The organism is Vibrio ezurae NBRC 102218, from assembly GCF_000467185.1.
Classification (GTDB): domain Bacteria; phylum Pseudomonadota; class Gammaproteobacteria; order Enterobacterales; family Vibrionaceae; genus Vibrio; species Vibrio ezurae.
The window spans coordinates 171,897-287,239 of record NZ_BATM01000008.1; the positions used below are offsets into that span (position 1 = coordinate 171,897).

A 115,343-nucleotide genomic window follows, 5' to 3' on the forward strand; every position below is an offset into this window, starting at 1 on the left:
ACGTTTGAGTTTTAATGATGATGATTTCAGCACAAAGCCAGATATGGCTGCGCCAAAGAAAAACGAGCCCATCACACCAGCAAGATGCAGACTTTGTCCAATGGAAGAATTAAAGAGTTGGGTGCCAAACAGGGTCGCTGTACCAGAGAGGTGAGATACAGACTGATGGTCTAGCCCCAACAAGCCGATAGCATTGATAGAACCGGCAATAAAGGCGAGCAGTAAAGCGCCATATTCGACCCATCTCGGTAATCTTGTAATCACGGTATGTACCTAAAAAGTGCGGGGTCAGGTCTTGAAATTTGCATGTATGCACGAATTAGGGACGAGATCCTAGAGGTGCTAGGATCTCAGCGGGACCTGATTGTATTTCGTTGATGATTTATTCAAATACGGAGAGCGCGCTTGCTTTCATGCATTTGCTAGGGAATTGGTGTTGTACAGCGCTAACTGACGAACATACTTTAGAGAACGCGGTGTTGTTGTTCCAGATAAATAGCCAAGCAATAGCGATAACTGCAACGATAACAAGAGGTTTTTTCATGTGCATGTATTCCGTATTTAAAATGAAAGCTGAGTTAAGGATAGACCAATCTTTACGGTTCACTGCATATGAAAACAAAGGTTTATGATCTGGATGTATACTCTAAAGAGTGCACATCTTTGAGTAAATTCGTTTGAGAAAAATACCAGTTACGTATAACCCGCAAAGCGTGTCATACTCAATTTAAGCCCCCAAACTAAAGTAGCGTCAATGTCGACCATCAGCAAAAATCAGTACAGTAAAAATGAAGAGATAGCGAATGCATTGACCCACGGAGTAGGGATGGTGTTTGGCATTTTTGCCTTAGTGCTATTAGTGCGAAAAGCCTTGTTGCACGATGCGGATATGCTGACGATATCTAGCATGGCAATTTACGGCAGCAGTATGATATTGCTGTTTTTAGCATCCACTCTGTATCATGCTATTCCATATGAGCAAACCAAACGTCTATTAAAAACCTTAGATCACAGCGCCATTTATTTATTAATTGCAGGCAGTTATACGCCGTTTTTGTTGGTGGCTTTACGCACGCCACTCGCCATAGGTTTAATGGTGGTGATTTGGTCGATAGCGCTGGTGGGAATTGTAATGAAAGTTGTGTTTGTATATCGCTTCAAACGATTTTCATTGATCAGTTATATTGTGATGGGGTGGCTGTCTTTAGTGATGGTATATCAACTGGCGATGACTCTGGATAGCGGAGGTTTAGTACTGTTAGCCGTAGGCGGTTTGTTGTATTCACTGGGCGTTATTTTCTACGTTGGTAAGCGCATCCCATTTAATCATGCAATATGGCACTGTTTCGTCTTGGCAGGTGCGGCCTGTCACTTTTTCTCAATTTATTATTACGTACAGCCCGTATAAAAAGAACGTACGTTATTGAACAATATAGAGATTTGTCCTAGTTTTGTTGCAGGAGGAATCGCTATGTCTAAAACGAGCAGCCACATCAAGCTTAGTGGTGCTTTTCTTATATTCGCGCAGGCGCCTTTCTGTTTGGCGTCTGTCGTTCCTCCTTACGATCCGATACATAAAATATTATTCGTCCAGTCACATTTCTAAGAGGATTTACAGCTCAAATGAGTTCCTTTACTTATGCTTATTCTGATTTTTATAAAGACGGTTAACACGATAACTGGCGATGTCTCTTTTACCAATGAGCGGATGAGTCAGAAACTTATAAAGGTAGATTAAATTAATGGCCAATCCTGAGTATCAAGAGTCGCTAGACGGGGTGGATAAAATCAGCGTGGTGATATACCGAATAGGTATCACTTTGGTGTCGGTATCACTTCTAATGATTGCCGTCGCTGAGCTGCTTTGCGTACTGGAACATGAAAGGGCGGGTTTCATGCGCCATTTGAGCATTCATGTCGTGGCAGTCGCTGTGGCACTGTGCGCTGCGACAATTCATATATACGATAAAAATATCCGCACCCTGATTGTGTGGTCAGGCTGGTTGGGACTGGTGACATTTATTACGTTACCAGCCTTTGATTGGCTGTTTGTCGGTTTCTTTTTTATGACCTTTTCCGGGGTTGCACTAAAAGAATCCTACTGTTTTAAAATAAAGGGATTAACGTTAGTTCCTTTGTTGTTAGTGTTGTCCGTATTAGTGATTTGGATGAAAGATGCTGCGTTGTTGGTTGTACTCACAGGGCTTTGTGGTGCGATCTTTGCTTTTTTAGCATTCAAAAAATGGCAAATGCCTTTGCACTTTGATATTGGGAAAAAGAGTAATTATCAGATTTAACGGTGTTTTACTTACTACCTGTGATTGATATTCGAAAACTCTTGAGCAAGATGGGTGTTAGATGATTTTTCTGTTACCCGTTCTGCGCTTGGATTGTTATACTCCACCCAAACAAATTACAGTGAACGTACCATGAGCATTAATAGAGAAGAATTACAAAACAACCCATTACACGGTCTAAAACTGGAAGATATGGTCAAAGAGCTGGTCGACCATTACGGCTGGGATATTCTCGATACAGCAATGCGTTTTAACTGTTTTCATACCAACCCATCAGTGGCCAGTAGCGTGAAATATTTGCGCAAAAGTGACTGGGCAAGAGAGAAGCTAGAGGCCTTTTATCTGTCTCGCTTTAAACGTATGCCACGCCCAACGGAAGAAGAAAGAGAAATTCCGCCAAGAATGCGCACCTTTGCCAACGGCATTGAGCCAAGAGAGCCAATGGAACTTACCGTTGATTCTATTTTAGCCTCGCAAGCTAAAGCTGCTTCTGCCTTTAAAGCCAGAAAATCTCAAGAGCGTAAATCTCGCTCACGCCGCTAGAGCAAAATACCGCTATACAGTGGGGCTGGGTTAGACGACTCGGCCCCGCATTGATTTGGTTTGTCCCTTTTTCTTTTTCGCATCCACACGTCGCCTTTGTGAAGCGCGCGTCGGCTTAGTTGCGCGACGAATCTTTGGCACAATGGTGACGCTCTTAATCAAGATTAGCAGACGATCTAATGCATCTTGTCGATTCAACTCCTGCGTCCTATGTGCCTGCGCTTTAATCACAATCACGCCATCACTGGTAATACGACTATCCGACAACGCCAGCAATCGCTCTTTATACACTTGCGGTAATGTAGATCGATTAATATCAAATCGCAGATGGATGGCAGACGAGGTTTTATTGACATTTTGCCCACCCGCACCTTGCGCGCGAATGGCGGTCATTTCAATTTCCCAGTCGGCTAGGGTGACGGTGTTGGAGATTTGCAGTGGCATGTTAAAACTCAAAATAGGTTTTGCTAAGCGTGATGCCTAACTTTTGGAAGTAGTTTATCCCATCTTGAATCATTTGATCTTGTATTTTTGCCCAATCTTGTTTGCTAAGTTTATCCCATAGCAATGAATCCATAGCGGTGAGAGAGAGCTCTTTCGATTGATAGAAGAAACGCTTACGTTCAAATTTTTCAAATGGGTTATTGGCAATACTGCGCGTTAAATATTTTAGATCATGCAGATATTCAGTGCGATTGAGCGGATTGTTCTCTTTTTCACACTGCCCAAACTCTGTGAATAATCGTTGATAAAAGGCTTGGTAGTGTTTGGCTATTTGCTCAGTTTGTGCTTCGCCGTTTTCATCGCAGTTAGCATGAAAGGCAAGTAAGAAAATGATTTTGTACGAGAAAGTGTAATCTCGTTTGCCCAAAAACTCCCAGAAATCGTCAAAGCGGGTAGCTTCTGTGCGAGGTTTTATGTTTTTCTCGGCTCTGATGCCCTCTATGCTTTGTTGAGAAAAATAGTGCAACTGGTTTTTGCCAAACGGGATTGAGCGAGTAGGGGTAATATCTTGTTTTTTAATCCAATTTCTTACGGTGCCTGTAGAGATAAATAGCTCTCTTGCCAGTTGCTCCTCACTGAACAGATCTCCAAACTCTTGTTCAAAGTTGAAAATATCAATGGGCTCAATTTTACGCTCTTGCTCGTATAACCCATCCAGCACCAATAATTCATGTTGCGACACAGGGTGCTGATAATCACCCACCTCAGCGAAAGCGCGGTAATGCCCAATATTAAATAAATTATGTAGGTTCCAAGGTTGCAGTAAAGCCGGCCCATAATTATCAATAATATCGATAACATATAAGGCTTCTTTGTTTGGTGCTAGGCGAGTGCCTCTTCCCAATTGCTGTAGATACAGGGCTTTTGACATGGTCGGCCTTGCCATAACCACCACGCTGGTTTGCGGCGCATCCCAACCTTCGCTGAGCAATTCACAAGCGCAAAGAAACTGAACCTCTCCTGCAAAATACTCATCGATAGCGGAGCGATCCTTAGCATGCACAGATTTAGCATTAATGCCTACTAAGCGCAGAGCTTTTGCCATGCGCTCGGTATGTTTTACATCCACACAAAAGATAATGCCTTGCTTTTGTAATGCGCCATCAACAAAGTATTTTTGCAAAATATCGGCAATCAAGTGATCTCTTGAAGGGATTTGAATCGTTTTTTGCAGATCGGATTTTACAAAGTCTTTGCCGTTAAAGCGTACTTTAGAAAAATCGATATTGGACTCAAGGCGAAACACTCGAATAGGCGGTACTAACCCATGTTCCATTGCCTGTTGCAGTGTTAAATCAACATGATAATGACCAAAGATATCTTCTAGCTTTTTCTGGTCAAGTCGTTCGTCGGTGGCGGTTAAGCCAAGTAAGGTACGTGGCGTAAAATATTCTAATGCCTTAGATAATCCAGTGGCGGCTGCTCTGTGGGCTTCATCAACCAATATATAGTCAAATAGTTGGCTCGGTAGGTGCAGATAGTTCCGCACTACCGCCGCATTGGTGACAATGGTCAGATCCAAAGGCGTATCTATCTCGGTACTGATTTCAACCAGCGGCAGATGTTGCTGAACTCTCTCCACTAATTGATCTTTCAAATTCACTGTAGGAACAATGGCTAAAGCGTGTTGGGTTGCACCTTGTTGTAATTGACGACGAAAGTCTTCAATAAAGACTTCGGTTTTGCCTGTGCCGGTGGGTAAAACAGTGAGAAAGGTGTTTTGACCTTGCGAGCGTTTGTCACTGATGGATTCTATGGCGTCTTTTTGGTGAGCATAGAGCTCAAAGCTGACTTGTCTTTTTCCTTTAAAATAAGGCGTTGCTCTAAATTGTGAAGTATCCCCAAAATAATCTTTAAGCTGCTCTTTAAATTTAAAGTCGTCACGCATACCGCGATTTGACCATCGATAAACTAATAGCCCATCGTGCACCAGTGAGTTTTGCTTATATAATTGCGAAAGATATTTCTGCTGCGAAATTAATAGCGGGTGGTGGTAACGTTCACCGTTAAGCTCTATGGCAATATTGCCTTGGCTACGATGCAAAACAAAATCGATATAACGTCGATGACCATTAAGATCAATATAAACCTCTTCGGGTCGCAATGCGTATAAATATTGAGAGCCAAACACTTCTTCAAAGGTAGTGTGGAAATTAAATTCTGGCGGAGTAGGGTCTAAATGGGTTTCATTGCGATGCGCGCCGTAGGTGTGTATCGCCATATCCGCGACTTTATGTTGCAAGTCTAAGCGCAAGAAATTTTCAAGTTGTGAATGCAGTTCGTGTTCAGAGAGCGCAAAAAAGCGATAAATCCCCTGATATTGGTGCATTAAGCGATTTTGCAGGCTGGTGTACTCAACGTAGTGATAGTCGCTGGGGGGAGTGTCCCAAAAGTCTACTACCACCACTTGTTGATGCTTATCTTCATATAAGCACCCCAGTTTGTGCTCTTGCATGGCTGAAAAGCCAAAGCAGGCCATTACTTCATTCACTTGTGACTGGCTTAGCATGATCTACGCTCTTTAATTAGGGATGACGTTTCAGTATGGCGTTTAACCACTTTTCGTTTTCTCTATTTGGGCGTAAATCGGCGGTTTCCCACCAAGATTCAATGTGTAACACCTGCGTGTCAGCTAAAATAGCCTCAAGCTGAGAGAGGGTTAAATCTCGAAAAAAACGACCATTGCGATCTAATTCTGAGCTGCCGAGTTTAAATGAACAATAGAAATAGCCACTGGGTTTTAAGTATTGAGTTAAATGAGCAAAGGTTGCGCTTAGTTGGCTTTGCGGAACATGCAGCAATGATGCACAAGCCCAAATGCCGTCGTAGGTATTTGGATTTGCTTGGAAATTTAAAAACGTTGATAGGGTGACGTTACTTTTAGTTAGGTTTGCCGCAAGTTTTGTCAGCTCTTCGCTAGCGTCGAATGAGTCCACACTATACCCAAGATCTAAAAAGGCTTTGCTATCACGGCCCGAGCCACAGCCAGCATCAAGAATACGACCGTTATTAGGTAACAAAGGCAAGAATTTTTGATAAAGGGACTGCATTTCGACACCAACGGTCGAATCAAAAAATTGCTGTGCGTTTTGGTTGTAGTATTGAGTGGTGCTATTCATCGGCATTCCTTAATGTCATGCTCTAATGGTAGCAAATTAGTGTTGTCGAGGGGAAAGATAAGTAGCTGTTATATCGAAGATTATGATTTCAATAAGCAGAGTACATCCCAAGTGGCAGAAGGCGCCACTTGGCTGCGTCTGTTGAGCTGAATGTCTATTAACTCTCTAGCAACTCCAATGGGATCGGGCTTTCCATATTTTCTAGAAACTCTTCAAGTACAACGCGGTTTTCGGCGTTGATGGTGATGCCCCATTTAGATTCTTGAGCCTTCTTATCGATGAAAATAATTTCTTCTTCATCAGATTCCCAAAATTGCACTGAAGATGCATCAAAATAATCGTAGATATTTTCAGACAACGTACTTTTTAAATGTGAACAAAGTTGAGAGTTGTTATCGCTTGGCATTAAAGTAACTGAAAACATTATATTCCTCTCTATAAATAATTGGATATAAAAACAATAAATTCGGTAATAGGTTACCACTGTCTATAATTGTATTTTATCCGTTAGATCACAGGAATACTTATCATTATGCGCCACTTCACATTTAAGGCTTATTAATTGTAGTGAAAAAAGATATACGGCTTTTAATTGTAAATAATTATTAATAAGCGCGAAAAGTTGAAATTTATCGAGTATATGACTGCTGTTATTTAAACGAGGTTTAGCTTGGGTTGTGTTAATAGGTTGTTTTTATTTTGTTATCTAAGTTGGTTTATTTAGCTCCCAACAGCAAGGTACTTTATCTGAATAAAGTATCTTGCTGTTGGGAGCGAAAGCCTCTATGGCTTATTGAGTACTTTTTGCGGTGTTCTCGGCCAGTTTTACAATCACTTGCACCGCTTGTTGCATACCATCGATGCTGATGAATTCGTGAATGCCATGGAAGTTATAACCACCCGTAAAGATATTTGGGCAAGGCAAACCCATAAATGACAGTCGAGCACCATCTGTGCCGCCACGGATCGGCTTGATATTGGGCTGCACATTGCATTCGAGCATGGCGTGTTTTGCCAGCTCGATAATGTGTGGGTGTGGCTCGACCATTTCTCGCATATTGAAGTAGCTGTCTGTTAACTTAAGTTCGACATGGCCCTTGTCTAATTGGCTATTGAGCTCATCGACCTTTTGTTGCATGAAGTCTTTACGTTGTTGCAATCCTTGACGGTCAAAGTCACGCACAATATAGGACAGTTCTGTGCGAGCTACACTAGGCGACATAGATTTGAGGTGGTAGAACCCCTCATAACCTTCGGTGGTTTCTGGCGTTTGGTCGCTGGGCATTAAGCGTTGAAATTGCGCTGCGATGTTCATGGAGTTGATCATCTTGTTTTTTGCTGTGCCAGGGTGAACATTCACGCCGTGGCAAATCACTGTCGCGGTGGTGGCATTGAAGTTTTCGTATTCTAGTTCGCCCACTGGGCCACCATCGATGGTATAGGCCCATTGCGCCCCAAATTTATCTACGTCAAATAGGTTTGCGCCACGTCCAATTTCTTCATCTGGAGTAAAGCCTATGCAGATGTCGCCATGTTGAATACTTGGGTTTTGTTTGAGGTAAGCAATAGCGGTAATGATTTCGGCAATACCGGCTTTGTTGTCAGCGCCTAATAGGGTAGTGCCGTCAGTGGTGATAAGGCTTTGGCCGTGTAGGTTATTGAGATCCGGATACTGTGTTGGTGAGAGTACTTCTTGCGAGGTGCCTAAGGCAATGTCGCCACCTTGATAGTTTTCGATAACCTGTGGTTTTACGTTACGTCCACTGGCATCAGGAGCGGTATCCATATGAGCAATAAAACCGATGGCAGGAACCAAATGGGTGACATTGGATGGCAGTTTTGCACTGAGGTAGCCATTATTGTCTAAGGTGACATCGATAAGCTCTAATTCTAGCAATTCTTGGTATAACTGTTTGGCTAGAACGCGTTGACCTTCTGTGCTTGGGCAGTGCTGTACTGCACCATCTGATTGAGTGTCGTAACTGACGTAACGAAGAAAGCGCTCAACTAACTTATCCATGATCTATCCCTTATTGATATCTTTGATCCGGTAAGTATCCGGCGTGCGGAGCAAAGATGAGTTGCGATAAATCAGGTTTATTGAGTTTAATCGGGAGTTTTAGCCTCTTTTTTAATATTGTTGCTTTATTGGGTGTCATTATTTACGAAGAATGTGCTTTTCCTTATTGCTGGGTGCATTTTGCTCAAATTTTCGTAGATATCTTGGCAACATAGTTTCGTTTCCTAAAATGCCCCCTTGATGGATATACAAGATAGTGACATCTGGATTGTTGTTCATCCAAGGTAGTAAACATTGCCACATATAAGGGTCGTAGAGTAGATCAAACTCTACATTGGTGTTTTTACCAAGCTCTTGCCAAAGGGTATATTCATCTTGGTAGAGCTTACCAAAATGATGTTTGTAATCGGCGTGCAAAATGGTCGGTACATCGTCAGTTTCGCCAAGTTCTTGCCACTGCTCACGTAAATACGTTTCTCCGCCAACACAGGCGCAAGTCAGTACTGGAATCTGATGCGCTTTCAGGTGTTTGTGCAGATATAGCGCCGTTGTGCCCGTACCAGAGGGAAGCGCAATGGCAAATTGGTGTTTGGGTTTGAATCGCGTCCAGTCTAAAAGTTCGTTAGCTAAAGCTTGAATGCCTTTTTCGGCGATTGGGCTACGCCCGCCTTCGGGCACAACAAGACAGTTTGGCTCGGGTTGTCGAATGGTGCGTATATATTGCTCAGGTGAGATGGGGAGCTGCTTATCATCATGGCATTCAAATATTTGCGCGCCGAGCTCAAGAGCGCCACGATAATTGCCTGTGGGCTTTTCTTTTAACCAACTTGGTATTCTGTGAACATAAAACTCTAGCTTCCATTTCTTTATTTTGCACAGCGCCGCCAGTGAATACAAAGAGTTTGCTTGAATTGAGCCGTAACCGATGAGAGTGTCAATACCCGCGTGCTCTTCATTAAGCAAACTCATAAACTTGCGAGCTTTGTTGCCAGAGAAATGTTGATGGAGTTGTTCGTCACGCTTTAGATAAAAATTATGATTGCGAAAGATATGCTGCGTAACTGGGCTAGTATTGAGTTTCATAAGAAGAGTTTCGTGTTTAATATACGACGAGTGGAAATAGAAAAAGTCGCTCATCTTAGTCTTATTTTTTGTTCAAACCAAGATGATTTACTTACATAAATGCAGTCTGTTATAAGAGGATGGAATGAAAACTCATCGATTTGTTCGATTTGCCAAAGTAGGTGCGCTTGGGTTTGTGGTTGATCTGAGTGTTTTCTCGATATTATTGTATTGGATTGGCTTGCCGACGATGGTTTCACGTGTGATTGCGTTTGTGGTAGCAGCCAGTTGTACTTGGCTCGGCAACCGAGTTTATACGTTTGAAAGTCGTGGGAACCATTTTGTGCAATGGAAACGATTTTTTATCTCGGCGTGCTTGTCGATGTTGCCAAATTTACTGGTGTTTAAAAGCATATTGCTTTCACTAGGGGAGAATCATTTTACTCATGCATTGGCGTTTGTGTGCGGGGTAGGCGCGGGATTTATGGGCAATTATTTATTGAGTTCTCGCTGGGTGTTTAAATAGTGCGGTCAAATAAAAATGGGGACGCATTGTGCGTCCCCATTTTTTTAAACGTATTTGTTAATACACCTGAACCTACATAAAAAGGGTAGGGTGATTAAGCTGTCGCTTGTTCGAGTGACTCGTCATTGTCTACAGGTTTACTTTCTGCGCCATGCATCCAATGCACCAAGGTATTTGACATAAACAATAAGATAATACCCGATATAGTAGCAGCAACTGCGATACCACCAAAGATAGCCATCGCACCAAAGTCACCAACGTGTGAGCCTATTAAGCCTGCTACGTAGTTTGCGATCGCGTTAAAGCCAAACCATGCACCCATCATCAAAGAGGCTAGGCGAAGGGGAGCCAGTTTTGTCACCATAGATAGGCCGATAGGAGAGATACATAGCTCGCCTAAAGTATGGAAGAAATACGCGCCAACCAACCAGATCATTGATGTTTTCACGCTTTCATCACCGCCTTGTTGCAGCACTGCGCCAACCATGCATAAGAAACCGACCGACAAGAAGAAAAGTGCAAACGCAAACTTAACGGGAGAGGTCGGTTCACGTTTACCCAGTTTTACCCATACCGCTGCCAAGAGTGGAGCAAGTAGCATAATAAAGAGTGGGTTTAGCGATTGGAACCAAGCCGCAGGGACTTCAAAGTTACCTAGCATACGATCGGTGTATTGCTGAGTGTAGATGTTCATCAAGCCGCCAGCTTGTTCAAAACCGGCCCAGAAGATGATGACGAACAAGCCCAAAACAAGAATGACTTTTAAACGGTCAAATTCTTCTTTGCTCAATGGCGTTTTAGTTTTTGCACCTTGTTGACGACCTTGTTTTGCCGCAGGTACAGTTCCGATATTGCCTAACCAAGATTGGCTTAGGCTCACTTGCAATACCACACTTAGCATCATACCAATGCCGGCGACAAGAAAGCCTGCATTCCAGCCATACGCATCAGCAGCACTACCTGCTGCGATACCTGCAATTAGAGCCCCTAAGTTGATGCCCATATAGAAGATGGTAAAAGCACCATCACGGCGGTTGTCGCCCTCTTCGTAAAGATCACCAACCATAGTAGAGATGTTTGGCTTAAACAGACCATTACCCAAAATAAGCAGGGTTAGACCTAGGTAGAACGAGGTATAAGCGTCGATGCCAAAAGCACCTGCTGGAAGCGCTAACGAAAATTGACCAATAGCCATTAGAACGCCACCAATGATCACGGACTTTCGTTGACCTAAATAATTATCAGCGATCCAACCACCAATTAAAGGCGTAACGTAAACTAACCCGGTATAGATACCGTATAAATCCAAAGCGTCTTTAGTGCTCCAGCCTAAACCACCATTAATTGTTGTGTCTGTAAGATATAAAACTAGGATGGCACGCATAGCGTAGTAGGAGAAACGTTCCCAAAGCTCGGTGCTAAACAGTAGAAAAAGACCACGAGGGTGGCCTAAGATTGTTTTTTGAGTAGTCATAGTTGTGTCTGTCTATAATATTTTTAGTATGAACAGAACTAGATATACAGCGCAGCATTAATGACATCAATGGGACTGGTTTCTTATAAATCTTTTTGTGCTTTTCCTAAGCTATTGTTTTTTATGATCTAAGTTTGCGTTATTAGTCATACAAATAGCCATTGCAAACTAACGTTGCATTTTTGGTGTGATGGTGGGGTTTTATACTGATATCGGATGCAATACGAACGAGTAGAGGGTTTAGTGAACGTTTGGTCGTTTTTTGGACAAAATAAAGGCCAGTTTCCCGACCTTGATATTATTCTACTTAATTAGCCGATAGGCCGTCTGTTATTTTGACTGCTCAGCACGACATGCTGCTGCGGTAAATACCACATCTGTAGAGCTGTTTAGTGCGGTTTCAGCAGAATCTTGGATTACGCCGATGATAAAGCCAACACCGACCACTTGCATTGCAACTTCGTTTGGAATACCAAATAAGCTACACGCTAGTGGGATAAGCAGTAGAGAACCGCCCGCAACACCAGATGCGCCACATGCTGAGACCGCTGCAATTAAGCTAAGTAGTAGTGCTGACAAGAAATCAACTTGAATACCTAGAGTGTGTACTGCCGCAAGAGTCAGTACTGTAATTGTGATTGCCGCACCACCCATGTTGATGGTTGCACCTAGTGGAATAGAGACAGAGTAAGTGTCTTCATCTAATTTAAGTTTTTCACACAGTGCCATGTTTACTGGGATGTTTGCTGCACTTGAACGAGTGAAGAACGCGGTTACGCCACTTTCACGCAAACACTGCAATACCAATGGGTATGGGTTTTGCTTCGTTTTAACCCAAACAATAATCGGGTTAATGACCAATGCGATTACCAGCATGGCGCTAAGCAGTACAAACAGTAGGTTCGCGTAGCTAAATAATGCGCTAAATCCTGTTGTCGCAAATGTTGCAGCAACGAGACCGAAAATACCCAGTGGCGCTAAACGAATAATAAAGCGAACAATTTGCGAAACGCCTTGGCTTAGATCTTCAAATACAGATTTAGTGGTGTCTGATGCATGATGTAATGCAAGACCAAGACCAATACCCCAAGCAAGAATACCAATGTAGTTTGCATCCATTAGTGCATGAACAGGGTTATCCACCAACTTAAAGAGTAATGTGTGCAATACTTCTGCAATACCTTGTGGAGGGGTAATGCTAGTCGAGCTTTCAACTAAGGTTAACGTCGTAGGGAAAGCAAAGCTTAATACAACAGCAGTGATCGCAGCTAAAAAGGTGCCAATTAAATATAGAATGACGATCGGGCGCATGTAGGTATGCTGGTTTTTCTTTTGGTTAGCAATAGAAGCTGCGACCAGAATGAAAACCAAAATAGGTGCAATTGCTTTTAGCGCACCAACAAATAGGCTACCAAGTAGGCCTGCGTTGGTAGCCGCCGCAGGTGAAACGGTTGCAAGGATAGCGCCGGCAACGATACCGACTAAGATTTGCATAACTAAGTTGCCCTTAGCGATGCGTGCAATGAGTGTGTTTGACATAGTACATCCATATAAGTGGGAGTAAAAAGTCTCTCCCAAATGATTTATTAGTATTAGACGCTGACTTTAGCGTGATTAATGAACCTTTAAATAATGTTGCAATTTAAGGTAATCGCCATCTAGCATAAAAGGAATAACTAGAAAGTCTAGTAGATAATGGTTTAAATATTCATTTTCAAAGTGAACTCTATTTAATGCATCTTGTTGTATAGCGATAAGAGAAATAGGTTAAATCATTGAGGGAGAAAAGGGGGGGCAAGCCCCCTGATAGTCATCGGCTTTATAAGTTGTTCTTAGGTTTATTGTTTCTCATTAACAACTTAAAGAGTGCGGGCACAAAATAGAAAGAGATTAAAGTGGTGAGAGTTGTTCCTCCTGCGATTGCGATGGCAAACGGAGGCCAAAATCCGCCACCGGCAATGATAAGTGGAACAAAACCGCCGACGGTAGTGATCGTGGTGGAGGTGATATGACGGGTACAACTCATCACCGCTTCAAGGATAGCGCTTTCATCACCTTGGCAAGCCGCTGGGCTGGCTTTTAATTCGGCTAAAATGACAATTGCCGCATTAATCGCCAAACCGACAATCCCCAGCATCGCAATAATGACCGTAAAACCAAACGGATAGCCAAACAGATACACAGACAAAATCCCCAGCCCTGCCGATAGCCAAGCGACTGAGAAAATGATGTTGCTCAACCTAAATGAATTAAAGGACAAAACAACCACCAGAATCATTAAGGTAATAACCATAGCCAGATTGGCCATTAAGCTGTTTACCGATTCATCGCGCTCTGCTGATTCACCGCCAAATTCAACGCGATAGCCCGTTGGCAGTGAGTAACTCTCTAAAGAAGATTGGAATTCGTTTAATACCGTTTGTGGCAACACGCCCGCTTCGATATAACCTTCAATCGTATTCACTCGCTGTCCATTACGCCTAGGTATCGCGCCCCGACTAGGGGTGAGGCTGAGGTTAGCTATGGTGGAAATACTGATGCCGGTGCTATAGGCCTCCGAGGCAATCGGCAGGCGCAAATTGCTAAGGTGACTGATGTTTTCTCTTTCACTGTCGCCCACTCGCACTCTTACTGGAATTGATTCACTGGCTTCTATAATACTGCCACTTTCACGTCCAACTAACGATGATTGCAGCAAGTTTGCGACATCACTGAGCGCCATGCTGTTGAGCTTAGCCGCATCTTGGTCAATATCTAGCCACACTTTCGGCGTGCCTGGTTGCAAGGTTTCACGGGTGTGAGTGACGTGCTGAGTATTGGCTAAGATCAAGCGAATGTCTTCACCTATGCTTTTTAGCTGATCGAGATTATCCCCATAAATACGCAGCTCAATAGGGGCTTTAAACGGAGGGCCTTGCTCAAGCTTTCTTACCAGTATTTGCGCGTTGGGAATAGCATGACTTAGGTGACGTTGTAACTTTGCGATCATGTCATTGGTCGATTGAAAGGTATCAGTTTTGACCATTGCTTGCGCAAAATAGGGCGCTCGGCTTTGTGAGGCTTGTAAGTTGTAGTAAAACGACGGGAAGTTGCCGCCAACCAGCCAGTTAACTTGTTCAACGCCCGTATATTGTCGAATGATCGTATCGACCTCTTCTGCGACATTGTCAGTGGCATAAATACTGGCCTGCGGTGATAGGTAGACCTGAACTTCAAACATGTCTCTATCTGACGGCGGGAAAAACTGCTCAGTTAATTGTGAAAGGCTGATATAGCCGGCAATTGGCACTGTGATGACCAGTGCGATGGCAATCAGCGGACGACGTATTGCCAGTGATACGGTTTTGGAAAAAGCACGCGTAACAGGTGCAATGCGGATACCTGTGTTGTACCAATGATTAGAAGATAAATGCTTAGAAGACGAGTGCTTAGAAGACGAATAGCTAGGCAAAAAGTGCACCGCAAAACCTGCGATGATGGTGTGTGAAATAATATACGAGCCAATCAGAGAGAAAGAGACGGTAATAGCAATCGCACCGACAAATTCACCACTGGCGCCAGGCATCAAGAAGATGGGGGCGAAGGCCAAAATGGTGGTTAAAGTAGAGCCTAACAGAGGCACCCAGAGATGCTCAATCGCCGCCAGTGCTGATTCAAGTTTGGCTTTGCCTTTTAGGCGGTAGGTTTGAATGGTATCCACCATCACCACAGCGTTATCCACCATGATCCCTAATGCGACAATAAGACCGGTTACCGACATTTGATTAATGGGGATGCCGGTAAATTTCATTAGCATTAGGGTCAGCATTGAGGTCAGAGGCAAGGCCACGGCCACCATAATCGCGGCGCGAAAACCTAAGGTAAGCAGTAGCACAACTAAGATAATGCTAAAGCCAAGTAGCAAACTGTCGCCAAGATCGGATAGGCGAGTTTGGGTATAGCCTTGCTGACTAAAAAGAGTCTCTACTTTGATATTGCTTGGCAGTTGCTGTTGATAGCGAGCAATTAATGCTTCAGCGCGCGGCGTCCATTTATCCACTCGTAGATTAGATTGCATGCGCGCAGCAACAATCACGCCGGGCTTACCATCAATAATGGCAATCTCTCCTGCGGGCGTTTTTTGCGTGCGACTGACTGTGGCGATATCTTCTAAGCGTATGCGATGGCCTTGCTCATCTATCGCAATAGGTACTTGGCGGATGCGCTCTAGGGAGTCTAAATCAGCGGCAATTTCTAAGCCAAATCTTGAATGCCCGTTAACCAGCTCACCGGCTGAATTTTTAGCATCTGCGCCATCTAAGCTCTGCGCAATACTGGCACTGGAATTGCCTAACGCTACGGCTGAGCTCGTATCAAGGCTAACTAATATTTCCTCTTCTGGCATGCCGTAGCTGTCAACAAACTCAGTGCCGGATAGCGCGCGTAATTGAGAAGCAAGCTCTTTGGCATAGCGGCCAAGGGTCAATAAATCGCTGTCACCGCTTCCTTGCCATGTGAGGGCGGTAATGAGCGTGAATGCGTAGGTGTGGTCACTATCAAACTCGGGTGCAAATGCGCCTACGGGCAGCAGTGGCGGTGTATCGGCGAGCTTATCGCGCGCTTTAGACCATATGGGATCGGGCTGGGTTATCTCATCGTTGAGTTCGATATTGATGATAGATACGCCGGGACGAGAAGTGGATGAAATCAGTTTGATTTCACTGAGTTCGCGCAGTTTATTTTCCACGACCTCAGTTACCAGTGCTTCTACGCGTTCGGCGCTGGCACCGGGATAACTGGTAGTGACCGTGGCAAAACGGTTACTGATGACGGGATCTTCGGCGCGGGGCAAAGTGTTAAAAGCAGAGAAGCCACTGACCAATAAAAACGCCGTCATCAATATTAATAAGCGAGTGTTAGAGACGATGTTAATGATTTTCATCGTTTATTCTCCGCTTGAAATAGGCGCAACTTTTTGACCGGGAACAATGCGGTGCAGGCCATCTTTAATAATGCGTTCGTTTTCGGCAATAGCCCCTTGCACATAAGCGTTTTGGCTATCGGCAAACAGCACTTGTACGCTGCGACGCTCGACTAGGTCTTCATCCGTGACCACAAACACTTTCCATACTCCGCGAATACCGTCGGTTAACGCGGTGTTTGGGATCCAATACCCATTTTCAGGCATATTTTCTTGGTAGTTAAGGTACGCCAGTTGTCCATCGATAACCTGCGCACTATTAGGCAATAGGTAGCGAAGGCCAACACTTCTTGAGTTTAAGTCCACCTGCGCGCCGGGGTTGAGAAGTTTAACTGCATAGGTGTTTTCGGCGATGCGGATTTGTGGCTGTTTAAGTTGGCTAATATTGGTCAATTGCGCGGTGGGAATACCGATAAAGGCTTCTTTATTGTTTTGCGCTAGCAAGGTTAAGGTAGGCGCGCCGGCATTAACTACATCACCAAGGGACACATGACGCTGGCTGACAATGCCAGCGTAGGGCGCGGTAATGGTCGATTTACTTTGCTTAAGTGAGTTGGCTTGAATACTGGCATCAAGGCGTACGGTATTGGCTTGCAACACCGCTTTTTCACTGGTGAGTGCATCCATTTCGGCTTCGGCGCTAAATCCTTTTGATTTAAGCGATCTTTGGCGTTTTAAGTTAGCGTCAACCAGTTGTAACTGCGCTTTAATTTCATTGCGCTGCGCCTGTAACTGCTTCGCTTCGGTCTCTAATAGTTGCGTATCTAAACGAATCAGAGGCGCATCTTTTGCCACTTTGTCACCCACATCGACCAAAATAGCCGATATTTTTCCGGGAAACTCAAACCCAAGGCGAGATTGCTGGGATGCCTTGATGGTGCCTACATATTCTCGCTGTACTTGATAGTGATCGCTTTGCTTAAGTGAATAGGTGTTTACGCTCAAGTGTTGGCTTGGCTCAGTAGGTTGCGCCGATGAGTCAAAGCAGCCGCTAAGTGAGACTGTCATACTCAGTAATAGCGCAGTTTTTAAGTGTAGTGTCGATCGCATTGACGCCTCGGATATGCATTAAGGTGGTTATTGGGCAATTAAACAACAATCAAACTAGACTGTCCAGTTTGATTGTTATAAAGTTTAACAATGTTGAGCTTTTGTGAGGAAAAGTGGTGAGTAGACACGAATATAAGAAACAACAGATCTTATTGGCAGCAGGGCAATTGTTTGCAGAACACGGCTATCGGGTCAGTATGGATGCAATAGCAAAAGCGGCAAATGTGTCTAAGCAAACCGTTTATGCCCATTTTGGCACTAAAGATGCGCTGTTTGAGACCTGTATTCAATCAAAGTGTATTACGTATCGCATTACTGAGAATGAATTTAACTACGAGCTTTCCCTGCAACAGATGTTGGTGGAATTTGGGATGCGCTTTCAAAGCCTATTACTGGAAGAAGGCGTTAAACAAACTTACCGAAATGCTATCAGTCAGCTAGAGAGCCACCCAGATTTAGCTTCTATGTATTTAGAATCAGGGCCTAAAAATACCATCACGACATTGAGCCATTACCTAAGCGAAAAGTTAGCGCGCGAATCTCTGAACTTAGGCATTGATATGGAAGATGCAGCCATGCAGTTATTATTGTTATTCCATGGTCGAGCGGTGTATTTTGCCAACCTTGGTGAGGATAGCCAAGAAAGCGATGAGCAACGTGAAAAGTATATTCGTAGCTGCGTTGAGTTATTTTTAAGGGGAAATGGCTTGCTGTGAGCATGCTTATTGTATTTGCGAGCTGATTTCTGAGGTTTTCTTTTGAGCATATTGGGGCAAGGAATACCTAGAAAGGGGCTATGATTACCTTTAAATTGTCGTTTTTCCTATGATAAAGCACAGTTTCGTCTCGTTTTTTTAATGAGTTGTGCGACAATTGATACAACGTAAAATTTAGTCGATAAGGACACTTCATGACATTGCCTTCACTTAGTTTGATTGCAACCTCAGTGCTATTAGCCACGCAACTTTTCCCTCAAGCGCAGGCGAATCCACTGCCACAAGCAAGTGATTTAGCTGCTAAGCAAGAGTTGGTCAGAGCCAATGATGCCGAGGTCGCCACGTTAAATCCATTGAACGCTGAAGGAATGCCAGAAATACACGTAGTGCGCGACTTATTTGAAGGCTTAGTGATTCAAGATGGCGACGGCAATGTGATTCCCGGTACCGCAGAGCGTTGGGATAATCAAAATAACCAAGTGTTTACCTTTTATCTGCGTAAAGACGCTAAATGGTCTAACGGCGAACCGGTGACCGCGCAAGATTTTGTGTACAGTCTGCGCAGAGCCGTCAACCCCAAAACCGCCTCACCGAATGCTTGGTATCTAAAGCTCACCAATATTCAAAATGCTGAACAAATTATTGAAGGCAAAAAGCCTGCCAGCGAACTTGGCGTTAATGCCATTGATGATCACACGTTGCGTTTTACATTGGCTAAGCCTGTTCCTTATTTCTTAGCCATGACAGGGCATACGGTAATGATGCCCATTAACCGTAAAAGCGTTGAGGCACATCCTGATACATGGGCAAGACCGGGAAATCTTGTGTCTAATGGCGCGTTCAGTCTAGATTCTTGGGTGGTGAACGAAAGCATCACATTGAAGAAAAACCCGCTGTATTGGGATAGTAAAGATACGCACTTAGATAAAGTTACTTACATCCCATTTGAAAACCAAATGGCGGCTTATAACCGCTATCGCAGTGGTGAAGTTGATATTACCTCAGATGTGCCTGCGCAAATGGCGCAAAAACTGAAAAAAGATCTGCCCGATGCTTATCAAATATCGCCAATGCTGTGTACCTATTATTACGCCTTTAATACACAGCGTGAGGTGCTAAAAGACCCGAGAGTGCGCAAGGCTCTGTCGTACACCATTATGCGTGATGTTGTAACGCACGGCATTACGGACAGTGGGCATTTGCCGGCTTATACCTTTGCCCATCAAGATGTCGCAGGGTTTCATGCTACTCAGCCAGAGTATGCCCATCTCACACAAAAACAGCGTGACCAAAAAGCCAAAGCCTTACTAGAAGAAGCGGGTTACAACGCGCAACATCCGTTATCGTTAAACTTGCTGTACAACACATCAGAGAGTCACAAAGCGATTGCTGTAGGGGTTGCCTCGATGTGGAGTAAAACCTTAGGCGTAAATGTCACTTTGGAAAACCAAGAGTGGAAGTCGTATCTTGAGTCTAGAAAAGAAGGGCAGTTTGATGTGTTACGCGCGTCTTGGTGCGGTGATTATAACGAAGCCTCTACCTTCTTGAGCTTATTTACCTCAGATAATGACCGTAATTTTGCCTTCTATTCTAACCCTGATTACGATGCGGTGATGGATAAAGCGCAAGCGGAAACCGACCAAACACAACGCAATAAATTGTACGACCAAGCTGAGTCTATCTTATCTGCGGACATGCCAATTGCTCCTATCTATTACTTTATGCAAGCCCGTTTAGTTCGACCAAACGTAGTTGGCGTACCAAAACACAACGCCGAAGGGCGCATTTACTCGAAAGATTTGTACATTAAAAAGTGATCGTTTGCAGTCTATGATGCTGCGTTTTGTGCGGCATCATAGACGATAAAATGACGCTGTTTCTTCGGCTTTAGTGCTCATCAAAAAAGTCTTTGTTGCGAATGTATTTACTCATCAAGTGATAGGAAAACGGGCGTATTATCCAGCTCAGCAATGAGCGACCCAAACGCATAAGGGTGGGAGTGTTTTCGTAGATCCGACCATTGTATAACCACAATAACTTGCCTACATGCCAATAAGCAAAAGGAACGAGAGGCATAAAGGTGACAATATCAAGATCACAACAGACTCGATAGGTCTTGTGTGGCAATGTGTAGCGTTTTTTAAAGCGCCAATCTCCGGCCGCGGGTTGGCCAAAGGTGACAATGCGTTTAATGGCTTTAGGGTAGTGATGCTCGATATAATCGCCAATGACACAGCCTATTGCCCCTCCTGACGAGTGCCCTGTAATGACAAGACGCATACCACTGTCTAGCAGCGGCCCTATAATATCTATCACACGCTCAAATACTGATAAACCTAAGCGATCATCCCTATGTGAGGGCGGACTTTCTTGAGTCAGTAAATAGTAAAAACCGGCATGAATGGAGTAATTGAGCCCAAACCGACCACAACTTCGATGCCAAAAAGCGAGGTTGAGTAGCCAGTCTTTGACACTGTGCGAGCCTTTGATCACTAAAATGACTTCTTGACGTTTTTTGTTCCACAGCACTCGAGCCATAATTTTTCTTTCGACATTTCGAATGATTCTTTGTCCATTTGGATCAAAGCCGAATGCCGTTTGCTTGAAGATACGCGGGTATGCCAAACGGCACAGTACGGCGTAGCGTTCATATTGATAACGTTTAAGACTTTTCAATGACAGATTATCGTTAAAGCGAAAATATTATTGTGTCGATTAAAAGTGACGTTTGTGTGACTGTTAGCGATTTATAGCAATTGTACTAAATAACGGCTCATTCTCGCTTGTTCTCGAGCATTTTTCCTGCGCTATTTCTGAGCACTTATTTAGTGTGATGGGTATTAACCTCAGTGATGAAGACGCTTTTAGGCAATAAAAAGGCCGCTGATTACAGCGGCCTTAAAGCGAACGAACTCGGTAAGCAAGCGATTAACGACGTCGAGTGGGTTTTTTACCTGCGTTGGGTTTTGCCGCATGGGGATGCGTTTGCTGGCCGCCCTTATTTTGCCCTGTTGATCTTTGAGCATCGCGTCCTTGAGAGGAATTTCCCTGCGACTTATTACCTGGTGATTTATTGCCTTGCGGCTTGCCATTACCTTGCGGTCTACCATTGCCCTGAGGCTTGTTACCATTGCGAGACTTTGATTGTCCGCCGTTGCCATTTCCTTTGGCATTGGAATTGGTGTTAGGTTTGCGGATATCAGGCTGATTATCCGTATGTTTAGTCGCAAAGCGGTGTGCGCCATGGCGACCGGACTTACGTCGTTGTGCTGGCGTTTGCTTCGCGAGATCTTCCTCTGGTACAAGACAGTTTGGCTTGTCACCAATAAGATGTTTTTTCCCTAAATTAATTAAAGCTTCACGAATTAATGGCCAGTTAGCAGGATCGTGATAGCGAAGTAGGGCTTTGTGCAAGCGACGCTGACGCTCACCTTTAGCAACAGGCACATCTTCGCGCTTTTTATATTTGACCCGTTTTAGTGGGTTCGTCTCTGAATAATACATCGCAGTGGCGTTACACATAGGAGACGGGTAGAAGTTTTGTACTTGGTCGCACTCATAGTTATTGGCTTTGAGCCACAGCGCCAAGTTAACCATATCCTCATCTTCTGTACCGGGGTGAGCCGAGATGAAATATGGGATCAGGTATTGTTTTTTACCTGCTTCTTTACTGTATTTTTCAAACATCTCTTTGAAGCGGTCATAGGTGCCCATGCCCGGCTTCATCATTTTGTCTAATGGCCCAGATTCGGTGTGTTCTGGCGCAATTTTTAAATAGCCGCCCACGTGGTGGGTGACCAACTCTTTTACGTATTCTGGGGACTCGATGGCTAAATCGTAACGTACACCAGAGGCAATCATCACTTTCTTTACCCCATCGACGTTGCGCGCTGCGCGATACAGGTCGATAGTGTGTTTGTGATCGGTATTGAGTTTATTACAAATGCCGGGGAAGACACACGATGGGCGACGACAGGTCGCTTCTGCTTTAGGAATGCTACAGCCTAAGCGGTACATGTTCGCGGTCGGGCCGCCGAGATCGGAAATGGTGCCGGTAAAGCCAGGCACTTTATCACGAATATCTTCGAGTTCACTGATGATAGACTCTTGTGAGCGGTTTTGAATAATTCGGCCTTCATGCTCTGTAATTGAACAGAAAGAACAGCCACCAAAACAGCCTCGCATGATGTTAACTGAGGTTTTGATCATGTCATAGGCAGGGATTTTTGCCTTGCCGTACATAGGGTGAGGCACTCGGGCAAAATACAAGCCAAATACATAGTCCATCTCTTCAGTAGAGAGAGGGAAAGGTGGTCGGTTAACCCATAATTCGCGAGTACCATGACGCTGAATCAGCGCTCGTCCTGAGTGAGGGTTGGTCTCTAAGTGCATAATACGACTAGCGTGAGCGTATAAGATGCGGTCATTGTGCAGCTTTTCAAATGCCGGAAGACGCACCGCGGTAGTTTCGGCGTCGTGACGAGCAGGTCGCACCACGATAGGTTCTGCTTTGGCCGTCACACTTTGGTCGGTTTTATCGCTACAGTTACTTTCCACTTCATAGGGATTGGTCGGCACAAAAGCCTTGCCTGGCTTTTCAATGCGCGATGAATCGATAATGTTATAGTCCGCTGGAGGCTCAGCAAGGTTGACCGCTGTTCCTCTAATATTGGTCAGTTCGCTGATGTGCTCACCATCGGCAAGGCGATGCGCCACTTCGATAAGAGCGCGTTCAGCATTGCCAAACAGTAATAGATCCGCTTTTGCGTCTAACAACACTGAGCGACGAACTTTGTCTGACCAGTAATCATAGTGCGCAATACGACGCAAGCTCGCCTCTATACCGCCTAAAACAATAGGGGCTTGTTTGTAGGCTTCACGACAACGCTGGGAATAGACTAAGGTTGCGCGATCTGGGCGTTTACCGCCTTCGTTATTGGGCGTATACGCGTCATCGTGACGTAGTTTTCTATCTGAGGTGTAGCGGTTGATCATCGAATCCATATTTCCGGCAGTGATACCAAAAAATAGGTTCGGCTCGCCAAGCGCCATAAAGTCATCTTTATTACTCCAGCGAGGCTGAGCAATAATGCCAACACGAAATCCTTGTGCTTCTAGAAGACGGCCAATAATCGCCATACCAAAACTTGGATGATCAACATAGGCGTCGCCTGTAATGATGATGATGTCGCAGCTGTCCCATCCCAGCGCATCCATTTCTTTGCGGCTGGTGGGTAAAAACGGCGCAGTTCCGTAGCATTCGGCCCAATATTTTTTGTGTTCGTAGATAGGGGGGATTGAGTTGTGCATTGTTAGCCTCTGTCAGCAAGCCGGGTATTATATCGATTCGTGTAAATGTTAGCTAGCACAAGCCCTAATTATCTCTATACTGAACTAATACTCCTTTTATTTCATATATATAAGATTTGTTTACTATGCGAAGATCCTTGTGTCAGTACAGCTTAGGGCTGAGTTTAGCCTGTGGATGGGGCGATTTTGCACACGCGAGCAGCTTTACCGATCCTTTGGATGGTCAGTTTGATATGGGAGAGTATCTTGCGGAAAACGCTTATGGCTTTTTGCCTATTCCCGTCATTATTACTGAGCCAGCTGTCGGGTATGGGTTTGGTGTTGTCGGGATGTTTTTGCACGAGTCTGAAGCGCAAAAAGAACAGCGACGTAAAGTGGCACTGCAATCGCTCGATGGCGGGGCTCAGCTTATTCCACCTGCGGTGACTGTCGCCGGTGGCGCGATGACGGAAAACGGCACATGGTTTGCTTTGATAGGGCACCGGCGAGTGTGGAAGCAGGATTCTATTCGTTATTTAGGTGGGGTAGGATTTGGTTCCGCTATTATGCAGTTTTACCCATTTTCACACGATGCATTAAAAGACCAAGGTGTGGAGCTTGAAACGAAAGGGTTTGGGGGGATACAAAAGTTGCAATTTCGTATGCCAGACACCTCTTTGTTTATTGGTGTACAACAGTTTTACGCCGACAGTGAAGTGACATTAAATAGCGGATTTGGCAATGGTAATTCTTATAGCTTGGGAAAAACCAAAAGCTCAGGGCTTGGGGTGAATCTTGAATACGACGCTAAAAATAGTCTGTTTTATCCAACCAGTGGCTGGGATTTTAATGCCGAGTATTTGTGGTTTCGAGAAGGCTTTGGTGGTGACAATAATTACGAAACGTTTTTAGCCTCTAGTCGAGTGTATCTGCCTATTGCATCGCATTGGACCCTTGCTTTTGCTGCGAAATATAACGCCTTAACCAGCAATGAATCGCGCTTGCCACCGTTGGCATACCCTGATATCAATTTGCGAGGTATTGCAGCCAATCGCTATCAAGGAAACCATACCAGCTCTTATCAAAGTCAATTAATGTGGCAGTTTACCCCTCGTTGGAGTGTGTCTGTATTTGGTGGTGTAGGTGGTAATAGTGGCATTGGAGTGGCGAATGACGGTGCGCGTAGTATGTTTGATGACATGCACTGGGCGTATGGTACCGGTTTTCGTTATCTCATTGCTCGCCGGTACGGCATTCATAGTGGTATAGACATTGCGTTTAGTGAAGAAGATAGCGCTTTTTACTTTAATGTTGGAACAGGATTGTAATAAAGAGCGCGAGCGTTACACTAGCGCATCTAGAACACTCTTATAGAACGGTTTTATGCACACTTACGCTCAATTATCGACTCATATTCTACTGCCTATGGCTATCGGTGCATTATTGGTATTGATAGTCGCACTGCAAAAAGGCGAGATTTGTCCGGGACAAAGAGGGCGCTTACACCGTCAGATCCCGATTCTCGCCAGTGTGTTTTTTATCAGCGCGGGTGCTATGCCTGTTTTTATTATTCCTGCGGCCTTATTAACGATTTTTTCTGTACAGGCTAAAACGGGTAAAACTCGAGAAAGCGGGCCGGTATTTTTGTTGTGGCTGACGGTATTATCCTCGTCGATGCTATGGCTTGCCAGTATTGTTAATCATCCCTCTCTATTTTTGTTTGGATCGCTGAGTTTAGCGCTGTCTGAACTTGTTTTCTTAGGCGCATCTTTGGCACATCTATTAATGGTTCGAGCCAAAACGCGCTTACAAGCATTTCACACTCTTTTGCCCATTGCAGGTGTTATCTCTTTGATGCTGGTGGTGCTTTCGGTATTGATTCAGACATATTGGGCATGGCCGGCTGACAATGACTGGGTACTACGCACTGTTGCCTATAGTTTTTCATTATTGATTAGCGCAGTGATTGTGTGGTGTTGGCATTTATTTCGCACCTCTAGCGTCCACGGACTACAAGTTGCTGCCGCATGCGCACTGAGTCTGGCAGGGAGTTATCTCATTCTGCCATTATTTTATTGAAATTTTGCTTGTAGTCACTGTTAAAACGGCACTGAACAACTAATCTTATATCAATGCTTGTAAGGTTTTTGGGTAGCGTGGAGGTGGAACGATGGATCTAAGCAATATTAAACGTTGGGACAGCAACATTTTATTGGGAATCGTGAACGAAAAGCTTCGTTTGGAATGTGACAGCGTCGAAGAGCTCGCGAGCGTATATGAGATTGATGTCAGCGGCTTATCCGATAAGTTGGCCGACGTTGGCTATCAATACGACCCCTTAACGAATCAATTTAAATCGTTTGAGTTTTAACGATAATACTTTACGAAAACTACGAATAAAAACGGCGACCTTAGGTCGCCGTTTTTATTATGTTTGTTTTATCAGAAGACAAAGCGAGTGGTTAGCATAAGCTGATCGCCGTAGAAGTCATTCAGTTTACCTTCTAGGCCAATCGAGAATAGCTCCGTTGCGTGGAATCGACCGTAGGCACTGCCAATCCAATTGTCATCGCTGTCGATAGTGACATAACCCACATTACCGCCCACTTCAAATTGAGGACCTAACCATTGACGCCAGCCAAGGTTTACTTCCATACCCACTTCGTTGTTGTATTTGTGATTGTCGACAACGCGAAGCAACATCTCACCGGTAATATCGGCCCAGTTGGTCGCAGGAGCGTGGAAACCTAAACCCGTGCGAAGGTTGTAGTCATCTTCAAATTCAGAATCAATGGTTGTCACGAAGTGTGCGTTCGGATGGATTGACTTGCTGAAGCCAGCGCCAAAAGTCAACGGAGCCATACCGATACGGGCATCGAGATAATCGTAGTTGAAGTTGCTCATTACTGCTGGGCTTTCAGCAAAAGCTGTGCCGGAAAAAGTAGCTGCTACAGCGAGTGCAGCACAGGCTAGTTTACGCATAATTCTTGATAACCTACTTGGTGTAATTGTGTGTCCTTGGCTTACGGGAGTGATCCCATCATCATAAATGGAGAATGATGCGCCTTATGTCGTGCAAATATAGTAATAGAACGGGGCAATTACCTCCACTAAAACAGAGGCTTATCTAAGCCAATTTTCTGTTAAATTTTGCAAATACGGGGCATTCGCACATTTATTCACCAAACTGAAGGCGTTTTTCTGACATTTCTTGCAATATTTTGGCTGTGTCTAAGAATTTTGCCCATTGCATTGGGTTTGATTGAGTATCGAGTACGTAGCGAGTCAGGTGCGCGGTGACCACATCAACTAACGTTTCTTTTTGCCACGGTTTTGCAATGTAAAAATCCAGGCAATGATGGTTAATGGCGTTTACGGTGTCATTAAGATCAGCCTGTCCGGTTAATAGAATCTTCTTACTGCTTTTGGTCGCAGGGGTATCGTGTAGCTCAATTAAAAAGTTTACTCCAGTCTCTTTGGGCATAATATGGTCACATAAAATCATGGCTAAAGGGACGTGTTCGCTGTGGTAATCGGCAATGACTTCACGCGCTTCAGCGACGGATTCTGCCGCTTCGATATCACAAAAAGTAGAAAATTGTTGCAGATCACGAACAACGCTATCGAGTACATCTCTTTCATCATCGACGCATAAAATTAGAAGTTTGTTCATTATAGCCTCATTAATTAACGATTTAAGGAGTGAAGGGGAGACGCACAATCATCTGCGTCCCTTTTCCTATTTCTGATTTTACGTTTATGCTTCCATGGTGTTGGCGAACGATTTGGTGGCACACTGACAAGCCAATCCCCAGCCCAAAGTCGCCTTGTTTTTTAGTGGTGAAATTTAATTTAAATATATGATCTAATTGGGAAGCTTCAATGCCTTGACCATTGTCTTCTACGGTCACCTCTATCGTATCTTTGAGTTTTTGGGTGTGAATAGTCAGCTTTGCCTCATTGTCCATTGCCTTATTGTCCATTGCATCAATGGCGTTCGACACTAGGTTAGTCCACACCTGTTGTAAGGCGTTTGGCCGACACAAAATAGGTTCGATATTATGATAGTTTCGTTCAACTTCGACGTTTTTCAGATGATTTTCAAAAATCACTAGAGTGTCTTCTATGCCTTCATGAATATCGACTTTTTTTACCGACTCATCATCTGCGCGAGCGTAACTTTTTAGGCTTTTGACCATTTCTGCAATGCGGCTAGAACAGACATTAATGGAACGGATGGTGGTGCCCGCCGTGTAATAATGTTCTAGCTCACTTAATATTGTGGAGCACTGATCGTGTTGACTGAGCTGCGCAATGTCGGATTCAAGCCCCATCATGATCACCATTTTAGCGTGTTGTTTGCTCGGGACGAGATGACTAATGGCGTTGGACTTTTTCCTAAGTATGGCGGTGGGTAATGGATTAGCAACTAAGGCACGTTCTAGTACGGCTTTACTTAAGCGTTTGCTAACGGGATTAAAATATTCTGTATCACGCGTAATTTCGTGAATTAAGGTATCAGAGCTTCTTAATATGGCGGATATAGGATTGTTCAACTCATGAGCGACACCGGCCACTAATTGCCCCAATACCACCATTTTTTCATTTTCCACTAGCCGTGATTGAGCCGCTTTCAGAGACTCTAAGGTGTGCTCCAGTTGCAGTTTGGTTTCAATACTTCTTTGCAGGCGGCGATTGAAATGGCGTAGCAGTAAATTGGTAAATAAAGGAAGCAGGGCATTGTTGGATTGCATCACCTTAGTAAAGGTGCTCTTACTGAGTTTGATGACTTTGGTCGGGCTTAGGGTCAAGGCGGTAGAAAATGATTTTTCGCCTGTCACAAATGACATTCCGCCAATAATACCGCCTTTGCCGTGGCGCACGACTTCCCGGCGTTTGCCATATTCATCTTGTTTATACAGCGCCACTTGTCCATCAAGGATAAACCATAAAAACTGATTGGCTTGACCTTCTTTGGTGAGCAAATGCGAGGTTGAATAGCTACGGATGGTGTTGTCTTTATTGTGTTCGGTAAAAAAATCATCCAGCTCAGTACAGACTTTTTCTGACAACTCATCATCACTAATAGAATGATAGTCTCGAATAAAGTCATCTCGATAGGCGTGAATGCGTTTCTCTATATAAGCGCGCATGATTTTTTGGCTATTAAGCACCGAGCCGTAGGAGAGCCAATCGATTTTGGACTGAGAGATAATAAATTCAGTCAGCTCTTTTTTGATAACCGTATGGGTGTTTTCAGCGTGCAAAGGGTAGGTGAAACAATGGTCTAAGCGACCTTCATTAATAGCCACTACCAGGTTTTGTAATTGGTTTGGATCGCAACTGAGTATTTTACGACAATTAGGGGCATTGCGACTGAGTTCGGATAATCGCTGTGAGCTGTCGTGATATAGGCTTTGTGACGCCATAAGCAGAGCAAGCTCGGCGTCTGTGTCATTTAAAAACTGAATGTGCTGCTGCACTTGTTCGGCATTACTGGCGTACAGCAAAGTAAACTTACGCTCAAAAGGTTTGAGGGCAAGTTGCAGTAGCGACAGTGAATAGGGACAGTCCTCGATACAAAGAACACAATAATGAGTCATAATCTACCCTGTGTTTTATTGTACTGTAGCAAAATTATTAAAAATGGAATGAGAGCCAGTTAATGTTACGGTCAGTAATTAGCAAAATTCCTAGAAAATGCTGATTTATCTCAATTTGTTCTGTATAAATACAGGTAAACGTCAGAAACAGATACTAAAAAAAATGAAACAATTAAAACGAATGGCCGCCGCAGGTGGTGCGATTGCTCTTGTCGGGATTTGGCCACTTGCTGTGGGGCACATTGGGCAAACGATTGTGACCGATGGCGTCAAAAACCTGAGCAACCACAACGTAAAGGTCGAGCTAGAAGAGTACCACAGAGGCTATTTGACCTCTGAAGCGAAAACCTTGGTGACTGTGACTGATCCACAAGCCATCGCACAGTTGCAAGCGTATGGCTGGCCGACTCAATACGAGTTTGTGCATGTGATTCATCATGGCTTGGTCAGCATTACAGGTGAGACTTCTTTAGCTCAGAATCCTGAGTTGGTGTTAAACACCAAAACTCAACTCAATGGCAATACAGAGTTTTCAACGGTTATCGAACATCAGCAGTTTGACATGGCAGGCTCGATGCCGATGACTGTGCTGTTAGAGTCTCTTACTTTAAATGGTTCCGTATCTGTACTTGGACAACTGGATTACCAACTGAGTATGCCTTCTATTGAGCTTGACTATAAGTCAGGCACTATGGTGCGCTTGAGCGGATTGAACAGCAATGGCGACGGTAAAGTTGAGCAAGAATTGTGGCTGGGCGAACAAACGGTCGCCATCGACAGTTTTGTGATTGACGACAACGAAGGGGTGAACCTTGTTGAGTTGAACGGCTTTAATTACCAGTTCCAAACCAGTGAAGATGAAAAGGCGGATACACTGCAAGGTAACTATCAACTGACGGTCAAAGACTTTAAAAACCATGATGGTGAAGCCGCTAACCTAAACATGAGCTTTACCGCGAGTGGTTTTGATAAATCATCATTCTTAGATATTACCGAGATGTATCAAAATACGCCGCAATGGACGTCAGCAGAGACTGAAAAAGTATTGCCGAAAGTGGATGCGTTGCTGGCGAAAGGCTTTACCTTATCGCTGAGCAAATTCAAAGTAGACATAGATGAAGGGCACTTTGAAACCAATTGGACGTTAGATTTACCCGCAGGAAGTGCTGACTCGTCAAAAGACATGTTGCAATTGCTTGGGCTGTTCAAAGGTAACATGAACGCGTTTGTATCTAGTGACTTGGTGATGGCGTACCCGTTTATTCAACAAAATTTAGATGAGTTGTTGATTATGGAAGTGGCTACACAATCTGATGATGGTTATCGATTGTCGCTACAACTTGATAATGGCGAGATCAAATTTGCCAATGGTAAAGCGGTGCCGATTATCTCTTTAGTTGCGCCAATGCTGATGCATCAAGCTCAATAAAACCAATAAGCTAGCGTAATATTAAGCCATAGTGAGTTATTTTATACTGACTATGGCTTTTTTATATCAAGTTGAGACTTAATTCTTGTTTTAAGCTGGGGTATAGTCAAAGGATACGTTGATTAAATCACTTGGAGTATATAAACAAAATGGATGCCATTTATAATTTTAGCGCTGGACCTGCCGGCCTACCAAAAGCCGTACTGGAATTAGCTCAACAAGAACTTGTTGATTGGAACGGTATGGGGCGCTCAGTGATGGAAATCAGCCACCGCAGTAAAGAATTTATTGAAGTTGCTACTACAGCCGAAAATAATTTACGTGAACTTTTGCAAGTGCCTAGCAATTATAAAATATTGTTTTGTCAGGGTGGTGCACGTGCACAGTTTTCAGCCATTCCGATGAACTTACTCGGAACGTCCACCAAAGCTTGTTATGTCGATGGTGGATATTGGGCTAACAGTGCTATTGCTGAAGCCAATAAATATTGTAACGTTCAAGTGATCGATGCCAAAACCGAAGTTGATGGTAAAGTGGCGATTGCCCCTGCATCGTCATGGGCGATTGATGACGATGCTGCTTACGTACATTACTGTCCAAACGAGACAATCGATGGCATCGAAATTAATGATTTACCTGTAACGGACAAGCCTATTGTCGCAGATATGTCTTCGACAATCCTATCTCGTCAAATTGATGTGAGTAAGTTTGGTGTCATTTACGCTGGCGCACAAAAGAACATTGGCCCTGCGGGCATTACTTTGGTCATTGTACGTGATGACTTATTAGATCTGGCGAGCGATATTTTGCCTAGTACCTTAAGCTATAAGCTTTTGGATGAAAAAGACTCTATGTACAATACGCCGCCAACGTACGCTTGGTATCTATCGGGTTTAGTCTTTAAATGGCTAAAATCGATTGGCGGTGTTGCAGAAATGGAAAAGAGAAATCGCAACAAAGCACAGGCGTTGTATAAAGCCATTGATGAGAATGATTTTTACAAAAACACCGTGCATCCAGACAACCGTTCATTAATGAATGTACCGTTCCAACTGGCAAAACCTGAACTTGATGCGCTCTTCCTAGAGCAAGCTGAAGCGAAAGGGTTAGTCGCATTAAAAGGGCATCGCGCCGTTGGTGGTATGCGTGCATCGATTTACAACGCAATGCCAGAAGAGGGTGTCGCCGCATTGGTGACCTTTATGCAAGACTTTGCCGCAGAGCACGCTGCTTAACTAAATGTAATTTAAAGGTTAGGCTAATTATTCACTGATTGGCAATGACGATAAAAGCCATAGGGATACGTCTCTATGGCTTTTTTATGGTTTACAGAGTTCTGTCAGCCTGTGTTGTAGGAATGCTTTTAACGCTTTGACTAAACTGTTGTACTGACTTCTGTCGGTAAATACCATATACACCGGAGCGTATTCTCCGCGCCACTGAGTTGCCAGTGCAACTAGGCGACCTTGCTGCATATCTTCAAATACATCTAATCGAGATTTATAGGCCACCCCGTGTCCACTAAGTGCCCATTGACGTACCATCTGCCCATCACTGGTTTTTCTATTGCCTGTTACATTTACCACACATTGTTCTTGATGATCGCTGTGTATGAAATGCCAGCGATTGTGCAATTTATAATTGAGTGTGAAGCATAAACAGTTGTGCTGCTTGAGATCGTTAGGGTGAGTAATCGCCGGATGGGTCGCTATGTACTCGGGTGAGGCACACAAAATTCGATAGTTTTCTTTGTAGATTGGCATCGCCACCATATTGGAGTCTTCTGGCTCTCCAATTCGCAGCGCCACATCCACATTCTGCTCATACAAGTCTGTGTAATCGTCTGACAAGTGCACATGCACACTGACATTTGGATTCAGTGCTAAAAATTCATCAATTAAGGGCATGATGACTGCACGTCCAGTATCCGATGGCATGGATAAAGAAATATTGCCCGATAATTCTTTGTCTGTTTCGGTGAGTTCATCGATACCTTGCTCAAAGATCAGCATAGCCTGCTGGCAACGGGGTAGAAATAACTCTCCTTGTGAAGATAGTCTAAGCTTGCGGGTAGAGCGGATAAATAAAGGGACGGCTAATTCAGCCTCCAGTCTTTGAATAGTGCGACTGATGGCCGCTGGGGTTTGATCTAAACTGCGCGCCGCAGCTGAAAGGCTACCAAGCTTAGCGGTTTCAAGAAACACTTTAATATCATGTAACGATTTCATTATTAACTTTTAGTAAAAAGTAATTTGCATTTAGCTTAGTTTTTCAAATCTAACGTGTCAATTAAACTGATTGCATAATGGTGTGTGTTCATATGGAGAAAGAACGATGAGAGCGATTGGGTATCAAGTTAACCTGCCTATTGATGCAGAAGAGTCATTACAAGACATTACATTAGACAAACCCTCGGTAGCAGGGCGCGATATTTTGGTGAAGGTGCAGGCGGTGTCCGTTAATCCTGTTGATACCAAAATACGGGCCAATGTTGCGGCGAAGTCTGGCTATAAAATCATCGGCTGGGATGCGGTCGGTGTCGTTGAAGAGGTGGGTGAAAAAGTAGAGCTCTTTAGCGTAGGCGATGTGGTTTGGTATGCGGGCGATCTGAACCGCTCGGGAAGTAATGCCGAATATCAGCTGGTGGATGAGCGTATTGTCAGTAAAGCGCCTACCTCCGTCAGTATTGCTCAAGCCGCCGCCTTACCATTAACCAGTCTCACAGCGTGGGAGATGCTGTTTGATCGAATTCAAGTAGAAAACAGTGCCAATAAAAGTATTCTTATTATCGGCGCTGCTGGGGGAGTGGGTTCAATTATGGTGCAACTGGCTAAGAAATTGACTCAACTTAAAGTGATTGCCACAGCGTCTCGCCCAGAATCAGTCGCGTGGTTACAGTCGTTAGGCGCTGACCAAGTTATTGATCACAACCAATCGATGAGCGAGCAACTGGGCATGAAAGATTGCATCGATTATGTGGTGAGCTTGAATAATACCGAGCAACATATGCCAGAGGTGATGACATTGATTAAACCGCAAGGTCGATTTGGTTTAATTGATGATCCTATGTCATTTGATATTCGCGCGTTAAAAGCCAAAAGCGTGTCATTACATTGGGAGTTTATGTATACCCGCTCCATGTTTGAAACCAGTGATATGCTAGCGCAACATCATATTTTGAGTAAAGTCGCGACGATGATTGATAAGCAGCAGATTGTGACCACTCTTGGTGAGCACTTTGGCAGCATTAATGCCACCAATTTAAAGCGAGCGCATACGCTCATTGAATCTCAGCAAGCCAGAGGAAAGATAGTGTTGGAAGGCTTTGCCGACTAATGCAGGTTGAATCAGCAAACCGCCCCGTTGATGTGTTGTAGTAACAGATCAACGGGGCGGTTTTACATTGCGCTTGCAATGCGTTTACGCGTTTTAAAGATTACAACGATTGATGTAGTTGATAATAACGCCCTTGCGAAGAGAGCAGTTGTTGGTGGCGGCCTTGTTCTACAATTTCGCCTTGCTCAAGGATGACGATATTATCCATTTGACTTAAGCCAACCAGTCGGTGGGTAACAAAAATCACCGTTTTATCTTGATAATGCTGCTCTAACAGAGTCATGATTTGTGACTCTGTAGAGCGATCTAGCCCTTCGGTCGGTTCATCGAGTAGCAAAATAGGGGCATTGTGTAAAATGCCTCTGGCAATGCCAATACGGCGCTTTTCACCACCAGAAAGTTGACGACCACCATCGCCTAGCCACTGCCCCAAGCCCGGTTCATCCATCAGATAACCAAGACCAACGTTGGCTAAGGTGCTAGCCAGTTCTTCGTCTGTCGCTTGCGGTTTGGCAATGAGCAGGTTATCACGCAAGGTGCCATTTAGAATATCCACTCGTTGGCTGACCACAGAGATAAGGCTACGAAGCTCAGACTCTGACAAGGAGGTCAGCGGCTGATTCGCAATAGTAATGTGTCCTTGTTGTACGTCCCAGTAACGGGTAAGTAACTGTATTAAGGTTGATTTACCACTGCCTGTTTTACCTAAAATAGCCACTTTATTGCCTTTGGCGATATTCAGTGACACGTCATTGAGTGCTAAAGGCGTGTGCTCCGCATTGGAGTAAGCAAACGAGACACGGTTAAATTGAATCGCATCCCCTTCATCAAATGCAGCACGAGGCTCGCTATAAGTGGGAAATTGCACTTCGGGCTCTGCGCCAATGACTTCGTTAAGGCGTCGCGCTGAAGCTAAGGTTTGTCCCAAGTATTGGAAAGCGCCAGCAATTGGCATCAGCAGTTCAACACTGGCCAATGTTGCAAATACCACTAAAGCCACCAGAGGGCTAGGGCCTGCGCTGCCTACGCCATCGGCTGACATCCACATGATCAAAATTAGGGTAAAACCACTGGCCATTAACAGCAGTGCGTTCGCCAGACCCGTAATGTGAGCGTTGATGGCCTGATTGCTTAGAAGGGCCATTTGCGCTTGATCTATTTTGTCGCGGTAGCGTTTTTCTGCGCCAAACAGTAAGAGCTCATTATGTCCTTCAATCCAATCTAACGCGCGAATACGTAAGTCAGCGCGATTTTGCGTCAGTTTATGCCCGTTACCTTTACCCAGTTTGTAAAATAGAACCGGCCAAACCAGCACTAGGGTCATTAAAATTACGCCTAATGTGAGACCAATATCGCGGTCAAACCAGATCAAAAACCCAGATAGACAGAAAATGCCTAATACACTGAGAATCACAGGGCTGACGAGGCGTAAGTAGACGTGATCCATTGCCGATACATCAGCAATGAGGCGGTTTAACAGATCCGCATCTCTAAGCACACCAATACGACCGGGAATCAATGGTGTCAGTTTTTGATAAAAGTACACTCGCAGATCGGTGAGTAGTTTAAAGGTTGCATTGTGAGACACCACTCGCTCGCCCCAACGTCCGGCGGTGCGTCCCATAGCAAAGCCTCTTACGGCGCCCCCGGGTAACATATAATTGAAGGTTTCTCGGGCAATGGTCAAGCCGGCAACGGCAGCAGCAGATAAGAACCAGCCTGATAGTGTCAATAAGCCGATGGAAGCAAAAAGGGTTAAAAACCCAAGAATCATGCCTAAAGATAGACCAAACCAATGTTTTTTATACAGTTTGAGATAGGGGAGTAACTCACGCATCGATGTCGCCTCCCAGTCCTTGTTGTTGATTTAACATTTTCTCGAAAGTGCCTTGATGTTGTAGCTGCGCAAAAGTGCCTTGTTGAGTTAACTGACCACTTTCTAAGACCAATATTTGATCCATCACTTGTAAATTATTTAATTGGTGAGTCACCATTAATGCCGTTTTATCAAGTAAGGCATTTTGTAGACTTTCATTGATTAATGATTCACTGCGCGCGTCTAAGCTGGCGGTAGGTTCATCAAGCAGCCAGAACTGTCCATCTTGTAATAGTGCACGGGCTAGGGCAATCCGTTGTGCTTGACCCACAGAGAGGCCGCCGGAGCGATCAGATATTGGATGTTCAAGACCTAACCTATCGATAAACTCATCGGCATGGGCTTGTTTGATTTTTTGTTGCAACAGTTGTTCAGTAATCGGTTTTTGTGCCAAATTTAGATTATCGGCAATCGTGCCGTGTACCAGTAGCGGGTTTTGACCCACCCAGCTGACCAATTTGCGATAGCTTTCTAAATCAGCCTGCGCTAATTCGATGCCGTTTACTTTTAAACTGCCTTGATAGGGTAAAAAGCCTAATAAAGCGTTCATCAGTGACGTTTTACCGGCACCACTTGGACCCACTAATGCGGTTTTTTGACCATTTTGTAGGGTAAAACTGACTGGGCCAACCAGCGTTTTGCCTTCGGCGCTACTCACGGTAAGGTCGGTTGCTTCAATCACAAACTGGGATTGTTTATCGATGATTTGTCCGTTTTGCTGCTGCTCAGGCTCATCAATATTCAGAAACTCTACAATACTTTCGGCGGCACCAATTGCTTGCTGTTTCGCATGATAAAATGTGCCTAAGTCACGCAGGGGTTGATAGAACTCAGGTGCCAATATCAATATGAATAGGCCGGTAAATAGGGTAACGCTCGTGCCATAGTGACCAAAGTTCAGTTCACCGATGAAGCTAAATCCAAAATAGACTGCGGTTAAGGCGATAGAAATAGAGGTGAAGAACTCCAGCACTGCGGAGGATAAGAAGGCGATTTTTAATACGCTCATCGTACGTTCACGAAACACCTCAGAGGCGGCGTGCAGTTGCTCTTTCTCATCGGCGGCGCGATCAAATAGACGAATGGTCGTCATCGCTTGCAGTCGATCATAAAAATGGCCGGATAAACGTTGCAAGGCTTTAAAGTTTTTTCGGTTTGCGTCAGCGGCGCGTTTGCCCACTAATGCCATGAAAAAAGGAATCAATGGCGCGGTGAGTAAGAAAATAAGACCCGCAAGCCAGTTTTGAGGGAAGACCACCACCAGAATCATCAGAGGCACAAGTGTTGCTAGTGCCATTTGCGGAAGGTATTTAGAGAAGAAATCTTGCATTTCCTCGACCTGCTCTATGAGCATAGTCCCCCAAGCACCTGCCGTTTTTCCTTTAATGTGAGCAGGGCCTAAACGGCGCATCTTGTCGATAATCAGTCCGCGGACATAAACGCGAATTTGCTCTCCGCTTCGATAGCCGGTCACCTCGCGTACCCACGCCAAAATACTGCGCACCACAACGGTCACTCCAAGGCCAATAAACAGTGGAATAAGCTCAGACTTATTGTGATGCTCAATAATGACGCTGTGCAGAATTTGAGCAATCAAAGACGCTTGGATGATCAGAGTGATTGCCGAAACAATGCCTGCCACTACGGTGAGGGTTAGCCATCGCTTTGCCAGTTTACTTTGCTGTTTTAGCCATCGGCTCAACTCGCTTTGCGTTTTCTTATCCATGAATAGGTACTAAATGAGAATAATTTTGATTTCGGGAGTATATCGAAAAACGTCCACGTTTGTTACACGTGGACGCTAAGATTTCAATACAAGAAGACGTTATTTCTCTTAACTGTCTAAGGCATCAAGGTAGCGTTCTGCATCGAGCGCTGCCATACAGCCTGTGCCTGCAGAAGTGATGGCTTGACGGTAGTGATTATCCATCACATCACCGGCTGCGAACACGCCTTCAACGCTGGTTTGAGTCGCGTTGCCTGCTAGACCTGAGTTGATCACAATGTAGTCGTGATTCATGCTCAGTTGCTCTTTAAAAATGCTGGTATTAGGTTGGTGACCAATGGCAATAAACACGCCCATTACTGCGATCTCTTCTGTGCGATCAGATTGGGTCTCTTTGAGACGCATACCGGTTACGCCCATATCGTCACCAAGGACTTCATCTAAAGTACGGTCAGTATGCAAAACGATGTTGCCTGACTCTACTTTGTCCATAAGACGCTTAATCAATATTTTTTCTGCGCGGAACGAATCACGGCGATGCACTAAGTGAACTTTTGCCGCAATGTTTGATAGATAAAGCGCTTCTTCTACAGCGGTATTTCCGCCACCAACAACCGCGACTTCTTGGTTACGATAGAAGAACCCGTCACAAGTGGCACAAGCGGATACGCCACGTCCTTTAAAGGCTTCTTCCGATTCAAGACCAATATACTTAGCCGATGCGCCAGTGGCGATAATTAATGCGTCACAAGTAAACTCTTGGTTGTCACCGAATAAGCGGTAAGGCTTTTGGCTAAGATCGACTTTATTGATGTGGTCAAAAATGATTTCAGTCTCAAATTTTTCAGCATGTGCTTGCATGCGCTCCATCAATGCAGGGCCTGTTAAATCACTTGCATCACCTGGCCAATTCTCCACTTCTGTCGTGGTAGTCAGTTGTCCACCTTGCTGCATACCAGTGACAATCACAGGGTTTAGATTGGCACGAGCGGCATAGATTGCCGCGGTGTATCCTGCTGGACCTGAGCCCAAGATAAGAAGTTTGCAGTGTTTCACATTGCTCATAAGTAATTGATCCTTTTAAATTCTGCCCCGATTGTAGGTAATTTGGGCGACGAATAGAAGATGGTGACTAAAGGTATATTGGTGCTAATTTTTAAAACTCAAGGATGGTTCAAGTTTTACCAAAACCGTTCGCACAAAATATGTGCGTAAAGGCTGAGTGTTATTGTTCATAAGGGATAGCTTGTGATGGTGTCGGTTGATTTTCTATAGGGTCACTTTGTGTTTCATCAGCCCTTTTTTTAACCGCACTAGCGTTAACGGCGTTAGCGTCTGTTTTATCGGGTACAAACCTAGGCATGATGGGTGCGTAATCGTAGGTAGGTAACATCTCTAAAATGGGTTGTTGCGGACCTAAAAACTTAGGTTGTGTGTTCATGATATAAAGATCGAGCATGGCTTTGGTTCGCGCAAACACTTCTCTAAAACGCACATTAAACCAAGATGTTGGGATAGGTGAGGGCACACCTAAGCACACGGCATCCACGTTATAATAGTTGGCGATAAACAGTGCTCGGTCACAATGAAAGGTTTGAGTGACGATGATAAAGTCGTAAAGGTTAAAAATCTGTTTGGCGCGCACCACAGAGTCTAGAGTGCGAAATCCTGCATAGTCTAAAAAGATTTTTTCTTCGGGAATACCGGCGGCGAGAAGATCTCGTTTCATGGTCCAAGGCTCATTATAAGAGCGATGCGCGTTGTCGCCACTTAATAAGAATCCGCGAACTTTATTTTGTTTATAGAGCTCTATGGCCGCATTAATGCGGTAAGTGTAATACGGGTTTAGAGCTCGGCCTATGTATTTACTGGTGCCTAATATGAGCGCTACATCTCTTACTGGCGTTGATTTTACCTGTTTATGGATACGGCCTTGGGCCTGATAGCTCATCCAGAAATCAACGGAGCTGAGTAGCAGAATAATGGATAAACTGATTGCGCCACTGAGTAGTATCAGCACTTTTATTAGATGTGAAAGCATGCGCCAAAATGGTGTTTGGCGCCAATACTGCTTGAGCTTATCTCGGGTACCTTTTATCACTAGAACGCGGTGCGCTTGTAGCGGCGATAAACAGGTTGCCAGAAATGATGTTCAATAGACTCTTTAATGGCTTGGTCGGTGATCTCCAGCGCCACACCTTGCTTGATTGCCTGCTTGGCTACTGCAAAAGCAATTTTTTTCGACACAGAGTGAATTTCTTCAAGAGGCGGCAAGAGTGCGCCATGGCCTTTGATGGCAAGCGGTGAGCATTCCGAAAGCGCACGGCTTGACTCCATGAGCATTTCATCGGTAATTCTTGATGCGGACACGGCCAGCACACCAAGCCCAATACCAGGGAAAATATAGCTATTGTTACATTGCGCAATGTCGAATCGTTTTCCATCAACTAAAACAGGTTCAAATGGGCTACCTGTTGCCACAAGTGCTTGGCCTTGAGTCCACTCTAAAATATCTTTTGGCACGGCTTCTACGCGACTAGTTGGGTTAGACAATGGGAAGATAATAGGGCGCGGGCAATGTTTGTGCATTGTTTCAATAACCTGCTGACTGAATATCCCAGGTGCACCCGACACACCGATTAATACGGTGGGCTTAGCATTTTCAGCAACGTCCAGTAGTGAGTAATCTTGGCCTTCGCTCTGCCAGTGAGTTAAATTTTCGGCTTTTTGCGCTAACGGTTTTTGGAAGTCCAATAAATTGTGCATGCCATCTTGCAATAAACCCCAGCGATCCACCATATAGATGCGCTCGCGTGCTTTGTCTTCGGCAAGACCTTCTAATTGCATTTGCGCCACAATGGCTTCGGCAATACCGCACCCAGCAGATCCTGCGCCAACAAAAGTGATGCGTTGATCAGACAGTTTACTGCCAGCGGCATGACAAGCGGCCATTAATGAGCCGACAGTGACTGCGGCGGTGCCTTGAATGTCATCGTTAAAACAACAAATACGATTTTTATAGCGTTGCAGCAACGGCATGGCATTTTTTTGCGCAAAATCTTCAAATTGAATGAGAGCTTCAGGCCAGCGACGCTGCACGGCTTGAATAAACTCTTCAACGAATTCGTCGTACTCTGCGCCGGTGATTCGAGGGTGTCGCCATCCCATATACATTGGATCTGCCAGACGTTGAGGATTATTGGTACCCACATCCAATACGATTGGCAGAGTATACGCGGGGCTAATACCGCCACAAGCGGTGTATAAAGACAGCTTCCCAATAGGGATGCCCATTCCGCCAATCCCCTGATCGCCAAGCCCTAAAATACGTTCGCCGTCGGTGACAACGATCACTTTTACGTTGTGGGTGGAGGCGTTGTTCAGTAAGTCGTCAATACGGTCTCTATTGGAATAAGAGATAAATAAACCGCGTCCGCGTCGATAAATATTGGAGAAATTCTCACAAGCGGCGCCGACGGTAGGTGTATAGATTATAGGCATCATCTCGGAAATATGGTTTTGTACTAAACGATAAAATAGTGTTTCGTTGGTATCTTGAATATTACGCAGATAGATATGGCGATCCATATCATTATCAAATTGTTGATATTGCTGATAAGCACGCTCAACTTGTTCGGCAATGGTTTCCGTGTTCTCTGGTAATAAACCATCTAGATTAAAGTAGACGCGTTCTGCGGCAGTAAATGCACTGCCTTTATTCAGTAAAGGGGTACTTAGTAGAGCGGGTCCTGCGTGGGGGATATACAGCGGTCTTTTATCGTTTTTCATTATTTAACCTAGCTATTTAAAGAGGGCACCAAAGAGAGAAGGCATTGTAAAGTATCCCTATAACAAAGAGAACGTTATCATCTTCATTTTTTGCAAAATGTAGCGTAAAGGTTTGTAGATATATTAAGGTGTTACATGTCTGACAAGGTTATGTGACCATGCGCGATATGAGCCTGTATTAATAGGTTGGGCATTAAGAGGGGCAAAAGAAAAAGAGCAGCAGATGTGCCACTCTTTTTTAGGTATCCGGCATAGGGTATTACATGAGTGATAGAATGCGCTTAGTAGCCATGGCGTATGGTTACAATGTCACTTAATTTACCCAATCTTTGAGAGTGAAGGTTAACGTATGCTCAGCGTTCTTCAGTTGCATCTCGTTGGCGGTTAAAGTGAGTTGATTCCATTGTGCTAAAGACTTGAGATATAGCATTTCGGTAAGCATGACATCGTCTGGACACATCTTCATAGTGGCGCCAATTTGCTCAATTCGGAAATTATTGCCATCCAGTTCACTTTGTCCAAAAAAGTTATTACAGCCTGCGCTGCCGTTTGCGGCCATCTTTTCACCCACTTCAAGGGTCGGTGCGTTAAAATGTTCGTTGACGGTTAAGGGTTTGCCATCTATTTGGGTTAAAACCCAATGGTGGTGTTGCAAAGCACTTTCGTTGACTTGCAGTATGTCCGATTGTTCAACCTTAGAATGGTTTTGCATGGCTGCTTCATTGCTGGTCATTGTGGAACATGCAGAAAGGAGTAGTGCGGAAGAAATCGCGACGGCTTTTTTGTACATTAATGGTCTCCAAAGGATTAGATATCTCTGTTAAGTGTATAACAAATAACAGAAAGCATGTCAGTGATATGTAAGTTGTTTCATTGGTGTGATTTGAATAATGATTGGCTTTGATGAATACTGTTAGAGATGCAACGAGCTTACTTACAGGGAGAAGATATGGAGCAATTAGACTTTTTTGATGTTCCTAGTCCTTGTATCGGCGTATGTAGCTCAGATGACAAGGGCTATTGTAAGGGGTGTATGCGCAATAGAGAGGAGCGCTTTTCTTGGCAGACGCTCTCTAGCGCCCAGAAAAAACATGTGATTAGGCTATGTCGCCAAAGGTATCGCCGAAAAATACAGAAAAACCGCACTGCTTCTACAGCGATAGAGGTGAAAGCGGACAATCATCAAAGACCGCTCTTCTAGAAGCCCTTTCTAGTAAGACTTAGATAGAACCGTCTTTAGATTCTTGCGTTATCTATTGCTAGCGGTATCTATTGATAGACGACCACTCGCGCATATAACACTTTGTATGTGCTTAGGATATATGACACAAATGAATTACTTTGAATCTCCTTTTTCGGGTATTCCGTTAAAACAACAAGTGACCAACCCTAATATCATCGTAGGCGAGTACAGTTATTACTCGGGCTATTATCATAATCACAGCTTTGATGACTGTGCGCGCTATTTAGCGCCAGATAGAGACGATGTTGACCAACTGATCATTGGCCGCTTTTGCTCTATTGGCTCGGGCGCTGTGTTTATGATGGCTGGGAATCAAGGACATAGAAATGATTGGGTGAGTACTTTTCCTTTTTTCTATCAAGATAATGAACACTTTGCTGATGCTGTGGATGGGTTTTTAACCGCAGGCGATACTGTGGTGGGGAACGATGTTTGGATTGGCTCTGAAGCGATGATTATGGCTGGTGTTAAGATTGGTGATGGCGCCATTATTGGCAGCCGAGCGGTTGTGACCAAAGACGTTGCCCCATATGAGGTGGTTGGGTCAAATCCGGCAAAGCATATTAAGTTTCGTTTTTCGCCATCTGAGATTGCCATGTTACTGGAAATGAAATGGTGGGATTGGAGTGAGTGTCAGATTAAAGGTGGTATGCGCTATTTTTGTTCTAGCGATATTGCGGGTCTTTATGACTATTGGCAGAGCGAAGTGCAGCATTAGTGGAGTATGACAAGGGCAAAGTCGGCAAATAGCGTTGGCTTGCTTTGTCAAACGAGTACTCAAGGACTTTTCTAAACTCTAAGCTCTAAGCTCTAAAACGGCGAAAGCCCGATTGTTGGTAGCAATCGGGCTTTCTAATTTTTAAGAATCTACAGTTGGTAAGACTGAGTTCTTGGTATACGCAAAAGGCTGGATGTTATCCGATTAATTCCTTGGTAGGGAATTAGATGCGGATGAAGTCCATGTGCTCAACTTTTGGCTTGAACGCGTGACGTTGAACGTCTTGTGGCTTAACCTTAACTTCTGCGCCGTCGATCACAAGAGTGATTTCTTCGTAGAATTCTGGTTTGTCCATTTGGTTGATTACGTCAGAATGAACTAGCGCGATAGATACTGGCGCTGCTTCACCACCGTAAACGATTGCTGGGAATTGGCCAGCGTGACGTAGGCGGCGGCTCGCACCCTTACCTAGTTCAGTACGTACTACTGCTTCAAATTTCATAGTATTTACTCTCAAATTAGTAAAATAAAAGGATTTTCATCAATTGCTTAGCGACCTAGAATTGATGACGTTCGCTTCATAACGAGAAATCGTTAAAGCGAGCGCGGATACTACCACTCTATACTTCCATGAGCAATAGCTCGCGAGCGTATTTTAGCAGAAGTTAGTGGAATATTTACAGGGAAAACTCATTGTCAAAGATCACATCTCTGAGCTTCCAAAATCGACCGTCTTTTTTTGCGATGACAAATTTGGGTAATTTAAAGCGATGTTGCTGATTCACTACTTTGGTTGGCGATAAGCCATCAAAGGCATGATGCTTATCGGCTAAATGCAGTTTCACAAAGCGTGCGTGAAAACTCTTCTTTTGTGCTGGTGTGTTTAGGTAGAAAAACGTGCTGACTTTATTACCACTTTCTCCTAAGTAGGAGACCTTGAGATAATTTTTACCTTTGCTGTCTTTTGCCACTTCAAATTGAAGATCAGTGCATTCAAACACCAATGCATCTTTAAGACTTAACGCCTCTTTTAGTTTTTTATCTGGGTCGACTAACACCGCTTCACATTCATGACAAATTCTGGCCGCAATGTCGTTGTCTGCACCACATTCACGACAATATTTGGCTTTAAAACGATAATCACAATGCTCTCGTTCGCCGTGTTCATCTTCAAAATACCCTTGGCATTTTCGGCCAAAATGTTCGAGCACAAAGCCATTGTCAGCCGTTTTACCCCAAAAATTGTTATTGAAACCACAAGCAGGACAGGGGATGGTGACGATTTCGTTATCGGGGTCGGGTTGTGGTGCGCCCACTTCCGGTTGGTAAAGATCGTAGCAGTTGCCAGCGTATTCAAGGACTAAACATTCTGTTTTTCCTTCGGATAAGCGCAAGCCTCGGCCCACTATTTGCTGATAGAGACTGATAGATTCAGTTGGGCGCAATACGGCGATCAAGTCGACGTGCGGGGCATCAAACCCAGTGGTCAACACAGACACATTGACTAAGTATTTAAACTTTTGTTGTTTAAACTCATCGATAATGCGATCCCGCTCTTTGGTGTGAGTATCACCAATCACAATGGCCGCATCTCCTTCAGGGAGTAACGAGAATACTTCTTGAGCATGTTTTACCGTTGCAGCAAAGATCATGATGCCTTTACGGTTTTTGCCTAAGGTCATAATTTGTTCAAGTATTTGAGGCGTTGCTCGTTTCGACTTCTCAATAACCAAATCCATATCTGATTCTCGATATCGTCCCATATGAGTGGGGGATATTTCAGAAAAGTCGTAGCTAAATAGGGGAGCGTCGATAATTTTTGCTGGGGTGAGAAACTCTTGATCAAGCAGATATCGAATGGGTAACTCAAAGACACAATCTCTAAAAAAGCGAGGCTCTTCAGAGCGTACTTGGCCACGAGTATGGTATTGATATATCCAACCGAGTCCTAAGCGATACGGCGTTGCGGTGAGTCCCAATATTTTAAGATTGGGATTGAGCGATTGTAGGTGAGTGATGACTTTTTGATAGCTGCTATTTTTGTCCTCAGGCACTCGGTGACACTCATCGATAACCAGCAATGAAAAAGGCTGGTTAAAAGCATCTAAATTCCGTGCGACAGATTGAACAGAGGCAAACACCACTTGTTGCTCCGTTTCCTTTCGACCTAATCCTGCGGCAAAGATCGCCCCGTTAAGTCCATAGCTTTCGTATTTGGCGTGGTTTTGCTCAACCAATTCTTTGACATGTGCCATAACTAATACCTTACCGCGCGCCAATCTTGCTAGCTCCGCAATAACCAAGCTTTTTCCAGCACCGGTAGGTAGTACAATGACCGCAGGTTCACTGCGCTTTCTAAAATAATGTACGACCGCTTTCACGGAATCTGCTTGGTAGGGCCTAAGTTGGTACATAAAAAGAAGACATGTCCTAAAAAATTGAAGTTCGACGGTTTTAAAACGGGTATACTAGCGGACTTCCTGAAAAAGGAATATCCCTCCCCAGTGTAACTGTTCTCTTTTACCGCAAACAAGCGTAATCGATGAGTGATCGATGGCTGCATTGGGTGGATTCTCAACTCTAACAATGACTCCTAGGTAAAAATGCGTATAGATAAATACTTGTGTGATGGTTTGGGTATTAGCCGCAAAGAGGCGACTAAACTTCTCAAAAGTGGTGACGTCACCGTTGATGATGTGATGATTAAATCCGGCTCTGTGAAAGTTAAAGAGGGCCAGAGTGTCGCATGGCAAGAGCGCCCGATTGTATTGCGTGGACCTCGCTATTTGATGATGAATAAACCGGAAGGTGTCGTGTGCTCTCATGAAGACGGTTTTAATCACACAGTATTTGTTCTTATCGATGAAGTTCGTTATGAAGATCTGCATTTTGCTGGACGTTTAGACGTGGATACAACGGGGTTATTGTTGATTACCGATGACGGACAATGGTCTCATCGCATTACTTCACCTAAACACAAGTGCGACAAAACTTATCGTGTATGGCTTGCCGATCCTGTTCAAGATGACTACCAACATAAAATAGCTGAGGGCATTTTGTTGCGTAATGAGCGTGAACCAACACTGCCTGCGCAAATGGAAGTTGTGGGCGAGAATGAAGTATTGCTGACGATTCATGAAGGTAAATATCACCAAGTGAAGCGTATGTTTGCCGCGTTAGGTAACAAAGTGGTGGGCTTACACCGCGAGCGCATTGGTAACATTACATTAGATGCCGATTTAGAGCTGGGTGAGTATCGAGATTTAACCGAGCAGGAAATCCAATCTATTTTCAATAAAACGACAGGGTAACAACAATGACAACATCGTCAGTGGTTAAGCTGAGTTTTGTGATGTTTTTAGTGCTGGGGGCAATATCTGCGTTAACGCCGCTCGCCATTGATATGTATTTGCCTGCCATGCCCGCCATTGCTGATGATTTTGGGGTGATGCCTGGCGACGTACAAATTACCCTGACTATTTATACCTTAGGCTTTGCGATTGGGCAGCTGGTTTATGGTCCACTTGCCGATAGCGTAGGTCGCAAGCCTGTGCTGTTAGGCGGAGTCTCACTCTTTTGTCTCGCGGCAATTGCGTGCACCTTTACCCAGTCTATTGAAGTCTTAATTGGGGTTCGTTTACTGCAAGGTTTTGCCGGGGCTGCCGCTGCGGTGGTGATTCAAGCGGTTGTCCGAGATATGTTTGAAGCAGAAGATTTTGCGCGAACCATGTCATTTATTACCTTGGTGATGACCGTGGCGCCTTTGCTTGCCCCTTTGATTGGTGGTCATGTTTCGGTATTGCTGGGTTGGAGAGCGGTGTTTGCGATTTTGGCTGTCTATGCCGCAATTATGGTCGGAGCCATTGCCATTAAAATCCCTGAAACGTTGGCGCCAGAGAACCGGCAGCCGTTTCACCTGCGGACGTCATTGCAAAATTACGCTCAGTTGCTAAAAAACCGTCAAGCATTGGGCTTGATAATGTGTGGCGCATTTTCATTTTCTGGAATGTTTGTGTTTTTAACCGCTGGCTCATTTGTGTATATCGATATTTATGGGGTAGCGCCGCAAGATTTTGGTTATTTGTTTGGTTTGAATATTTTGACCTTAGTGGCCTTCACCACCTTAAATGGTCGGATCGTGAAAAAAGTCGGCTCTAGTAAGATGATCCTATTTGGCCTGAGCATTCAATTGATGGCGGGACTGGGTTTAGTGGTGTGTTGGATAGCCGATCTTGGGCTGGCGTTTATTGTCCCTTGTGTCATGTTTTACGTGGGAACCATCTCTACCATTGGCAGTAATGGTATGGCTTTGTTATTAAACAAATACCCAAATATGGCTGGCACCACCTCGTCGATGGCGGGAACATTACGTTTTGGCGTGGGGGGGGTAATGAGTTTAATTGTGTCGTTCATGCCCGGTGAGCAGAGCTGGCCGATGTTGACTATGATGGGATTGTGCGCGGTCGCATCCATCGTGATTTATAAAGTATACGGAGAAGTAAAACAGTGAGAAGCTATGCAGAGCAAATGCTAGAGTTGGTTGATATTGCGTTATTGGATATAGACCAGCAGCATCAATCTGGAAAGTTGGCCAATACACCTGTCAGCAATACCAATTATTTATTACGTTGGATCACCAAAAGTATTAAAGAAAAACGTTTTTCGACATTGCTTGCAAAGGATCTGATTGCTTGGCAAAAGTTAGGTCGTAGTCAGGGCAGCAACACCGCACTGTATCAGCGCTTTCAAACCTTATCTGAATTTTACGGCATTTTCTTTGGTGCAGATAAGCCAGTGACGCCATTGCTTGATAAGCAAATTGAGCAATTGATGGATGTCATGGAAGAGGCGGGGTGGAGTGTGACCAATGAGTATGATTTAACGGAGTCTGCCAAAAGCCAAGTATTTACCGATGGTGAAAGCTCATTTGTATTGTGCAGCGACCAGTGTGAGTCTTGCTTTGATGGTGGTGAAGAACTCATGCGTCCAATGAGCTTTTATGTGCGTGGTAATCATGCCCAGTTTATTGAAAAAGCCTTGCAGTGCGGCATGATGTTGCACAAGCAAACCGACTATAAATCTAAAGTAAAATATCATGGGGAATATCTGATTTACCCTAGTAATCAAGGGCCAATATTGGCTGAAATTCCTCGTGATTTTACATTAGCTGATTTCCTCGCACAGGGATAATGAGCGACTCTCAGCATAGCGCATCTTTGCACAGGTAATCTCTGCGCTGTGCTGGGAGTATGAAAGGTCACAGTAAATAAAACCATCATTTACGCTTTGCGACAAATGGCTTTTACCATACCTTTGAAGATAAATAGGTGTGCAGGGAACATGGCATACCAGTACAGCAACCCTAAAAATCCTTTAGGATGCCACCACGCACGCACGTCTAATTCTCTATGGTCGCCGTGATCAATAATCGCGCACTCAAGGCGTCCCAAGCCTGGTCCTTTCATGCCAAACAATAGAGAAAGAAAGGCTTCATCTTCGATACGAATCACTTTCCAAGAGTCTATTTTATCACCTAACTTTAATGTGGGGCCTTCAGGAATACGTCTTTTGGGCCTTCCGCCGCCAAACAATAAATCCAACCATTCACGAGTGCGCCATAATGCATTGGCAAAAAAGTAGCCTTGTTGCGGGCTTCCCAGTTGAGTCACTATCTGCCACAACGCAGCCGCACTTTTATCGGTTTTAATGCGGGCGCCCGCTTGCTTTGGATAATACCCATAGCCCGGTTGCCAACGTTGCAGTGCGCCGGGATCAAAGCCCCAGACTTTGCTTCTCACAAACTCATCTTCACGACACAATGCACTATCAAGCATTTGTTGATAAGTGAGCAACGCTTGCGGATAACGAACACGGATAGCTTGGGAGTTCGCCACAAAATCATGACTTAACCCCGCCAGAAGTGCTCGTCCAACATTACTGGGGACGGACGTCACCATTCCTAACCATACCGACGCCATAGCGGGGGTGAGTAGGGGAGTGGCCAGCAGTCGATAGCGATTGTTGGTGGCGTGGCACAGCATTTTAAATTGCTGTCGATAAGTGAGTGTATCAGGGCCGCCCACCTCATAAGATTGGTGTTGGGCCGCGCTTTCTTGCACTAGTGACAGTAAATAATGGTTAAGGTTTTGCAAAGCAATAGGATTGGCTTTGGAGTCAACCCACTTGGGGGTGATAAGAATCGGTAAGTTGTAGACAAAATCACGCATGATTTCAAACGCAGCAGAGCCGGGTCCAATGATCACGCCCGCTTGTAATTCAATTATCGGCGTATGAGTGTTGCGCAGTATATTCCCCGTTGCTTGACGGGCGTTAAGATGCGCTGAGTCCGCAGTTTGAGGCTGTAGAGAGCTCAAGTAGATGACTTGGCCTATGACGTTTTGCGTTAATGCGGCGGCAAAATGGTACGCAAGAGACAGTTCGTAGTCTAAAAAGTCGTGGCCATGGTTCATACCATGTACCAAAAAAAAGACCGTATCGAAATTGTCGACCACTTGCAAAGTTTGTGCTTTGTTGGCTAAGTCGAGCTGGGTAAATGTTAGATTAGGATGAGAATGAATACGGGTTTTCAGCAGGGCGGAATTTCTCGCGCTGGCCGTCACCAGATGCCCTTGTTCGAGTAATTGAGGTACAAGTTGCGATCCAACATAACCAGAAGCACCTACGACCAATACCTTTTTCTGTTTCATTCTCATTCCTACTTGGTTCTATCCTATAGATAAGAGTATACTAAACAGAGAAAACCCTCACTTTTTCATGGTCTTGTTGAAAAGAACATCACATTTTGCTGAAGATAATCCAAATTATAGAAAATGAGTGAATTATATAAGTTTAAAATGGTTAAAAGGTAATCAATAAATGTTGAGACTGGTAAATGTTAGCAAGGGATTTGTTGACGGTGGAGAATTTAATCCTGTACTACAGAGTGCTAATTTTACGATTGACCGAGGTGAACAGATTGCTCTTATGGGAGAGTCGGGTGCAGGCAAGAGTACATTGCTGAACTTGATCGCTGGCCTAGATAGAGTCGACTCTGGCGAAATTTGGTTTGATAATTATGATATGCATAATTTTAAAGAGAATAATCGTACCCGTTTTCGTCGCAATCACATTGGCAATGTATTTCAACAATATAACCTTTTAACCACCTTAAACGTGGCCGACAATATTCGATTTTGTCGACAGCTGAAAGGGTTACCCGATAACAGTCAGCTATGGCGTCAGATTCTCGCTACATTGGATCTCATGCCTTTACTTGGACGTTACCCTGAAGAGTTGTCTGGTGGACAGCAACAACGTGCAGCGATTGCTCGTGCACTTTATATGGAACCGTCTATTTTACTTGCCGATGAGCCAACAGGTAGCCTTGATGAAAAGAATGCAGAAGCGGTGATGCGTTTGCTCTCTTCTTTAACAAAAGAATTTAATTGTACCTTGCTGGTGGTCACACACAGTGAGAAGGTGGCTTCTTTTATGGACAAAACCGCACGTCTGCAAGGAGGGCAACTGCATGTTATGGCCCATAGCTAAAGCGCTACTTGGTCATTATAAAAGACACCCTTTACAGATAATCCTAGTTTGGCTAGGACTCTCTTTGGGCATCTCTGTATTGGTCGGCGTTCTGGCGATCAATCAACATGCTAAGCTATCTTATACTCACGGTGAGCGTCTCTTCTCCAATCCAATGCCTTACCGTATTCAACCGAAAAATCATTCCAATGCGATTGCGCAAGGCTTTTATGTTCAGCTAAGACGCGAAGGCTTTGGTCAATGTATCCCATTTGATCTCTATCGAACCCAAACGCAAAAAGGGGCATCTGTACAGCTACTTGGTATTGATAGCCTTGCCACAGCCGAAGTTTTTTTTAGAACCAATATTCTTGAAAACCCAATGCTTAGGTTAATGCAGCAGCCGCATCCTGTATTAATTAACGAAACCTTTATGAAATACATGGGGTGGGAAGAAGGGCAGCAACTGGTGCTCTCTGATGGGCAAATGCTCGGTCCTTTGGTTGTGGATCAACAGCAACTGGTGAAAGGCTCCAATCTTGTGGTTGATATGGCGGTGACGCGCAAACTAAGACAAGGTACCGGGTTTTCATTAATTGGTTGTGGAAATTTAAGCCAAGAGAAGATCGATAAAATTCGCACTATGCTCCCTAAAGGTGTGACACTGCGTAAAAACACACGCGCAGAGTTAGTTTCTTTAACCGAGGCGTTCCATTTAAACTTGACCGCAATGGGCATGCTGTCTTTCTTAATAGGCTTGTTTATTTTTTATCAAGCAATGTCGCTGTCTTTTATTCAAAGACAAACCGTGGTGGGTGTATTGCGTCAAATTGGCGTGTCGGGCTGGCAATTGGTTGCCGCGTTAGCTCTTGAGTTGGTTATTCTTATCACGTTAAGTTGGATTTCGGGTAATGTCTTAGGGCTGATGCTTGCCAATAAGTTGCTGCCGGCGGTGTCGATGAGTATTGGTGCCATTTATAATGCCAGTATTGATTTAGTGATCCATTGGCGCTGGTCGTGGAGCGCAAAAAGCTTGCTGATGGCCTTCTTCGGGGTTCTATTGTCTTGTACTTGGCCACTATTGCGTTTAATTCGTTCACAACCTATTCGCTTAACTGCACGCCTTTCGTTGATTCGCTTTGCCGGAAAAGAGTTTTTCTGGCAGGCCGTTTTAGCCGCCATCTTTTTGTTCCTTGCGGTATTTATCCTTCAATTTGGAGAAGGTATCTACGCAGGATTCTCGGTACTGGCTCTGATGCTGATTGGCATCGGTCTTATGGTGCCGTACATTATTTTTGAGTTATTTACTTACCTTGCGTATCGACTGCATTGGGTTAAAGCGCGTTGGTTCTTTGCCGATGCAGCGGCTTCGATGAGTTATCGTGGTGTGGCGTTAATGGCCTTTATGCTAGCGATTACTGCAAACGTAGGGGTGGAGACCATGGTGGGCAGCTTTAGAGACACCACTGATAAATGGTTGTCACAGCGTTTAGCCGCCGATGTTTACGTGCAACCGACAGCAAATGCTGCGCCAAGAATGCTGAAGTGGTTAGAGAAACAGCCGGAAGTGAAAGAAGTTTGGCTACGCAGAGAAACGGAATTGACTACGCTAGATGGCAACATTAACTTGGTCAGTAGCGGTCAAAGCAAGGGTGAAAAAAGCTCATTGTCTGAAAAAGTGACCGTCCCTAACTATTGGCATCATCTGCATCATTCTCGTAGCGTTATGATCAGTGAATCGATGTCGCTAAAACGCAATATTCGGGTGGGTGACTATATTTCGCTTCCCGCACCAGTAGGGCAGCAGTGGCGAGTGGTAGGCGTTTATTACGACTACGGTAACCCGTACGATCAAGTGTTATTATCGGAGAATAGCTGGCGGCAACTATTGCCCGGACAAGGCAGTGTGGGCTTAGGCGTGGTGCTTAACGATAAGTCCAAATCAAGTCAGCTTACTTCTAAATTGGTGCATATTTATCGAACGCCCGCCGATAGGGTGATAAATAACCATACCATTCATACTCAAGCGCTGCGTATTTTTGATCGCACCTTTGGGATCACGGATACTTTGGGGAATTTAACCCTGATTGTAGCGGTGTTCGGCATTTTCTTTGCCACACTTGCCGGTGAAGCATCTCGTATTCACAATGTGGCTCTGCTGCGCTGTTTAGGGGTATCAGGCAAAGAGCTGGTGTTTGTCGGAGGAGCACAGCTGTTTGCGTTTGGTTTAGTGTCATCTTGTATTGCGATTCCTTTGGGCATGGTACTGGCGAGCAATGTCGTTGAACTCATTTTGAAGAACACCTTTGGCTGGAGTATGCAGCTACATGTGGTTCCGTGGGATTACTTAGGTACATTGGCATTGACGGTAAGTGCATTGATGTTGGCAGGCGCGATACCTGTGTTACAAGTGATACGTCGTACCCCAATTAAATCCTTGCGTGATGCACTGTAGAGTGATTAATGAAAAAATTTTTTAATAAATATCTTTTATCTCTGTCGATAGGTTTGTTGATGTTGGTTGTGATAGCTGGGTTAATAACCCGCTATTATCGTGCCAAAGAGCAGGAACATCGCCATTTGATGGAAGAAATGGCTGAACAAGCACAGTCGACCTTTGAACCTGTACTACCGAACAAATCGGTATCGTTTCCCGACGATTTTACGGTGCATCCTACCTATCAGCAGGAAGTGTGGCGTTACATTGCCACCGTTAAAGACCAACAAGGCAACCCTTACCTTGTTCAGTGGTTTCTTTTCCGAATGGCAATGTCTGAAGTGCAAGGTGTGAGTTGGGAATCACCGCAAATTTATACCTCGCAAGCCATTGTGACCACGCCAAAGCAGATTTTCTTAGATCAGCGCTTTGCCAGAGGAGGCATTGGCTTAGTTGGCATCAGACAACGACCTTATCAATTGTCGATTGGGAATTGGTCTATTCGATCTTTTTCTGAGCGACCTTTTCCAGGAAGAGTCTTTGTCTCGACCGATCAATTTAGCGTTGATCTTACCTCTAAATTACTGCGTCCGTATGTGGGGCTAGGGGATAAAGGTTACCAAGTCACTCATGACTTGCTCGCTAAAGCAATGTATGGATATTCTGCGCCTTATATTGAAGCATCTGGGACCATTAGAATTGGTAATCAAGACATCAAGGTTGCGGGCTCTGCGTCTTTTACCCAAGTATGGGGCACGGACATCATGGGGCAAAAGCAAAGTGGCTATAGTCACCTTTTGTTTAGGCTACAAGATGGACGAGTACTTTCGCTGGTTAAATCCCATCATCAAGAGAAAATCCACCCTTACAGCTTTGGTAATTTGTACACTCCCGATGGTAAGCATATTGCCTTAAGCAATGAAGATATTGAAATACGTTCGGTGGGAACAACGACATTAAGTAATGGTAAAGTGTTGCCGCTGCAATGGGTGGTTAATATTCCCAAATACAATATTCATCTCACCGCGCACAGTAATCGTTATGATCAATGGGCGAACCTCTCTATACCTTCATGGTCTGGAAGAATCCAAACTACGGGTAATATTAAAGCTGAAGGCTATTTGCAACTGGTCGGCTATTAGTCGTTATCTAACATAATCAAAAATGAAATTATTGGCGGCAATTTTTGTGCAGTGTCATGCATGGAAGTTGCCCGTTTTGTTTGGTCATACTCGTTGAATTTTAGCGTTGTTTTCTGTGTCTTCATTTACGCGGAGTGATAGGTTTAAATAAGTCTTACTAATGAAATGCATTAACCCAAACCCGATCAATGTCTAACTTTTAATATTTCTCTTCATTGTCTATTGCAGTAAATTTCTCACAAATGCATGTGCTAAACTTGTAGTTAATCACACTATGATACATGTTGATGGCGGAATCGCCCCATTTTGATGCAATAATAAGCTTTACGTATTTTACTTCGGAAATTCCGAGCTTTAAGGTCTGAACAATCGAATTTTATACGGTAGTCGTTCACTATAGACTGTGCGCCACTTAGTTGTGTGAGTCTAATCACAAGTGTAAAGGTTATAATATGAGTCAAATGTTGAAAGATTTTTTTAAGATGGAGTCAGCGGGTGGCGTTATTCTTGTTATCGCTGCGGCGTTAGCAATGTTTGTAGCGAACAGCCCTCTTAATGAAGCTTATCAAGGCGCTCTACATTCTTATGTATTAGGTATGTCGGTTAGCCATTGGGTTAACGACGGTCTAATGGCTTTGTTCTTCCTGCTGATTGGTTTGGAAGTTAAGCGTGAACTTCTAGAAGGTGCGCTTAAATCTCGTGAAACGGCAATCTTCCCTGCAATTGCAGCGGTTGGTGGCATGGTTGCACCTGCTTTAGTTTATGTTTTATTTAATATGGGCGATCCTGCTGCGCTGTCTGGTTGGGCAATTCCTGCTGCAACGGATATTGCATTCGCTTTAGGTATCATGGCGCTACTGGGTAATCGTGTTCCTGTTAGCCTAAAGGTTTTCCTATTAGCACTAGCGATCATTGATGATCTAGGTGTTGTAGTGATTATCGCATTGTTCTACAGCAGCGATTTATCAACTCTGGCGCTAGCGGTCGGCTTTGCGATGACAGGATTACTCTTCTATCTCAACCACAAAAAAGTGACGTCACTTAAGTGGTATGCGTTAGTTGGTGCCATCCTATGGTTTGCAGTACTAAAATCCGGTGTGCATGCGACACTAGCAGGTGTAGTCATTGGCTTTGCTATTCCACTAAAAGGCAATAAAGGCGAGCATTCGCCTCTAAAACACCTTGAGCATGCATTGCACCCATGGTCTGCGTTCTTTATTCTTCCTATCTTTGCGTTCGCCAATGCAGGTGTTTCGCTAGAAGGCATTTCACTGTCTACGCTTGGCTCGACACTGCCTATGGGTATTGCATTAGGTCTATTGCTTGGTAAGCCTCTGGGTATCTTTACCTTTAGCTGGCTTGCGGTTAAGTCAGGTGTTGCTAAGCTGCCTAAAGGGATTGATTTCCGTCATATCTTTGCCGTATCCGTGTTGTGTGGTATCGGATTTACCATGTCGATGTTTATTGCATCACTGGCATTTACCGGTGCGAATGCAGACTTCAACACTCATGCACGTTTAGGCATTCTAATGGGATCATCTATTGCTGCAGTATTAGGTTACTTCTTATTGAGTACCTCACTGCCAAAAAAGAGCGTAGTGGACGTTCAGACTGAAGCAGAAGCAAAATAGTCGCAATCATTACGATTTAGCTAGAAACAACAACACAGAAGGAGAGCCGATGGCTCTCCTTTTTTTTGTCTTATAGCAATGGGTACTAAATAACTGTTTATTTTCCGATCACATACTTAGTGGAATGGGCATTAAGGAAAACGGCAGGTCCCTGTAATGAGACAAAAAAAAGCCCAATCAAAAGGACTGGGCATATACAAACATAGGAGTTAAAAAGAAATAACAGTGGTCGTAACCAACATGAATACTGAAATTGTTTACAAGGTAAAGTCATCTCACTTGTTGCTTACATAAGTAAGACTGGTTGTTTTATAAAGAGTTCAATAAAAAACCATTTTTATTTGAAGGTCATTTCAAAAAGTCAATAACCAACTGATTTTAAAGAAGTAATTTTAATAATTATTTTTTATTTTATTTCTATATCCAGCTTTAGTGATCTGGTCGTACCTGTGTGTCTTTTATTGTTGATCTTTTGTTATTAAGTTGTTAAATTCAAACAAGTGTTTAATACAGGTGATTGACATGAGTGCAGGGCTGCAAACGAAACAAAAGATCATTCAAGTCGCAGAGTCGTTATTTGCGCAAAAGGGGTTTAAAGATACCTCTTTAAGAACGATCACCAGCCAAGCGAATGTCAATCTTGCTTCTGTGAACTATCACTTTGGTGATAAAAAAACTCTGATTCGAGCAGTGCTAGATCGTTATCTTGAAACGTTTATGCCTGAACTAGAACAGGAACTCATTCGTATAGAACAAAATAATGAGAGCACTATGGACGATGTGTTTCGTGCGCTCAAAGTACCTCTGGTTAAGTTAGATAAAGAGTTTGACCGAGGAGCCTGTCGATTTCTGTTGTTAGTCGGACGAGGTTATAGCGATGTTCAGGGGCATCTTAGATGGTTCATCACGACACGTTATGGGCATGTTCTGGATAAGTTCAGTGATGCGGTGTGTAGGGCAAATCCAAATTTAGACAAGCAAACGCTGTTTTGGCGACTGCATTTCACCTTGGGCGCTTGTGTATTTAGCATGGCCTCTAGTGAGGCGCTATTAGACATTGCCAGTAGTGAATTTAGTGTGGATACCGATATTGAAGTAATGGTTGAACAGATAGTGCCATTTTTGGCCTCTGGGATGAACGCAAGTTAATCAGTCTTATTAATAGAAGGGAAAGGATATGACTTCTTACAGAAGAAAATGGGTAAGTGACCCAGCATTTAAAATGTTTAAGAAAGTGCTGCCACCATTGTCTGATACTGAACGTGAAGCCATGGAGGCCGGTAGTGTTTGGTGGGAAGGTGATTTATTTTCAGGTGCACCTGATTGGAATAAGCTGCATGCCTACCCAAAGCCCACTTTAACTGCTGAAGAACAAGATTTTATTGATCATCAGGTTGAAACCTTATTAGACATGATTGATGACTATCAAATTGTGCAAAAGGACCGAGATTTACCAAAACCTGTCTGGGATTATTTAAAAAAAGAACGCTTCTTTTCGTTAATGATTTCCAAGCAGTACGGCGGACGAGAATTTTCTTCTTTAGCGAATTCAACGGTAGTGACCAAAATTGCTTCTCGCAGTATTAGCGCTGCGGTTACTGTCATGGTGCCAAACTCTCTGGGACCGGGCGAACTGTTATCCCATTATGGAACAGATGAACAAAAGTCATATTGGCTTCCAAGACTTGCCGTGGGTGATGAGATCCCATGTTTTGCACTAACAGGGCCAGAAGCGGGTTCTGATGCTGGCGCGATTCCTGATACTGGATACGTGTGTTACGGCGAACATGAAGGACAGAAAGTACTTGGTATCAACCTAAGTTGGAACAAACGCTACATTACCTTGGCGCCTGTGGCAACAGTGCTCGGTCTTGCCTTTAAACTAAAAGATCCAGAAAACCTACTCAGTAAAGGCACCGATCTTGGTATCACTTGTGCATTGATTCCAACCTCTCATGCTGGTGTTGAAAATGGCGAACGTCACGATCCTTTGGGCTTGGCTTTTATGAACGGTCCGACTCGTGGTAAAGATGTATTTATTCCAATGGACTGGCTAATTGGCGGCGCAGATTACGCGGGCAAGGGATGGCGCATGCTCGTGGAATGCTTGTCAGCAGGGCGCGGTATTTCGTTACCTGCACTTGGAACCGCTGTCGGACATTTGACGGCAAAGACCACTGGTGCATATTCATTAGTGCGTAAACAGTTTGGTTTGTCTATTGGACGCTTTGAAGGCGTCGGTGAAAGTTTGGGCCGTATTGGCGGATTGACTTACCTTCTTGAAGCAAGTCGAACCTTGACTACGACCGCATTAGATAGTGGTGAGAAACCGGGAATCGTCACTGCGATTGCCAAATACCATATGACAGAAATGGGACGGACCATTTTAAATGATGCTATGGATATTCATTCTGGGCGTGCGATTCAACAAGGTCCAATGAATTATCTGTCACACCCTTATAGCGGTATTCCGGTTGCCATTACCGTTGAAGGCGCCAATATTCTTACCCGAAATTTAATGATTTTTGGTCAAGGGGCAACACGTTGTCACCCTTATGTGCTCAGTGAGATGGAGCTGGCTTCTGACAGTGATATTGAAAGTGCATCGGCTAAGTTTGATTCTTTATTGTTTAAACACATTGCTCATGCAACCAAAAACAGCCTAGGAGCATTGAGTGCTGCGTTAACCGCTTCAGCGTTTATCTCCGCGCCGGTGTCAGGTAAAACCAAATCCTATTACAAGGATATGACTCGTTTAAGTCGTGCGTTGGCTGTGAGCTCGGATTTTGCGATGTTAACGCTTGGTGGTGAGTTAAAAAGAAAAGAGCTTATTTCGGCTCGACTAGGGGATTTACTCAGCTACTTGTATTTGGCTTCGGCAGCATTGAAACGTTATCAGGATGAAGGTCAGCAAGAAAAAGATTTGCCTTTGTTACAATACGCTGTTGAGCACTGTTTATATCAAGGCGCAAAATCTCTGCAAGAAGCGTACGATAATTTCCCCGTCAGTTGGGCAAAATATGCGATGAAAGCACTAGTCTTCCCGCTTGGTAACCGTTTTGTGCCACCGAGTGATGAACGTACCTTACAAGTCGCTAAGTTACTGATGGAGCAAGGGGAGCATCGTGAGCGTTTGACGAAACTGTGTTATGTCAGTGATAAAGAAGACGATGCGGTTGGGATTATGGAGCGAGCCTTTGATGCTATGTTATCGGTTGCGCCCATAGAGAAAAAGATCACCGAAGCGATTAAAGAGAAGAAAATCGATAAGAAGCAGTCACTACAAGAGAAGCTCAGTATGGCTAAGATGCTCGGGATCTTATCGCAAGAAGAGGTCAATAAAGTGCTTGAGGCGGATAAACTGCGTTACCGAGCCATACAGGTCGACCATTTCAGTCATGACTTTGCTGAGGTGCGAACCCAAAGACAATCCGGTATTCGTCCTGTTGACGACGACGCCGCTTAATTAGACGGTAACAATAAACCCCGTAAACGGAAAGTTTACGGGGTTTTATTTTGCGTGAAAATCAAGCACTCACCAGCGCTCTAGTCTACAGTGGGAACTAGAAAGTCAATGTCATCTGCATACCAATAAATTGACGATCGTAAGGCGCTCCAGCATCGAGGGCAAACACCGCGGCATCTTGATAGCCAAACCAAGGGTTAGTGACAAATTGTGCGTTTGCGTCTCCACCCCAAGCATCGGTTATCCAATAGTGGATCTTGCCGACTGGGTTTAAAAAGAACAAAGAGATCCCACCCATCGTTTCAGAACCCAATACTTTGCCTCCGCTGGCAAGAATGCTTTGCTCTCCTTGTAACATGAGTTCACCGACAACGGCACCAAATACAGGAGTGACGAAAATATCTTGCCAAGAGGGGACTTCGGCGAACGCTTCAACACCATATTCCCAAAAGAACGTAGACATAGTAAAAGAGTAGGCAAAGGATTCAAATTCATTAAAGCCGGCGTGTCTGGCCGCTGTGTAATACACGCCACCAAAGTAAGGGTGCATAATGTAATTTAAGACATGCTCATCTCTATCCCAAACAGGCCCATCTTTGACGTTTTGAACCCACTTGTCTCCTAAACGAGCCAGATCTCTATCATCTTCATCCCACTTAGTAATACTTTCTGGAAGTAGAGTCATGAGTCCAACAGTTACAACGCTTAAGCCTAATATGGTGTAGGTTTGTTCAGCGAGGTAATCCCAATCTCTAGTATCGGATATGGTATAGTGCATTGGATATGAGTTTGCTGGATTGTCTAGCGTTAACTCATGGTGATCCAATGACATAGCATAATGATTTGTATGTTCCCTCATACAATATTGGTATGCATTATTACAACTTGATTCATAAGAGAGTTCGATGTGGCGGCTTGTGTCGTATTCGGCATAAGCGGCACTGCTCAATAGTGTGAGTAACGATGTAGCAAACTGTTTAAGTTGCACCCAAATGCTCCATGCAAATTAATTCGATCTGTTTCACAATTATCTCTTATTTTAAGGTTAAATAAAACAATAACTTAACATTAAGTTGCATTTCGACTCATCAAGCAATGTATTGATGGAACTTATTATTAACAATAATGCAACCTAAGAGAGTTGAATCCAGACACAAGCTGAGTGAAAAATAATGATGAAGACACTTGAAGAATACCCATTATCACAGCAATCGGACGCTAGCGTGCCACGCATTGCAATGTTGAGCACCGGAGAAGAGGTGTTGTTTGGCGATATTGTCGATACTAATGCCAGTTGGTTGTCGTCATACTTATTTGAGCATGGCTTTCAAATGACCACACGAACGACGGTTGGGGATTCGTTACAAGCGATTTCACACAGTTTATCAGCGCTTGCTCTGGAGCATGACATCGTTATTGTTAACGGCGGTTTGGGGCCAACCAGTGACGATATGACAGCAGAAGCGGCAGCGCATTGTGCGGGTGTAGGATTAGAGCTGCATGATGAGTGGGTCGAGAGAATCAAACAGATGTTTGCACAGTGGCAAAGACCTATGCCTGAGTCCAATATCAAACAGGCGATGTTACCTAAAGGCAGCACACTTTTGGACAATCCACGGGGAACGGCTTGCGGCTTTCGCTGTGAAATTAATGGGGCGCTTTGTTATTTTACCCCAGGAGTACCACATGAATTTAAATCGATGGTCAATCAGCAGATTGTTCCTGACATGTTAGCTCGCTTTAATGGTGTTGAACAAAAACAAATTCATCGCATTTATACGTTTGGTCTTTCGGAGTCGGGTATTGCAAATCAAATTGAACTACTCGATCGACCTGCAAAGGTGACCATGGGTTATCGTTCTGCACTGCCGTTTATTGAAGTTAAGGTGTTTTACTCGGAACTTGATCCGCAAGTTGAACAGTTTTTACATCGCGTAGAGCACGATCTACAGGCCAATATCGTATCGATTAATATGGATATTAGAGACAAGACATTGGCATTACTTAAGCAGCGTCAATGTCATCTTAATATCTTTGATCATTCGACTCATGGCTATTTACATCAATGGCTGGCAAAGGCCGCTACTGCGCAACAAGTGGTGGTGAATTCTGTCAATGTAGCGCACCGTGCAAGTGAGGCTCCTAATCAGGACTCACAGCAGATGTTGGAGCAGCGATACAGTCAGTACTCTTTTGAGAGAGTGGGCGGACATGGGCTGCTTATTTTAGATATGCCCAGTGGTGGTGTTCAAATTACACTGGAAGATCAGTGTAATATATTATCTCAAACAATTGATTTTAAAAGAGATTATAGTCAGAAGGCAAGAAGTGTAGTGATTTCTGCTATTGCCATCGATATGCTACGCCGTCACTTAGAGTCAAAAGAGCGATTTGCAAACTATGGAAATGTGACCAGAGTCGCGTCCAGCATAAAAAAACTGTGACATTTATCGCAATGTTAAATGAGTTTCAAATTTGGCCAATAGGAACAGTCATTCTATTATAACGTTTTGTTCTAAGGTTTAAGTTATTGATTTTTATCGTCATTTAACGTGATTTTAACTTTAGAATATTCCACTACTTCCTGTCTATGCAACTGAGCTTATAATGGTGGTTCGTTTTTATAAACACGCTTATATGCACTGTCAGGGAGGGGAGTTATGCATAATCAATCTAGAATTGAGGTTTGGTATAAAGCGGGTACAGATCAGGTGTTGCTAGGGGAAGTTGAGAACTACGACTTAGTTAATCTGTTTGGTATGTGGCGTAATGTCTCTGTTCTAAATCGGGCTAAACTGAATAAGGAGCCAATGCAAAGTGCCAATTATCGACTCAAGTTATACGATGATGATGGGCACCTTATTGGGCGTAAAGATGTGTGTGAATCCGATGCTGAGCATATCCTAGGCAGTCACCATTGGATGCTAAGGCAAAGTCGAAATCGCTTTGAACACTCAGAAGCTTTGTATCGATGGATCCCTGTCACTTCTGAGTGACATCAATAACCTATTATAGATATTCACTTTACGAAAAGGTGATTCCTTTACCTTCTCTTAGCGTATCGTACCGATGATGAATCGCGTCAACGTTCCGCTATTAAACATCGTAAACAATAAAAAGCGCCCTTAACAGTGGATGTTAAGGGCGCTTTTATCGGTTTTGCTGTTAAGCAACCATATTAAGACGCAGAGCGTATTTCTTTATGAACAATGACATTATCAAGCTGAACATCCGATTTTGCTCTGCAAATACAAGGTAAAATCTCATCACTTTTTAAGTAGGCCATAGCAAAGCCAATGTATTCAACTTCACCGGAGCTTAGGGTGCAGCGACAAGCGCCACAGTGACCGTCTCTACAGTTAAACTCTGGCTTTAAGCCCGATGTTTCCATCGCCTCTAAAAGGGTAGTGTTTCTAGAGTTGACTAATTTTGTGACTTTATTGATGGTAACCTTATGCATTACTCTGCCTGTCGTATCTCAATTACAGTGTTTACAGCTCAAAATTCTCAAAATCGTCCGCAGACACTTCGTTGTCAATTTGTCCTACTAGGTAAGAGCTGATTTCAGCTTCTTGAGGGGCAACTTGAACATTGTCAGAAGACAACCATGCATTAATCCATGGGATTGGGTTGTTGGTCGCACCTGGGTAAGCGGCATCTAAACCCACGGCTTGCATACGGATATTGGTAATGTATTCCACGTATTGACAAAGAATGTCTTTGTTAAGACCAATCATAGAGCCATCTTTAAATAGGTATTCTGCCCATTCTTTTTCTTGCTCGGCGGCCGCTTTAAAGAGATCGAAGCACTCTTGCTTACATTCTTCGGCAATTTGCATGAAGCTAAAGTCGTCTTGGCCATTACGCAGTAAGTTGACCATGTGCTGAGTACCAGACAAATGCAATGCTTCATCACGGGCAATCAGTTTAATGATTTTTGCGTTACCTTCCATAAGCTCACGCTCAGCAAAAGCAAATGAGCAAGCAAAGCTCACATAAAAGCGAATGGCTTCTAGTGCATTGACTGACATTAGACACAGGTACAGTTTCTTTTTCAGCGTATGCAGATCAACCGTCACGGTTTCACCGTTAATTTGATGAGCACCTTCGCCGTAGCGATGGTAATCGTTCGTTGCTTCAATCAGGTCGTCATAGTAGTGCGCAATGTCTTTAGCACGCTTTAAAATATGTTCGTTTTCAACGATATCATCAAAAACCGTTGATGGGTCGTTTACGATATTACGGATAATATGCGTGTAAGAGCGTGAGTGAATTGTCTCAGAGAATGACCAAGTTTCAATCCAAGTTTCAACTTCTGGTAGTGAAACTAGCGGTAGCAATGCCACGTTCGGGCTACGACCTTGGATAGAATCGAGTAGGGTTTGGTATTTTAAGTTACTGATAAAAATGTGCTTTTCATGATCAGGTAACTTGTTGTAGTCGATACGGTCACTCGAAACGTCCACTTCTTCAGGACGCCAGAAAAAGCTCAATTGCTTTTCAATCAGCTTTTCAAAAATCTCAAATTTTTGTTGATCGTAGCGCGCTACGTTGACAGGTTGGCCCAAAAACATAGGTTCTTTAAGCTGATCATTTTTGTTTTGAGTAAAGGTACTATAGGACATACTTGCCTCGATTATTCCATAAGTTAAACAGCAAAGTAGGGGCGAATGTTCGCCCCTTCAGCTTAAATATTAAATCTTACAACCGCCGCCTGCGCAGTCATCATCTTGTTCCACAACCACATCTTTTTGGTCGTCTTTCGCACCATCACGCGTGTTGTGATAGTAGAGTGTTTTTACACCCATCTTGTAGGCATTTAACAGATCACGAAGTAACAATTTCATCGGTACTTTACCACTGTCGTAATTGTTTGGATCGTAGTTGGTATTGGCTGAAATCGATTGGTCGACAAATTTCTGCATGATGCCAACGAGATTTAGATAACCGTCGTTGCTTGGAATATCCCATAGCAATTCATAGTTGTCTTTGTACTTGGTAAATTCAGGTACAACTTGCTTTAAGATGCCGTCTTTTGACGCTTTTACCGACACATAACCGCGTGGTGGTTCAATACCGTTGGTTGCGTTCGAGATTTGCGAAGAGGTCTCTGAAGGCATTAACGCCGTCAAGGTTGAGTTACGTAGACCGTGCTGTTTGATCTCTTGACGTAATGTTTCCCAATCGTAGTGCAGTGGTTCATCACACACTTGATCCAGTGAGCTCTTGTAAGTATCAATCGGTAAAATACCTTTTGAGTACGTAGTCTCATGGAATGATGGGCAAGCGCCTTGCTCTTTAGCCAAGTCAACCGAGGCTTTTAGCAAGTGGTATTGAATTGCTTCAAAGGTTCTGTGGGTTAACGCGTTACCTGAACCGTCAGAATACTTAGCGCCGTTTTTGGCTAAGTAGTATGCGTAGTTAATTACGCCGACACCTAAGGTGCGTCGGTTCATGGTAGAAATGCGCGCCGCAGGAAGTGGGTAGTCTTGATAATCCAGTAGGGCATCCAGCGCGCGAATCACCAAATCAGAAAGCTCTGCAAGATCGTCAAGGCTATCAATGGCACCTAAGTTAAACGCCGATAACGTACAAAGGGCAATCTCACCGTTTTCATCTTCAACATTCGCCAATGGTTTGGTCGGTAGTGCAATCTCTAAACATAAGTTAGATTGACGAACAGGCGCGACTTTAGAATCAAACGGACTGTGCGTATTACAGTGGTCGACGTTTTGAATATAGATACGGCCTGTCGAAGCGCGCTCTTGCATCAAGATGCTAAATAGCTCAACCGCTTTAACTTGTTCTTGCTTAATGCTTGGATCGTTTTCGTATTGGGTATATAGACGCTCAAACTCATCTTGATCTTCAAAGAAGGCATCGTATAGCCCAGGAACATCAGATGGTGAGAATAGCGTGATATTGCCGCCGCTAATAAGGCGAGAATACATCAGTTTGTTTAGCTGTACGCCGTAGTCCATATGACGAACACGGTTTTCTTCAACGCCACGGTTGTTTTTTAATACCAGCAGGTTTTGTACTTCACCGTGCCATAGTGGGTAGAAGACCGTTGCTGCGCCGCCACGTACGCCACCTTGTGAACAACATTTGACGGCGGTTTGGAAGTATTTATAAAACGGGATACAACCCGTATGGAAGGCTTCACCATTACGGATTTCTGAGCCTAGAGCGCGGATGCGTCCAGCATTGATACCAATACCAGCACGTTGTGACACGTAGCGAACAATCGAGCTTGCAGTCGCGTTAATTGAATCTAAGCTGTCGCCACATTCAATCAGTACACAAGAGCTAAATTGACGAGTAGGGGTACGCACGCCAGCCATAATTGGCGTTGGTAGTGAAATTTTAAATAGAGATACCGCATCATAAAAACGACGAATGTAATCTAAACGGGTCTCTCTTGGGTATTTAGAAAATAGGCATGCGGAGACCAAAATATATAAAAACTGCGCACTTTCATAAATTTCTTTAGAAACGCGGTTTTGTACAAAGTATTTGCCTTCTAACTGCTTAACGGCAGCGTAAGAAAAGTTAAGGTCACGTCTGTGGTCGATGAACGAGTCCATCACCTCTAACTCTTCACGAGTGTAATCTTCTAATAAATGCTTATCGTATTTGCCCGCATCCACCATTTTGCTTACGTGATCAAACAGCGTGGGTGGCTCATATTGGCCGTAGGCTTTTTTACGTAGGTGGAATACCGATAAACGCGCCGCTAGATATTGATAATCAGGTGTTTCTTCAGAGATAAGATCGGCGGCCGCTTTGATCATCGTCTCATGGATATCAGAGGTCGTAATCCCGTCATAGAATTGAATTTGAGATTTAAGCTCGACTTGAGAGACAGAGACATTATCTAAGCCTTCAGCTGCCCAAGTAATCACTCGATGGATCTTTTCAAGATCAATCGTTTCTTTGCGCCCATGACGTTTGGTGACGGTAAGTTTTTGATTCATTCGGTTTGATATCCATAACATCAATGCGCTAAGCCAAGCTTTTTAACATTGATGGAAATAATTGATGATTTTGTGATCTACATCCACCTCTTATATGAAGTGGAACCACTACATATAGGGGTGTATCCCTTAGCGACTTACAAGATAGTGCGCTAGAGACAAATTTTCAAGTTAGACTTTAAATTAGCGTTGTGGATAAACAGTGGATGAAAAATTATGGGTTAGCGGTTACTTACCGATGAGTATAAAGTGAAATTGGCTTAGCGTTTTTGGTGCATGCTCAATGCGTTAAAATCGAACGCCATGAAAAAAAATTTACTTGATCTTTATCAAAGAAATGGATCTGTTTCGTGCTGCGAACTTAAGCAAAAAAAAGCGAGAAACGTTGCATATTCGCACATTCATTTGCGTTGTTTAAGTTTTAAACGGTGGAGAAACAAAATGACCTCTTTGATGATTTTATCGTCATCAAAGAGGTCATTTAAGGTGAGCTGTGAGCGATTACTTATAGCCGTAGAGCTAGAGTGATTTTTGCGTGCTTACGATGTAGTTAATATCAACGTTTTTACCTAAAGAGTAACGATCAAATAGGGGATTGTAACTCAGCCCTGTGATCCCTTTAGCTTGCAAACGGGTGTGATCGACCATTTTGATTAATTCGCACGGCTTTAGAAACTTATTGTAGTCGTGCGTGCCTTGTGGCAAAAGCTTCAGCACTTTCTCTGCGCCGACAATGGCGAACAAATACGATTTGAAATTACGGTTGAGCGTTGAGAATAAAACAAACCCACCAGGTTTAACGAGGGTGGCGCATGAAGAGATGACCGACTGAGGGTCAGGAACGTGCTCTATCATTTCCATACAGGTCACTACATCGTATTGTTCGGCGCAGTTTGCAGCATGTTCTTCTACCGTGGTGCGAATATACTCAAGTTTCGCTCCAGTTTCTAAGGCGTGTAAACGTGCTACCTCAAGAGGTTCACGTCCCATGTCTAAGCCTGTCACGGTCGCTCCCTCTAGTGCCATACTCTCTGCTAATATGCCACCACCACAACCGACATCTAATACTTTTTTACCAAACAACCCACCGACAGTGTCTTGAACATAACGCAAGCGCAGGGGATTGATTTGGTGAAGCGGCTTAAATTCGCCTTCTTTATCCCACCATCGGCTAGCCATATCGGCAAATTTTTTTATTTCGGCCGGATCGACGTTTTTACCTTGTTCCATATTCATTACGCGATTGATAATTTTCTTTATTATAACCTGATATATCGAGGGAATGCATTTGCCTTAATCATGATGAGATGTGTGTAGGTGTTCCACAGAAGAACTGACTGTTTTTTAAGCCAAATTCTATCGATAGTGTAAATAATGCGCATCTAGTTGCTAACCTGCATCACATCAGGGCTAACAGATAATGAAAGTAATGCAGAAACTGCGAAAATTGTGTTATATTTTTTGTTCTTATTAGGAATCGAAAAGACGATCTAACAATAGAGGGATAATGGCTCTATGAGCGATCTAGCGAAAGAGATCACACCGGTAAATATTGAAGACGAGCTGCGAGGCTCGTACCTTGACTATGCAATGTCCGTCATCGTAGGTCGAGCATTGCCAGATGTTCGCGATGGTTTGAAACCCGTACACCGACGCGTTTTATTTGCGATGAATGTATTGGGCAATGATTGGAACAAACCTTACAAAAAATCAGCGCGTGTCGTTGGTGATGTAATTGGTAAATATCACCCACACGGTGATAGTGCTGTATACGATACTATCGTTCGTATGGCGCAGCCGTTTGCATTGCGTTACATGTTAGCTGATGGCCAAGGTAACTTTGGTTCTATCGATGGTGACTCTGCTGCGGCAATGCGTTACACCGAAGTACGTATGTCGAAAATTGCTCATGAGTTGCTAGCCGACCTTGAGAAAGAGACTGTGGATTACGTGCCTAACTATGATGGCACTGAACAAATTCCAGCGGTATTACCGACACGTGTACCTAACTTATTAGTGAATGGTTCATCAGGTATTGCGGTAGGTATGGCAACCAATATTCCACCGCATAACCTTACTGAGGTTATCGATGGTTGTTTGGCCTTCATTAAAAATGAAGACATTACCATTGACCAGTTGATGGATTACATCCCAGGCCCTGACTTCCCAACAGCGGCAACCATCAGTGGCCGTAAGGGCATCATTGATGCGTACAATACGGGTCGTGGTAAGGTTTACATGCGTGCTAAAGCTGATATTGAAGCAGATAGCAAAGGCAAAGAAACCATCATTGTTACTGAGATCCCATATCAGGTTAACAAAGCTCGTTTGATTGAAAAAATCGCCGAGCTAGTAAAAGACAAAAAAGTAGAAGGCATCAGTGCGCTACGTGATGAGTCGGATAAAGACGGCATGCGTATCGTGATTGAATGTAAGCGTGATGCAGTGGGCGAGGTGGTACTTAATAACCTTTACGCCCATACACAGCTGCAAACGACCTTTGGTATCAACATGGTTGCCCTTGATAAAGGCCAGCCTAAACACTTCAACCTAAAAGAAATGTTGAAAGCGTTTGTTGATCACCGTCGTGAAGTGGTTACTCGCCGTACTATTTTTGAACTGCGCAAAGCGCGTGACCGTGCTCATATCCTTGAAGGTTTGGCACTGGCACTGGCTAACATCGATGAAATCATCGAATTGATTCGCCATGCTGCAACACCGGCTGAAGCAAAAGCAGGCTTAGTGGCTCGTGGTTGGGACTTAGGTCTAGTTGCCACTATGCTTGAGCGCGCTGGTACTGACGCTGCACGTCCAGAGTGGCTAGAAGAGCAGTTTGGTATTCGTGATGGTCAATACCACCTAACTGAACAACAAGCACAAGCGATTCTAGATCTTCGTCTACAAAAATTGACCGGTCTAGAGCACGAAAAAATCCTTGATGAATACAAGGCTCTGTTAGATGAAATCGCAGAGTTGATGCACATCCTTGCAAGCACTGAACGCTTGATGGAAGTGATCGTAGAAGAACTACACGCTATCCGTGAAGGTTATGGTGATGAGCGTCGCACAGAAATTACTGCGGCTATTCACGATATCGACATGGAAGAGCTGATTGCTCAAGAAGACGTAGTTGTCACGCTTTCTCACGAAGGCTATGTTAAGTACCAAATCCTAAGCGACTATGAAGCGCAACGTCGTGGTGGCCGTGGTAAGAGTGCGACTAAGATGAAAGATGAAGATTACATCGATCGTCTATTGGTTGCGAACACGCATGACAACATCTTGTGTTTCTCTACTCGTGGTAAAACGTACCGCTTGAAAGTGTACCAATTGCCATTGGCGAGCCGCACCGCGCGTGGTAAACCAATTATTAATATTCTGCCTCTTGAAGATGGTGAGCGTATTACTGCAATCCTACCTGTTTCTGAGTTTAGTGAAGATAAATTCATCTTCATGGCAACCGCAGACGGTACGGTTAAGAAAACGTCTCTAGACCAGTTCTCGAACGTACGTAGTAATGGTTTGATTGCCGTTAACTTGCGTGATGAAGATTCATTGATTGGCGTCGATATTACTGACGGCAACAGTGACATCATGTTGTTCTCTAAAGCCGGTAAAGTGGTTCGATTCAACGAAGAGCAAGTTCGTGGTATGGGTCGTACAGCGGCGGGTGTTCGTGGTATTAAGTTACTTAACGAAGACCAAGTGGTGTCACTGATTGTTCCGCAAAATGACGGCGATATCTTAACCATTACTGAAAATGGTTACGGTAAACGTACTATTTTGTCTGAGTATCCAGCGAAGAGCCGTGCGACTCAAGGCGTTGTCTCTATTAAGGTCTCTGATCGTAATGGTAGCGTCGTCGGCGCAGTGCAAACGGAAGACGGTGATGAGTTCATGGTGATCACTGATGGCGGTACGCTAGTGCGTAGTCGCGTATCAGAAGTGAGCCAAGTGGGTCGTAACACCCAAGGTGTGACTCTGATTCGTACCGTTGAAGGTGAAAACGTGGTTGCGTTACAACGCATCGATGAAATCGAAGAGAGCGAAATTGAAGAAGGGGTAGAAGGTGAAGACACCAATGCTACGCTTTCTGATGCGCCTCACTCTGACGAAACTTCTACGGATGTCGATGACTCTGACGTAGATGACGAGCAAGAGTAAATCTTAGACTGGCTTAGTTAATATGCCAGTAAATAGAACCCAACAGGCGCTTTGCAACTGTTGGGTTTTTTTATGTTTGAACGCTCCAAAACCCTATAGCACGTTAATTTTCGTAGATGAAAAATAAAATAAAATTGATGTAGGTCAAAGGCTTGAAAAGAGTGCTTTTACCCCAATATTAGTTTCATAATGAGTTCAACCACCTAATTAAGTGATGTGAACAAGTGAAGGAAAGCCAGTCAGTAGGTCATTATTCTGCATTTCAATTCGCTAGAATAAGCCGTCAGTGACTAGGGGTGGTATTAGCCTTTGTTCAGTTCAATCAATATATGATTAATAGAGAGTACTTTATGGCAGATGTAAGAGCCCGCGTGAACTTTAAAGTTGGAGTAAAAAGCAATATTAATGCTGAGCTTCTGTCTTTTCATGGTTTAAAAAGTGATAAAGAACATGTTGCTATCATCTTTAAATCTGCTGACAAAAACCAAACAGCACCGATTGTTCGAATGCATTCTGAGTGTTTGACGGGCGACGTGTTCCATTCTTCACGTTGTGATTGCGGCGAGCAACTCGACGAAACCATCAATCGCATGTCTGAACAAGGCGGGATTTTGCTTTATCTTCGTCAAGAGGGGCGTGGTATCGGTTTATACAATAAAATCGACGCTTATCAGCTACAAAGTGAAGGCTTAAATACATACGAAGCGAATAATAAATTAGGCTTTGCCGACGACCTGCGCAGTTTTGAAGAGGCTGCACAAATGTTAGAGGCATTGGGTATTAAACACATTCGATTAGTGACAAACAACCCTAAGAAGATCCGTGAGCTGAAAGAATACGGCATCATCATCGATGAAGTGATCAATACCATGGCGCATGTGAAACATGGCAACGAAGGCTACTTAAAAGCCAAAGCTTCCCATGGTAAGCATAATTTGGATCTGTAGCCTGAGGCTGAACGATTTTTGCGACAATATCACGAGAATGAATCCTCTATTTGTCTCGCTGTGAATGGCTAATTGGTTTAATTGTTCGAGAAAACAGCGGTTGTTTGCCATACTTAATGCATCGAGTTGATTGAGTGGCAACGCATGTTAAGTCGAAAAAGGGTGTTGTGGTCAATTTTGGTTGCCTGCTGCACCTTTTCAACCCCTACATATTCACAAAGCATGTTCCATACTTTAGGTTGGGTCAACTCATCCGTGCCTATCGAGCAAGCCTTTCGCTATCCCCATCTCACTGAAGCACTGTATCGTTCCAATCGTCACCAACTTATCTGGCTACAATCACAAGACAGACAACTCTTTGAAAATCTAATTGAAAATGTAGTGCTTGCTGATATTAGTCCGTTTTTTAATCAGCGTTTTCAACATTTACAACACTTACGGATCACTGAGCAGCATTATCAATACGATTTAGCAGCCACTGATTTATTGTTGGCATTTTTAAGCTACAGAGCATTGCTGAAAGAAAATAAATACACTTGGCTATATGGTGATGGCTTGCCCGATAACTGGGCCGAACCTCCTCCGGATGTGGTCGAAAGGTTGCAGCTTTCTGTTGCGAATGGAACTCTGACGCCATATTTAGAGGGGATGGGGGTTGCGTTAAGCGTTTATCAAGAATATCAGTACTCGATTCAAATGCTGAAAAGTAAATTGAGAGACGATATCGCACCGTATCCTGAGCAGTTAGTGCGAGTCGGAGATACACTACCGGATAGACAAGTGTTGTTCAGCCGCTTAGCAATGGCTGGCTTGGTGGTTCCCGATCCCATTTTACAGCAAACATGGTATGGAAAAGAATTGAGGGGCGTAGTGAAGCGCTTTCAGCGGCAGCATGGGTTGAAAGCTGATGGCGTGATTGGTCCCGATACAGCTAAGTGGCTTAACTATCCGATTGAAGAGCGAATCCGTCGTTTAGCCCTGAATGCCGAGCGCAGTCACTTGTGGCCGGTTCAGCGAAAAGCCCTCGTGTTGGTGAATCTACCTAGCTTTGAACTTCACTATTATTTTAACAACAAAGTGGTGTTTTCATCGAAGGTGATTGTAGGGAAACAGCAAAGAAAGACGCCGTTGTTGGAGATCAAAATGGACTCTTTAGTGCTTAACCCCACTTGGAATGTACCGCCAAAAATAATGCGTGAAGACATTATTCCTATCTTACGTTACAACCCGGGTTACCTGAATAAAAAAGGAATTCAAGTCATTAAAGGCTGGGGGAATCCGGTCATAATTGATCATGGGGCGATACAATGGCGCAAAGTTAATGCGAAAAAATTCCCGTTTCGTATGCGCCAATTGTCAGGACAAGCGAACGCTCTGGGCGTATATAAGTTTAATACCCCTAATCAAAGAGCCATTTACTTGCACGATACTCCGGCAAAATATCTGTTTGATAAATCGTCTCGAGCGTTTAGCTCTGGCTGTATTCGAGTGCAGCATGCGGATAAATTTGCGCACTCCATTTCGAAAACACAAGGATTTAAAAAGCGCAATATCTCTCCACAAGGACAGCAGTCTAATGCTCGAATCCCGTTAAAACGCCGTCTTCCGGTGCATTTGATCTATAAAACTTCCTGGGTTGAGTCTGGACGTGTGTTTTTCCGTGAAGATGTCTATGGTTACGATGCGAAAGCCAATCGCGCAGATTTAGCACTAAAACAGAAGTGAAATCTTATTCCCTACTATAAAACCACACGCATGATTGATTAATTTTTGATCAATCTGTAAAGTGTGCGACTGTTTTTATTAGTATGGAATGTGTAGTGGTAGAGTTAAATTTAAACCGTCGTCGCTTTTTACAATATTCGGCGGGTGTAGCAGCGTTAATGAGTATGCCTAGGTTTGCACTGGCCTCAACGCAATCCCCAAAAATCATCAACTTTAATAATCTTCATACCGGAGAGCACCTTCAAACCTGCTATTTTGATGGGAAGAATTTCGTCAATACTGAACTGGACAAGGTGAACCATATCTGTCGTGATTTTCGCCGCAATGAAATTCATCCTATGGATCGCCGATTGTTGGTGCAAATTAGCGAGATTCAGCGTCTGCTCGCGACGGATGCCGAAGTGCAGATTATTTCGGGTTATCGTTCACCTGCTACCAACGAATCTTTACGCGCACACGGACACAAGGGGGTTGCGCGCAAGAGTTTACACATGCAAGGCAGAGCGATTGATATTCGATTATCTGGCATTGATATTGCCAAGGTACATAAAGCCGCGTTGCAGATGAAAGCGGGTGGTGTGGGTTATTATCCGGGAAGCCGTTTTGTGCATATTGATACGGGTGCTGTACGTTCTTGGCATGGCTAGGCTTGAGTTTGCGCTTAGAAACTGTCATATTCTCGCTAGGTTTATCTAATAATTTAAAAGGTTTTTCATGGCTTTGCAGTATCAAGTTGTTCCAGTAACCTCATTTCAGCAAAATTGTTCCATCGTATGGTGTGATGAGACTCAAAAGGGCGTTGTTATCGATCCCGGTGGTGACGTAAAACAACTTCTTATGATGATAGAAGAGCTGAATGTACAGGTAGAAAAACTGCTGTTGACTCACGGGCATTTAGATCACGTTGGTGGCAGTGAAGATCTTGCTAGAGCGCTGAATCAACCTATCTGGGGACCCCATAAAGACGACAACTTTTGGTTACAAGGTCTTGAAGGACAAAGTCAGATGTTTGGTTTCCCTCTAACGGAAGCCTTTGAACCTAGCAAGTGGCTGAACGAGGGTGACACGGTCACTTTTGGCAATCAAACTCTGTCAGTGTTACATACACCTGGTCACACACCAGGTCATGTTGTACTGCACAGCGAAAGTGCAAAAGTGGCGTTTGTAGGGGACGTATTATTTAAGGGCGGCGTAGGTCGAACCGATTTCCCTAAAGGCGACTATGCGACTTTGATTGATTCAATCAAAAGTAAGTTGTGGCCACTGGGTAATGAAACTCGCTTTGTGCCAGGCCATGGCCCAGAGTCGACCTTTGGCTCTGAGCGTGTGAGCAACCCATTTGTGGCGGATGAAATGCCAATTTAAATGAGATCTTGGGGGTGTCGATACCCCCAAGCTGCTCTATGCGGTACTGACTAATTTAACGATATGAATTAGCCCAATATTGCCTTAGTAGCCCCACAAACTCTTCTGCATCACGCTCTAAATCGGCGCTGGCAATGAATATATCGTAACCCCAATACGCTCTTTGATACTGCATCCGACGTAACATACCCGCTTGTAATCCCGTAAATAATTGATTGTCCTTACTTAAAATGGAGCGAGAATCTAATACTTGCTCTTGAAACGAAGATTCATCTCCTGTTTCCATCGCACCTAAATAAAGCAGGGCTCTCTGCTCTAATAGTAATTGCGAGATAAGCCTAGGGCAGACGCTTTTAACAAAAGGCACAGGATCTTTAAGGCGAACACCAATCCATGGTAAGTCATTGCGTTCGGTGGGGGTATGGCTCTGGCAGATCCCAATTTGCGCCACATTATGCCACTGGATAACCCAGCCTCCTTTTGCAGTGTGTTGCTGAAAGTGGCTATCTGTGAGGGTGTAACGCACTACGCTACGCTGATAAAGATGACGAATGGTTAGAGATAGAACACAGCCAATCAAAATGATAGCGAATTGACCTTGTAAGTTATGCGCGCTTTGGGCGACGCACACAGTAAATAAGGCGACACACAGCAGAACAATACGCTGGCCGATTATTCCTAGGATGAACTTTTGATTTGTGAGCTGTAAAGAGGGCATAGAATCCAACGTTAGTCTTTTCATTAACTCTGAGCTATTTCTGTTCACTGACTGAGTGTTATCGGTATAACAGCCCAACCGGATACATCGTTCACTTGCTAAAAAGATTGTTCACTTGCTAGAAATGGTATGAAAACGTGTAAAGGACATTCAAAGAAGATCGAATAACACACAAATTTAACAAATATTTATCAATTATATTGCATTTGCGCCCACTTTCGTCGATTTTATAATCAACGTGACCGTGCAAGGAGCAAGTAAGATGGTAGTTAAGTCGAAGTGGGCAAAGGCGTGCATGCGCAGTTTAGCAATACTTATTGGTGTAGCGAGTATCGCCAGCGCCAGCGCTGCAGATAAAGTGTATCGATTAAAATTGGCTGAAACGTGGGGACCGAACTTTCCTATTTTTGGTGATACGACAAAAAACATGGCTGCTATGGCTGAAAAAATGTCGAATGGACGTCTGCAGATCCGAATTGATTCATCGAACAAACATAAAGCTCCTTTTGGCGTATTTGATATGGTGAAATCAGGTCAGTATGACATGGGGCATTCCGCATCTTATTACTGGAAAGGAAAAGTGCCGAATACATTGTATTTCACTACTATGCCTTTTGGGATGACGGCAGAAGAGCAATACGCATGGTTTTATCACGGTGGTGGCATGGAGCTGATGGAGCAAGTTTATTCTCCTCACAATATGTTGTCTTTCCCCGGAGGTAACACTGATGTGCAAATGGGTGGCTGGTTTCAAAAAGAGATCAACAGCGTTGAGGATCTAAAGGGTCTTAAAATGCGTATTCCTGGTTTTGCTGGTGAGGTTCTTGCAGAGCTGGGTGCCAAGCCGACCAATATTGCACCGGGCGAATTGTATACCGCACTAGAAAGAAAAACCATTGACGCACTGGAGTGGGTTGGACCATCACTGGATTTGCGTATGGGCTTTCATAAAATAGCACCGTACTACTATACCGGTTGGCATGAGCCTGCAACGGAACTGCAGTTTATGGTGAACAAACGTGTGTGGGACAAGCTACCAGCGGATTTACAAGAAATCTTACGCGTAGCGATGCGCACCGCAGCCTACGACATGTACATTCAATCTACTCATGAAAGTGGTAAAAACTGGGCAAGTATTCGAACAGAATACCCCGATGTTCAGGTTAAAAATTTCCCACCAGCAGTGATGACAGAGCTTCGTAAAGTCAATGATCGCTTGCTTGCAGAGCATGCTGCCAAAGACGAAATGGCGAAGAAAATACAAATGTCTCAAGCGCAATATTTAGAGCAGACGCGGTCTTGGACTGACATCTCTAAACGAGCGTATTTAAACAGCTCTACTGCAAAATAGACTAAGAGCGAGTGACGTTGTTCTATTGCATCCTAATAAGGATGTAATAGGGCACCGACACAGGATAAAAGTTTCAGCTGACAGGGAGGTCAATTGCTGACGTTATTAGAAGGAATTTGCAACAGAATAAGCAACACACTTGGGCATGTTACCAGTGTGTTGTTTCTGCTTTTAGTGGCAAATGTTGTATACGATGTCGTGATGCGCTACGTGTTTAACGATGTCTCTATTGCCTTTCAAGAACTGGAATGGCATTTGTTCTCAGCGGTGTTCTTACTTGGCGTACCCTACGCGATTAAAACCGGTGGACACGTTCGTGTGGATATTTTCTATGAACGTTTCTCAGCGAAAGTACAAGCGATCATCGATATTTTTGGCACCTTATGTTGGTTACTCCCCTTTAGCCTTTTAGTGGCATGGTATGGCATAGACTTTGCCTATCAGGCCTATGATATCGGTGAAACTTCGGGCGACCCAGGAGGGCTGCCTTATCGCTGGGTGATTAAAGCGGTGATTCCTCTCTCATTTTCTTTTATTGCCATTAGTGGCATAGGTTTGCTGTGTAAATCGTTAAATCAATTACTCCACTCAGATTCAAAAAGTAAGGAAGAAGCATGATAGGGATTATTATGTTTGCGGTCGCTTTATTTGCATTGCTGCTTGGCTTTCCGGTGGCTTTTACCTTTGGGGGGATTGCGTTAATTTTTGGGGTTTGGTCTGAAGGGTGGGACATGTTCGCCTTTATGCCATATCGCATCGAATCTATTATGCAAAATACGGTTTTGATGGCGGTCCCTTTGTTTATCTTTATGGGGTTAGTTTTGCAAAAAACGCGCCTTGCTGAGCAACTGCTTGAAGCCATGGGCCGACTGTTTGGCGGCATTCGAGGTGGCATTGCCATATCAACAGTGCTGGTGGGCGCATTATTGGCCGCCTCTACGGGTGTAGTAGGTGCATCGGTGGTCGCGATGGGGCTTATCTCATTGCCTGTGATGCTTAAGTATAATTACGATAAGAAATTAGCTTGTGGCACTATCTGTGCATCGGGCACTTTAGGGCAAATCATTCCACCATCCATCGTGCTTATTTTGTTAGGAGATGTGTTAGGTGTGCCTGTTGGTGATCTTTTCCAAGCGGCTATTTGGCCCGGTTTAGTGTTGGTGATCGCCTATGTTCTCTATATTGCAATTTATGCATATTTTAAGCCTGAATCTGCACAATCTATCCCAAAATTAGACGACCAAAGCCGTAAAGAAGAGATCGTTGCGGCGTTAAAGGCCATCATCCCGCCTTTGGCCTTGATCGTGGTGGTACTGGGTTCTATTTTTGCAGGGGTGGCAACGCCAACAGAGTCTGCGGCCTTAGGTGGGGCGGGTGCGATTGTGCTGGCACTGCTTTATCGTCAGTTCAGCTGGACACTGCTGTATGAGTCTGCAAAAGAAACCATTAAAGTGACCGCGATGGTTTTTGCTATTTTGCTCGGCGCTACGGCTTTCTCTATGGCCTTTACCTATACGGGCGGCGACTATTTAGTTGAAGAGTGGCTATTGGCATTGCCTGGCGAGAAATGGGGCTTTTTATTTCTGGTTATGCTGGTGATTTTGATACTGGGCTTTTTTATCGATTTTGTTGAAATCTGCTTTATTATCGTGCCGATGATTGCGCCTGTGGCCGAGTTGTTAGGGATCAATATGGTGTGGTTTGCCATTTTGGTTGCGATGAATTTACAGACGTCATTCTTAACTCCGCCATTTGGCTTCAGTTTATTCTATCTTAAAGGTGTCGCACCAAAAGAGGTGACCACTCGGGATATTTATTCAGGTGTGATGCCGTTTATTGGAATACAAATTGTGGTGCTAGCGAGCCTTTTGCTGTTTCCTGGTCTCTACGGACTATCGATGTAAGTTAATTTCTTGATATATCGAATTAATTATTCGAATACGTTATAATTGTAAGTTAATTACATGAAGTAATTGTGTTTGGTACGCTTTTTGTACCTAAAAGGAGGTCAAATGACCAAGGGTATTGATAAATACAGTATCGATAGTACTGATTATCAAATTGGACAAGATAATGTCCAAAAATGGGGGTTCGATGTACACAATGCGGTCTTTTCCGTTAGTGCCGGCCTAACAATTCTTTTTCTTCTTGCTATGGTGTTCCTTGATCCGGAGACTGCAAAGTCCGCGCTTGATGGACTAAAATGGCAAATTATCCACTCTTTCGATGCGTTGTTCATTTGGGCAGGTAACATCTTTGTTATTTTCTGCCTAGCTTTGATTGTTTCGCCTTACGGTAAGATTCGTCTTGGCGGGAAAGACGCAAAAGCGGAATACTCTATGATGTCATGGATAGCGATGCTATTTGCGGCAGGTATGGGTATTGGCTTGATGTTTTGGAGTGTTGCGGAGCCTGTTGCTTATTACACTGGTTGGTACGAGACACCACTGAATGTTGTTGCGAATTCACCAGAAGCCGCTAAGCTCGCTTTAGGTGCTACGATGTACCACTGGGGATTACACCCATGGGCTATCTATGCAGTAGTGGCATTATCATTAGCATTCTTTACGTACAACAAAGGCTTACCGCTATCGATTCGTTCGATCTTTTACCCTATTTTAGGGGACAGAGCATGGGGTTGGCCGGGTCACATTGTTGATATCTTAGCAGTATTGGCTACCTTGTTTGGTTTAGCCACTTCGTTAGGTTTAGGTGCACAACAAGCGGCCAGTGGTATTCACCATGTATTCGGTTTAGATGCAGGTCTCGGCTTACAAATCGGCGTCATCAGTTTTGTGACCTTACTGGCGATCATTTCGGTGGTGCGTGGTATTGACGGTGGTGTGAAAGTTATCTCGAACATCAACATGCTGATTGCACTTGTGTTATTAGTGTTTGTTATGTTGATTGGTTATCACGTTACCTTTAGCAGCATTTCGACGACTTTCCTTTCTTACGTTGAGCATATTATTCCACTGAGTAACCCGCACGGTCGTGAAGACGAAGCATGGTTCCAAGGTTGGACTGTATTCTACTGGGCTTGGTGGATTTCATGGTCCCCATTCGTAGGTATGTTTATCGCTCGCGTATCTAAAGGTCGTACTGTTCGTGAATTTATGACAGCAGTATTGATTGTACCGACTACTGTGACGCTTATTTGGATGTCTACATTTGGCGGTTTGGCGATTGACCAAGTGATCAACAATGTGGGTATTTTAGGCAGTAAAGGTCTAACTGACGTTTCTTTAGCGATGTTTGAAATGTTTGATGCTATGCCAATGGCAAACGTACTTTCTATCATTGGTATCGTATTGGTCATGGTGTTCTTCGTCACCTCTTCAGACTCAGGTTCATTGGTTATCGACAGTATCACCGCGGGTGGTAAAGTGGATGCACCGATTCCACAACGTGTATTCTGGGCGTTCATGGAAGGTGCTATTGCCGTTGCTATGCTTTGGGTGGGTGGCTCTCAAGCCGTTCAAGCATTGCAAGCAGGTGCTATTTCTACTGCGTTGCCGTTTACCTTCATCTTACTTGCTATGTGTGTGAGTTTGTTGATGGGTATGGCGACAGAAGAGCGTTAAGCCTATACATCCGTTCAGCATTGAATAGATAATAATTTAAGGACCTGAATTTTCAGGTCCTTTTTCGTTTGATAAAGGAAGAACAATGAGTCTCACTAAAATGACGTTTTTTGAGCGCTTTGAAGCCGATATTTTATCGGGAAAGAAAACCATCACCATACGTGATGAAAATGAGTGTGACTTCGCACCAGGCTCTATCGTAGAGGTAGCAACCTATGAAGAGGATCGCTGGTTTTGTCAGTTACGCATTCTTTCGGTGACGCCGATAGTCTTTGACGAACTGAGTGAATTTCATGCCTCACAAGAGAACATGACATTACAGGAGCTTAAATTGGTCATTGCTGATATTTATCCAAATATCAGCAAGTTGTTTGTGATCCGCTATCAAAAAGTCACTGCGATTACAGGTTAAGAAAACAAGTGAGATGCTGCATTTACAGCCATAAGTTTTCAATAGGATCATCGGGGCTGAAATGATGTGCTACTTGGGCTTGTAGTAGTTCGGCCGTTGCGATGGCATCGACTAATGCATCATGAGGGGTGTACGTTGGCAGGTTATAACGTTTGCGACTTGCGCCCAGTCTCACTGACCCGGGGCGTTTTCCTTTTAAGCGGTTGATGAATCCAGCCGAGAGTTCTTGCTGGATACTCCATTCAATTTGTAAGGTATCAACAACGGGAAATAGTATACCTTCGTTTAAACGGCGCTTTAGAATACTGTCTAAGAAATCACGTTCTATTTGACGATAATGGACCACACATACCTTTCCTGCGATCGCCTCTAAGATCTCAGGCAGTACTGTCATAAAATCAGGTGCAAACTGCAATTCTGAGTGCGTAATACCATGAATCACCACAGAATCCGCATTCAGCGCTTTTTGAGGTTTGATTAACCATTGCTGACTTTGTTTTAAGTACACGCGATTTAAGTCAAATGGCACAAGCCCAATCGAAATAATTTCATCTTTTGTCGCATTCAGTCCGGTCGTTTCAAAATCCAGAGCCAGAAACGGCGTATCTTTTAATGCGGTTTTTTCATCGATAGTGCCTGTGGCGTAAAAACGCTTTAAATGCCCATGATGGCTTTTCGCCTGTAAAGACTCAAAGTGGCTTTGCCAATCATGGATCACTTGATGTGTTTGATTATTATTGTTTTTTTTAAACATAAGCTTATTTTATCGAGGCACCTTGGTAGCGAAACTTCAAAAAGTTCTGTGCATTACTCAGAATTTGGAATGCATTTTTTAGGTTACGTCGTTCAAAATCGGATAAGTTTTCTGGCTCAATGTTATTATCAGGCTCTCGCTGTTCGTTAATATCGATAGCTTGATGTCGAATACGCACCAGCGAGATAAACTCTAGCGCATCTTTCAGATCTTGAGCACGACCTTTTGGCAGAATATTGGCATCGAGTATGTCATCTAAACGTTCAAAAGAGTTTTGTTGAGTTGAGCCGACAGCCAGTGCATGCACACGAATGAGATCGGCGAGGGGAGCCGTCCCACGTCGTTTTAGGTTGATCGAATTTTTATGGTTGCCATCTTTTTCCATTACAAAGCTTTTAAAGAAGCCCAGTGGTGGTGTGCGGTTTAGCGCATTGCGAGCAAGGCAGTATAAAAATTTAGAATTATTTTTTGCACGCTCGGTAATAAAGCGATTGAGTTTTTCAGCCCACTTTATTTGACCGTGAACCCCTACAAGATCAAAAAATATCGACGCATTAAGCAGGGCTTTTGCGTTTGGTTTATCTATCCAATCGGCAAAACAGTCTTCCCATTCAGTTTGTGTCATACGCCAGATAGGGTTGGTGGCCATGATATCGCCAGTACAATATGGGTAGCCACATTGATCCAGTCCATCACTGACTTTTTGGGCTAATTCAGCAAAATATGGATCGTGTTTTTCTTTATCAAAGCTGTTGGAGAGTATGATGGCATTGTCTTGGTCGGTCACAATCAACTGCTCATCACGAGCCATAGAGCCAAGCGCTAGGAAGCAATAGGGTACAGGAGACGGCCCCAACTCCTCTTCGACAAGCTCGATAATACGCTGCTTGAAACTCTTAGCAATAATTGCCATTGCGCTGCCAACCATATGTGAGTTGGCATCTTCATTGACCAATCGAACAAAACTGTCACTGACTTGCTCAGACAATGTCACGAGATCGGCAATACTATTTTGCTGGAATATAGAACTGACTAATAATAGAGAGTTTTGCGACTCATAGCGTACGATATCGCTGGCTTCAATAACGCCAATCGGCGTGTTTTTCCTAACGATAGGCAAGTGATGAACGTTGAATCTTTGCATCGTCAGCATAGCTTCATAAATATAGGCATTGCTGTCTAACGAAATGACATCTTGGGTCATCACCGATTTGACCGTGTCGTCAGGGGACACGCCTTGGGCGATAACACGAGTACATAAATCTCGGTCGGTAAGGATGCCACGCAATTTATCTCGGCTGTCCATTTGTTCGTCGTCGACAACCAGTAAACAAGACGTATTTTCGTCGTCCATGCGAATGGCTGCATCTCGTATGGATGATCCTTCAGTAATACTTGATGGTGTATGGGTGATTAGAGAGGTGACTTTGGCGGTAGTCAGATCGTTGTCATCATTGGTCGCAATCGCACGACGAAGACGCTTGCCATCATCAAGGGCAACAAAGTCGGCAAATGAATCGAAATTATCATACAGATTTTGAAAGGTATCACTGGGAATACAGTACAGTAGACAGTCTTCTATCGCCGTTGCCGGGAACATGACTTTACCGTTACTTAGTAGTGCCATTTGACCGAAGATAGCCCCTTCATCTAGGCGATTATAAAGTGAACCGTTTCGCTTTGAAATTTCAACAACGCCACTACGGACAACAAAAAAATCAGAAATCGCCTCACCTAAAGAAACCACCAATTCACCTTTACGAATGTAGGAAATTTCAGTCTCAAGTGCAATTTGATTTAATGTCTCATCCGGTAGCTCAGTAAATGGAGGGTACTGCGCGAGAAATTGTTTAATTTCAAATAGTTCAACTTCCATGATATGCCTTAAATATCGTGATTCTTTGCTGAGTTCATCATAGAACGAAAACCAAAATATCCATAGTTTAGTTTGATGATAGTTCGCATCGAAAAGGGAATAATCACCCGTATTGGCGTTATTTTGTTCACATTTACAGTGTAGCGCAGTTTGTGGGGGTAAATTGCATAATAGAGAGTGCTAGAGACGGGATCGGGTATGGTTTGACTTACATTTATCAATTCTGTAAATATGGATAAAAATCAGGCGATGTTTCATCGAGGAAGCTAAATACGGTGTGGCATAGCCCTCTTTCGGGGAGGAAGTTTTAGTGCAAGGATTTAGGATTAGCACAGATAACGATGAGTTAGACTTCGATGTTATTTATCATTTTATTTCAGAGAGTTATTGGGCAAAAGGTGTGCCTAAACACACGCTTTTAAAAGCGCTCTCAAATTCATTTTGTTTTGGCTTATTTGATAATAGTGGTGCTCAAGTGGGCTTTGCTCGCTTAATCACAGATAAAGCAACGTTTGCCTATTTGGCTGATGTATTTGTCTTAGAGTCTCATCGAGGGCAAGGGTTGAGTAAATGGTTGGTTCAAACCATCTTAGAACATCCGGACCTACAAGGGTTAAGGCGCATTATGCTAGCGACAAAAGATGCACATGGCCTGTATTGCCAATATGGATTTGAAGCTATCGTAAACCCAGAGATGCTAATGCAAATTTGGCATCCTGATGTTTACCGCGCTCCACTATAGTTCAGTGGTAGTGTATTTATACCTTAATTAAGTGTCAGTTGTATGCGGGGATAAAATGGATTTGGCAGACGTAATGCAAGAGTACAATGAATTTGAAAGAAAGTTCGGTAACTCATTTAATGGCACCATGAAATCAGATGATAACCTAACAAAGTTTGTATCAATAGATCGTCATGGTAGCTATATATCATTCTTCAACTTTGATGAAAACATGACAGAATCAATCGTTAAAGATCAACTGGCATACTTCAACAAGCGTAACTTATGTTTTGAATGGAAGACGTATAGTACGGATAAACCGAGTAATATTGGTGAGATATTGCTTGCCTATGGCTTTGAGCAAGAAGACTCAGAATCATTCATGGTTTTGGATCTTTCAAAAGTGGTAAGCGAACCCGAACCCTTCGATGAACTTCAGATTACAGAGGTTTCTGATAGTAAAGGTATTTATGATGCAATAAAGGTTCAAGAACAAGTTTGGGGTAGAGACTTCGATTGGCAATACAATTATCTAATGAATCTAAAGAAACACTCTCCAGATTCGGTATTCATTTATGTTGTGTATGTTAACGAACAACCTGTCACCTCCGCTTGGTTAACATTTAATGGTAACAGTCCATTTGCAGGTATTTGGGGGGGAAGCACAATCGAAGAGTTTCGAGGCAATGGTTATTATAGTTTGCTGCTTAACAAACGTATTGCCAAAGCAAAATCAAAAGGAGTTAAATATCTTATAATTGATGCTTCAGATATGAGTAAACCGATTGTATCAAAGCGTGGTTTTCAAGTTGTGGCAACAACGACGGGGTACACTTCCCCAAATAGCTAGCAAAGCTTAAATTGGCTGCTATGCGCGGGCAGACTTGATTGTACTCAAATAGGGAGTATGCCTATCAGCGCTTAATTTTGCTTATTTTGCAGGAGAAAATACCATGGAGTTAGTTGTACCATCACTGGAATACCAGTCCGCTTTTGCGCAGTTCTACGCCGATTTTGCTGAACATGACGGTGAAAACGCTGAATATTATCTCGAAGGGAAAGTTGATTTTCCGAGATACATTAAGCGACTCAGTGATGAAGCGGATGGTTTAAATTTGCGTGATGGCTATGTGCCTTGTAGTCACTTTTGGCTGGTCAATACAGAGAAGTCTATCCTTGGCGCTATTCGCGTGCGCCATAATATCAACAATGAATTTCTTTCCCTTGAAGCGGGTCATATTGGTTATGACATCGCACCTTCTCATCGTGCAAAAGGTAAAGGCAAGCTGATGCTTAAACTGGCTTTAGCAAAAGCGGCTGAATTAGGCATCGACAGCGCTTTGGTAATCGCAGATGAAGATAACTTAGCATCAAGAGCTGTTATCGAAGCGAATGGTGGTGAATTTGAGAACGTTGTTATGGGTAAGGTTTTTCCCAATCTTTTAGCAAGGTATTGGATTCGTTCTCACTAAGCATATCGGGCAATATAGCCAATATTGGATATGCTGTTAAGTACCATTTTTCTTGTCAAAGTCGATAGGGCATAGAGACCCAAGTACACTGTGCCTTTTTATCTGGTTATCATTAACCTATATGGGTTCCAAGATCCTTTTCCGCACTGTTCTCATATCAGTCTCACGTTATTGTCATTTCAAACTGCTTCTCATCAGCTATTCACTGAACAAACAAAGCTCAACATAAGTCCTTCAATCGGTTTTAGAGAGATCTTTCTTGGTGGGTTTAGTACCGTCTATTCCTTTTTACTGCATCTTGTTTTCCGCTTAGTCAGCCAATTGTTTTTTGATCTTCACGACAATGACAAAATCAAAAAAATGTCATTTCCATATCGATCACTAAAAAATATCAAAATCTCTATTGACATTATGTACTGATCAATACAGAATGCACGCATCGCAATCAGTAGTGACCACTACAAATTGCAGTCGAGCAACCGATATATGACTTAGTTCAACAGAATAAGCAGGAAAGAATAATGACTCAAGAAACAGCGATTCAAGCAGGCAACAACATGAAAACAGTCGTAATTACAGGCAGCAGCAGTGGTTTTGGTAAAATGTCGGCAAAGCAGTTTGCCGATAAAGGACACAAAGTTTACGCTGCGATGCGCAACGCAGACGGCAAGAATCAAGCAGTGAAAAATGAACTGCAATCATATTCAGAAAACATTGTAGTGGTTGAGATGGACGTTCTCAGTGATGAATCTGTAAACGCAGCGATTGCACACATCATGCAAAAAGAAAATGCGATTGATGTGCTGATCAACAACGCGGGCATCATGCACATGGGGATTACTGAAGCATTCAGTGTGGAGCAAGCACAGCAATTGATGGATACCAATTTCTACGGTGTTATCCGCTCGGTTCAAGCTGTTGCGCCGCATATGCGTAAAGCAGGCAAGGGTCTAATCATCAATACGACCTCTGTTATTGGGCGCGTATCATGGCCATTTACTGGCACCTATAGCGCAAGTAAAGCCGCGGTAGAAGCTTACTCTCAGAGCCTAAAATTTGAATTAGCATCCAGTGGTATTGAGGTAGTGATTGTGGAGCCAGGCCCATCAGGGACTAACCTAGGTGGCTCATTTCAACCAGAAGCGCATACTCAAGTGGTGGCAGAAAATCCACAACTTAAAGCGACCATTGATAACATGCTTAGCTCAGTCCGCCAAGGCCGAGGAGACCCAAAAACTGATCCGCAAAACGTGGTAGATGTATACCTAAACCTAGTGGATATGGAACACGGCACACGCCCAACACGTACAGCGATTGGTCTGGTGAACAACGTGGATAAAATCAACGATTTCTTCCAACCACTTCAAGATCAAGTGATCTCAGATTTCCAACTCGATTTCATGCTAGAAACTAAAGTTAACCACTAATTACTTCGCTATCTCAACGTAATAAAACAAGGTCAAAGCTTATGTCATTCAACATTTCAAATAAAGTTGTGTTCATCACTGGTGCAAACCGAGGTATTGGTAAATGCATTACTGAGCATTTTCTTGAGCAAGGTGCGAAGAAAGTGTACTTAGCGGTTCGCAATCCAAATTCAACTAAGGATTTAGAAGAGCAATACGGCGAAAAAGTAGAGACAATTCAAGTCGATATTACCGATGAAGCCTCTATTTTAGAAGCGGCAAAAAAAGCAACGGACGTTGATGTTGTCATTAATAACGCAGGGATTATTTCAACAGTGGCTCCTCTGGATGACAATGCGCTCGATACCTTGAAAGAAGAGATGGAAGTAAATGTTTACGGACTAATGCGCGTAGCCAAAGCATTTGAAGCGGCCTTGATTGCCAATCAAGGTTCACTGGTGCAATTAAACTCAGTCGCTTCAATCAAAAACCATTTGAATATGACTACATACTGCACATCAAAAGCGGCATCTTATTCTGTCACGCAAGGTTTGCGTGATCATTTTAAGCCTCATAACGTTCGCGTGCTGAGCGTTCACCCCGGCGTGGTTGCAACCGATATGGCAGATCTTACCGGTCTTAGTGATATCGCATCGTCACCACAAATCGTACCAATCGAAATTCTTTCTGCATTGGATAAAGGCGAGTTCCACGTATTTCCAGATGCGATTGCAAAACAAAGAGAAGTTGGATTTAAATCTTATGCCGACAACGTCATCATGAAAGACTTTGCAGAAGAACGAAAATAACGTCTCGCTGGATTCATCAATTCCCTTTTTAAGGGATATAGAAGCCAAATAGCCTCTATATCTCTTATTAAGGTCGTTCTTTCCCTTAGCTCGATAAGAAATGACGTATTTAACGCCCATAATTCGGCGTCTTAATCCAGTTTATTGAGTGTTCTTGCCCAACAGTGTGCACCAACACACGCTTCAATGCCTATACACATGAGTGGTGTCTTTGCTATTGTAATCAGTAGTTTAGGGCGGATTAATGACTTATGAAGTATGACCTTATTATTTTGGTCTACAGCATGAAGACTACAGTGGTTTTTAGCTAGGCCGATACCGCAGAAATAAGAATAATCAGATATGGTGCCTCCGATGCATTTAAGTAGCACATAAGTGTGGCAGATTCTCGGTAGGGGGAATCCATATCATTGGTTTTATGCTATTTGATAAAGTGCGGACGTGGGCAGAATTTTGGATTGATTTCAGCTTATCGGCGATAGCGTTGCTAGCTCTTGGGTTGGTTTTAGGTCTGGTTACTTGGGCTGTTTCAGAAACGTGGTATGAACGAGAGACGAACAAATAAAAGCGCACATAACAAGATAATCGGACTCCCACCGACTCAGTCTATTCTGAACAGTGAAGTGTTTAGGAGAGTCTAATCAAGAAATGACACCGAGCCAATTTAGTGAGTGCTTGGCAAAATTTAGCTCGGGCATCAATCAAGATTAATTTATCCCACGATAAGTTCCTGTCATTTCTCAAAATCAGAAAACGAATAATCTTTCATGTCTACCTCCATACACTACGAGTCGAAACTGGCTTATTTTATATGTCATAAACATGCCAACTTGACTTATTCACGATCAAACTTAATCGTCTGCCTACCGCATCATCGCGAGCACGTTATCTTGAATCATGGGATACAAAAAAAGGGGTGAACCCAGTATGGGCACCCCGTTTTTTCGTCATAGTGCTTATGCCGCTTTTCAGACTATGCTACTGACTCGCTACGAGTCGGTATCGTATTGAGTGCATAGTCCATGATCGATTCTGCAACCTGTTGTGACTCTCCCGCGCGAACCTGAGTAGAGATGCCATAAACAACCGATAACAAGTATTTTGCTTGCAGTTCTGCGGTCGCAGACTCAGTGATTACTCCCTCAGATTCAATCAAGGTTGTGAGCATCTTTTTGGTTTTTAACCCAAATTGTTTAATGTACACCGTAGCTTCCTCAGGAAAGGCAACGCTGTCAGACTCATTCACGCTTTTTACTAATAAGCATCCTAACGGGGTATTAGCATCTGAAAACTTTTGAATCAGCTCATAGAAACACGCTCGTAGTCTTTCTATGAAATTAGCATCAGAGGGTTCAGTGATATGGCGATAACACGGCTCACTGTATTGTTTGATGTAATGCGCTACCACTTCTTTGAATAGCTGCTCTTTATTGCCAAAAGCGGCATATAAACTAGGCGTATTGATGCCAAGCTCTGAGGTTAGATTCGAGACAGATGTGGCGGCATAACCGTTGTTCCAAAATACGCGCATTGCCTTATCAAGTGCGATATCTCTGTCAAATGATCTTTTTCTTCCAGCCATTAACTATGGTGCTCCTACCTAAAATATCTCTATCACATATATTTTGTAGCACTCACTAAAAAATGTCAATTTCATTGCTGAGTTTATTTATCGATCGATACGGAATACAGCTATCAATTAATAGCGATCACTATGTAATGTGGGTCATTCGTACTGAATACACCTTTTTGTGTCTATATGGTGAACTTTCATGGAGTTACTTATATCGAAAAATGATCCCAGTTTTTACTGGGACTAACGCATTGGTTATCTCGCTAGTACTGGTATCTTTTGTCATTTGTATAGGGGTAGGCTAAAGGAGCAGAAATTCCCATAATGTTTATTAAAGGTAGCTTAGTAATGATATAGAAATGGATAGATACAGTGAGAGTTTTTGCGGGATGTAATTATCGATATCAAAAAAAGAAAACCACAATACATTGATAATATTGTGGCTTTCTCAAATTTTAACTGGTGCTTTTAAGCAATAGGCTTACAGTACCGCTGCAATACCTTTGCACAAAGGCAACATGTTGTTTTTAGTCATGCCAGCAACGCTGATGCGGCCAGAGCCAACAATGTAGATGCCGAACTCTTCTTTTAGGCGAGTGACTTGCTCTTTGTTTAAACCAGAGAAAGAGAACATGCCGTTTTGGCGTTCAATGAAGCTAAAGTCAGCAGTTACGCCTTGCGCTTTAAGTGTTTCTACAAACAAAGTACGCATTTCGTGGATGCGATCGCGCATCTCTTTAACTTCTTGTTCCCATTCTTGACGAAGCTCTGCGTTGTTAAGAATGTGAGTTACTACTGCCGCACCGTGTGCTGGTGGGTTAGAGTAGATAGAACGAATAATGCCTTTCACTTGAGAAAATGCGGTTTGTGCCACTTCTGCGTTATCTGCAACTAATGTAAATGCACCAACGCGTTCGTTGTATAAACCGAAGTTTTTAGAGAACGAGCTTGCTACTAGAATTTCGCTGTTACGCTCAGCAAATGCACGTAGACCTGCTGCATCTTCTTCCACGCCTTTTGCAAAACCTTGGTAAGCAAAGTCAAACAGTGGGATCAGTTTTTTATCTGCTGCAAGTTGCGCCAGTGTTTGCCACTCTTCAAATGTTGGGTCGATACCCGTTGGGTTGTGACAACAGCCATGAAGCAATACGATGTCGCCTTCATTTGCTTGGTTAAGATCAGCAAGCATGGCATCAAAGTCTTTCGCTTTTGTTTCCGCGTTGTAGTAACGGTATTCTGCGATTTCTAGACCAGCAGCAGTAAACACACCTTTGTGGTTTGCCCATGTTGGGTTGCTGATCCAAATTTTAGCGCCGCCTAAATGACGTTTAATGAATTCACCGGCTACACGTAGCGCACCTGTACCGCCAGGAGCTTGCGCTGTTTTAGCGCGCTTGTCTGAAACGATAGTGCTGTTTTCACCAAACAGAAGTTTTTGTACTGCTAGACCGTATTCAGCAGTACCTTCAATAGTTAGGTATGACTTCGTTTTCTCAGTGTCTAAAATAGCTTGTTCTGCTTTCTTTACAGTCGCCAGAACAGGGGTTGAACCTTGTTCATTTTTGTAAATGCCAGCACCAAGGTTAATTTTGGTTTCGCGTGTGTCTTTTTTAAATTCTTCAGTTAAGCCAAGAATAGGGTCGGCAGGAGCAGCAACTACTTTTTCAAACATGAGAATCGTCCGTGTTTAGTGAATTAATGAAAAGCGATAGACTTTATTTATACCTTTAGAAAATCGCCAAAACAATAGATTTGTAATTAATTTTGAAATCGACAGCGTTTGGTCTGTTCAACTTCAATTATTTTTCAATAGGCTCAAAAAAACCGCCGAAAGGGCGGTTTAATATAAAAGCTTCTTATTAGAAGTTTGCACTACGTGGTGTACGTGGGAATGGAATCACGTCACGTACGTTGCCCATGCCAGTTACGTAAGAGACTAGGCGTTCGAAACCTAGACCGAAACCTGCGTGAGGCACTGTGCCGTAGCGACGTAAATCGCGGTACCAGCTCATGTGTTCTGGGTCGATACCCATCGCAATCATGCGCTCGTCCAATACGTCTAAACGTTCTTCACGTTGTGCACCACCGATGATTTCACCGATACCCGGAGCAAGAACGTCCATTGCCGCGACTGTTTTACCGTCGTCATTTAAGCGCATGTAGAAAGCTTTAATGTCTTTAGGGTAGTTTTTCACGATAACAGGTGCTTTGAAGTGCTCTTCTGCAAGGTAGCGTTCGTGTTCAGAAGACATATCGATGCCCCATTCAACAGCGAACTCAAACTCACGACCAGAATCTTGAAGGATTTGAATCGCGTCTGTGTAATCTACTTGGGCAAAATCAGCGTCAACAAATTGCTCTAAACGGGTAATCGCTTGTTTGTCGATACGTTGTGCAAAGAACTCAAGATCGTCACGACGCTCTTCAAGAACTGCTTTAAATACGTATTTCAGCATGTCTTCAGCCAGTTTTGCCGCATCATCTAGATCCGCAAAAGCAATTTCAGGCTCAACCATCCAGAATTCCGCTAGGTGGCGACTGGTGTTTGAGTTTTCAGCGCGGAACGTCGGGCCGAAAGTGTACACTTTGCTTAGTGCACAAGCGTACGCTTCTGCGTTTAGCTGACCAGATACCGTCAGGAAGGTTTCTTTACCGAAGAAATCTTCGTTGTAGTCCACATTGCCTTGCTCTGTGCGAGGTAGGTTTTCAAGATCCAGCGTTGAAACGCGGAACATTTCACCTGCACCTTCTGCATCAGATGCCGTAATTAACGGTGCTGAAGTCCAGAAGAAACCTTGCTCGTGGTAGAAGCGGTGAATAGCTTGAGACAAGCAGTTACGAACGCGCGCTACTGCACCAATTACGTTAGTGCGAGGGCGAAGGTGTGCCACTTCACGAAGGTACTCAATTGAGTGACGAGTCTTAGCCATAGGGTAGGTGTCTGCGTCTTCAACCCAGCCAACAACTTGTACAGCAGTGGCAGCAAGTTCAAAGTCTTGACCTTTTGCCGGAGATTCAACGATGGTACCCGTCACTTCAACAGAACAACCTGTAGTCAGCTTAAGGACTTCATCATTGTAATTATTAAGACTATTTGGGACCACGGCCTGAATCGGGTCGAAACAAGAGCCGTCATAGATGGCGAGAAAAGAGATCCCAGCTTTGGAATCGCGACGTGAACGGATCCAGCCTCGAACAGTGACTTCACTGTTTACTGCTAGCTTGCCGTTAAGAACGTCTGTTACAGGCGCGTAAGTCATTTGGTATTACTCTCCAATAGATGCTATTGAGAAAAAGATAAGAAATAGAACCTCTCAGTTTACATTCCAATAAATTTGCATCAAGTAAAGAGTGACAATTTATAACGGATTTTTTTTTAAGCGCTGTTTATTCCACCAAACGGAGCCAGTTGTCTTTGCATTGCATCAATTATTTGTGCGGTAACGCCCCAAATAAAATGTTTTTGATAGGGCATGGCAAACACTTTGTGGGTGACGGTTTTTAATTGGAAATGAAAATTAACCAAGTTAATGGGCGAAAAAAGAAAATCAGCAGGGACTTCAAACACCTCTGCCACTTCATTGGCATCAATTTTAGGCTGATAGCTTGCGTCTATCCACGCAAGATAAGGAGTGACGGAAAATTGGCTAATGGTGGGCAGTGAGGGAAGCGTGCCGATTATCTCAATCATGTGACTTGGAATACCGACCTCTTCGGTGGTTTCTCGCACTGCGGTATTGAGTAGCAATTTATCGCTGCTTTCATATTTACCGCCGGGAAAGCTAACCTGTCCCGGATGATGTTTAAGATGCGCAGCACGCTTGGTAAACACAACGTGCAGGCCGTTTTTTCGTTCAACTAAGCCAATTAACACCGCCGCAGGGCGCAGTACGTCTTGGTTAAAATGCGCTAGACGTTGCAAACTAAAAGCGTCGTAATCACTGGGCGTTGTAAAATTGAATTGTTGTAAAAACTCGGCTTTAGTCATTGCAGGCTCTGTGGCTTTATTGGGCTAAGGTTATTCTAATATTGGCAGAATTTTACTTAGCTTATGTAAAGTTTCTTCATATTCTAAGGTGCATTCACTGTCTGCGACCAATCCGCCACCTGCCCAAGCGTAGATATTTTGCGCTTCAGTGATCAAGGTTCGGATAGTAATGCTGGTATCCATTTTGCCACAACGACTGATGTAACCAATGCTACCGCAATACACACTGCGACGATGTGGCTCTAGCTCTTCGATGATTTGCATCGCGCGCACTTTAGGTGCGCCAGTGATAGAGCCGCCGGGGAAACAAGCGCGAAGCAGATCGTATTCATCGTATTGGCTATCAAGTTCTCCTGTGACGGTGCTGACTAAGTGATGCACCGCAGGAAAGCTCTCTATTTCAAACAGATGAGGCACTTGTACACTGCCTGGCGCGGAGACTTTTCCGATATCATTGCGTAGCAAATCAACAATCATTAAGTTTTCGGCCTGATCTTTTTGTGCATTTTTTAAATCATCAATTTGAATTTGATCTTCGACAGGGTCGGCAAAGCGAGGTCGGGTGCCTTTTATCGGTTTGGTTTCTACGTGTCCGTCATGGCACAAAATAAAACGCTCTGGCGAAATGCTCAGCACCGCATTGTGCTGTAAACGAATAAAGGCCGAGAAGGGCGCTTGGTTTTCATCTTCTAGCGTTTTATAGGCTTGCCATTCACTACCGGTATAAGAGGCGCAAAAACGTTGTGCTAAGTTAATTTGGTAGCAATCACCGGAGAGTAAATACTCTTGCACCGTTTCAAAGCGAGTTTGATACTCAGTTTGAGTCATGTTGGCTTGCCACGGGCTACACAATTGAAAATGATGGTTTGTTGCGTGACTAGCATCTGTATCGCTAAACAAAATGTTAGATGAAGCGTTCGCCGATGTTGGGGTTAACGAGTCTGTGCTCTCTGCGCTAGAGGTTACACTTACCCAAGTGGCTTGCTTAAGTTTATGGTCGACAATTAACGCTTGGTCGTACAAACCGACTGCCATATCTGGCGCGTTTAAGTCGTGCTCAGCAAGGGTGGCAATTTCTTCCACACAGCGGCCTAAATCGTAGGAAAATAGCCCTAACCAGCCACCAACAAAAGGCAGTTCGGTCTGGTTGTCGATTGGTGGAAGGTGTTGCTTACCCAGTTGGCGTAACAGCTCAAAAGGATCGCAAGTCGCGTGTGAGACTTTACCTTTTTGAGTGATGGTGCTGTGTTTGCCAAAAGTCTCAACCGTTAAAATGGGCGAATGCACCAAAATGTCGTAACGACTATTGGGATGCTCATCAGAGGCCGACCTAAGTAACATGGCATAAGGTTGATGCTCAACGCGCTCAAACAGAGTAATGGCGAGTTTTTTATGGTAAACGAGTGGACTAGTTTCTATTTTTAAATCAGACATCTATCAAATTGCTTGAAATGTGATGACACCGTAACGGTGAATGTGGTTTGATAATCCGCTCAAGAGTATCATAGATTTATCTCAAGTTCAGAATGTACATAAACTCTATGTTCAGTATGTGCATGAAATGGAATCCGACTGACCTACAAGGGGCTCGACGAATGACGATAATTCGTAAGCAAGATCTTATCAGCAGCGTGGCTGACGCACTTCAATACATATCCTATTATCACCCGCTTGATTTTGTGCAAGCGTTAGAAAAAGCCTATCACGCAGAACAAAGCACGGCGGCGAAAGATGCCATTGCGCAAATATTGATAAACTCAAGACTATCTGCCGAAGGTCATCGACCTATCTGCCAAGACACGGGTATTGTGACCTGTTTTGTCAATATTGGTATGCAAGTGCAGTGGGAAGACACGAGCGTGACAGTGCAAGAGATGATTGATGAAGGGGTAAGACAGGCGTACACCAACCCTGATAACCCTTTGCGCGCGTCTATTTTGCTCGATCCAGCAGGCAAGCGCATCAACAGTAAAGACAACACTCCTGCGGTTGTGCACATCAATATGGTGGCAGGCGATAAAGTCGAAGTACAAATTGCGGCCAAAGGCGGCGGCTCTGAAAATAAAACCAAAATGGTGATGTTAAACCCATCCGATGATGTCGCGCAATGGGTGGAAAAAACCTTACCTTTGATGGGCGCAGGTTGGTGTCCACCGGGCATGCTCGGTATAGGCATTGGCGGCACCGCAGAAAAAGCAGCAGTGCTGGCAAAAGAATCGCTAATGGATCCGGTCGACATTCATGAACTAATGGAGCGCGGCGCCACCACTACCGAAGAGAAAATGCGTCTTGATATCTTCGAACGTGCCAACAAAACCGGTATTGGCGCGCAAGGTCTGGGCGGATTAACCACGGTTGTTGATGTGAAAATTAAAACCGCGCCAACGCATGCCGCCTCTAAGCCTGTGTGCATGATCCCAAATTGCGCGGCCACTCGCCATGTGCACTTTACGCTTGATGGGTCAGGTCCTGCCACACTGACGCCACCAAAGCTTGAAGACTGGCCAGATATTTCATGGGAAGCGGGAGACAAAGCGCGTCGCGTGAACCTTGATAGTGTTACTCAGCAAGACATTGAATCGTGGAAAACGGGCGAAACTTTGTTACTGTCAGGAAAAATGCTTACAGGTCGCGATGCGGCGCATAAACGTATTCAGCAGCTTTTGGAAAGTGGTGAAGGGCTTCCTGAAGGTGTCGATTTTAAAGGTAAGTTTATCTACTACGTAGGCCCTGTGGATGCAGTAGGTGATGAAGCAGTGGGGCCTGCGGGACCAACCACTTCAACCCGTATGGACAAATTTACCGATATGATGCTGTCTAAAACGGGCATTGCCGGCATGATTGGCAAAGCGGAACGCGGCGCGCAAACCGTTGAGCTTATCAAGCAAAACAAAGCCGTCTATCTGATGGCTGTAGGGGGCGCTGCATATTTGGTGTCTAAGGCCATTAAGAGCGCGAAAGTGATTGCGTTTGAAGAGCTAGGTATGGAAGCCATTTATGAATTTGATGTCGAAGATATGCCAGTGACAGTAGCCGTTGATTCTAGCGGTGAAAATGCTCACCAAACCGGACCTGATACTTGGAAAGTTAAAATAGCCGAAATGGACTAGCTATTTGATATTGTTTCATTGAGGGCGCAATCAAAGATTGCGCTTTTTTTCGAGTTTTCAGCTAGATAGCTGATACACTTAGATGTGTGCTTTTAATTACAGGGGATGTTATGCCACGTTTTGTTCAAATTTTACAAATGATTGTTGCCATCGTGATTGGCGGCTTTCTTTGTTATGACCTCATTCTTAACGGAATTGCTATTTTCCATGAGAAATACATTACGATCACCATCGTATTGACCTTGCTATTGGAATTGGCGTTATTTGTTATCTACAAGCTCATAGCCGATGATTAAATCTTGTTAATATTACGCTCTAGTGCTGGATATTTTGAGAACAATTCAATATCTTGAGGCAAGGAGCGTGATATGAACAAATTAACAAGCGAAGCAAAACAACTACTTAATAGAGGGCTGGATGCGCACCTAAGAATTGGTGTCACCGGCCTTTCTCGTGCAGGAAAGACCGCATTCATTACTTCGTTTGTGGACCAACTTCTTCATACCTCCACTCATGATAACTTACCCTTATTGGCTGCTCAGCGTGATGGCCGTTTACTAGGGGCAAGGCGAGTACCGCAAAAGAATTTACTCACACCAAGATTTAATCTTGATGGCTGTTACGCGTCTTTAAGAGAATTACCCGCACAATGGCCAACACCGACACGAGACGTCAGTGAAATCCGCATTGCTATCAAATATAAACCGCGCAATAAAGCACGTAAGTTACTGAGTCGCACTGCCACGTTATATCTTGATTTAGTGGACTATCCCGGTGAATGGTTATTGGATTTACCTATGCTGGAAATGGATTTTGCCACTTGGTCTGAGCAACAATTAACGCGCTTGCAAACCATTGAACTTCCAGAAGTGCAAGAGTGGCTGCAACGTGCTCAATCCCTTGATATTGAGCAGTCAACAGACGATAAACTTATTAACGCAGTGGCATTGGAATTTACCCAGTTGTTACTTAGCCTAAAAGCGCAAGGCTATCAGTTGATTCAACCGGGACGATTTGTACTCCCAGGAGAACTTGCTGATGCTCCGGTATTATTATTCTTCCCTTATGTCAGTCAAAATAAGCCAAGCAAAGGCAGTGCACTTGATTTGCTCGTGAATCGTTATAAAGAGTACCAACAGCAGGTGATTCGTCCTTTTTATCGTCAGTACTTTTCTTCTTTTGATCGGCAGATTTTACTCGTCGACATCTTGTCACCCCTTAATCAGGGGGAACATGCGTTTAGTGATATGCAAGTGGCATTGACTGAAATCATGAAGAGTTTTAGTTACGGGAAAAATAGTTTGATGCGCCGTCTATTTTCTCCGCGTACCGATAAATTGCTGTTTGCTGCAACCAAGGCTGATCATATCACCCCAGACCAACACGCTAATTTGAGTTTGTTGTTGCGTCATTTAGTGCAGCCTATATGGCAACACGTTTCTTTTGAAAGCGTGACGATGGAGTGTCTTCCTTTTGCTTCGATACAATCAACCCAAACTGGGTTTGTAGAGCAAAACTCGCAAACGACTCCAGTCATCCACGGCATTAGTGAACAGGGCGAAGAGCTCACGGTTTACCCAGGAGAAGTACCTGCGACGCTACCAAAGGCCGAATTTTGGAACAAACAAGGCTTTGATTTTGTCAGCTTTCGTCCGCAATACTATTTGGAGTCGGAGCCACTGCCTCATATTGGTATGGGAAAAGTGATGCAGTTTTTGCTCGGCGATAAATTGAGGTGATGCTATGAGTGATTACAAAACTAAGCAGGTGTTTTCCAGCAAAGCCGCGTCTAAATCAGAACACGCTTTTGCAGACGCTGACCCTTCGGTCTCGCATAAACAGAAGGGAAGGGCGTTTAGCGGCTCATTTGACTCAGTAACTGAAGATGTTGATAAAGAGCTTGGCGCAAGGCAAACCTTTGCCAGCCATGAGTTCATAGCGCGTGACTCCACGAGTGATGAGCAAACAGAACAAATTGAAGAGAAAGTCGCGACCTTATTTAATCGGCGCAAAATCCCGTTAAAGTGGAAGCTGTTGTTTGCGACCTTGGCAGGTCTAAGCATATGGCAGTTGGCTGAATCCTTCATTGGCGCCTTGCAATCTGGTGATTACTTAGCACTGGCATGGACGACACTCTTAACTGGAGGTTGCTTGGTTGGTGCGGGGGCGTTATTGCGAGAGCTATTAAAAATGCGTCGTCTACGCCGTCAAGGTGATGCTCAGATGAAGGCTCAGCAACTTTATGACGATAACGATTATGGCAACGCAGCGTCATTTTGTGATTCTTTGTCGAGCTCGTTAGCAGCGAAAGGCGTTGAAAATATAGGGCTAGATAAATGGTCTAAGCAGCGCAGCAGCAACCATTCTGACCGTGATATGTTGGATTTGTATCAAGGTTATGTGCTCTCTCCTGTGGATGAAAAGGTCAATAAAGCCATTGCAAAGTACTCCTCGGAGGCCGCAGTGATGGTGGCGGCAAGTCCGTTGGCAGCCGCGGACATGATGCTCGTAGCGTGGCGAAATATCTCTTTAATTAATCGTATCGCGAAGGAATATGGCGTTGAGTTGGGCTACTGGTCACGGATACAGTTGTTGCGTTTAACCCTAATCAATATGGCCGCAGCAGGTGGCAGTGAACTTGCTATTGATGCAGGAATGGACTTACTGTCGATGGATCTCACCGCTAAGCTTTCTAGCCGAGTAGCACAAGGTGTTGGGGTTGGGCTGCTCACCGCGCGCCTTGGTATAAAAGCGGCGCAACTCATGCGTCCAATTCCATTTTCAGAGAGCAACCAATTAAAACTTGGGCATGTTCGAGATCAGGTGATGCTGTCTGTTAAACATCGTTTACAAAATTACCGTGATGAAGACGAAGGTTAAGCCCTTATAAAACCTGTTATTGCTTGACTGTAGTGCACTTCTGCTAGACACTCATGTAAAGATTAATGAACACTTGAGAGTCGGATGTGCGCTTAGAAGTATTGTGTGAAGATCGCTTAGGCTTAACCCGCGAATTATTAGATATTCTTACCTCGCAAAATTTAGATTTACGAGGTATCGATATTGATCCTATCGGTATTATTTATCTCAATTGCCCAGAGTTAGATTTTGACTCTTTCAGCACCTTGATGGCACAAATTAGACGCATTGAAGGGGTGTCTGATGTTCGACGTATCGGCTTTATGCCAAGCGAAAGAAAGAACACAGAACTGACAGCGGTACTGGATAATTTATCTGAGGCTTTGTTGTCGGTCAGCCTTAAGGGGCAAATTGATATGGCCAACCAAAAGGCCAAACAATTGTTCCAAAATAGTGATGCACCGTTGTTGGGATCACAGCTAAGTCAGATCTTGCCGCAATTCACTTATCAAAGCTGGTTAGATAATGGTGCTGAGCGCAACAAACAGCCCGTCGTTATCGCAGGGATTGACTATCAAATGGAGATTATCCCTGTTCACTTACAACAAGATAGTGAAACGTCTGTTCATGCCAGTACGGTTTTTCAACTCAGGCAGTCGCGTTACGAAGCCAGCGATGCAGAGTCAGTTGCTGATCATGATCCATTAGGTTTTGAGCACTTTGTTGGTACATCAAGTCGTCACAAGGCACTAATTACTCAAGCTAAAAAACTGTCAATGCTGGATCAGCCTTTGTTAATAGAAGGTGATACTGGCACGGGCAAAGAGATGCTCGCTCGTGCTTGTCACGCTCGCTCTCATCGCTCAACTCACCCCTTTATTGTTCTAAGCTGTGCCTCTATGCCTGATGATGTAGCGGAGACAGAGTTATTTGGTCATGCCGATGGTGCAATAAATCAAGGTAAGCCACATAAAGGTATTTTTGAAAATGCCGATGGTGGCACGGTATTTTTGGATGAAATTGGCGAAATGTCGGCACATTTACAAAGTAAGTTGTTACGATTTTTGCAAGATGGCACCTTTAGAAGAGTTGGCGAAGACAAAGAAGTCAGCGTGAATGTACGCGTAATCGCATCGACCCGACATACGCTAGAGCAATTGATTGAATCTGGCTCATTCCGCCAAGATCTATACTTTAGATTGAATGTACTCAATTTGAAGATCCCGCCATTGCACGAGAGACCGTCTGACATTGCTCCATTATTAGACATGCTGCTGGTGAAGCACTGTTCACAATTGAGTATTGAGAAGCCAAGTTGTTCGACAACCTTGATGGATGCATTGGTCAGTTATCGCTGGCCGGGGAATATACGCGAGTTGGATAATGCGGTTCTACGTGGTTTAACGGAGCTTGATGGTGCGCAGTTGTTAACTAAGCATTTCCATCTACCCACATTAGATAATTTAAATAACGCTGAAACAAAACTGGATATGGATGGTTCGCTTGATCAGATAATGAAGCGCCATGAATCTCAGGTATTAGATAAACTTTATCAAGCCTTTCCGTCCAGCCGTAAGCTTGCGAAACGATTGAACGTTTCGCATACCTCAATTGCGAATAAACTTCGTGATTACAATATCGGAAAGAAATAAGTGGATAGAGGTTGGCAGAAATAGGTAACACGAATGTTTTTTACGTATAAACCAACAGTGGTCGCCAAAGAGTATTCGTCGCAGCGTGTTACGATACGCTCAGTAGGTGCGACGGACGCCAAAATACTGTGTGAATATTTTGTGCGCAATAAAGCGTTTTTAAAACCTTGGGACCCTATTCGAGATGACGCATTTTATACCATTGTGGGATGGAAATATAAAATTACGCGGCTAGCGGAGCTTGAAAAACTGAGGCAGGGTTTGTATCTACTGATTTTAAATGCAGAACAAACACGCGTGCTTGGCATTATCACGTTCAGTAATATTGTGGGTTATCCATTCCATTGCTGTAATTTAGGCTATTCATTAGACGAAGAAGAGCAGGGACAAGGCTTGATGTATCACAGTTTAATCAAAGCCTGTGAATTTGCATTCTCAACGTATAAACTGCATCGCATTCAAGCTTCATATTTACCACACAATCTGCGCAGTGCTCAGGTGTTGCGACGTTTAGGTTTTGTCAAGGAAGGTGTGGCTAAAGATTATCTTTTAATTGACGGGCGTTGGCAGGATCATGTGCTGAGCTCATTAACGAATCATCAATGGAAAGCGGCATGCAAAGATTAAATCAGCAACTTGAACTGTTGATAGAAATCGATCAACTGAAAAATGTATTACGGCGTACTCGCGTTAAGAGCGCGCAAGGCCGCTTGGAAAACAGTGCTGAGCATAGCTGGCACGTCGCAACGATGGCGCTACTTACCCAAGAGCATGCGAACAGTCAGGTGGATGTCAGTCGCGTATTAAAAATGTTATTGCTGCACGATGTTGTCGAGATTGATGCTGGTGATACCTTTGTTTACGATGCTGTTGCATCGCAGCAACAGGCGCAAAAAGAGCTGCAAGCAGCGGATCGCCTATTTGGATTTTTACCTGAAGATCAGCGCATTGAGCTGCGCGCCATTTGGGATGAATTTGAAGCGGCGAACAGTGATGATGCTAAATTCGCCAAAGCGCTAGACCGCTTTATTCCTATGTTCCTGAATTATCATAATCAAGGTCAGAGCTGGGTGGAGCATCAAGTTAAGCGCAGTCAAGTTATCGCAATAAACAGTCGCATTCAACAAGGCTCAGAAACCTTGTGGCAGAAAGCGTTACAAATCATAGATGAAGCCGTCGCTAATGGCTGGCTAAAAGACGAGTAATATGGATTATATATCTTTAGATGACTATTCACGTAAGTGGATCTTTACCCATCAATCAATGCCTATTCCTGAGCAGGACTTAGCAGCGATTATGCCAATGACGCAAGCTAAGAGCTCTGTGTTTTGGAAAGACAATATCAGCAAACAAAGCCCAGATGCAGAGCGTATGAGCAGCCAAGATTGGGCTACATCTAATCAAAACTGGCTTGATTCAGTGAATTGGATGAGTAATTGGGAGTCAGACGATCAAGGCTTGCCGGATGAAATCTTTGAGCACATTGATTGGCAAGATGATGTAACTGTGTATTTTTGTTATGAAAAGTACAACGTGATTCAAACCACTTGGTCAATCTTTAAAGCGCACTGGAAAAACTTCCTATTCTTTGATGACGGCCCAATTTTAGTGGCTCGTCGTCGCAAGCAAGCCTTATGGTTTACCTCCGACGGCCAAGTTAAATTAGGTAATCGTCCTTAAGCCATATGCCTTGTTAGAAAAGCGAATACTCATTGTATAAAGCATCACAATGAGTATTCGGTTAAAGGAAACTATGTTGCTGGTTTAACTTAAATCACTTCAATCTGACTAAAACAGCGATAGATATTGTTCATACCCCATAGCCGCTAACTGCTCTTTAGGGATGAACTTCAGCGATGCTGAATTAATGCAGTATCTTAGCCCCGTTGGCTCGGGTCCATCTTCAAATACATGCCCCAAATGAGAGTCTGCAAAACGACTTCTTAGCTCAACTCGCGTATAAAAAAGCTTATTGTCTTTGTGCTCAGTAATAAACTGCTTGTCGATTGGCTTGGTAAAGCTTGGCCAACCGGTACCAGATTTGTATTTATCCGTTGAACTAAACAAAGGTTCACCAGAGACGATATCTACGTAAATTCCGGCTCGTTTATTATCCCAATACTCGTTTTTGAAAGGGCGCTCAGTACCTTCTTGCTGAGTGACATAATATTGCATTTCTGTAAGCATCTGTTTAATTTTAGCATCGCTGGGTTTGCTGTAAGTCTTAGTGCTCGACATACTGCTCGACATTTTCCCTGCATGGCTATTGGCTTCAATCATAGCGATGAGAGTCATGTTTTTCTGTTTTCTATCTTTACCAAAAATAGAATCTAAATAGCGATCACGCCCAGAGCCGTGACGGTAGTATTTATAACGAATCGGATTCTTTTTGTAATAATCTTGATGATACTCTTCTGCTTTCCAAAACGTGGTGTATTGAATCAGTTCAGTTTTGATTGGCTTCTTATAGATGCCTAAAGCGTCAACGTCTTGGATAAACTGAGTTGCGATATCGAATTGCTGCTTATTGTGATAAAAAATAGCAGGGCGATAATGAGCGCCTCGGTCTACAAACGAACCTTTATCATCGGTAGGGTCCATATGGCGAAACAGTTGGTCGAGTACCTGTACATAGCTGACTTTATCCGCATCGTACTTCACTTGTATGGCTTCAATATGCCCTGTTTTACCTGCCGCTACTTGCTTGTAAGTTGGGTTTTTCTCTGTGCCACCGGCATAGCCCGACACCACATCGATAACGCCCGGCAGTTTTTCTAAATCAGCTTCAGTACACCAAAAACAACCACCGGCTAAGGTTGCGGTTTTAACGTTGCTAGCATCAGTCATTTTTTGATCATCAGCCACTGACGGCGCCGAAATCATCCAAGCCAAAGGTAGCGCCAGTGCCACCCCAAGAAGAGCAGTAGAGAGCCGTTTCATATGAGACCTCGTTGTTTCATTGACAGTTTCTTATAGGACAGAGGCAACTGAGAAAAACTTTCAAGTATAAGGATAATTATTGTGCAATTTTGATGGTTTAGCATGTATTTGCAGATATTTATAAGGTCACGAGAGCATCATTCTAACGGTAAATGTAGGGTGCAAAATTTGTCACAGGTAATCCAATGGATTATAGCTTGTTAATTATTATACAGGGGAGTTGTCAGAACAAAAATGCAACGTCTTGGTGAATTTATCGGGCACTACAGGAGACAAGTATGACTAGCGCATTTGAAAGTATTCAACAAGGTCTGCTAGAGGCGGTTGAATTTGCTGAAGGCAAGACAAAAGGGGCAACCGTTCATCAATTTGATGCAGTGGATGTGAAAGCGCTTCGTCATAATGTGGCAATGACACAAGCAGAATTTGCATCTACGTTTGGTATTAGTCTGGGCACGTTACGCCATTGGGAGCGTGGTGATAGAACGCCAAGAGGTCCGGCGTTGGTGCTATTGAATGTACTTGCCAAAGATCCACAAGCGGTGATTCGCGCTTTGGCGTAAGTAATTTGATGTATACGGTATTATTACTCCCAACTATCTACCACATTTGATACCGAAAACGATATCAAATGCAAAATAGAAGGGAGCATTTTAGCGGATTGGCTATTCGTCTTTCTATTCTTCTTTAAGGTCTTCTTTAAGCAACTGCAATCCAGCGGGTAGGGTATCACCGAAGGCTTTTTGTGCTTCTTCTTGATCAAACGATTCTTCACTATTAAGCAGGTGTAGCCAAGTTTGCGGCACTTTGCTGGTGGTGATTTTATCGATGACTTGCGCGCGATACTCTTCTGAAATATCTAACGTTCTATCACCGGTTTTACAAGACATCATTACCGCTGCGAAAGCGGCCATTTTTTGCTTGTTCCAATCTAGATCTAACAAGGTTTTTAACCAACCTTGAACGTCCGTGACAGGAATAACGTTGTGCTGACTGCCATACAGTGGCCTGCGGTTAGCCAGTCTTGCCAGTGCCCACCAGTGTGCATCACGATAGCTATCCATATTGCAGGCTTTGCTGATAAACCAGTTTGCTAACAAGGTTTTATCGTCAAAGTGCAGTCGCTCAAGGGAAGCAGACAAACGCACCATAGCTTCATAACCTTGCTCATGGGCTAACTTGGCAGATTGCGGATTTTTTAATGCGCCGGGGTGTAAGTATTTCGCAATATCGGCAAGGATGGTTTCTTGCTGTTCTTGATTTAAACCGCCACTGACACGACGCCAGAATATCCACCAATCACTCCATCCTTGTTGGTTTTTAAACTGTATGCTTTGTTGATACAAAGGCCACACTTGTTCCATGCGCCATGAATCTACTGGATCGCCAAAGCCGGGTCTTAGGCTATAGCCAGCAAGACGTAGCCAGTTTTTCTCGTGCGGTTCAGAGCGGCGACGGCGTTTTTTACCTAAAGCAAACGCATCGAAAATATGGCGTGACGTGGTCACGTCCCAGTTATCTCGTTTTCCTAAGTTGCGCTCCAATTGCTTGGCGAGCATCTTGATTTCTTTAACGTCGGTTTGCTTCTTACTACCACTGTAGAGCTTGGAAATTAGTTCTTTTGATTGCTGTAAGTTAGCGGGGATTTCTTGCTCTTGCACCGCTTTTTGATTACGCACTTCAAACTCCACTTGCCAGCGAGCCGTGTCATCGTTAATGTCCACACATTCTAATTGCAGTGTGCCGACCTCGGTCAGTTTACTACTAAGTTGCACTTCAACGCGGCGTTTCTGATTGGCTGATAGGGTTTCACTATCTTCAACTTTGCCGCTGTCTAGCGATGCCACATACGGCGGCAAGGCTTGCATCACATCGCTATCAACGGCATGCAAGGTGCCGTTGTTAGGACTAGAGCCATCATTGAGCGCATCAATGGTGGTGGTTAATAGGTTAAATCGCACCGGTTGATCTAAGGTCAGGGCGAAGCGTCGTCCGGTAAGGCGAACTTCGGTGCCTTCTTCTGCGCCTTTGCCCAATAAACATAAGGCTTGGCTTTTGTTTTTACTTGGCAGATGCAAGAAGTAAGAGCGCGGACTGCCGCCTCCAATTTTCAGCTGTGCGCCACGTCTGGCTTTGCTGTACGCTACTGCGCCGTAGGCAACCGCATAATCTGGATGCGGGTTGTCCAATAGGGTGATGGCATCGCCTCGCCAATGCTCAAGCACGGTTTGCATGCGCGCTTTAATCAGTGGACTGTTAAATGCGCCGCCATTGACCAATAACGCCACAGGAATGGCTTTTTCGTTACTTTGAGATGAACTTTGAGCAGCGTTGTTGGCAGTGTTTAAAGCATCGTGACAAGCCGCTTGGTGCTGATTTAAGAACTGTGCCACATGCTTGGTGATAGCAGGGTCTGAAACATAAGGCAGGCCAAATTCCACCACAGCGCTACGTTTATGATTCGGTAACTGGTCAAATTCAATGTCAGGGAAAAAGCCTTCTAAGCCCAACTCCTGAACTTCTTGTTTGCTCAGAGCCACACTTCGTGCGCCACCAATAAGACGTGAACCGCCGCCAAGTAAGGTCACTTTACCTTCTTCGGGCGCGTTTACCCCAAGCAAAGTTTCTTTTACGCGGCGCGTTTGCGAAATGAGTTTACCCAAAGCTTGCGCTTTCATTGGGGTTTTATTGTTTAGCTTTTGCTCGCTAATGTGCGCAAGGGCTAAGTCAATATTGTCACCACCGAGCATTAAGTGCTCGCCCACACCGATGCGACTAAGGCTTAGCTGATTATCGGTGTAGTTGGCTTTGATTAAACTAAGGTCAGTAGTACCGCCGCCCACATCACAAATTAAGATCAGCGGAATGTCGGATAAATCTGGGTTTTGTTGCTGCTCAAAGCGCGCGTACCAGTCATAACAGGCCGCTTGTGGTTCTTCGAGCAGTAATACTGAATCTAATCCCGCAAGGCGCGCCGCTTTTAAAGTGAGGTTGCGCGCGGTTTCGTCAAAAGAGGCAGGAACGGTAATCACCACTTCTTGCTCTTCCAGTCGGTTGATTGGGTTTTGATGATTCCAAGCCAGACGAATATGATTTAAGTAACTGGCACTGGCAATAACTGGTGAGATTTTATCAACGTCATCGGCGCCCGCCCAAGGCAGAATGTCGGATTCTCTATCCACATTGCTGTGTGACAGCCAACTTTTGGCACTGGATACTTGGCGACCTTCGACTTGCGAGCCAAGCTCACGAGCCCACTCACCAATAATCACTTGCTCAATGTCACCGTCTACGCTGTGTTGCTCCCAAGGCAGTTGCAGTGACTCACTGGAAAACTGTTGCTTGGTGGCGTGAAAACGAAAAGAGGGCAGCTGCGGCCTTTTTGCCACTTCACCTTGTCCAACTAACTGCGGTATTTCAAACAGTTGTAACGGCGACTCTTTAAGAGGTTCATTGTTTTCACAAAAGGCGACAACGGTATTGGTTGTGCCTAAATCGATGCCAACTAGAAAGCGAGATTTTTTTGACGATGCCATAGTGTTAACTCAGAGCAGAATGGGGGAAAACAGCACCGAAGAGCTCGGTGCTGTTATGGGAGAGTATAGTTTAATGTGAGTGGTTGTCGTCCCTTACACTAAACTCAACGTGCCATTTTTGACCATTGTCGTTAGCGATAGCTTCAAGGTATAACGTACCCAGTTCCGTCACTCTAGCGGCCAAGTTTACAGCAACGACTTCGCCGACCTGACGGCCTTCTTTAGCATCTAACGTGACTTGAATTTCAGGTAGCTCTTCTAGCTCGCCATCTTGCCAGTAATCTAAATGCGTACCAGCGCTGTCTTCACGTCGGGTGGTTGAACCGTAAAATTGGAAATGCACTGGCTGACCAATCACCAAACCAAATTCTTGGCTTGGTACGTCAACTGCTGAGCCTTCTTCCATGCCAAATGGGGCAACGCAAAGTGCTTCCATTGGCGGCGCCATACCAGGGATGGCAGGCATCGCACTTTCAATGCCCACATAGTAGCTAGAAGCAATACCACCGCGAATACGCACGCCTTTACCTTGACGCACTTGACCATAGTAAGCTGCGCCTGAAGAGACCGCTAAATCAAGATCGGAACCGAGCAGTTGTTTAGCTTGTGGCGAATCACTATCGCTAAGCCATAGGTTGATGACTTCAAACAAACGCTCAGAAAGCGTATTGGCTTTTAATACGCCACCATTAAATAATATAGCGGTCGGTTTTACAAAATCGGGTTTGCTGTTATCGAACATACCGCCAAACATATCAGCAGTAGATTGTGCTTGTTTACTCAAAAATGCCGCGATATGACGCGTAATGCCGGCATCTTGGGCGTAAGGTAGGCCCATTTGAGTGAGTGCGCCACGACGAGCTTGTTTTGGATGCTCGTCGATATCAACGATAGGGAAGAAACCATCGACTAAGGTTTGCTGCACTTCTTCAGAAGTTAATTCAGTTTTTAGCGTGCTTCCCATTAGCTTAGAGCCGCGACTTGGAATCACAATCGGTACTGATTGCAGTTCTTTGTCGTTAAGCAGCGCTTCTTTGGCATCGCGACAAGCGTGTACGATGGATTGAATTTGCCAAGGCTGTAAATCTTTTCCGTCTTGCGCCATCTTCATTTTGATGCGATAGGCCAAGGCAAGATCCATGTTGTCACCGCCAAGAAGGATATGTTCACCTACGGCAACGCGCTCTAGAGTCAGATTGCCGTCTTCTTCGGTAACAGAAACCAAAGACAAATCGGTAGTACCGCCACCCACATCGACCACCAGCACCACATCACCGACACTGAGTTGGTTACGCCAATCATCACCGGTTTTCTCAACCCAGTTGTACAGCGCCGCTTGGGGCTCTTCTAAAAGAGTTAAGTGGTGTAAATTGATATTGCGCGCCGCTTCTGCGGTGAGATCGCGCGCCGCAGGATCAAACGATGCAGGCACAGTGATAGTGACGTCTTGCTCTTGCAACGGATGCTCAGGATGCGCGTGATTCCACGCTTGCATTAAATGTTCGAGATAAAGCTCGGTTGCGCGAAGAGGAGAGATTTTTGTGATCTCTTCTGGGCTACCCGCTGGCAAGAAAGCTTCGCGGCGGTTAACGCCGGCATGGCACAGCCACGACTTAGCACTTGCCACCAAACGAATAGGGGTTTTGCTACCCAGTTTTCTAGCAACTGAGCCCACCAGCGCTTCCGGTGAATCCGTCCAAGGCAGCGTGCGAGAGCCTGCGCCCATTTCGTGTTCACTTGGCTGATAGATAAATGAGCCAAGTTGGTTTTGGCTTTCTACTTGACCAGGAGCGCTTAGCTGCGCAATTGGCATTACTGCGACGTTTGCATCTTCGTCATGTTTATCGACAAAAGAGAGCACACTGTGGGTAGTACCAAGGTCAATACCAACGATGTATTTTGCTGAATCGGTCATTAAAGCTCAACCTCTGCTGGCGCAATGATTGCGGCGTTGTAGTTTTCAGACAGTTTTGGCAGTTCAATGTTATCGGCTTTCCAACCTTTATGGATAAGCGTGCCAGTAAATGGCGCTTTACCTGTGACATTGCCAATCAAACGAATTTCTTGAGCGTCAAAACCTTCAGCAACAGAGACGGTAGTTTCTTCTGTTTCGCTACGCACTGGAGAGAGTGTAACGTAGTCTTTTAATACTTTTTGACCGCCGCTATGGATAACGCGAGCCGCTGCGCCCACTTCATCATCAGCAAATGATGAGATGTCTTCTTTAAGGAAATCAATTAAACGTGCTTCTTGTTGTAAAAGTGACAGCAGTTGTAATGCGGAATCAGTAGAGGCTGTTTTAAGCTTAGATTCTACTTCAACAACGCGTTCTACCACTTTTTCTACTTCAACAATCTTCTCAACTTCAACGATTTTTTCAACGGGTACTTCAACTTCAACACGTTTCTCAACGGGTTTTTCTATAATCTTTTCAATGGTTTTTGGCTTACGAGCAATAGCAACGGCCAGCAGGACGACACTAGAGGCAGCCAAACCTGCGTGAAGCATATCAAACGTGGTCGGTAACACGGATAGGTCGATGATCATGATTAGAGTCTCATTGGATATTTTATAATTGCTCTAAATGTGTGGGTTCTTGAGCAGAAATTCAAGTACTTAAATGAATTTACTTATAGTTTGAGTGTGACTATTTAAGGTAGACTTATCGGCAATGATGACCGTGAATGAATAGGATTGAATGAACTATAATCGAGTTGTTTGCTTTGATTTAGAAATGTGTTGCTGGAATGAAAACGGAAAGGGAACAACAGGTGAAATCATAGAAATTGGCTTAGCAGAGGTCGATCTTTATAAACAAGAAATCGTCAAACGAGCCCAATATTATGTCAAACCTGAACAAGATGAAATTTCCCCTTTCTGCACCGAATTAACGGGCATTTCTGCGCGTAAAATAGAAAAGCAAGGTAGGCCGTTAGAAGCGGTAATGAAATCAATGATAAAAAACTTCGGCGGCGCAAATAAGATTTACGCGAGCTGGGGCAGGGATGATGTGATTTTTCGCAATGAGTGTCGCGATAAAGGGATTGATTTCCCATTTGTCGAATTCGTCAATTTAGCCACTTTATATCGAATGCAACACCGGCTTAAAGACAAAAGAATTGGGCATCGAGCGGCTCAAGAGGCGGTGAATATTGAATGGGAAGGTCGGCAGCACTCAGGCTATACCGACGCTTATAATTTAGCAAAACTCGCATTAGTGATGTTGTAGGCACTGAAAGCGCTAGGCAAATGCGTTATACCGATTCTTGCACTTCTAATTTTGTTTTCACAAAATCCTTGTGGTCAACGTAGATAAGTTCAGCAGCCTTGCGAATGACGGACTCTTCTATAGGGTCTAATTCGCCATCGGCGTAAGCGACCGTCCACATAGCTTTGATCAACTGATTGCGTTTTTCTCTAGGTAAATCTCTTAGTTGCGAGGTGAAATCATAAAGAGAGACCGATTGCTCAGCTTGTTGACGTGCGTTGTCAAGTAGCTCAGTCGCTTCTTCCTCGGTCACTTCTAGCAGTTTACTGAGCATGGTTTGTTCCGCGACAAGCTCTTCCGTTGTCTGTTCATGATCGGCTGCGGTGACTTCGCAAAGCAATGCAGCAATAGCCAGTTTTGGCTGTTGCTTGGTGTGATGTGCAAGGTCATGACCATCTAATAGTTCTTTAAATAGTGATTGAAGCTTATTAAACATGCCGTTGTCCTAAATTCTGTGATCTATGTTCATTATATGCAGTATTAAGGGGAATGAAGTCAACTATCAATTTTGCAAAACTACTTTGGAGTTAAAATGCCTGACCTAGGCTTATTTGAAACCTCGACCCTTTTGGCCATGCTATTGATCTTCATGGGCTCTTTTGTACAAACTACGATAGGGTTTGGCTTAGCCATCGTATCGGCGCCATTGTTATTTCATATTTCGCACGACTATATTCCAGGGCCTATCTCTTTGGTGGGGCTGTTTATCTCCTTAATAACCGCTTTTAAATACCGTAAAAATATTGGTATTGGCGGCTTAAAACTGGCGCTCTATGGCCGCATACCAGGCTCAATGGTCGGCGGGGGGATCTTGCTATATGTCTCCGCCAGTATGCTCTCTATTGGTTTAGGCGCATTTGTGTTGCTTGCGGTGTTAGTCAGCGCATTACCGTTTCGCATTGCGCCTACGCCCAAACGTATGTTAGTTGCGGGTTTCTTATCTGGTTTTATGGGCACGAGCTCAGGTATCGGTGGGCCGCCGATGGCTTTGTTACTGCAACACCAAGAGGCGAATAATCTGCGCGGTAATCTGTCGGCATTTTTTGTATTTAGTGCGGTGATATCCTTAACGGTGTTAGCGGTTGTTGGGCGCTTCACCTTAATGCATGTTTGGCTAGCCTTACCTTTGATTCCTGTGGCTTTTCTGGGGTATTGGGTGGCGATGCGTACGGTTGATTATGTGTCAAAAGAGTGGATGAGAAGAATATCATTAGTATTGTGTTTAGTGAGTGGTAGTTATGCTATTTGGCAGGGGTTGAGCTAGCGGCAAAAAATTACCGTAATTTTTACGCGTTTTGTAGATGTAACTCTATAATTAATAGTGATTTTTTCAATTATTGTTATTTGTATAGAAAGGACTCTATGAAGACAGTCAAACCTGCGCTGATCATCAGTGCATCTATGTTGGTTGGATTATCGCCAAATGCCACGGCAGATGAGAATACCGTGACACAACCGATAGAAGCGTCTCAATCTTCTATCGCTGAATTAACTGATTCGGACCGTCATCCTGAGCAAACATGGGGGCTGGCGGGCGTGGTGCGCTCAGCATCAATTCCCTATGTGAACGATCTCGACCTTGACGATTCCGAGCGAGTTAGTACCTTTATCCCAATGCTCTATTTTGAAAATGAATACGTGTATGTCAGAGGGCTGAGTATGGGGGCGTATTTGTATAATGCAAAAGAGAGCCCATGGAATGTCTCTATGCTTGGGCGAATTCGTTTTGTTGATATCCCCGCAGAAATACAAAACAAATACGGCGCAGATACACTCGATTTAGGCTTAAGAGCCGAGTATCAGTTTAACCCTCAGTGGCTTGCGTTTACCGAAGCCATGTCGGATACCGACGGAAATTGGTATACCACACTGGGGGCAGAGGCCAATTATCATTTTGCTGGCCTCACTCTTGAGCCTCATGCATCATTGCGCCTAAAAAGCGGTGACTTTAATACTCGATATTACGCGTTAGATAGCCAAGATATCGATGCAGGAGTTGACTCTTTTGTCGGAGTGAGAGCTTATTATCATGTGGTGTCGAATCTTTATTTTCTTGGCGCCGTCAATGCGCAGATTTTAGACAGTAGTGCGCGAAGCACCTCTTTGATTGATGATCAAATACAGACTGAATATTATTTGGGTATCGGATTTTTTAATGATCCAGACAAAGAGCGCAAGTCTCACTTATCCAATAAACCGTATTTGAGAATTGCCCATGGTTGGGGGACGCCCTCTAACCTAGGGGATATTATCAGTGGAGATATTGAAGACGATCCTTACAACAGTCAGCTGACTAGCCTCTTTTATGGACATCCGCTTACCGATAATTTATTTGGTTTACCTTTAGACATTTATCTGACGCCGGGTTTTGCTTGGCACTGGAACAACGCCGATCAGGCTTCCAGTCAAGAATATATCTTAGCCATCAAAGCCTATTACACCTTTACATGGCCATTTGATTGGCGCTTTGGGGTCGCGGAAGGGATGTCGTATACCTCAAAAATCAATTCATTGGAGAAAAACGAGTTTGCAGATAAAGGGTATGAGCCGAATAACTTCCTCAATTATCTAGACTTTTCCTTGGATGCAAATTTAGGGTCGCTCTTTAACACTCGCTCTATGGACAACGTCTGGCTAGGTTATTCGATTCACCATCGCTCAGCGATTTTTGAAAAGTCATCCCAATATGGGCGTATAAAAGGCGGCAGTAATTACAACTCCGTGTACGTGCAGTTCGATTTTTAATCGTTCTCGAGCCTGAATTAAAGCGTAGGTTAAATGGCCTACGCTTTTTTTACGCGTGTTGTGATACAATTTACTCAGTTCTACCTTTCACAGTTATCAGTTCGGAATTGTTTTGACCCAATCTCACCCTCAAAAACAGACAAACACAGCTTCTTCTTTAAAATCAGCGCTAAAAGAGTGCATGATTAAGGATCGCTTCCGCCTCTCTAAACGCATTCAAGGTGCCAGTCGCATCAAAAAAGAGAGCGCGAAGAATGCCGTATTCGACGAAATAGCCCTAGATATTGCTCAGTCAATGATGACTGTGCAGGCGCGTCAAACGAATACGCCGACCATCGAATACCCAGAAATTCTACCTGTTAGCCAAATGCGTGATGATATCGCTGATGCGATAACCGACAACCAAGTGGTGATTATTGCCGGTGAGACAGGCTCTGGTAAGACAACGCAGATCCCGAAAATTTGTGCTGAATTAGGCCGTGGTAAAACAGGCTTGATTGGTCACACGCAGCCAAGACGATTAGCAGCGCGTTCTGTTGCGTCACGTATTGCAGAAGAGATGGAAACCCAATTGGGTGAGTTTGTGGGGTATAAGGTTCGTTTTAACGACAAAATCTCTGAAAACACGCAAATTAAACTGATGACTGACGGTATCTTGTTGGCTGAGATCCAGCATGACCGTTATCTAAACCAGTACGATACTATCATTATTGATGAAGCGCACGAACGCAGTCTAAACATCGACTTTATCTTGGGTTACTTACGCAATATCTTGCCAAAACGCCCTGATTTAAAAGTCATTATTACTTCGGCAACGATCGATCCAGAACGCTTTTCAAAACACTTTAATAACGCACCAATTATCGAAGTGTCGGGACGTACTTATCCGGTAGATACGCGCTATCGTCCACTTTCAGGTGACGATGATGACGATCACGACCAAATGGAAGGTATTTTCCAAGCAGTCGATGAGCTATGTGATGAAGGATTAGGGGATATCCTTATCTTCATGAATGGCGAGCGCGAAATTCGTGATACCGCTGATGCACTTTCCAAGCGTAATTTACGGGGCACTGAGATTGTTCCTTTGTACGCGCGATTGTCGTCATCAGAACAAAACCGCATCTTTCAGTCGCACACTGGACGTCGCATCGTACTGGCTACCAATGTAGCAGAAACGTCACTGACTGTGCCAGGGATTCGTTATGTTATCGATCCGGGTACGGCGCGTATTAGCCGCTATTCGTACCGCACTAAGGTGCAACGCCTACCTATTGAGCCTGTTTCGCAAGCCAGCGCCAATCAGCGTAAAGGTCGTTGTGGTCGTGTGGCAGAAGGTATCTGTATTCGACTGTATTCAGAAGAGGATTTCTTATCTCGTCCTGAATTTACTGACCCAGAGATTTTACGAACCAACTTAGCGTCGGTTATTTTGCAAATGACCGCCTTGGGGCTGGGGGATATCGAAGCATTCCCATTTGTAGAAAAGCCCGATCGTCGCAACATTCAAGATGGTGTGCGTCTATTAGAAGAGCTTGGCGCAATTAATGCCAACGCCAAAGATGCGCGTAAACGCCTCACCGATATTGGTCGCAAACTCTCAAGACTGCCAATCGATCCACGCTTAGGTCGAATGGTGATTGAAGCGCCTCGTTTGGGCTGTGCTAAAGAGGTGATGATTATTGCTTCAGCCTTATCTATTCAAGACCCTAGAGAGCGTCCTAGTGATAAACAACAATCGTCTGATGACAAACATCGTCGCTTTTTTGATAAAGACTCCGACTTTTTAAGTTTCGTGAATTTGTGGGATTACATTAAAACCCAACAAAAATCCTTATCTGGCAATCAATTTCGACGCCAATGTAAGCAAGATTACCTAAATTACTTAAGAGTTCGAGAGTGGCAAGA

The 115,343-nt window shown here is 44.0% G+C and carries 98 protein-coding genes and 1 pseudogene (2 of these 99 cut by a window edge); 53 read left to right on the plus strand and 46 right to left on the minus strand.

The window, feature by feature from the left end; all coding sequences use genetic code 11:
• Nucleotides 1-264, minus strand: the start of a protein-coding gene (locus tag VEZ01S_RS04530; protein WP_021712829.1) for a YoaK family protein. The gene continues 405 nt to the left of window position 1, outside the view; 264 of the gene's 669 nt are visible here — the first part of the coding sequence; its start codon is at nt 262-264; its stop codon lies beyond the left edge, outside the window.
• A 118-nt stretch (nt 265-382) separates the two neighbouring features.
• The gene (locus VEZ01S_RS16810) at nt 383-544 is read right to left on the minus strand and encodes a hypothetical protein (protein ID WP_162889469.1); all 162 of its coding nucleotides are present in this window, start codon (nt 542-544) and stop codon (nt 383-385) included.
• 210 nt (nt 545-754) lie between these two features.
• Here VEZ01S_RS16810 and trhA point away from each other — a divergent pair, with 210 nt between their 5' ends.
• The 3 genes from trhA (at nt 755) to VEZ01S_RS04550 (ending at nt 2,840) form a co-directional block, all read left to right on the plus strand.
• On the plus strand, nt 755-1,408 hold the full coding sequence (gene trhA, locus VEZ01S_RS04540; protein ID WP_021712830.1) for a PAQR family membrane homeostasis protein TrhA: 654 nt from the start codon (nt 755-757) through the stop codon (nt 1,406-1,408).
• 334 nt (nt 1,409-1,742) lie between these two features.
• On the plus strand, nt 1,743-2,297 hold the full coding sequence (locus tag VEZ01S_RS04545) for a DUF2301 domain-containing membrane protein (RefSeq protein WP_021712831.1): 555 nt from the start codon (nt 1,743-1,745) through the stop codon (nt 2,295-2,297).
• Nucleotides 2,298-2,429: 132 nt separating this feature from the next.
• The gene (locus VEZ01S_RS04550) at nt 2,430-2,840 is read left to right on the plus strand and encodes a VF530 family protein (RefSeq protein WP_040890200.1); all 411 of its coding nucleotides are present in this window, start codon (nt 2,430-2,432) and stop codon (nt 2,838-2,840) included.
• A 30-nt stretch (nt 2,841-2,870) separates the two neighbouring features.
• On the opposite strand, the gene arfB is transcribed toward VEZ01S_RS04550, so the two are convergent.
• The 6 genes from arfB to VEZ01S_RS04580 form a co-directional block, all read right to left on the minus strand.
• Complete coding sequence (arfB, locus tag VEZ01S_RS04555) at nt 2,871-3,284, minus strand: alternative ribosome rescue aminoacyl-tRNA hydrolase ArfB (RefSeq protein WP_021712833.1); 414 nt, start codon at nt 3,282-3,284, stop codon at nt 2,871-2,873.
• A gap of 1 nt (nt 3,285) precedes the next feature.
• Nucleotides 3,286-5,853, minus strand: coding sequence for a DEAD/DEAH box helicase (locus tag VEZ01S_RS04560; protein ID WP_021712834.1), 2,568 nt, complete (start codon nt 5,851-5,853; stop codon nt 3,286-3,288).
• A gap of 16 nt (nt 5,854-5,869) precedes the next feature.
• Nucleotides 5,870-6,463, minus strand: a complete 594-nt coding sequence (locus tag VEZ01S_RS04565; protein ID WP_021712835.1) for a class I SAM-dependent methyltransferase — start codon at nt 6,461-6,463, stop codon at nt 5,870-5,872.
• A gap of 157 nt (nt 6,464-6,620) precedes the next feature.
• Nucleotides 6,621-6,887, minus strand: coding sequence for a hypothetical protein (locus VEZ01S_RS04570; protein WP_021712836.1), 267 nt, complete (start codon nt 6,885-6,887; stop codon nt 6,621-6,623).
• A gap of 366 nt (nt 6,888-7,253) precedes the next feature.
• The gene (gene pepT / locus VEZ01S_RS04575) at nt 7,254-8,483 is read right to left on the minus strand and encodes a peptidase T (protein WP_021712837.1); all 1,230 of its coding nucleotides are present in this window, start codon (nt 8,481-8,483) and stop codon (nt 7,254-7,256) included.
• Nucleotides 8,484-8,621: 138 nt separating this feature from the next.
• A complete protein-coding gene (locus VEZ01S_RS04580) occupies nt 8,622-9,566 on the minus strand; it encodes a pyridoxal-phosphate dependent enzyme (protein WP_040890126.1) in 945 nt (314 codons plus the stop codon).
• A gap of 124 nt (nt 9,567-9,690) precedes the next feature.
• Here VEZ01S_RS04580 and VEZ01S_RS04585 point away from each other — a divergent pair, with 124 nt between their 5' ends.
• Nucleotides 9,691-10,071 carry a GtrA family protein gene (locus VEZ01S_RS04585; protein WP_021712839.1) on the plus strand — a complete coding sequence of 127 codons (381 nt, stop codon included), beginning with the start codon at nt 9,691-9,693 and terminating at the stop codon, nt 10,069-10,071.
• A gap of 94 nt (nt 10,072-10,165) precedes the next feature.
• Here VEZ01S_RS04585 and VEZ01S_RS04590 read toward each other — a convergent pair whose 3' ends face one another.
• The 4 genes from VEZ01S_RS04590 to VEZ01S_RS04605 form a co-directional block, all read right to left on the minus strand.
• Nucleotides 10,166-11,545, minus strand: a complete 1,380-nt coding sequence (locus tag VEZ01S_RS04590; RefSeq protein WP_021712840.1) for a peptide MFS transporter — start codon at nt 11,543-11,545, stop codon at nt 10,166-10,168.
• A 330-nt stretch (nt 11,546-11,875) separates the two neighbouring features.
• Nucleotides 11,876-13,084 (minus strand): serine/threonine transporter SstT, encoded by a 1,209-nt coding sequence (gene sstT, locus VEZ01S_RS04595; protein WP_052032194.1) that lies wholly within the window; start codon nt 13,082-13,084, stop codon nt 11,876-11,878.
• 280 nt (nt 13,085-13,364) lie between these two features.
• A complete protein-coding gene (locus VEZ01S_RS04600) occupies nt 13,365-16,466 on the minus strand; it encodes an efflux RND transporter permease subunit (protein WP_021712842.1) in 3,102 nt (1,033 codons plus the stop codon).
• A 3-nt stretch (nt 16,467-16,469) separates the two neighbouring features.
• On the minus strand, nt 16,470-17,555 hold the full coding sequence (locus tag VEZ01S_RS04605; protein WP_021712843.1) for an efflux RND transporter periplasmic adaptor subunit: 1,086 nt from the start codon (nt 17,553-17,555) through the stop codon (nt 16,470-16,472).
• A 113-nt stretch (nt 17,556-17,668) separates the two neighbouring features.
• Here VEZ01S_RS04605 and VEZ01S_RS04610 point away from each other — a divergent pair, with 113 nt between their 5' ends.
• Together VEZ01S_RS04610 and VEZ01S_RS04615 are read left to right on the plus strand one after the other, a co-directional pair.
• Nucleotides 17,669-18,271, plus strand: a complete 603-nt coding sequence (locus VEZ01S_RS04610) for a TetR/AcrR family transcriptional regulator (RefSeq protein ID WP_040890132.1) — start codon at nt 17,669-17,671, stop codon at nt 18,269-18,271.
• Between the two features lie 194 nt (nt 18,272-18,465).
• Nucleotides 18,466-20,088: a peptide ABC transporter substrate-binding protein gene (locus VEZ01S_RS04615; protein ID WP_021712845.1), complete on the plus strand. Its 1,623-nt coding sequence runs from the start codon at nt 18,466-18,468 to the stop codon at nt 20,086-20,088.
• Between the two features lie 70 nt (nt 20,089-20,158).
• On the opposite strand, the gene VEZ01S_RS04620 is transcribed toward VEZ01S_RS04615, so the two are convergent.
• Nucleotides 20,159-20,947 (minus strand): lipase family protein, encoded by a 789-nt coding sequence (locus VEZ01S_RS04620; RefSeq protein WP_021712846.1) that lies wholly within the window; start codon nt 20,945-20,947, stop codon nt 20,159-20,161.
• Nucleotides 20,948-21,199: 252 nt separating this feature from the next.
• Nucleotides 21,200-23,581, minus strand: a complete 2,382-nt coding sequence (locus tag VEZ01S_RS04625; RefSeq protein ID WP_021712847.1) for a YgiQ family radical SAM protein — start codon at nt 23,579-23,581, stop codon at nt 21,200-21,202.
• A 125-nt stretch (nt 23,582-23,706) separates the two neighbouring features.
• Between VEZ01S_RS04625 and VEZ01S_RS04630 the strand changes: the two genes are divergently transcribed.
• The 3 genes from VEZ01S_RS04630 (at nt 23,707) to VEZ01S_RS04640 (ending at nt 25,931) form a co-directional block, all read left to right on the plus strand.
• Complete coding sequence (locus VEZ01S_RS04630; RefSeq protein ID WP_040890136.1) at nt 23,707-24,888, plus strand: BamA/TamA family outer membrane protein; 1,182 nt, start codon at nt 23,707-23,709, stop codon at nt 24,886-24,888.
• 55 nt (nt 24,889-24,943) lie between these two features.
• Nucleotides 24,944-25,639: an HI_1241 family integral membrane domain gene (locus VEZ01S_RS04635; protein ID WP_021712849.1), complete on the plus strand. Its 696-nt coding sequence runs from the start codon at nt 24,944-24,946 to the stop codon at nt 25,637-25,639.
• Between the two features lie 91 nt (nt 25,640-25,730).
• Nucleotides 25,731-25,931 (plus strand): DUF4250 domain-containing protein, encoded by a 201-nt coding sequence (locus VEZ01S_RS04640; RefSeq protein ID WP_021712850.1) that lies wholly within the window; start codon nt 25,731-25,733, stop codon nt 25,929-25,931.
• Between the two features lie 71 nt (nt 25,932-26,002).
• Here VEZ01S_RS04640 and VEZ01S_RS04645 read toward each other — a convergent pair whose 3' ends face one another.
• From VEZ01S_RS04645 to VEZ01S_RS04655, 3 genes are all read right to left on the minus strand, one after another.
• Complete coding sequence (locus VEZ01S_RS04645; protein WP_021712851.1) at nt 26,003-26,542, minus strand: hypothetical protein; 540 nt, start codon at nt 26,540-26,542, stop codon at nt 26,003-26,005.
• A 193-nt stretch (nt 26,543-26,735) separates the two neighbouring features.
• Nucleotides 26,736-27,233, minus strand: a complete 498-nt coding sequence (locus tag VEZ01S_RS04650; protein WP_021712852.1) for a response regulator — start codon at nt 27,231-27,233, stop codon at nt 26,736-26,738.
• Between the two features lie 22 nt (nt 27,234-27,255).
• A complete protein-coding gene (locus VEZ01S_RS04655) occupies nt 27,256-29,163 on the minus strand; it encodes an ATP-binding protein (RefSeq protein ID WP_021712853.1) in 1,908 nt (635 codons plus the stop codon).
• 163 nt (nt 29,164-29,326) lie between these two features.
• Here VEZ01S_RS04655 and VEZ01S_RS04660 point away from each other — a divergent pair, with 163 nt between their 5' ends.
• Together VEZ01S_RS04660 and serC are read left to right on the plus strand one after the other, a co-directional pair.
• Complete coding sequence (locus VEZ01S_RS04660) at nt 29,327-30,592, plus strand: DUF945 family protein (RefSeq protein ID WP_021712854.1); 1,266 nt, start codon at nt 29,327-29,329, stop codon at nt 30,590-30,592.
• Between the two features lie 149 nt (nt 30,593-30,741).
• Complete coding sequence (gene serC, locus VEZ01S_RS04665; protein WP_021712855.1) at nt 30,742-31,827, plus strand: 3-phosphoserine/phosphohydroxythreonine transaminase; 1,086 nt, start codon at nt 30,742-30,744, stop codon at nt 31,825-31,827.
• Nucleotides 31,828-31,911: 84 nt separating this feature from the next.
• Here serC and VEZ01S_RS04670 read toward each other — a convergent pair whose 3' ends face one another.
• The gene (locus VEZ01S_RS04670) at nt 31,912-32,820 is read right to left on the minus strand and encodes a LysR family transcriptional regulator (RefSeq protein ID WP_021712856.1); all 909 of its coding nucleotides are present in this window, start codon (nt 32,818-32,820) and stop codon (nt 31,912-31,914) included.
• Nucleotides 32,821-32,926: 106 nt separating this feature from the next.
• On the opposite strand from VEZ01S_RS04670, the gene VEZ01S_RS04675 reads away from it, so the two are divergent.
• Nucleotides 32,927-33,928 carry a zinc-binding alcohol dehydrogenase family protein gene (locus VEZ01S_RS04675; protein WP_021712857.1) on the plus strand — a complete coding sequence of 334 codons (1,002 nt, stop codon included), beginning with the start codon at nt 32,927-32,929 and terminating at the stop codon, nt 33,926-33,928.
• Nucleotides 33,929-34,028: 100 nt separating this feature from the next.
• On the opposite strand, the gene cydC is transcribed toward VEZ01S_RS04675, so the two are convergent.
• From cydC to VEZ01S_RS04705, 6 genes are all read right to left on the minus strand, one after another.
• Nucleotides 34,029-35,765 carry a heme ABC transporter ATP-binding protein/permease CydC gene (gene cydC / locus VEZ01S_RS04680; RefSeq protein ID WP_021712858.1) on the minus strand — a complete coding sequence of 579 codons (1,737 nt, stop codon included), beginning with the start codon at nt 35,763-35,765 and terminating at the stop codon, nt 34,029-34,031.
• Nucleotides 35,758-37,530, minus strand: coding sequence for a heme ABC transporter permease/ATP-binding protein CydD (gene cydD / locus VEZ01S_RS04685; RefSeq protein ID WP_021712859.1), 1,773 nt, complete (start codon nt 37,528-37,530; stop codon nt 35,758-35,760). Before cydD ends, cydC begins: the two co-directional genes overlap by 8 nt.
• A gap of 108 nt (nt 37,531-37,638) precedes the next feature.
• The gene (trxB, locus tag VEZ01S_RS04690) at nt 37,639-38,595 is read right to left on the minus strand and encodes a thioredoxin-disulfide reductase (RefSeq protein ID WP_021712860.1); all 957 of its coding nucleotides are present in this window, start codon (nt 38,593-38,595) and stop codon (nt 37,639-37,641) included.
• 160 nt (nt 38,596-38,755) lie between these two features.
• The gene (locus tag VEZ01S_RS04695; protein WP_084621667.1) at nt 38,756-39,571 is read right to left on the minus strand and encodes a SanA/YdcF family protein; all 816 of its coding nucleotides are present in this window, start codon (nt 39,569-39,571) and stop codon (nt 38,756-38,758) included.
• Between the two features lie 59 nt (nt 39,572-39,630).
• Nucleotides 39,631-41,319, minus strand: a complete 1,689-nt coding sequence (locus VEZ01S_RS04700; RefSeq protein ID WP_021712862.1) for an NAD-dependent malic enzyme — start codon at nt 41,317-41,319, stop codon at nt 39,631-39,633.
• A gap of 313 nt (nt 41,320-41,632) precedes the next feature.
• Complete coding sequence (locus tag VEZ01S_RS04705; RefSeq protein WP_021712863.1) at nt 41,633-42,109, minus strand: META domain-containing protein; 477 nt, start codon at nt 42,107-42,109, stop codon at nt 41,633-41,635.
• A 159-nt stretch (nt 42,110-42,268) separates the two neighbouring features.
• Here VEZ01S_RS04705 and VEZ01S_RS04710 point away from each other — a divergent pair, with 159 nt between their 5' ends.
• Both VEZ01S_RS04710 and catB read left to right on the plus strand, forming a co-directional pair.
• Nucleotides 42,269-42,520, plus strand: coding sequence for a DUF1289 domain-containing protein (locus tag VEZ01S_RS04710; RefSeq protein ID WP_040890140.1), 252 nt, complete (start codon nt 42,269-42,271; stop codon nt 42,518-42,520).
• Nucleotides 42,521-42,650: 130 nt separating this feature from the next.
• Entirely contained in the window at nt 42,651-43,280 is a 630-nt protein-coding gene (gene catB, locus VEZ01S_RS04715) for a type B chloramphenicol O-acetyltransferase (RefSeq protein WP_021712864.1), read from the plus strand.
• A gap of 223 nt (nt 43,281-43,503) precedes the next feature.
• Here the strand turns inward: catB and rplY are convergent, their stop codons facing one another.
• On the minus strand, nt 43,504-43,782 hold the full coding sequence (rplY, locus tag VEZ01S_RS04720) for a 50S ribosomal protein L25 (RefSeq protein WP_021712865.1): 279 nt from the start codon (nt 43,780-43,782) through the stop codon (nt 43,504-43,506).
• Between the two features lie 175 nt (nt 43,783-43,957).
• On the minus strand, nt 43,958-45,694 hold the full coding sequence (gene radD, locus VEZ01S_RS04725) for a DNA repair helicase RadD (RefSeq protein WP_021712866.1): 1,737 nt from the start codon (nt 45,692-45,694) through the stop codon (nt 43,958-43,960).
• Nucleotides 45,695-45,883: 189 nt separating this feature from the next.
• Between radD and rsuA the strand changes: the two genes are divergently transcribed.
• From rsuA to VEZ01S_RS04740, 3 genes are read left to right on the plus strand one after another with little or no spacing between them, the layout of a single operon-like run.
• Nucleotides 45,884-46,591, plus strand: coding sequence for a 16S rRNA pseudouridine(516) synthase RsuA (gene rsuA / locus VEZ01S_RS04730; RefSeq protein ID WP_021712867.1), 708 nt, complete (start codon nt 45,884-45,886; stop codon nt 46,589-46,591).
• 5 nt (nt 46,592-46,596) lie between these two features.
• Nucleotides 46,597-47,790, plus strand: a complete 1,194-nt coding sequence (locus VEZ01S_RS04735; RefSeq protein WP_021712868.1) for a Bcr/CflA family multidrug efflux MFS transporter — start codon at nt 46,597-46,599, stop codon at nt 47,788-47,790.
• Entirely contained in the window at nt 47,787-48,470 is a 684-nt protein-coding gene (locus VEZ01S_RS04740) for a DUF2913 family protein (RefSeq protein ID WP_021712869.1), read from the plus strand. The genes VEZ01S_RS04735 and VEZ01S_RS04740 overlap by 4 nt, the downstream gene beginning before the upstream one ends.
• Before the next feature lie 89 nt (nt 48,471-48,559).
• Here VEZ01S_RS04740 and VEZ01S_RS04745 read toward each other — a convergent pair whose 3' ends face one another.
• The gene (locus VEZ01S_RS04745; protein ID WP_021712870.1) at nt 48,560-49,987 is read right to left on the minus strand and encodes a DUF2867 domain-containing protein; all 1,428 of its coding nucleotides are present in this window, start codon (nt 49,985-49,987) and stop codon (nt 48,560-48,562) included.
• 169 nt (nt 49,988-50,156) lie between these two features.
• Here VEZ01S_RS04745 and VEZ01S_RS04750 point away from each other — a divergent pair, with 169 nt between their 5' ends.
• The 6 genes from VEZ01S_RS04750 (at nt 50,157) to VEZ01S_RS04775 (ending at nt 59,483) form a co-directional block, all read left to right on the plus strand.
• Entirely contained in the window at nt 50,157-50,828 is a 672-nt protein-coding gene (locus tag VEZ01S_RS04750; RefSeq protein ID WP_021712871.1) for an ABC transporter ATP-binding protein, read from the plus strand.
• Complete coding sequence (locus VEZ01S_RS04755) at nt 50,809-53,262, plus strand: FtsX-like permease family protein (RefSeq protein ID WP_021712872.1); 2,454 nt, start codon at nt 50,809-50,811, stop codon at nt 53,260-53,262. The genes VEZ01S_RS04750 and VEZ01S_RS04755 overlap by 20 nt, the downstream gene beginning before the upstream one ends.
• An 8-nt stretch (nt 53,263-53,270) precedes the next feature.
• Nucleotides 53,271-54,386 carry a lipocalin-like domain-containing protein gene (locus tag VEZ01S_RS04760; protein WP_021712873.1) on the plus strand — a complete coding sequence of 372 codons (1,116 nt, stop codon included), beginning with the start codon at nt 53,271-53,273 and terminating at the stop codon, nt 54,384-54,386.
• A 452-nt stretch (nt 54,387-54,838) separates the two neighbouring features.
• Nucleotides 54,839-56,017: a Na+/H+ antiporter NhaA gene (nhaA, locus tag VEZ01S_RS04765; protein ID WP_040890143.1), complete on the plus strand. Its 1,179-nt coding sequence runs from the start codon at nt 54,839-54,841 to the stop codon at nt 56,015-56,017.
• Between the two features lie 522 nt (nt 56,018-56,539).
• A complete protein-coding gene (gene psrA, locus VEZ01S_RS04770; RefSeq protein WP_021712875.1) occupies nt 56,540-57,166 on the plus strand; it encodes a TetR family transcriptional repressor PsrA in 627 nt (208 codons plus the stop codon).
• A gap of 28 nt (nt 57,167-57,194) precedes the next feature.
• Nucleotides 57,195-59,483, plus strand: coding sequence for an acyl-CoA dehydrogenase (locus VEZ01S_RS04775; protein WP_021712876.1), 2,289 nt, complete (start codon nt 57,195-57,197; stop codon nt 59,481-59,483).
• 97 nt (nt 59,484-59,580) lie between these two features.
• On the opposite strand, the gene VEZ01S_RS04780 is transcribed toward VEZ01S_RS04775, so the two are convergent.
• The gene (locus VEZ01S_RS04780) at nt 59,581-60,471 is read right to left on the minus strand and encodes a DUF3943 domain-containing protein (RefSeq protein ID WP_021712877.1); all 891 of its coding nucleotides are present in this window, start codon (nt 60,469-60,471) and stop codon (nt 59,581-59,583) included.
• A 184-nt stretch (nt 60,472-60,655) separates the two neighbouring features.
• On the opposite strand from VEZ01S_RS04780, the gene VEZ01S_RS04785 reads away from it, so the two are divergent.
• Both VEZ01S_RS04785 and VEZ01S_RS04790 read left to right on the plus strand, forming a co-directional pair.
• Nucleotides 60,656-61,927 (plus strand): molybdopterin-binding protein, encoded by a 1,272-nt coding sequence (locus tag VEZ01S_RS04785; protein ID WP_021712878.1) that lies wholly within the window; start codon nt 60,656-60,658, stop codon nt 61,925-61,927.
• Nucleotides 61,928-62,143: 216 nt separating this feature from the next.
• Complete coding sequence (locus VEZ01S_RS04790) at nt 62,144-62,479, plus strand: hypothetical protein (protein WP_021712879.1); 336 nt, start codon at nt 62,144-62,146, stop codon at nt 62,477-62,479.
• A 182-nt stretch (nt 62,480-62,661) separates the two neighbouring features.
• Here the strand turns inward: VEZ01S_RS04790 and yfaE are convergent, their stop codons facing one another.
• The 4 genes from yfaE to ubiG all read right to left on the minus strand — a co-directional run bounded on the left by yfaE (nt 62,662) and on the right by ubiG (nt 67,690).
• Nucleotides 62,662-62,943, minus strand: a complete 282-nt coding sequence (gene yfaE / locus VEZ01S_RS04795) for a class I ribonucleotide reductase maintenance protein YfaE (protein WP_021712880.1) — start codon at nt 62,941-62,943, stop codon at nt 62,662-62,664.
• 31 nt (nt 62,944-62,974) lie between these two features.
• Complete coding sequence (gene nrdB, locus VEZ01S_RS04800; protein WP_021712881.1) at nt 62,975-64,108, minus strand: class Ia ribonucleoside-diphosphate reductase subunit beta; 1,134 nt, start codon at nt 64,106-64,108, stop codon at nt 62,975-62,977.
• A 69-nt stretch (nt 64,109-64,177) separates the two neighbouring features.
• Nucleotides 64,178-66,460, minus strand: coding sequence for a class 1a ribonucleoside-diphosphate reductase subunit alpha (gene nrdA / locus VEZ01S_RS04805; RefSeq protein ID WP_021712882.1), 2,283 nt, complete (start codon nt 66,458-66,460; stop codon nt 64,178-64,180).
• Between the two features lie 519 nt (nt 66,461-66,979).
• Nucleotides 66,980-67,690: a bifunctional 2-polyprenyl-6-hydroxyphenol methylase/3-demethylubiquinol 3-O-methyltransferase UbiG gene (gene ubiG / locus VEZ01S_RS04810; protein ID WP_040890146.1), complete on the minus strand. Its 711-nt coding sequence runs from the start codon at nt 67,688-67,690 to the stop codon at nt 66,980-66,982.
• A 285-nt stretch (nt 67,691-67,975) separates the two neighbouring features.
• On the opposite strand from ubiG, the gene gyrA reads away from it, so the two are divergent.
• The 5 genes from gyrA to VEZ01S_RS04835 all read left to right on the plus strand — a co-directional run bounded on the left by gyrA (nt 67,976) and on the right by VEZ01S_RS04835 (nt 74,661).
• Entirely contained in the window at nt 67,976-70,624 is a 2,649-nt protein-coding gene (gene gyrA / locus VEZ01S_RS04815) for a DNA topoisomerase (ATP-hydrolyzing) subunit A (protein WP_021712884.1), read from the plus strand.
• Nucleotides 70,625-70,974: 350 nt separating this feature from the next.
• Complete coding sequence (locus VEZ01S_RS04820) at nt 70,975-71,571, plus strand: GTP cyclohydrolase II (RefSeq protein ID WP_021712885.1); 597 nt, start codon at nt 70,975-70,977, stop codon at nt 71,569-71,571.
• A gap of 144 nt (nt 71,572-71,715) precedes the next feature.
• A complete protein-coding gene (locus VEZ01S_RS04825; RefSeq protein ID WP_040890148.1) occupies nt 71,716-73,296 on the plus strand; it encodes a L,D-transpeptidase family protein in 1,581 nt (526 codons plus the stop codon).
• A gap of 83 nt (nt 73,297-73,379) precedes the next feature.
• Nucleotides 73,380-73,943: a peptidoglycan L,D-endopeptidase MepK gene (gene mepK / locus VEZ01S_RS04830; RefSeq protein WP_021712887.1), complete on the plus strand. Its 564-nt coding sequence runs from the start codon at nt 73,380-73,382 to the stop codon at nt 73,941-73,943.
• A 67-nt stretch (nt 73,944-74,010) separates the two neighbouring features.
• On the plus strand, nt 74,011-74,661 hold the full coding sequence (locus VEZ01S_RS04835; RefSeq protein ID WP_021712888.1) for an MBL fold metallo-hydrolase: 651 nt from the start codon (nt 74,011-74,013) through the stop codon (nt 74,659-74,661).
• A gap of 55 nt (nt 74,662-74,716) precedes the next feature.
• On the opposite strand, the gene VEZ01S_RS04840 is transcribed toward VEZ01S_RS04835, so the two are convergent.
• The gene (locus VEZ01S_RS04840) at nt 74,717-75,403 is read right to left on the minus strand and encodes a DUF2982 domain-containing protein (RefSeq protein ID WP_235868486.1); all 687 of its coding nucleotides are present in this window, start codon (nt 75,401-75,403) and stop codon (nt 74,717-74,719) included.
• 271 nt (nt 75,404-75,674) lie between these two features.
• On the opposite strand from VEZ01S_RS04840, the gene VEZ01S_RS04845 reads away from it, so the two are divergent.
• The 5 genes from VEZ01S_RS04845 to yqfB all read left to right on the plus strand — a co-directional run bounded on the left by VEZ01S_RS04845 (nt 75,675) and on the right by yqfB (nt 80,726).
• Complete coding sequence (locus VEZ01S_RS04845) at nt 75,675-76,730, plus strand: TRAP transporter substrate-binding protein (protein WP_235868488.1); 1,056 nt, start codon at nt 75,675-75,677, stop codon at nt 76,728-76,730.
• A gap of 93 nt (nt 76,731-76,823) precedes the next feature.
• Nucleotides 76,824-77,348: a TRAP transporter small permease subunit gene (locus VEZ01S_RS04850; protein WP_021712891.1), complete on the plus strand. Its 525-nt coding sequence runs from the start codon at nt 76,824-76,826 to the stop codon at nt 77,346-77,348.
• A complete protein-coding gene (locus tag VEZ01S_RS04855) occupies nt 77,345-78,634 on the plus strand; it encodes a TRAP transporter large permease (protein WP_021712892.1) in 1,290 nt (429 codons plus the stop codon). The genes VEZ01S_RS04850 and VEZ01S_RS04855 overlap by 4 nt, the downstream gene beginning before the upstream one ends.
• Nucleotides 78,635-78,742: 108 nt before the next feature.
• The gene (locus VEZ01S_RS04860; RefSeq protein WP_021712893.1) at nt 78,743-80,314 is read left to right on the plus strand and encodes a BCCT family transporter; all 1,572 of its coding nucleotides are present in this window, start codon (nt 78,743-78,745) and stop codon (nt 80,312-80,314) included.
• Between the two features lie 100 nt (nt 80,315-80,414).
• Nucleotides 80,415-80,726: a N(4)-acetylcytidine aminohydrolase gene (gene yqfB, locus VEZ01S_RS04865; RefSeq protein ID WP_174371945.1), complete on the plus strand. Its 312-nt coding sequence runs from the start codon at nt 80,415-80,417 to the stop codon at nt 80,724-80,726.
• Nucleotides 80,727-80,748: 22 nt separating this feature from the next.
• Here yqfB and VEZ01S_RS04870 read toward each other — a convergent pair whose 3' ends face one another.
• Nucleotides 80,749-81,480, minus strand: coding sequence for a 3'-5' exonuclease (locus tag VEZ01S_RS04870; protein WP_021712895.1), 732 nt, complete (start codon nt 81,478-81,480; stop codon nt 80,749-80,751).
• A gap of 4 nt (nt 81,481-81,484) precedes the next feature.
• On the minus strand, nt 81,485-83,356 hold the full coding sequence (locus VEZ01S_RS04875) for a putative nucleotidyltransferase substrate binding domain-containing protein (protein WP_021712896.1): 1,872 nt from the start codon (nt 83,354-83,356) through the stop codon (nt 81,485-81,487).
• A gap of 310 nt (nt 83,357-83,666) precedes the next feature.
• Between VEZ01S_RS04875 and VEZ01S_RS04880 the strand changes: the two genes are divergently transcribed.
• The 5 genes from VEZ01S_RS04880 to VEZ01S_RS04905 all read left to right on the plus strand — a co-directional run bounded on the left by VEZ01S_RS04880 (nt 83,667) and on the right by VEZ01S_RS04905 (nt 87,764).
• On the plus strand, nt 83,667-84,098 hold the full coding sequence (locus tag VEZ01S_RS04880) for a GNAT family N-acetyltransferase (protein ID WP_021712897.1): 432 nt from the start codon (nt 83,667-83,669) through the stop codon (nt 84,096-84,098).
• Between the two features lie 55 nt (nt 84,099-84,153).
• Nucleotides 84,154-84,927: a GNAT family N-acetyltransferase gene (locus VEZ01S_RS04885; protein WP_021712898.1), complete on the plus strand. Its 774-nt coding sequence runs from the start codon at nt 84,154-84,156 to the stop codon at nt 84,925-84,927.
• Between the two features lie 103 nt (nt 84,928-85,030).
• On the plus strand, nt 85,031-85,549 hold the full coding sequence (locus VEZ01S_RS04890) for a GNAT family N-acetyltransferase (protein ID WP_021712899.1): 519 nt from the start codon (nt 85,031-85,033) through the stop codon (nt 85,547-85,549).
• Between the two features lie 521 nt (nt 85,550-86,070).
• Nucleotides 86,071-86,976 carry an SDR family oxidoreductase gene (locus VEZ01S_RS04900; RefSeq protein ID WP_021712900.1) on the plus strand — a complete coding sequence of 302 codons (906 nt, stop codon included), beginning with the start codon at nt 86,071-86,073 and terminating at the stop codon, nt 86,974-86,976.
• A 41-nt stretch (nt 86,977-87,017) separates the two neighbouring features.
• On the plus strand, nt 87,018-87,764 hold the full coding sequence (locus tag VEZ01S_RS04905) for an SDR family oxidoreductase (RefSeq protein WP_021712901.1): 747 nt from the start codon (nt 87,018-87,020) through the stop codon (nt 87,762-87,764).
• A gap of 66 nt (nt 87,765-87,830) precedes the next feature.
• On the opposite strand, the pseudogene VEZ01S_RS16490 reads toward VEZ01S_RS04905, so the two are convergent.
• From VEZ01S_RS16490 to pabB, 6 genes and pseudogenes are all read right to left on the minus strand, one after another.
• Nucleotides 87,831-88,108: pseudogene (locus VEZ01S_RS16490) on the minus strand (IS110 family transposase); the annotation flags it as partial.
• 629 nt (nt 88,109-88,737) lie between these two features.
• Nucleotides 88,738-89,346, minus strand: coding sequence for a TetR/AcrR family transcriptional regulator (locus tag VEZ01S_RS16330; RefSeq protein ID WP_021712902.1), 609 nt, complete (start codon nt 89,344-89,346; stop codon nt 88,738-88,740).
• Nucleotides 89,347-89,818: 472 nt separating this feature from the next.
• Entirely contained in the window at nt 89,819-91,009 is a 1,191-nt protein-coding gene (locus VEZ01S_RS04915) for an amino acid aminotransferase (RefSeq protein WP_021712903.1), read from the minus strand.
• 187 nt (nt 91,010-91,196) lie between these two features.
• The gene (gene asnS, locus VEZ01S_RS04920) at nt 91,197-92,597 is read right to left on the minus strand and encodes an asparagine--tRNA ligase (RefSeq protein WP_021712904.1); all 1,401 of its coding nucleotides are present in this window, start codon (nt 92,595-92,597) and stop codon (nt 91,197-91,199) included.
• A gap of 116 nt (nt 92,598-92,713) precedes the next feature.
• A complete protein-coding gene (locus tag VEZ01S_RS04925) occupies nt 92,714-93,325 on the minus strand; it encodes a CoA pyrophosphatase (RefSeq protein WP_021712905.1) in 612 nt (203 codons plus the stop codon).
• Between the two features lie 30 nt (nt 93,326-93,355).
• Nucleotides 93,356-94,759 (minus strand): aminodeoxychorismate synthase component I, encoded by a 1,404-nt coding sequence (gene pabB, locus VEZ01S_RS04930; RefSeq protein WP_021712906.1) that lies wholly within the window; start codon nt 94,757-94,759, stop codon nt 93,356-93,358.
• Nucleotides 94,760-94,920: 161 nt separating this feature from the next.
• Here pabB and VEZ01S_RS04935 point away from each other — a divergent pair, with 161 nt between their 5' ends.
• The 8 genes from VEZ01S_RS04935 (at nt 94,921) to VEZ01S_RS04970 (ending at nt 102,626) form a co-directional block, all read left to right on the plus strand.
• Nucleotides 94,921-96,435 carry a fumarate hydratase gene (locus tag VEZ01S_RS04935; protein WP_021712907.1) on the plus strand — a complete coding sequence of 505 codons (1,515 nt, stop codon included), beginning with the start codon at nt 94,921-94,923 and terminating at the stop codon, nt 96,433-96,435.
• A 110-nt stretch (nt 96,436-96,545) separates the two neighbouring features.
• A complete protein-coding gene (locus tag VEZ01S_RS04940) occupies nt 96,546-96,731 on the plus strand; it encodes a hypothetical protein (RefSeq protein WP_021712908.1) in 186 nt (61 codons plus the stop codon).
• Nucleotides 96,732-96,803: 72 nt separating this feature from the next.
• The gene (locus tag VEZ01S_RS04945; protein ID WP_021712909.1) at nt 96,804-98,174 is read left to right on the plus strand and encodes a YcjX family GTP-binding protein; all 1,371 of its coding nucleotides are present in this window, start codon (nt 96,804-96,806) and stop codon (nt 98,172-98,174) included.
• Between the two features lie 4 nt (nt 98,175-98,178).
• Complete coding sequence (locus tag VEZ01S_RS04950) at nt 98,179-99,315, plus strand: YcjF family protein (RefSeq protein WP_021712910.1); 1,137 nt, start codon at nt 98,179-98,181, stop codon at nt 99,313-99,315.
• A gap of 86 nt (nt 99,316-99,401) precedes the next feature.
• Complete coding sequence (tyrR, locus tag VEZ01S_RS04955; protein ID WP_021712911.1) at nt 99,402-100,946, plus strand: transcriptional regulator TyrR; 1,545 nt, start codon at nt 99,402-99,404, stop codon at nt 100,944-100,946.
• 33 nt (nt 100,947-100,979) lie between these two features.
• A complete protein-coding gene (rimJ, locus tag VEZ01S_RS04960) occupies nt 100,980-101,573 on the plus strand; it encodes a ribosomal protein S5-alanine N-acetyltransferase (RefSeq protein WP_021712912.1) in 594 nt (197 codons plus the stop codon).
• Nucleotides 101,561-102,151 carry an HD domain-containing protein gene (locus VEZ01S_RS04965; protein WP_021712913.1) on the plus strand — a complete coding sequence of 197 codons (591 nt, stop codon included), beginning with the start codon at nt 101,561-101,563 and terminating at the stop codon, nt 102,149-102,151. The genes rimJ and VEZ01S_RS04965 overlap by 13 nt, the downstream gene beginning before the upstream one ends.
• A 1-nt stretch (nt 102,152) precedes the next feature.
• Nucleotides 102,153-102,626 carry a DUF2947 domain-containing protein gene (locus VEZ01S_RS04970; RefSeq protein WP_021712914.1) on the plus strand — a complete coding sequence of 158 codons (474 nt, stop codon included), beginning with the start codon at nt 102,153-102,155 and terminating at the stop codon, nt 102,624-102,626.
• Between the two features lie 108 nt (nt 102,627-102,734).
• On the opposite strand, the gene msrB is transcribed toward VEZ01S_RS04970, so the two are convergent.
• On the minus strand, nt 102,735-103,886 hold the full coding sequence (gene msrB / locus VEZ01S_RS04975) for a peptide-methionine (R)-S-oxide reductase MsrB (protein WP_021712915.1): 1,152 nt from the start codon (nt 103,884-103,886) through the stop codon (nt 102,735-102,737).
• Between the two features lie 278 nt (nt 103,887-104,164).
• Here msrB and nadS point away from each other — a divergent pair, with 278 nt between their 5' ends.
• Nucleotides 104,165-104,449 carry a NadS family protein gene (gene nadS / locus VEZ01S_RS04980; protein WP_021712916.1) on the plus strand — a complete coding sequence of 95 codons (285 nt, stop codon included), beginning with the start codon at nt 104,165-104,167 and terminating at the stop codon, nt 104,447-104,449.
• Between the two features lie 114 nt (nt 104,450-104,563).
• Here nadS and VEZ01S_RS04985 read toward each other — a convergent pair whose 3' ends face one another.
• The 3 genes from VEZ01S_RS04985 to VEZ01S_RS04995 all read right to left on the minus strand — a co-directional run bounded on the left by VEZ01S_RS04985 (nt 104,564) and on the right by VEZ01S_RS04995 (nt 109,969).
• Complete coding sequence (locus VEZ01S_RS04985) at nt 104,564-107,422, minus strand: Hsp70 family protein (RefSeq protein ID WP_021712917.1); 2,859 nt, start codon at nt 107,420-107,422, stop codon at nt 104,564-104,566.
• 70 nt (nt 107,423-107,492) lie between these two features.
• Complete coding sequence (locus tag VEZ01S_RS04990; RefSeq protein WP_021712918.1) at nt 107,493-109,337, minus strand: Hsp70 family protein; 1,845 nt, start codon at nt 109,335-109,337, stop codon at nt 107,493-107,495.
• Nucleotides 109,337-109,969 (minus strand): DUF2760 domain-containing protein, encoded by a 633-nt coding sequence (locus VEZ01S_RS04995; protein ID WP_021712919.1) that lies wholly within the window; start codon nt 109,967-109,969, stop codon nt 109,337-109,339. Before VEZ01S_RS04995 ends, VEZ01S_RS04990 begins: the two co-directional genes overlap by 1 nt.
• Before the next feature lie 151 nt (nt 109,970-110,120).
• Here VEZ01S_RS04995 and VEZ01S_RS05000 point away from each other — a divergent pair, with 151 nt between their 5' ends.
• Nucleotides 110,121-110,651 (plus strand): 3'-5' exonuclease, encoded by a 531-nt coding sequence (locus VEZ01S_RS05000; protein WP_021712920.1) that lies wholly within the window; start codon nt 110,121-110,123, stop codon nt 110,649-110,651.
• A 25-nt stretch (nt 110,652-110,676) separates the two neighbouring features.
• On the opposite strand, the gene VEZ01S_RS05005 is transcribed toward VEZ01S_RS05000, so the two are convergent.
• Nucleotides 110,677-111,126: a tellurite resistance TerB family protein gene (locus VEZ01S_RS05005; protein WP_021712921.1), complete on the minus strand. Its 450-nt coding sequence runs from the start codon at nt 111,124-111,126 to the stop codon at nt 110,677-110,679.
• A 138-nt stretch (nt 111,127-111,264) separates the two neighbouring features.
• Here VEZ01S_RS05005 and VEZ01S_RS05010 point away from each other — a divergent pair, with 138 nt between their 5' ends.
• The 3 genes from VEZ01S_RS05010 to hrpA all read left to right on the plus strand — a co-directional run.
• On the plus strand, nt 111,265-111,954 hold the full coding sequence (locus tag VEZ01S_RS05010; RefSeq protein WP_040890213.1) for a sulfite exporter TauE/SafE family protein: 690 nt from the start codon (nt 111,265-111,267) through the stop codon (nt 111,952-111,954).
• 137 nt (nt 111,955-112,091) lie between these two features.
• Complete coding sequence (locus VEZ01S_RS05015) at nt 112,092-113,435, plus strand: MipA/OmpV family protein (RefSeq protein WP_439654002.1); 1,344 nt, start codon at nt 112,092-112,094, stop codon at nt 113,433-113,435.
• Between the two features lie 112 nt (nt 113,436-113,547).
• Nucleotides 113,548-115,343: the 5' end (the start) of an ATP-dependent RNA helicase HrpA gene (gene hrpA / locus VEZ01S_RS05020; protein WP_040890160.1), read on the plus strand. It continues 2,110 nt past the right edge of the window; 1,796 of the gene's 3,906 nt are visible here — the first part of the coding sequence; the start codon lies at nt 113,548-113,550; its stop codon lies off the right edge, out of view.

What these genes read in the sequence shown, in the direction of transcription:
- VEZ01S_RS04790 (WP_021712879.1), top strand. Translation starts at nt 62,144, where the DNA reads ATGCATAATCAATCTAGAATTGAGGTTTGGTATAAAGCGGGTACAGAT.
- VEZ01S_RS04840 (WP_235868486.1), bottom strand. Translation starts at nt 75,403, where the DNA reads ATGAAAAGACTAACGTTGGATTCTATGCCCTCTTTACAGCTCACAAAT.
- radD (WP_021712866.1), bottom strand. Translation starts at nt 45,694, where the DNA reads ATGTACCAACTTAGGCCCTACCAAGCAGATTCCGTGAAAGCGGTCGTA.
- yfaE (WP_021712880.1), bottom strand. Translation starts at nt 62,943, where the DNA reads ATGCATAAGGTTACCATCAATAAAGTCACAAAATTAGTCAACTCTAGA.
- VEZ01S_RS16810 (WP_162889469.1), bottom strand. Translation starts at nt 544, where the DNA reads ATGAAAAAACCTCTTGTTATCGTTGCAGTTATCGCTATTGCTTGGCTA.
- VEZ01S_RS04835 (WP_021712888.1), top strand. Translation starts at nt 74,011, where the DNA reads ATGGCTTTGCAGTATCAAGTTGTTCCAGTAACCTCATTTCAGCAAAAT.
- msrB (WP_021712915.1), bottom strand. Translation starts at nt 103,886, where the DNA reads ATGAAACGGCTCTCTACTGCTCTTCTTGGGGTGGCACTGGCGCTACCT.
- VEZ01S_RS04600 (WP_021712842.1), bottom strand. Translation starts at nt 16,466, where the DNA reads ATGAAAATCATTAACATCGTCTCTAACACTCGCTTATTAATATTGATG.
- VEZ01S_RS04745 (WP_021712870.1), bottom strand. Translation starts at nt 49,987, where the DNA reads ATGAAACAGAAAAAGGTATTGGTCGTAGGTGCTTCTGGTTATGTTGGA.
- VEZ01S_RS05005 (WP_021712921.1), bottom strand. Translation starts at nt 111,126, where the DNA reads ATGTTTAATAAGCTTCAATCACTATTTAAAGAACTATTAGATGGTCAT.
- VEZ01S_RS04635 (WP_021712849.1), top strand. Translation starts at nt 24,944, where the DNA reads ATGCACACTTACGCTCAATTATCGACTCATATTCTACTGCCTATGGCT.
- VEZ01S_RS04660 (WP_021712854.1), top strand. Translation starts at nt 29,327, where the DNA reads ATGAAACAATTAAAACGAATGGCCGCCGCAGGTGGTGCGATTGCTCTT.
- VEZ01S_RS04915 (WP_021712903.1), bottom strand. Translation starts at nt 91,009, where the DNA reads ATGTTTGAAAAAGTAGTTGCTGCTCCTGCCGACCCTATTCTTGGCTTA.
- VEZ01S_RS04775 (WP_021712876.1), top strand. Translation starts at nt 57,195, where the DNA reads ATGACTTCTTACAGAAGAAAATGGGTAAGTGACCCAGCATTTAAAATG.
- VEZ01S_RS04630 (WP_040890136.1), top strand. Translation starts at nt 23,707, where the DNA reads ATGCGAAGATCCTTGTGTCAGTACAGCTTAGGGCTGAGTTTAGCCTGT.
- VEZ01S_RS04755 (WP_021712872.1), top strand. Translation starts at nt 50,809, where the DNA reads ATGTTATGGCCCATAGCTAAAGCGCTACTTGGTCATTATAAAAGACAC.
- VEZ01S_RS04655 (WP_021712853.1), bottom strand. Translation starts at nt 29,163, where the DNA reads ATGACTCATTATTGTGTTCTTTGTATCGAGGACTGTCCCTATTCACTG.
- VEZ01S_RS04900 (WP_021712900.1), top strand. Translation starts at nt 86,071, where the DNA reads ATGACTCAAGAAACAGCGATTCAAGCAGGCAACAACATGAAAACAGTC.
- sstT (WP_052032194.1), bottom strand. Translation starts at nt 13,084, where the DNA reads ATGTCAAACACACTCATTGCACGCATCGCTAAGGGCAACTTAGTTATG.
- VEZ01S_RS04695 (WP_084621667.1), bottom strand. Translation starts at nt 39,571, where the DNA reads ATGCTTTCACATCTAATAAAAGTGCTGATACTACTCAGTGGCGCAATC.
- VEZ01S_RS04640 (WP_021712850.1), top strand. Translation starts at nt 25,731, where the DNA reads ATGGATCTAAGCAATATTAAACGTTGGGACAGCAACATTTTATTGGGA.
- nrdB (WP_021712881.1), bottom strand. Translation starts at nt 64,108, where the DNA reads ATGTCCTATAGTACCTTTACTCAAAACAAAAATGATCAGCTTAAAGAA.
- VEZ01S_RS04760 (WP_021712873.1), top strand. Translation starts at nt 53,271, where the DNA reads ATGAAAAAATTTTTTAATAAATATCTTTTATCTCTGTCGATAGGTTTG.
- VEZ01S_RS04875 (WP_021712896.1), bottom strand. Translation starts at nt 83,356, where the DNA reads ATGGAAGTTGAACTATTTGAAATTAAACAATTTCTCGCGCAGTACCCT.
- cydC (WP_021712858.1), bottom strand. Translation starts at nt 35,765, where the DNA reads ATGCGTGAGTTACTCCCCTATCTCAAACTGTATAAAAAACATTGGTTT.
- VEZ01S_RS04940 (WP_021712908.1), top strand. Translation starts at nt 96,546, where the DNA reads ATGCCACGTTTTGTTCAAATTTTACAAATGATTGTTGCCATCGTGATT.
- VEZ01S_RS04860 (WP_021712893.1), top strand. Translation starts at nt 78,743, where the DNA reads ATGACCAAGGGTATTGATAAATACAGTATCGATAGTACTGATTATCAA.
- VEZ01S_RS05015 (WP_439654002.1), top strand. Translation starts at nt 112,092, where the DNA reads ATGTTGGTTGGATTATCGCCAAATGCCACGGCAGATGAGAATACCGTG.
- VEZ01S_RS04965 (WP_021712913.1), top strand. Translation starts at nt 101,561, where the DNA reads ATGCAAAGATTAAATCAGCAACTTGAACTGTTGATAGAAATCGATCAA.
- VEZ01S_RS04605 (WP_021712843.1), bottom strand. Translation starts at nt 17,555, where the DNA reads ATGCGATCGACACTACACTTAAAAACTGCGCTATTACTGAGTATGACA.
- VEZ01S_RS04985 (WP_021712917.1), bottom strand. Translation starts at nt 107,422, where the DNA reads ATGGCATCGTCAAAAAAATCTCGCTTTCTAGTTGGCATCGATTTAGGC.
- VEZ01S_RS04650 (WP_021712852.1), bottom strand. Translation starts at nt 27,233, where the DNA reads ATGAACAAACTTCTAATTTTATGCGTCGATGATGAAAGAGATGTACTC.
- VEZ01S_RS04560 (WP_021712834.1), bottom strand. Translation starts at nt 5,853, where the DNA reads ATGCTAAGCCAGTCACAAGTGAATGAAGTAATGGCCTGCTTTGGCTTT.
- VEZ01S_RS04645 (WP_021712851.1), bottom strand. Translation starts at nt 26,542, where the DNA reads ATGCGTAAACTAGCCTGTGCTGCACTCGCTGTAGCAGCTACTTTTTCC.
- VEZ01S_RS04625 (WP_021712847.1), bottom strand. Translation starts at nt 23,581, where the DNA reads ATGCACAACTCAATCCCCCCTATCTACGAACACAAAAAATATTGGGCC.
- VEZ01S_RS04925 (WP_021712905.1), bottom strand. Translation starts at nt 93,325, where the DNA reads ATGACTAAAGCCGAGTTTTTACAACAATTCAATTTTACAACGCCCAGT.
- trhA (WP_021712830.1), top strand. Translation starts at nt 755, where the DNA reads ATGTCGACCATCAGCAAAAATCAGTACAGTAAAAATGAAGAGATAGCG.
- trxB (WP_021712860.1), bottom strand. Translation starts at nt 38,595, where the DNA reads ATGAGCAATGTGAAACACTGCAAACTTCTTATCTTGGGCTCAGGTCCA.
- rplY (WP_021712865.1), bottom strand. Translation starts at nt 43,782, where the DNA reads ATGAAATTTGAAGCAGTAGTACGTACTGAACTAGGTAAGGGTGCGAGC.
- VEZ01S_RS04710 (WP_040890140.1), top strand. Translation starts at nt 42,269, where the DNA reads ATGGAGCAATTAGACTTTTTTGATGTTCCTAGTCCTTGTATCGGCGTA.
- VEZ01S_RS04990 (WP_021712918.1), bottom strand. Translation starts at nt 109,337, where the DNA reads ATGACCGATTCAGCAAAATACATCGTTGGTATTGACCTTGGTACTACC.
- VEZ01S_RS04615 (WP_021712845.1), top strand. Translation starts at nt 18,466, where the DNA reads ATGACATTGCCTTCACTTAGTTTGATTGCAACCTCAGTGCTATTAGCC.
- mepK (WP_021712887.1), top strand. Translation starts at nt 73,380, where the DNA reads ATGGAATGTGTAGTGGTAGAGTTAAATTTAAACCGTCGTCGCTTTTTA.
- VEZ01S_RS04785 (WP_021712878.1), top strand. Translation starts at nt 60,656, where the DNA reads ATGATGAAGACACTTGAAGAATACCCATTATCACAGCAATCGGACGCT.
- VEZ01S_RS04590 (WP_021712840.1), bottom strand. Translation starts at nt 11,545, where the DNA reads ATGACTACTCAAAAAACAATCTTAGGCCACCCTCGTGGTCTTTTTCTA.
- VEZ01S_RS04570 (WP_021712836.1), bottom strand. Translation starts at nt 6,887, where the DNA reads ATGTTTTCAGTTACTTTAATGCCAAGCGATAACAACTCTCAACTTTGT.
- VEZ01S_RS04585 (WP_021712839.1), top strand. Translation starts at nt 9,691, where the DNA reads ATGAAAACTCATCGATTTGTTCGATTTGCCAAAGTAGGTGCGCTTGGG.
- VEZ01S_RS04580 (WP_040890126.1), bottom strand. Translation starts at nt 9,566, where the DNA reads ATGAAACTCAATACTAGCCCAGTTACGCAGCATATCTTTCGCAATCAT.
- serC (WP_021712855.1), top strand. Translation starts at nt 30,742, where the DNA reads ATGGATGCCATTTATAATTTTAGCGCTGGACCTGCCGGCCTACCAAAA.
- asnS (WP_021712904.1), bottom strand. Translation starts at nt 92,597, where the DNA reads ATGACTTACGCGCCTGTAACAGACGTTCTTAACGGCAAGCTAGCAGTA.
- nrdA (WP_021712882.1), bottom strand. Translation starts at nt 66,460, where the DNA reads ATGAATCAAAAACTTACCGTCACCAAACGTCATGGGCGCAAAGAAACG.
- VEZ01S_RS04705 (WP_021712863.1), bottom strand. Translation starts at nt 42,109, where the DNA reads ATGTACAAAAAAGCCGTCGCGATTTCTTCCGCACTACTCCTTTCTGCA.
- VEZ01S_RS04935 (WP_021712907.1), top strand. Translation starts at nt 94,921, where the DNA reads ATGACGATAATTCGTAAGCAAGATCTTATCAGCAGCGTGGCTGACGCA.
- catB (WP_021712864.1), top strand. Translation starts at nt 42,651, where the DNA reads ATGAATTACTTTGAATCTCCTTTTTCGGGTATTCCGTTAAAACAACAA.
- VEZ01S_RS04750 (WP_021712871.1), top strand. Translation starts at nt 50,157, where the DNA reads ATGTTGAGACTGGTAAATGTTAGCAAGGGATTTGTTGACGGTGGAGAA.
- pabB (WP_021712906.1), bottom strand. Translation starts at nt 94,759, where the DNA reads ATGTCTGATTTAAAAATAGAAACTAGTCCACTCGTTTACCATAAAAAA.
- VEZ01S_RS04820 (WP_021712885.1), top strand. Translation starts at nt 70,975, where the DNA reads ATGGCAGATGTAAGAGCCCGCGTGAACTTTAAAGTTGGAGTAAAAAGC.
- VEZ01S_RS04675 (WP_021712857.1), top strand. Translation starts at nt 32,927, where the DNA reads ATGAGAGCGATTGGGTATCAAGTTAACCTGCCTATTGATGCAGAAGAG.
- VEZ01S_RS05000 (WP_021712920.1), top strand. Translation starts at nt 110,121, where the DNA reads ATGAACTATAATCGAGTTGTTTGCTTTGATTTAGAAATGTGTTGCTGG.
- psrA (WP_021712875.1), top strand. Translation starts at nt 56,540, where the DNA reads ATGAGTGCAGGGCTGCAAACGAAACAAAAGATCATTCAAGTCGCAGAG.
- VEZ01S_RS16330 (WP_021712902.1), bottom strand. Translation starts at nt 89,346, where the DNA reads ATGGCTGGAAGAAAAAGATCATTTGACAGAGATATCGCACTTGATAAG.
- VEZ01S_RS04950 (WP_021712910.1), top strand. Translation starts at nt 98,179, where the DNA reads ATGAGTGATTACAAAACTAAGCAGGTGTTTTCCAGCAAAGCCGCGTCT.
- cydD (WP_021712859.1), bottom strand. Translation starts at nt 37,530, where the DNA reads ATGGATAAGAAAACGCAAAGCGAGTTGAGCCGATGGCTAAAACAGCAA.
- VEZ01S_RS04870 (WP_021712895.1), bottom strand. Translation starts at nt 81,480, where the DNA reads ATGTTTAAAAAAAACAATAATAATCAAACACATCAAGTGATCCATGAT.
- VEZ01S_RS05010 (WP_040890213.1), top strand. Translation starts at nt 111,265, where the DNA reads ATGCTATTGATCTTCATGGGCTCTTTTGTACAAACTACGATAGGGTTT.
- VEZ01S_RS04550 (WP_040890200.1), top strand. Translation starts at nt 2,430, where the DNA reads ATGAGCATTAATAGAGAAGAATTACAAAACAACCCATTACACGGTCTA.
- gyrA (WP_021712884.1), top strand. Translation starts at nt 67,976, where the DNA reads ATGAGCGATCTAGCGAAAGAGATCACACCGGTAAATATTGAAGACGAG.
- VEZ01S_RS04825 (WP_040890148.1), top strand. Translation starts at nt 71,716, where the DNA reads ATGTTAAGTCGAAAAAGGGTGTTGTGGTCAATTTTGGTTGCCTGCTGC.
- nhaA (WP_040890143.1), top strand. Translation starts at nt 54,839, where the DNA reads ATGAGTCAAATGTTGAAAGATTTTTTTAAGATGGAGTCAGCGGGTGGC.
- VEZ01S_RS04885 (WP_021712898.1), top strand. Translation starts at nt 84,154, where the DNA reads ATGGATTTGGCAGACGTAATGCAAGAGTACAATGAATTTGAAAGAAAG.
- VEZ01S_RS04545 (WP_021712831.1), top strand. Translation starts at nt 1,743, where the DNA reads ATGGCCAATCCTGAGTATCAAGAGTCGCTAGACGGGGTGGATAAAATC.
- rsuA (WP_021712867.1), top strand. Translation starts at nt 45,884, where the DNA reads ATGCGTATAGATAAATACTTGTGTGATGGTTTGGGTATTAGCCGCAAA.
- VEZ01S_RS04905 (WP_021712901.1), top strand. Translation starts at nt 87,018, where the DNA reads ATGTCATTCAACATTTCAAATAAAGTTGTGTTCATCACTGGTGCAAAC.
- VEZ01S_RS04700 (WP_021712862.1), bottom strand. Translation starts at nt 41,319, where the DNA reads ATGAAAAACGATAAAAGACCGCTGTATATCCCCCACGCAGGACCCGCT.
- VEZ01S_RS04970 (WP_021712914.1), top strand. Translation starts at nt 102,153, where the DNA reads ATGGATTATATATCTTTAGATGACTATTCACGTAAGTGGATCTTTACC.
- VEZ01S_RS04995 (WP_021712919.1), bottom strand. Translation starts at nt 109,969, where the DNA reads ATGATCATCGACCTATCCGTGTTACCGACCACGTTTGATATGCTTCAC.
- pepT (WP_021712837.1), bottom strand. Translation starts at nt 8,483, where the DNA reads ATGGATAAGTTAGTTGAGCGCTTTCTTCGTTACGTCAGTTACGACACT.
- arfB (WP_021712833.1), bottom strand. Translation starts at nt 3,284, where the DNA reads ATGCCACTGCAAATCTCCAACACCGTCACCCTAGCCGACTGGGAAATT.
- VEZ01S_RS04890 (WP_021712899.1), top strand. Translation starts at nt 85,031, where the DNA reads ATGGAGTTAGTTGTACCATCACTGGAATACCAGTCCGCTTTTGCGCAG.
- VEZ01S_RS04845 (WP_235868488.1), top strand. Translation starts at nt 75,675, where the DNA reads ATGCGCAGTTTAGCAATACTTATTGGTGTAGCGAGTATCGCCAGCGCC.
- VEZ01S_RS04735 (WP_021712868.1), top strand. Translation starts at nt 46,597, where the DNA reads ATGACAACATCGTCAGTGGTTAAGCTGAGTTTTGTGATGTTTTTAGTG.
- VEZ01S_RS04945 (WP_021712909.1), top strand. Translation starts at nt 96,804, where the DNA reads ATGAACAAATTAACAAGCGAAGCAAAACAACTACTTAATAGAGGGCTG.
- ubiG (WP_040890146.1), bottom strand. Translation starts at nt 67,690, where the DNA reads ATGGAACAAGGTAAAAACGTCGATCCGGCCGAAATAAAAAAATTTGCC.
- nadS (WP_021712916.1), top strand. Translation starts at nt 104,165, where the DNA reads ATGACTAGCGCATTTGAAAGTATTCAACAAGGTCTGCTAGAGGCGGTT.
- VEZ01S_RS04855 (WP_021712892.1), top strand. Translation starts at nt 77,345, where the DNA reads ATGATAGGGATTATTATGTTTGCGGTCGCTTTATTTGCATTGCTGCTT.
- VEZ01S_RS04670 (WP_021712856.1), bottom strand. Translation starts at nt 32,820, where the DNA reads ATGAAATCGTTACATGATATTAAAGTGTTTCTTGAAACCGCTAAGCTT.
- VEZ01S_RS04565 (WP_021712835.1), bottom strand. Translation starts at nt 6,463, where the DNA reads ATGAATAGCACCACTCAATACTACAACCAAAACGCACAGCAATTTTTT.
- yqfB (WP_174371945.1), top strand. Translation starts at nt 80,415, where the DNA reads ATGACGTTTTTTGAGCGCTTTGAAGCCGATATTTTATCGGGAAAGAAA.
- rimJ (WP_021712912.1), top strand. Translation starts at nt 100,980, where the DNA reads ATGTTTTTTACGTATAAACCAACAGTGGTCGCCAAAGAGTATTCGTCG.